This window comes from Sphingobacterium sp. R2, from assembly GCF_040760075.1.
Taxonomy (GTDB): Bacteria; Bacteroidota; Bacteroidia; order Sphingobacteriales; family Sphingobacteriaceae; genus Sphingobacterium.
This window is the reverse complement of record NZ_CP142884.1, coordinates 3,344,946-3,460,288: the sequence shown is the minus strand read 5'-3', so window position 1 is coordinate 3,460,288 and position 115,343 is coordinate 3,344,946. Positions and strand designations below refer to the sequence as shown.

Genomic DNA, 115,343 nt, shown 5'->3' with positions numbered 1-115,343 from the left:
TGGGTGGCATATCTTCTTCGTTTATATTGCGCCGGCGATCGGCCTGCAGCTTCGGACCGTCAATATAGGTAGGCAATCCCCCCCACTCCATCTCGGTCAAGGCCAGCTGGCTGGAATCCTTGTCCTTATACAGGGTTGGATACTTGGGAAAGGTAATGGCCTGGACGTTTTCCAGATAGTCATAATTGTAATCCAATTGACGACGCTCATCCCGCAACTGCGGAAAAGTCTTTTTGATAATTTCAATATCGGTATGGAGAAAAATCCGATAGCCTGATCCTGTCGTTAACAAACTTTCGATTTTATCGGCATCTTGCGGCAGCTGCAAGGCCCTTCCCTCCTTTGCTCCCAATTGATCGGCATGCTGATCGGCGGCTTCCTTATCATTATAGGGTGTTAGCAGAAAGCCTGTCTTTTCCTTGACATCGGGCCACTCCAAGCGCTGCAGCACAAAGTCGACATAGCCGGACTCGACAAGCTCGCGAAAGGAACTTTTGGTGACTTGTTCAAAGGGATTGTACAGCATAGGACTAAGATAGGATTTATAATCACAAAAAAAGGCCGCCTGGAAAATATCCAGGCGGCCGTTAAATCTTATATTGTAATCTGTTTTATTTTCCTTTAGCCTTCTCTGCCTCGATCTGCTTTACAAACTCTACAGTGACGTCCGCTAATTCGGCAATTTCCGATATCGAAAGCTTATTCGAAGACAAAAGATTTTTTATTACTTCCGCTTTTCCCATAACTTCTCCCTCTGCTTTTCCTTTAGCCTCTCCTTCGGCTATTCCTTCAGCTCTTCCTTCAGCCATTGCTTTTTCCCGCGCTCGTCTCAATTGCTCCTCCTGACTACTTCGGATACTCTCGGCATCCCATTTATTCCTTAAACTTACGTTGTACATCTCTCGTTCCTCCGGTTTTAGTTTGCTATACTCTGCTAACTGAAATAACTTCTTAAAAATAGGCTTACGCAAATAAGTGGAAAGTCCATTTAGCGAAGACATATTTTTGAGTACGTAAAGCCAACGATCTAAATCATTAACTAACTCTGCCTCAGCTTTAACAAAGTTAACCAATTTATCATTAATTTATTTCTCTATTTAGGAATGATAGAGCCCTTCGGGGTTCTACGTATATAAAGCCTAAATCGTCATAAAATATTTTACCATGATCTCGATAACATAAACAAATATCGTGCAAAAAATACTTCTCCTCCCCCGCATCAGGCATTGCAAATCCATCCATCAATACAATGATATAGACTTCGCTAATTGCATAATTCCAAGCCCTTCGGTTGCCTTTAGGTGCCTGATCCGAAATTAATTTACTACTGTAGTAGAGCATACGCTTTTTCAAATTAACCTGCGACGTGCGCTGCACTTCAATAATAAACCGTTCCCCATTGTCTGCCGTACAGGTCAGATCAAAAATAACGGTACCGATATCCGCTGTATCACCGACATGTTCCTTTTTGTTATAATACAGGTCAGCAATAACCTTCCGACCTCTAAAGAGCTCGTTTAAGAAAGCAATGAGAAGATCCTTATTAGTATCTGATCCGAAAACTTTTTTAAAGCCATAATCTGTCGTGATATCGATATATTTCGACTGTTTTAATTCACTCATAATACAATGTTTTTAAATTGGTTACCAATGCAAATATAAGTAAATAAATACATTATTACTAATATTTTTAGCACAAAATATTATTCAATTTTAAGATTATAAAAGAACAGTTAGCTAATCAGAAATCAGATCTTATCTATTAATCTGACGGGAATTTGCCCGACTACTTTTCGTTCCGGTATGTGGGAAGTTTAAAGCTAAACCTGTCAATCAAAGATTCCACGAATAGATTCCACAGATCATGATTTAATTGAATGGGTAAAATTCAGTGGTCTACAAAACTGGAAGCTGGCTCCCGCAGACATTCCAATTGCGAACGAGTTGATTGAAAAAGCTTACAGGGAGCATGCTGCACCTATTGTCTCTGAATATATTGAGGCTTGGTACAACCGAAAAAGGCAACATGCTGCCTTAGAATACTTACTCCAGAGGAGTTTGCTAGAAAAATAAATAAAATATTGCAGCTTAACTAGGTATCCATTTTATTGTTGCAATTCCACAGTGATCCTTATTGAACTTCGATATTTCCTTCAGAAAAATTGGTATATTTTGAGATACAATAGTCCATAATGAATTATCAATCTTAAATCTGGAGAAAGCAAATGAAAATTTCGTTGGATTTAAACCGTAAACGACTATTTACTGCGAAAATCAGTAATCTTTCGAAGAATTTAAAAAGGTTAAAAATACAAAATGTTAAGATCAAGTCTACAACAGATAATTTCCTGCCACAGCTACAGTTAATTAAACTTATATTCGAGTAATAATTAGTTTAACCTCCTTTAAGTTTATGAATTTACTAAAAATAGGAATATCAAATTTCTTCATAATTAGGACAATCTCAACTATCTTCCTTTTTGCAACTATAAAATTGGAAGCAGTGTCTCAAAGTCAATTTAAGGATCAGGGAAAAGGCAAAATTGTACTTAAATGGTATTTAACGCCACTCGACAACCCTCAGGTTAACGAATTATATTTGCAATATGTATATTATATAAAGAGTAACTTAGTATTGCAGAAAGATACAATATATAATGAAAATATCATTAAAGACAATTCAATCAATAATGGGGAATTAAAAGTCAAAATTAGTAAACCAGATTATATTATAAATCTAACTAAAAAACTTGTAAGAAGTGATTTAAAAGAAGCCCCCAATAAGATGAAAGATGTCGCTCTTTTAAATTTCGGCCCTGAATTGTTTTATAAAGCGTTGATATCTCCTCCTGTTGTAACTCAGATTGATACAACATCTCATGTTACAACATTTACTATCGCCGGTTTAGAATGCTTTAAAGGAAGTGCAAATTTAATGAAGTCAAATTTCGAGTTTTTTTATACAAAATCAAGAACGAACGTATTATCTCCCCTAAAAAGTTTCATTCCCAATTTTCCCTTCCAAATTCTTAGGATTAAGATTCCGCTCGACAATAATCCGAATGCTATATCGGACTTTATTGTTGAAAGCATTTGTGCGGAAATTCCTAAAAATATTGAAGATTTAATTAAATGGTAAATGATCATTATTCACATAACTAAATTAAAATGAGAAAGAAATAGATTACAGACAGCAATTTCGCTCTCCCTTTTAATGGTGTGTAAAAAGAACGAAAAATTAGATCCTGAACGCGATTATGTTACCTGAGCTTAGCCAATAACATTAGCATGGCCTAAACAACTTCAACAAACCACGAAATAATTGGGCAATTTATAAAAAAAAGGATTAAATTGGACTTTAACTTATACCATTGAAACTTATTATCATTAAATTTATGAAATGTATTTTTTTAATTATCTTCTGTTTTATCTCATTTATAGGATATTCTCAGAAGAATTCTCTAGCTATAGGTGCAAATAGTGACTTATTACTCGAATCGCCTGCCTATGATTTGTATTATGGTTTTCAAGCTAAATATGGTCTTAAGAACAGAAATTATATTTTAGGGAATGTTGGATACAGTACGGCAAACATTACATTTATTGGTGCTGATTATGGTTACGATCTGATCAATTTTAGCAATATTTTCAAAGCTTACACAAATGCAGGGGTTGGGGCAGAATTTTACAGCGAGAAATGGAAGCAGTCTGGAACGAGGGTTAAGGAAACTTACATACCATTAAACGTTCAAATTGGTATGGAACTCGCTATTGCAAAAAAACTGCAGATTTATGCTGGCTATAAAGCGAAATACTATATTGATGAAGACGTGTTTGATCCCAATTATTTGAATTTTGGCGTACGATATAAATTAAGGTAGAAGTCAGTGATCTACTAAACTGGAAGCTTGCTCCTGCAGATATTCCAATTGCCAAGGAGTTGATTAAAAGAGTTAAGGACTGGAAATAGTAAAGAATTTTAGGGCTAACCGCAGAAAAGATTATGGATAAGAAACTAGGTCTTAAAATAAAAGTCAATGGCAATCTAGTCACAAAGGCCGGATTGGACACAGATGATTATGTATTAATTGGCAATGTAACCCTTACGGAGCGAAATAACGGAAGTAAAGACCTTACACTTAATGTAAGTGGAATGGATGGTGAGCAGAACGACGATCTCTATTGGTACGGAACCGAACTTAAAGCGGGTGATGCAATTACTTTTGAAGTGATTGAAGCTCCTTTTGACGAACCCAAAATGAGAACCAAAAGTGCTATAGACCAGGAAGTCATGATAAAAAACAAACTGGAAAAATACTATCATCTGAAAGAAAGACTAAAAGACCACATCAAATAAGTCTATGGACAATTTAGGTATCAATATCAAAATAAACGGCGAACAGATTACAAAAGCAGGATTTAACAAGGCTCACTACGTATTGCATGCGATGGCTACTTTTGCACGTAGAGGAGGCAGCAATGACGCATTTGGTTTCCAGATTGGCGGCCTAGATTCGGATGCAGAAAGTCATGTTGATTGGCTAAAAACCACACTTCATCTGGGAGACATAGTCACTTTGGAAATTGTAAAGGGCCCATTTGACCCTTCGGAGCCTCACCAACCTCCAGTTATTTCGGAAAAGGACCAGCTAAAGCATGAGTTAGCGTTATTCTATCGTTTGGAAGAAGAATTGAAAGATCATATTAAGGAATAGAACCCTACATCAAACTGCAGTGAGACATTTAGAATAACAAAGCACGATGAAACCCTTTTTATTAATAGTAATTGCCATTATCTTCAATTTTACAGCTGGTTACGCTCAGAAAGATCCTGAGCTTAGAGCTGCATTGTCTAAAATAAGCGCAACCTCGACTCTTAACAACACACTTGCCACTTTAAACTTAACCTCGCCAAGGCTGATTAAAGCAATGGGCGGAAAAGAAAATGCCTTAAAGCTTTTTAAGAAAAGTATCGCAGCAATACATAAAGATAACGTTAAAATAGATTCGGTAATCAACTATACCGATAGGGAAATTACCAAAGTAAAAAATATGGAGTACTGCTTCTTTCCACAATTGATTATATTCGGAATACCAGACAGTACAAAAAAAATGATTAGTTACTCGACTTTGATGGCAATCAAAGAACCAGCTGTCAAAGGTTGGACTTTTTTGGATTACAGTGGGCTGAGTGACGAAAAACTAAACTTTGGAAGGGGAGTTATTAGATGAACTGGTCGTATGTTTTTAAGCATTGGGGAACTACAATATTAATAACACCAATCATCCTTTCAACTTATATGGGGTTTGAGAACCAAGAAGTATTCAATGATATGTGGCTTTTCCCTTGGATATTGATAGGCGGAATCGTATTATCTCTCCCTACATTAATAGTATATATATTACTATTCTATCTATTGAATCGCTACGAGATTAGTGTCAAAAGGGTAAAGGCGATTTTAATTTCACTTACCATTATGGGTATTTTTACCACCTGCTATATTTTATCAAAAACGTGGAGCTTAGGAATTGTATTATCCTACGGCGTTATCGCTGTAGTTTCCGGAATGTTATTTAGGCTTAAAAAAAAGATAATTTAGATATCTCCCTCAGCTTTATCAGCCTGCAGATGATTTCGCAACAGATCATACTTATAACTATAATCTGATTCGATTTCTGTGAACATTTTGTTGAATAGTATCATTATTTGTTCCACGTCCTCATCGGTAAGATCGAGAATGGGAGTTCCACCTGGCTGATAAAGTGGATAATTTTTGATGTTGCCACATCCCTTCATAAAGTCTTCCGTAAACACGCAGAAAGCGCCCGCGGGCTGTATGTTTTTAGACCTCCAGTTGTACGGAGTCTGCGGATTGGCGAACATCAACATGTTCTGCCTTATGTAGTAGTTGTGATCGGCATATTCAACGATATGAGGCCTTCGGATCAAGGCGACTATATAATAATCTTTGCGGCTGTAGGACATAGGAAATGCAGGTGCAGGACCGGTATAGTCCTGCATCTTAAACACATGGAAGTGCCCTGTTTTCTTAAAAGTTTCACTGGGTAGTATGCCTAACTCTTCTCTATAAAAATTTTACAGCGATTCATTTTCGTTCTTCATTGTAAAATTAAAATCTCAGGATTATGCCATCGCACCATTCGCGCCTATGATTTGCCCGGAAACCCATTTGGAATCCTCGCTCACCATATTGACGATGAAGTTAGCGATATCTTCAGGCTGTCCCAATCTTCCAAAAGCACTGCTGGCTGCTAATCTTGCCACTCCCTCTTCGGATTTTCCATCCAGAAAAAGTTCCGTCTCGGTAGGTCCCGGTGCGACCGCATTCACATTAATACCACGGCTGCCCATTTCTTTCGCAAAGATTCTGGTAAACTGTTCCACAGCCCCTTTTGTTGCACAATAAGTACCGTAACCAGGAAAAAGTGTACGGGTAACTGTAGAAGTTAGGTTGACAATGCTTCCGCCATCGTGCAATTTCGTAGCCGCCTGACGGAGGGTGTTAAAAACGCCTTTCACATTAATGTTAAACATCTGATCAAAATCTTCGGTCGACGTTTGCGCGATAGGTTTAGTCATCATAATGCCAGCATTATTGATGAGTATGTCCAATTTACCGAAAGCTGCAATGGCTTCATTAAAAAGATTTTCCACTTCGGCTTCTTTGCTTACATCTGCTTTTAAAGCAATCGCTTCGGCACCGCTGGATTTAATTTTCTCAACAATTTCGTCTGCAGCATTTTTGCTTCCATTATAATTCACGATCACTTTTGCTCCGTTTTCTGCCAAGGCTATTGCGGTAACGGCTCCGATTCCTCTGGATGATCCTGTTACTAAGGCGACTTTTCCATTTAGTCTTTTCATAATATTTCTCTTAATATCCATGCAAAGGTAACTTTAATTAAATTTAGAAAATAGGCGAATTCAAACAGTAGTGGGTAAGAATCAAGCAGCTCTCAAGTTTAGCATACTTTTAAGTTCAGCAAGTGGAGTTGCTAACTTAGTCGGCAGATCAAGTTAAGAACAATAAAATATCTTAATTTTGAAATAATGATTAAAGTCCGTAAAAAGTACGATCGCATTTTTAAAGAGCGAGCAGTTGAATTAAGTAAAAACAGGAAAAATCTTTCTGAGCTAGCTCGTGAGTTGGGAATCTCTGCTGCCCAATTATATAAGTGGCGTAAAGAGTCAGAAGAGTTTGGATCAGGAAGTTTCCCTGGGAATGGAAATATGAAGCAAACGCCAGAACAAGAGCGGATTAGTTTCTTGGAAAAAAAACTTAAAGACTCAGAACTGGAACTAGAAATACTAAAAAAGGCCATAGGCATCTTTTCCAAGAGCGATCGGTAATATATAGTTTTATCAAGCAACATCAGGGGCTATATTCGATTGAAAAGATGTGTAAAGTTATGGGCGTTGGATCTAGAAGCTATTATGCTTGGCAAAAACGGTCCCAACAGACAAAAAGCAGGAAATGTAGCAATCTGGAGGACAAGATAAAGGCTATTTATTTCGATAAGAAACAACGGTATGGCAGTCCTAGAATAACTGCGGAGCTGTTGGATGATGGAATTAAAGTTTCTAGAAATACAGTCGCTAAGTATATGAAAAATATGGGGCTACGGAGTAAAATAGGCAAGAAATTTAAAGCTACAACCGATTCAAAACACGCACATAAAATAATGGACAATGTATTAGACCGAAATTTCAAAGCTTCAGAGCCTTCAAAAGTCTGGGTACCTGATATTACTTACATCCATACCAAAGAAGGTTTTTTATATCTAACCACCATTCTGGATTTATATGACCGCAAATGTATTGGTTGGAATATCAGTGATGCGATGAAAACTGAAGAAACTTCATTGGCAGCTTGGAAAATGGCAATTAAGCACCGTAAACTGTCTCCTGGTCTAATTTTTCATTCGGACCGTAGCGTACAATATGCATGTGAAAAATTTAGTAACACGTTAGATTCCTATAAAATCGTAACAAGAAGTATGAGTAGAAAAGGTAATTGCTGGGATAATGCAGTAGCAGAAAGCTTCTTCAAAACGCTAAAATCCGAGCAGATTTACGGTAATAAGTTGATTACCAAGGATCAGATGAAAGCAGAATTATTCGAATACATAGAAATCTGGTATAATCGAGAACGTCGTCACTCCACATTGGGAAATCTTACAATTGAGCAATTTAATAACAAAGAGCAAAAAATTAAAAAAGCTGCTTAACTAGCACTGCCGATTTTATTTGCAAGTCCAGTTAATAGTGTATCTCTTAATAGGTGATTAACAGTATTATAATATAACATAATTATTTGCGCTAATGTTTATGCAACAACATTGGAGCTGTTGTTGGTTCAGATAAAGCCTGCTGAACTTGCTCCTTGCCATAAAACCTTAGTATCTCATTTTTCTCTTCTTGATTTCCCCTTTCGAAAATACGATGAATTACGGCTTTAGCCTGTTTTTCCCAATCTATTTTATTGACATCAGTGTCCCAAAAAAGAACTTTTCGCAAAGTAGTCAAATCTGGCTTGTTTATACTTCCAAGGTTTATTTTAGCATTTTTTATTTCATAAAAAGTTTGTAACAACGCAAAAGTCCCTTCTTCAATTCCTAGTGCATGGTCAACTTTCAATGATAAAGGTACTGGAATGCCGCGTTTACCTTTTATGATTGCATTGAATATTTGTCTTTGTGTATCTATAGAGCGGGCAAATGGACTTGGCTTAATCGCACGCCTTTTAAGCTCTCTTTCTAAGATAAGCCCTGGATGAATTCCTTTAAAACGTTCCATACTTTTTTCCATAATACAAATGTAATCAAAATTGATTACACACTTACAGCTACACATAAAAATTCTTTAATGATATGACTCAGAAGTTCATTATTCACTCCGCGGATCGGGCTTTAGCGGCATCTTGGCACAGCGTATCACCTCGATAGATGGACAGCCATATTCGACAACAACTTTACCTTCGATCAAATAGATTCCTGCACCAAGGAGCGGATATTTCACCAGTGTTTGTGGAAAGTGTACCGTATCAAAAAAGCGTCCCTCGGCATCGAGGAAAGTGCCGAATTTCATCAGGTCGCCGCGCTTGGTCTTGACAAATTTTTCACAGACAAAGTCCCCCACTATCCGTATTATTTTACCTTCATGCAGATGGAGTTCCCGGGCCGGCATATCGCCACGGTAATCGCTTTTGGCAAGATCAAAAAGGGTTCCTGTGACGCAAAAGCCGATCAGCTCCATCTCGTCGTAATAATCCTCCAGGATATCTTCTTCCAAAGGTGGCAGTATAGGCTTGCGACTCTCGGTCTCAAACAGTGCTATACCCGCTGCCACAGGCTTATGCTTGCTCATCATCAGATGTGCCGCCCACAGCAGTTGCTTTTTGCCCGTCCCCGTAAAGCGCAAGGCTCCAACGCGGATCAGGATAACGACCTGCTCAATACCGGTCTGCGTCCGTTTAACAAAGTTCTCCAGACTCGTATACGTGCCATTGGCTTCGCGCTCCTCAATAATGCGATGGGCCAGTTTACCTTCCAAATTGAGCAGGCAGTCAAAACCGAGGTAAATATCTTTACCCCGAATGGAGGTATTAAATACCGACTGATTGACACAGGGCAGGCAGATATTGCCACCTGAAATTCGGGCCTCATTGACATAGACCTTACGGTTGTAAAAGCCACCATAATTGTTGAGAACCGCAACCATAAACTCCAAAGGATAGTAGGTCTTGAGGAAAAGACTCTGATAACTCTCTACTGCAAAGGATGCTGAATGCGCCTTGTTGAAGGAATAGCCCGCAAAACTTTCCATCTGCCGCCAGATCTCGCGGGTAGTTTTTTCGGGGTACCCCTTGGCCTTACAGTTGGAAAAGAATTTATCCTCAATTTCGATTAGGTGATCTTTGCTCCGGTATTTGCCCGACATCATACGCCGCAGCACATCGGCATCGGCCATATCAAGTCCACCATAGGCATTGGCAATTTTCATTACATCTTCCTGATAGACCATTACGCCATAGGTCTCTTCGAGCTGCTCTTTAAATACAGGGTGTGGATAGACGACCGTCGTGGGGTCGTGATGCCGACGGATGTACTCGCTCATCATGCCCGAACTGGCCACACCTGGCCGAATAATGGATGAGGCAGCCACCAAAGTCAGGTAATCATCGCAACGCAGCTTGGTGAGCAGCTGCCGCATGGCCGGACTCTCGATATAGAAACAGCCGATGGTATTGGCCGATTTTAATTGCGCTGCAATATGGGCATCCTGAAAGAAACGCTTGGGATTGTCGGTATCGATGACGACCCCCAAGTTTTCCCGCACAATGGTACGGCAATCTTTGATATGGCCGATGCCGCGCTGCGAAAGGATATCAAACTTCTCGAAGCCGATATCTTCGGCCACATACATATCAAATTGCACAGTCGGCAGCCCTTTTGGCGGATTGTCCATCGCCGAATAACAGGTCAATGGTTCCTCGGAGATGAGCACGCCGCTGGCATGGATGGTGCGCTGGTTGGGAAAGTCGGCCATGCGGTTGTAAACGCTCAGAATGGTATTGGTCACCTCATTCTTGTTGAGCATATGCTCGGGCTCATGCACCAAGCGGTCGATCTCGGCCTTGGGTAGTCCATACACTTTACCCAGCTCGCGCAAGATACTCCGCGAACGAAACGTACTCATAGCGCCCATAAGTGCGGTATGGCCTGTCTGATAACGATTAAAAATAAAATCATAAATCTCATCACGTTCGTTCCAGCTGAAATCGATATCAAAGTCTGGCGGACTCTTGCGCTTGGGGTTAAGAAAACGCTCAAAAGGTAGGTTGAGCGCAATGGGATCAACATCGGTTATCCCCAGGCAATAAGCCACTGCAGAATTGGCTCCCGATCCACGGCCTACATAGTGAAAATTGCGCCCTCGTGCATAGCGGCAGATCTCGTCGGTGATGAGGAAATAACTGGAGAAACGCAAGTTTTCGATAATCTCAAGCTCGCGCTGAATGCGTTCGGTGGCCACCCGGTCCTGACGACCATAGCGCCTGGAGAAGCCATCTATGCAGTACTTGTGCAGGAGTTGCTTATCGTTGTAGCGATTGCCCGTAAAGGTTGCTTTATTCTTGACGCTGGTAAAATCAAAACTGAAAGAACACTGGCCCAGTATGCGGTTTGTATTGGCGAGCAGCTGCGGCAGATCCGAAAATAACCGCATCAGCTTAACCCGGGGGATAAATACCTCGTCCTCGGCTGCAGTCTGATCCGGGCTCAGTTGCGAAATCAGCAGGTTGTTGTCAATGGCCCTTAATTGCCGATGTAAGGTATAGTCGGCCTTACGAAAACTCACTGGTGCCAGGATAACACAGCGGTCAAGCACCTTTCGGTCCATCAACTGGACACGTGTACGCTCAATGGGTCTGATGCCGATGTATTCGTAGTCCTTTAGCGGAAAAGCATTGAGTTTGCTAAGGGGATAGATGACAAAGACCTGTTCGAATTCGGGTGCACGCTCGGGTACAGCACGGTTTTCCATATTAAGCTTGGTCCGATAGTCATTGATCTCCCGAAAGCCCTGTTCGTTCTTGGCGATGGCGACGAAACAAAATTGATCGTCGTGGCGAAACTCCATGCCGGCGAGCAGGTTCAATCCGGCGGCCCGCCCCAGCTTAATAAAGTCAAGCGAACCGGAACTGTTATTGATATCGGTAAGTACGGCGGTATCATAACCGCCAGCAAGCATGCCCGAGATAAGATCCTGCGGACTGAGCGTGCCAAAGCGCAGGCTATAGTAACTATGTAGATTTAAGAGCATGATCCCCTCCTTTCTCCGGCAGCGGCGCACAGATGGCCTTCATCAGAAATTCGGCGCCATAGCGTTTTCGGATCTTGTCCATGGCCTGCATCAGATTGACCTCCTCGGCGCTATCGTCGAAGAGGTCGGTCTGATAGGATCCGTAAATTAAACCCGAGAACTTAATCCCGATAAGGCGTATCAGCATCCTGCGGCTATACAGTTTCTTGAAGAGTGAAAGCACCACATCGGTAAGCTTTCGATCCGAATTGGTATAACCGATCTGCAACTGCTGCGTGTGGGTATCAAAATTGCTATAACGGATCTTGAGGGTGACACAGCTAGTCAGCTTTTGCTCTTTGCGCAGATCAAAGGCCAGTGTATCGACCATACCGATCAGGGTGCGGCGGAGTACATCCATATCGATAGTATCCTGCAAAAAGGTGTTTTCTTTGGACATGGACTTTTGCTCCCGAAAAGGCAACACGAGTGAATCATCGAGCCCGTTGGCTTTGCGCCAGATATTGATTCCATTCTCACCAAGCACTTTCTGCATGGTGAACACCTCCATCTGCTGCAGGGTGCCGATCTTCGAAATTCCCATATTCCGGAGCAGCGTAAAGGACTTCTCGCCTACCATTGGGATTTTTCGGATGGATAGCGGTGCGAGGAAGCCTTTTTCGGTGCCATTCTGCACCTGCTTTTCGCCGCAGGGTTTGGCTGTACCGGTGGCAATCTTGGCGACGGTCTTATTCACAGAAAGACCAAAGCTAATGGGTAGCCCAGTCTCTCGGATAATGCGCTGGCGGAGCTCCTGTGTCCATTTCCAACAGCCAAAAAAGCGGTCCATACCGGAGACATCAAGGTAGTGTTCGTCTATACTGGCTTTTTCGACAATGGGCGTGTCTTCTTCGATGATCTGCGTGACGATACTGGAATAGTGACTATAGCGGTCGTGATCGCCCCGTACGACTACTGCGTCTGGACACATGCGCAGGGCCAGCCGCATGGGCATAGCCGAATGTACGCCAAACTTACGGGCTTCATAGGAACAAGAGGCTACTACCCCGCGGTCGCTGTTTCCTCCTATGAGCACGGGTACGCCGATGAGCTTGCTGTTCTCCAAGCGCTCGACAGATACAAAAAATGTATCAAGATCACAATGTATTATACTCCTTTCCATGTTTTTCAATTGTACCAAAAGCACTGCATTGTGCCTTTTGATTTTTGGCAGTTGACGCATTCAAAAATACTAATATTATTAGCAAACAACCAAGAAGGCACAATGGTTTAATTTTTATCACATTCATTGTCAGCATAATATTTTATATTACGATGTCAGCTTAAACAAGGTGGTGGCTTTTCTGTTTATCACAAAACAGAAGCTATGAACGAAAATAGACTCAGCTATTTGAAGGGTGAGGCATTTAATCTTTAGCGTCTTTTTAACGTTTTTGTCGAAAAGCAAAATATATGATAATTGCACTAATAAACATTAAAATGGATGCTAGAAAAAACGGAGCTCCTGAAAATTGAAATGGTGCTTTATCGTGAGTGAAATAATAAAATAAGTTTGTCATAATTGGAGGACCCAAAATAGCCGTAACACTCACTAAACTTGATAATGCCCCCTGCAGTTCACCTTGTTCATTTGCAGGAACATTTTTACTGATTATTGATTGAAGTGCCGGTCCGCAGATTCCACCTAAGGAATAAGGAACGAGAAAAACAAACATCATCCACTCTTGATTAGTAAATGCAAAAAGCATTAAACCTAATGCATAAAATAGCAACCCAAAATATACACTTTTATGTTCCCCTAATTTTGGCGTTGTCCACCTCATTAGAATGCCTTGTACTAAGCCAAGCAATAAGCCAAGCAAACCAAGCGATAGACCTACAGTTCTTTCCGTCCAATTAAATTTATACATAGTAAAAAAATGCCAATTGCTTTGTACAGCGTGGAGGGCAACATAGACCAAAATTAAAGCGATGACGAGATTTGATATTTTTGACTGTTTTCTCAAAAAATTAACTGTTCCAATGGGGGTTGCACGTTTCCAGCTAAATGACCGACGTTTATCCCTTTCTAAACTTTCCGGTAGTATAAGCAGGCCGTAAAGAAAATTGACCATGCATAATATAGCAGCGAAATAAAAAGGAACTCTCGCGCCATAATGGCCAAGCAAACCACCTATTACAGGACCTATAATAAACCCTAATCCAAAAGCTGCGCCGATTAAGCCGAAATTTTTAGTTCTGTCTTCATCGGTCGATATGTCAGCTATATATGCACTAGCTGTTGAAATACTAGCCCCAGTAAGACCGGCAATGATTCTTCCAAAAAACAACCACCCAATAGAAGGCGCTAGTGCTAAGAGTACGTAATCAATAGCAAATCCAAAAAGAGAAATTAAAATAATTGGGCGTCTCCCATACTTATCACTAAGATTACCCACTATAGGTGCAAATATAAATTGCGTAATGGCATACGCAAAACCAAGCCAACCTCCATATCTCGCAGCTTCACTTAGGTCATTATTGATAAGTTCTCCAATGAGTTTAGGAACTACGGGAAGTATAATTCCCCAACCTGTAATATCAATCAACAACGTTATAAAAATAAATCCAATAGCTGCTTTTTTACCTGTTTTTTTCATCCTGTAAAATTAAACAGCGATAAATAGCAGGTATTGACAATTTAATGGTGTTTACGTACAATCTGAAAGCTAATCATATGCTGTAAATAGTTCAGATAAAAAGGACATAAATTATTATTCGTTTCTATAGGTTTTTGGCGACACCCCCACTATTCTTTTAAAGTATCGGCAAAAGACACTCGTTTCTTCAAAATGAAGCTCGCTGCTAATTTCTTTAATTGATAAATTAGAAGATTTCAGTAGTGTTTTAGCATGTAGAATGGTGATATGATCAATCCACTGTAATACAGATTTTCCAGTTCTCTGTTTCAGGAAGGTGGAAAGATATTGTGGTGTTAAATGTAGCTTATTAGCATAAAACGCAACGCTTCTTTGTTGGTTTGCATGTTTTGAAATGAGTAGATAAAAATCGTCTATAATCTCATGTGTGCGGTTTTTAACCAAGCTTTTGTTACTCGGTAAAGAAGAATATACTTCAGAAATCATACTTATGAGAACCATAACAAGATGTCGAAGCATTTCCGTTTTATTATGGCTAGGTTTTTTATTATAGAAATTTTGTATAAGCGTCAATAAATCATTTTGCAACTTAATCTCTTCAGGTTGAAGTCTGATAACTGGCTGCCATCTCATTTGGTTGTTCATTACAAACTCACGTAAAATTGGAAATGCTGTAATAAAATCTAACGAAAGACCAATGGTTACAATTTGGGCATCGTCACTCAATGATTTTGTATCCATCATCAATTGCGGCTGTAAAACAGCAATATCCCCTGCGCTCATTTCATATTCTAAAAAATGAATCTGTGCTTTCATGGATCCTTGTATCAGAAATCCTAACAATAAACCATCAAATAGACGGCTATTATTTGTATATTCCTTTTTAGGATCATTTTGCTGATTGAGAATAACTATTCCTTCCGTCTTTTTTGAAGAATCAAGATTGTACAATTTATAGACATTATCCAAAGTTATCAATAGAGCCATTTGCAAATATCTAAAAATTGAAATCATATATTAAATTAATAAGGTACTAAATCATCAATATAAGGTAGTTCATCTCATTATCAATAATTTAAACATAGAACACTTCCTATATCAGTAAGAAAAAAGTTTGAAAAAAAACTGGAGCATTTAGAAGTAGAGCATTTGGACTAAATTTATAAAGCTACTTTAATAATCGTAGCTATTTTTAGGGGAGATTACAGGATATAAGAAAAAGAGCTTCCTTCCGTCTAACCGAAAGGAAGCTCTTTGTTTAATTTTCTGTCAGATAAATACACACCAGAAAACTGCCTATTGACAGGTTATTTTAAAAGACTTTGTACTTTATTGAAAAGTGTTTCACCCCGTAGGTTTGTTGCTACAATCTTCCCCTGGCTGTCAATTAGCACATTTTGGGGAATAGCCCGAACGCCATAGAGTGCTGCCGCTGGCTCTTTCCAACCTTTGAGGCTGGAAACATGGTACCAGGGCATGCCATCCTTGTTAATCGCCTCCGTCCATCGTGTCTTGTCATCGTCAAGCGAAACACTCAGCACGGTAAATCCTTGCTTTTTAAATGCTTCATAGGTATCCACAACATGCGGATTTTCTTTTCGGCAAGGCCCACACCAGCTGGCCCAAAAGTCTAGCAAGGTATACTTGTTTTTAACGATCACCTCTTTCAGACTCAGCTCCTGGCCGTCTGGTGTTGTCGATACAAAATCTTTATAAAGCTGCCCTGTCAGGATTCCTTTGGCCGCCGACAGGCGGTCGCCAAGATGCTTGCCCAAGGCACTATTTTTCACCTCAGTACTAAGTTTGTCGTAATAAGGATAGGTTGTCTCATAATTAACATTGCCACCTGCTACTTGATTTAAATGGTATAAGGAAACATAGGATCCGGGATTTTCTACAACAAACTGATGAACCACTTCCCGCTTAAATCGTGTGTATTGGTCCAAGCCCGCGAGAAGCTCGGTAACATACGCTTTTTTTTCCTCGCCCTCAGGCATATTTTTAAAACGCACAAATCCATCGATCACTTTGCGGTCGGCAGGTCTTAATTTCTGGGCCAGCTTTTCGTGTGCTTCAGTGAATGCTGTACCATATATTCGCGCATAACTCAACGAATCTTTTGTTTCGACATGGACTGTCCCCCCCGCAAGGAAAAGATCGATACGATCGCCGGATTCCATATTGTCCATAGATAAATGACCTAGCGTGGGATCGGTCAATTGGCCACGTAGGACAAAGGTACCACCTGTTACCAGCACACTATCGACGACTTTTACCGTGTCGCGTTGGTAATATAGTTTGACATACTTTCCATTGTTGGCTTTCCCTATTTTTCCTTTAACCCTAAACTGACTACTTTGCGAGAATGCGGAATAGGCTCCTAATAGCAGAGCAACTGCTGTGATAATTATTTTCATTTTTCTTGTATTTAAATAGTTTTTAATTGACTGCACGCCAATTAATCGATTGTATTTTGATGAGATCCGTCCAAGTGCTATTGTCCTGCAACTGCAATTCAACGATATTTGGGTTATTGCCCACTTTAAAGCGACGAAGAATACCTTTTTGATCCTTGTAGCTGGCGATATAGAGACTATTGGTCAAATGGTCGATCTGGGTATCAAACTTAATCATGGTAATCGCATCTGTTCCTAGTTCTGGAAAAGTATAAATCTTTTCGAAACCGGGATTATAATCATAGGCATAGAGCTTGCTGCCCACAAAATAGCATATAATACTGCGATTGGATGAAAAGGCATATCCTTCTGCTTTATCAAAATCCGTCGCAATGGATTTGACTGTATACGCATTCCGTTTTGCCGGATTCGTTCCATTTGCATAAAACTTGTAGATATGGTAACTGTTATCTTTGTCTTTCATCAAGGCAAATGAATTACCATTATTGGAGCCTCCATCAGTGTTCCGGGTATTTTCAGCATACACCAGTGTACGGCCCACGGGTTGATTCCAGGGGAATGCTTCACCGTCTTTATCTGCAAGTACCGTGGAGGTCGTTGACAATCCGATACTGGTATAATTTAGGAAGCGCTGATAACGGGTGTCATACCACATGACATTGTTCATACTATTGATAGGGTATAGTAAATAGGGCGCCGCGGGAATCAATTCTTCCGGGGCGGCCGCTACCCTATTCACAGGATTGTTGTAAAAGTCACCCGCCATCAATAGGGGTATGTTTGCAAAAACATCGCCGCGCTGGGTTACCAAGGCACGATAAAGGGTACTACCGATATCACCAGTAGCTGTCCGTATCTGCGGTGCAATAACGACGGGATTTAGCGTTTCGGGATCGATATGATCGGACATAAATACGTAACGTCCCAGATGATTGTCTGAGGTAGCAGTCATGGATGCCCGGTCTAAAAAATATGACCCTTCACGTGTCATCGCCCACAATCTGACATATGCACTCGAGCCGCCGGTATGTACCATCCCCAGTGGTCCGCGAAGACGTGGCAAGCCTGATCTGGATAGCACGTGCCTGACATGGACGGTATCGCTCTGCATGGACAGCATTTCTGCCTCAGCATAGCCTTCAGGGTCCTCTCCCATGATTAAAATTCCTCTGGAATAAGGTGAGACGACCTTGAGCTTGACATTGCTTGCCCAGGAGACACCGGTCATTTTGTCAAGCACCCGGTAAAAAATAGCATATTCCCCTGGCGCTAATAGAACTGGATAGTTGATATCTTTTACGTTGCTGAGGGTATCAAAAACTTTATTGTCAATTCTGAGAATCCAATTATACGTATAACGGGTGAGATCATTGCCGTCCATAGAAGCCGTAATGTTAGGGGTTATACTTAAGGTATCAAGTCCCGTCCGTAAAGTATATTCTTCGTTGATATCTTTGATGGTCAATTCGTTTATTTCCTGGTAATCGTAATTACCAAGGTCTTTGCTGCAGGCTCCTAGGATAAATAGGAAGACTGCGCCCATGATTAACTGATAGGTTTTCATTTCAAAATAACTTGTTTATTCCTACTGATTTTGCTCTTCTTTTGATTTTATCTTATCCGCCCGGGACCCACGGAACGCCCAAATATGAGGTCCAGGGTACCGTGCCCATCCACATCAACCGGCCATCATCTTCGAGGACAGGCTTTCCTTCATTATAGCGGTTAACCAGAACCTTTGTCGCATCGCTGGCGATAAGCATCATCCTGGCCATTGGCATAGTCTCCGCGGTGCCAAAGTCTTCATATTTGAGTCCTAAATATTCCGCCAAAAATTCCATTTTACGCCTGGAGAAAACACCGAACAATCCTGACTCCCTATTTCCGGCTTGCAAGGAACCGGACCAGACAGCGGGCTGCACCATTACATCATTGATATGCAAAGAATGCAGTGTAGCATCAAATTGTGGCACCACAGTACCTGAATTTAAAGATGGGATAGAATGCCATTCGGGGAAGGAAAGTGCAAAGTCTTTGGTGGCTACAAGTTTTAAGCCCAGGGTTACGGGTTTTTCTTCGAGATCGGCTGTGCGCTTAAGCCGCACACTGACTTGCGCCGAAACAGCACCGGCAGGCAGAATATATTGGTCCTTCAAAGCCTCGTAATGCTGCCCCAAAATCGCGGTAGTGGAGTCTGGATTGACCTCCACCCGATAAATCCGATCATACGTCTTGCTAGGGCCTGTGATCATCACCTGAACTGGAAAATCAATTTCGTCGGCACTCATGCGTACAAAGTCTATATCGGTAAAGGGCTGATAGGGCCATAGATTTGGAAGATACTCATTTGTACCATGGCGCATCGCGAAATAGACGCCTTCCTTACCTTCATAGGACATGATTTCTTTTTTGCAGGCCGTAAATAGTACAAACAGCTGAAAAAACAGGATATAAAAGGTTGTTCTTTTCATAATTGTATACCTAATTAATAACGTTGTGAGGTTTCACTGTCCGGTAGCGGAACAGTGTAATTCGTAAGTACCATGGTCTTCTCGGGACTGATATTGAGTGTGGAAGAATTGGGTAAAGCCTGCATGGCATTCCTTTTATAATAAAAAAACTGCTGTCCTTCACCCAACATTTCACGTCTGAATTCTTTGGTGATTTCGGTTTTCAGTGCCGTCTGATCGACGGGTGCAAGCGAAACGCAGTTGCGTGCGGTGCGCAGGCTGTTGAAATAGGCCGTCGCCTTGGCCAGTTCGGGCGAACATTCTGCCGCAATCAGCAACACCTCGGACAGTCTGATAAGCGGGATCATATAGCGCCCGGGCCCATCGATCACATCGGCATATTTCATATTGGTCGTCGCGGTGGTCGTACCATTGGAAGCACTTTGCCAAATCCGACGACGGAAATCATTGTTATCATCATAAATGGCTCTTACGCGTGTATCGTTGACATCGCCGTTGGAAAAAGAAAGTTTGTTATTTGATTGCAGGCTGACATCAAATAATCTATTGTACATCTCCTTTCTATTAATATTGTATAAGGAGAACATCACTTCGGTCGAAAACATCCGGTCTGGCTTGTCAACACTTACAGCACTTGCAAAGGTGACAAAGGGGAAAGTCATTTTATCAGCCGATTGTACTTCGGTCAAAAGCTCTTCGGCATATTTTAATGCTGCTGTCCGATTGCCCATCCAAAGGTATGTTCTTGCCAATAATGCCTTTACAGCATAGTAATTGAGCCTATACTGCCGATAATAGAGATCATTCTCTCCTGTCGGGCTACCTTGATTACGCACACCTTCTGTCCGTATCGGATCACTGTCCTGCAACAATAAAAGAGCTGCTTCAAGATCTGCAACAACATGGCCGGTAAATTCTTCGGATCCAAGTAAGGGTGCGATGTCATAACTGATTTTGTCGATGTAGGGTAATGCTGGCTTGTACTTGCTGTCTTCGGAATAGATCGGCCCAAACAAGCGGAGCATATCGAGGTGGATCATCGCCCGCAACGCCAGTGCCTCGCCTTTGATGATTCCAAAGTAGGGCTGCGGCAGGATCTCAGTCGGAGTATTCCCACATTTGTCCAGAATAACGTTGCAGTTGGCGATAAGCTCATAGGCTTTTTTCCAAATCTGCTCGAAGCCAGATTTGACACTCGCTTCTGTATAAACAAAGTTGTTATACTTGTCAAACACATGTGTAGAGCCATTGATGTAGTAATATTGTGCCAGGACGTCTATAATTCCCGTGCTCATATGCTGTCCGTAAAGATCCGTACTGGCCATTTCGACGTAGACGCCGTTGATCGCTTTCATAAAGCCGGCCCGATTGACAAACAGCTGTTCCTCTCCCAGCCTATCGGCAGGCTTGACATCAATCCATTTGCTGCACGAGCTTGCTACAAGGGTGAGACATGAAATCAGGATAATGTACTTTAGTATTTTCATTTTTTAGATCTTTAATTATTAAAACCGAATGCCAGCCGAAAATGAGACTGACCGTGCGAAGGGATAATCTATTCCGCGTTCATTTGTTATGGTCGAAAGATGAAAGATATCATTCATATAAGCCCTAAAAGTTACCGAAGAGGCGCGGATCGATCTTAACCAACCAGCGGTAGTAGTCTCGTAGCCAACCGAAAATGCCTCACCGACGAGCATATTGTTATCCGCAACAAACCGCGATGAAATGGGTGTCTGGTCTGTATTGGAAATCGCTTTGAATTTTGCCTCATCTCCCGGTTGCTTCCAGCGGTCGTACAATGCCCGTTTATCCTGATTAAGTGCGACATCCCTTGCCGAAATATTTTCTACCTTTTCAAAAAGTGTCTGCATAAATGATTGTCCACCCCATCTGTAGCGCAAGTTAACCGAAGCCGAAAAACCCTTGTAGTAGAAGCTGGTACCTAATATTCCTTCGAGGTCGGGATCGCTGTTTCCCACAACGACTTCATCGCTGTAATCATGCACAAAAGTCTGTTGGTCATTCTTATTTAGGAAGACCTCCCGTCCGGTCGCGGGATCGATACCCAAAGACCGCACGGCCCAAAGGTCAGATGGACTGCCTCCGTCATAATAGCGGATGAGATTACGGCTTTTATTGGCCTCGTTAAAATTGTTGAGCTGATTGCCAATATTTTGATATTCTGCTTTTAGCTGTCGCATATTTAGGTTGACACGCCAGTTGAATTGCTCTCGTCGAAGCAATGTGTAATCTCCAGCTATTGTAAAACCATGGGTAACCTGTGCGCCCATATTTTTAGCCACTGTATTTACACCTGTAGAGGTGGGTAATGAAACAAGCACCAATAAGGGATCTGTACTCTTTACAAAATAATCGAGATTGAGGCGAAGTCGGCTTTTAAATGTCGTAAGATCCAGGCCTAAATTGCGGTCCAACGTTGTCTGCCAGCGTAGTCCGCTATTGCCCATATTGCTGATAATTGTACTCGCCCCAAAGGGATTACGGTTTTCATTATTATAACGGTAAACACGCATCGATATATAATCGTCGAAATTCTGATTACCGGGATTACCAATCGTAGCTCTCAAACGCAATTGATCAATCCAATGAAACTGGTTGAAAAAGCTTTCGTTATGTGCGTTCCAGGCTAAACCTAAAGACCATATGGTCGAAAGCTGACGTTCGGATCCAAATACCGAAGAACCGTCAGATCTTAAGGTCGCATCCAACAGATAGCGTTTATCGTAAGAATAGCCCATATTCATAAAGAAGCTAGCACCACGCCGCTTGGATTGCGTGTAGTCCGCACGTTGTCCTTCGGGATAGCCTAAAGCGAAATTTGGGTTTGAGAACTCATCATCAATAAACCCTCGGACCTGATAACTACTACGTTTGTTAGTGGCCTGCTCCATTCGTGCTCCCAGTACCGCATTGAGCATATGTTTGTCTGCGAAGAGCTTCCCATAGGTGAGACTAAAATCGCCGTCATAATTCACATTCTTACCATTGTTTTCCTGATAGGATCCTTTTTGCAATTGGTCTGTACCCACGAATTCCACATTGAAGGGCGAGCGGAATATTTCATCGTGCAAATTTAAACTGCGCAGACCAAAACGCCCTCTTGCCCGCAACTCGGGCAACATGCGCCACTCGATCTCAAAATTATTGGTAAAACCCTCGGATCCCTGTGTATTTATGTTCAAATTGTTGAGGTCGTAAAAAGGGCTATAAATTGGATCATAACCGGAGCGACTCGCGCTAAAGTCTTCCAATACCATTTTGAGATTTCCATTTTCATCGTATTTGCGATGATAGGGATTGGCCCTCGAAAATGTGGAAAAAGGAGAAACTTCCTTATTCGCCACTACATGGTCAATACTCAATGAATTGGTAAATGATAAATCTCCTTTTCGATACAAGAGACGAATATTGCCGTTAGTTGTCTTTCGGTCTGAAGCTTTCATGACGCCGTTGACAATACCATGGTTAACAGAAACGCTATACCGTAAGCTTTGGTCGCCACCTTCTGCAAAAAGTGTATGCCGTTGATTAACCGCAGTGCGCAAGGGTTCGTTTGCCCAATAGGTATTGACACCGCGGCGCACTTCTCTTAAGCGCTCTAAATAATTAGCTTCACTGACGGGATTAGCCCCTAATATAATCTGCCCTTTGTCATCGAGCATGCCATAGAAGCCAGACAACAACTCAAATTGTAATTTTTCTTCAGCATTCATGAGGTTGTAGTCAGTGAGGTCTGCAAAGCTAACGCTACCATTGAGTGTATAGTTGATCCGTAGCTGTCCGGGTATAGGGCGTTTTGTTTCAACCACCACCACCCCATTGGCGGCTTTAGAGCCGTAAATGGCCGACGCGGCGGCATCCTTGAGTAAAGTGATGCTTTCGACACGATCCATACTGAGATCCGCTATCACGGCCAACGTACTCTCAAAACCGTCTAAAATAAAAAGTGGCTGATTGGGGTTGGAACTGTATTCGTCAGTGATGCCAATCACACTGCTTTTGCCCCTAATCTCGATATCGGGTAAGCGATTCGGATCAGATCCAAACTGGTTATTATCCACAATGGCGAAAGAGGGATCCAAGGTTTTAAGGCTCTGCAATACATTCTGATTACCCACCATCTTCAATTCCTTGGCTGTATAAGTGGAGGAAGAGCCGGTAAAACTTTCCTTGTTACGTTGGTAGATCCCTGTAACAACAACATCTTTGATTTCAGTAGCAGCAGCGGGTTCAAGTTTTACGTCAAGAAACTTTTGACCGCTGTAAACAACTTCTTTAGGTTTCATACCGAGGTGACGGAATAGTATAATAAGGTTTTCGTCTTGTAGGCTTGTAGCAAGCAACTGAAACAGCCCTTCTGCATCGGTGGTCGTTACCCTATTTGTTCCCTTTATCTGTACAGTGACACGCTCAATGCGCTCACCTGACTCGGCATGGATAACTCTTCCGGTAATGCGTTGCTGTTGAGTAAAAATTTCAGCGGACTGGATTTTCGGATTGTTTTTTTCTGAATTAAAAAAAGAAATCGTTCGATCTTCTACCTGATACGTTACAGGCTGATTGCGCGTCACTATGCTGAGAAAATGATCCAGTTCCATATTTTTGACGTCTATCGTAAGAGGCACAGTACTGCTTAGGGCATGCTTGGTACTGAAAATGCTATAGCCCGTTTGCTGGCGAATGGCTTGAATCACTGTCTCCAGGGAAACATTACGGCCTTTGAAGGTAATTTGTTGTGAATAACTTTTAGCACTCACAGCGCATATTCCAGTCAATAGTAAGAATAGTGTAATTCTCATCACTTTTAATAAGTAATTTTTATTCATTAAATTTACGTGGGTTTGGTTAGTGCAAAATCTGCTAATTAAGTTGGTTTGGTTTTGGTGCAACCGATAATCAAAGGAAAGGATGGCCGTCCTTTCCTTCTTTTATTCGGCTCTCTTTCTGGTCAATAGGTCTGTCTCATCATCATCGTAGTTTAGGTAAATAGTTTTTTTAATAAATAATAAGCTCTCGCTTGTGGATATCCAGTTGGTAACGAACATCTGCGGCATCCAGCAACCGCAGTACAAGGTTAATTTTTTCATTGCGATAGGCATCCCCCACCAATTCGACGTTTGGTATCTTGCCGTTATACTTAATCGTTAAATCATACCAACGACCTATTTCAGCCATTGTTTCTTCAAAGGATTTACCGTCAAAATTAAATTTGCCCTCCTTCCAGGCAATCTCCATCTGCGCATCTAAAGTTTTTATTTTTGTCAGATTTCCGCGGGTGCTGGCCTGCTGTCCCGGTTTCAGAATAATTCTTTGGTCAGCTACATGGATATTGACTTTGCCTTCCAACAAGGTTGTTTTTGCAAATGCCTGCGTGGAGTATCCGTTGACATTGAATTGTGTACCGAGGACCTCTACGGTCTGCCTTTGGGTCTTTACGAAAAAAGGAATACGCTGTCCTTTCGTGCTGAACTGCCCTTTTACCATAAAAAATGCTTCTCCATCTAGCGCCACTTCTCTTTCAGTAGATGCGAACTTTGCGGGATAACGTAATCGTGAATCGGAGTTTAACCAGACCTGTGTACCGTCTGATAAGGTAATGTGATAGACGCCACCTTTGGGAACATACAATTGCAAATCGCTCATCTTATCCAGATCGACATTACTCGCTAAGCTTCTTCCGTCTGCATAATGAATCGCACCATCCACAACAATTCCGTCTTGTGCAGTATCTAGCACGACCTTTTGCCCGTCCGCTAAAAGGAGAACTGCCCGGGGCCCACCGGGCAAAATAGTATCTGAGGAGGACTGTACTGCAAAATCCGGAGATTTCACGTGCTTATTTCTGTTAATTCCAAACCAGGCCAACAATGAAAGTATCAACAACACGGCTACAGAAGCAGCCCAAAGTTTCGCCTGCATCCTATAAACATTGGTTTTAACTGCTGGCTGATCGATCCTGATCTTGGTGAGTAGACCGCTCAGCATACGCTCTCGGACCTGTTCCTTTTGCAAAGGCTCATCAGTAACGATGGTCACCTCCTCGTCCGAATAACTGTTGTACCATTCCGTGAGTTCGGCCAATTCCTGCGGAGAAATTATACCCGTCTGAAATTTGACTATTAAATCTTCTATATAATTAAGATCGTTATGCATGAATTAAAAATTGGTAGTAAGGGTGTTTCCTATCTAAATAGACAGTAAAAAAGATGGGTAGGGTGAGTCTGCCCAACAATTTTTTTTATTAGCGAAGGTAAATCGAGAAAAAAACAATGATTGTAAGAAATTCGGTATTGTTTCCTAGATCTTTTTTCGCTTTTTTAAGGTGGGATTTGACCGTATTTTCTGACAAATTGAGCTTGTCAGCGATCTCTTTCGTTGTGAGGCCTTCATTTTTGTTCATAACAAAAACAAGCTGACACTGTGGCGGCAAGTTTTTGATGGCCTTATCAATCTGTTGTTGGAGCTCCTGAATGATAAGTTTCCGCTCTGGCGAAATGGAATCGATGACATCCTCTTGCGGGCTGTATCCTGCTAATTTTTGGCGTTTCTGCTTATTCTGATAGATGATGTTGAAGGTCTGATTGCGGACTGCCCGTGCTAGGTAACTGGATAGTTTTTCATTTTGCAAACTGAAAGTTGAGCGAAGTTTCCAAAGTTTACAAAGCACATCCTGCACACATTCTTCAGCTTCCTGCAGATTGCCCAAGCGATTACATGCAACAGCCAACATCTTATCCCAGTATCGGTCATAAATTTCTATTAACACGCGCTCATCATCGGTATTGAAGAGGTTCAGGAGATCATAGTCGCTATATTTTTTATAATTAAGCATTTAGGCAGATTGTAAAGCAAAGCTAAAAAAAATCTTCTTATTCAAGAATAAAAGCGATAACAATGTATTACACTTGGAATAAATGAAATTGTAGAATTTACTTATTTATCTTCTATATATTGAGCGGCAGGTCTAGTAGGTGCAACTTTGAGTTTTTCTGCAATAATTAACAAGCTTATAATTTCATACGGTGCCGTACCAAATCCCATTAGCCCTTGATGTCGTCAACAGACATTACTTGTAAAGGAATATTAGCAGTGATTTTTCGATCGGTTATAACAGTCGAGGAGCTTTCTCCATTTAGTTACACTGGATCTATTTTTTTTTTACTCGTGTCAAATGAAACGTATAACTAATACCTGCTATCGATCTGTTGAATTGTCTTTTTATTACCTCAACAATTTGCCTTTAGCAGATCAAATGGGGTGGGTATAGTGTAATTAGGTTCACTAATCATCCTATTTTAAAAAAAACAAACGATGCCGACTTCCCTTGTGTTCAACTTAAAAAACAATTATGACCCTTATTTTTAGTAGAAAAGACACAAAGTTAACCGCCAGCAGGGTTTCTACCCTCTTGTATCTTATGGGCGTGGCCCTCCTCATACTTTTAGTTAGCTGCCATGAGGACGATAGCCCCGCACCCGAGCAGGCGCACTTAAAAGTGAAGGTAAAAAGTGTAGGTGATCCGTATGATGCAGTCCACCTCGAGATCCAACAGCTATGGACCCGCACGTCTGCAGGTGGCGGAAAAATCGAGGCAAATAAAAGGGTAAACATCCTGGGAATTCGAAAGGATAGCATCGTCGCGGGTGGGTATGTGCCCCATGGCACGCTACAGGAAGTTATGCTAAAGGTAGCCCCTACAGGGAATGAAATAATCATAGATGACCTTCCCTATGCTTTACACACGCCACAAGCACAAATTATCGCGGTGAATATCGCAGCCGACAGTAAGCTTTTACCGAATGAAAACCATACATTAATGCTTCATATTAATCTGTCAGATTTTATCCAAGAGACGGCAGAAGGCAAATTTGTAATTAATCCTAATCTCACCGCAGTACTGGATTAAGCGACAGGTATTACACAACTAATGTATAGAATAAAATGCATAAACCAAATATAACACAGTTTATGCGTTAAATACTGGTCATTAAAAAACCACTTTAAACTTTGAATTTGACCTTCCAACCCATATTTTAATGATTTATTGATCTAACAGTCCATGTGTACGAAAGGCAAAAATCTAGGGCACAAACAAACTTACTTCTCTGGAATTGGTAGAAAAGTTTATTTTAAATAGGAAAAGGTGTGTACCAAAATTGTTGACCTGCTTTGGTTAGGCAATTTGATTCCATTGCTGATTATACCGAATATTTGTATATTAGGATAAATACAAATATTACAGTTATGTCATCCAAGATTTTCCTGCAATCATTACAGAGTAAATTAAAAGGCGGCAACGCGCGCTCTATTCATTTAAATGCATTGCCAGGGCGGTTGGCCACCCGGTTAGACCTCCAGCAGCTTGACCTCATCGAGGATGGCCTCGCCAAATTATTTTTGGATACGTTGTTGACCAAAGCACACGTTGAATTTAAGATTTCATTTGATACAATAGACCTTAATGAGAAAGATGCGGAAACTCAAAAGAAACTGACCTTAATTTCGAAACGACTGAACTCGATCATCATAGAAAATGAAGATTATTTTAAAGAACATGGGATGAAGACCCTCGGATTCGGCTATCCTATTCTTATAAAAAGATCTTCAAAAGACCCCTCGAAAATCATAAAAGCCCCATTATTCATTTGGCAACTAGAGGCCGTTAAATCTAAAAACAAAGTCAATGAATGGTCGTTTTTGCGAAATAAGGTGGTTCAAGCGAATGGAAAAATAGTGGATTCAGATATTCACCCCATTAGTATCAACGAGGTCCTCCTTTCTTTTATCAAAAGTGAAGATGATATTACTCTCCCCAATCTTGCTAATGAAGCCTTAGAAGACTCACTGATTGATAGCAACGAACTAGTGAATGCTTGTGCTGAAGTACTGGAAGCGCTCAATGCGAATAGTATAGAGCAGATACTTGAGGTGCTACGCAAAAACTTTGAAACAGCTATTAACGTATTACCCGAAGCATCCCAGATAGATGCTATCGCCAATAACAAAGCTTACATTCATTTTGGTGGTATTTTTGGTTTGTTCAGAGCGCAAAAAGAGAGTATTATCACCGACATTTCCCGCTTATTGGATCGCTTCGATACTTTTGAATTTGATGAGCTTAAAGTGGAAAATCTATCGACGACACCTTTCAGTGCCGTAGAGACCGACCCAAGCCAACAGGCCATAATAAGTGCTCTCGGAAATGAACCGAATCAAATAATTCAAGGCCCTCCAGGGACGGGCAAAAGTCAATCATTAACTGCACTGATAACAAATGCTCTTGCCAATGGACTAAAGTGTCTGGTCGTCTGCGAAAAGAAAACAGCGCTTGATGTGATCAAGGCAAATATCGAACGTACAAATCCTCAGATCGGCGCTCTAGTAGGTGTAATTGATGATGTGAACGATGCCCGTGAAGCAATCGTAGATTCTGTCAGAGAACGTCAGATCGCAGTTCCGTTTCACATCTCAGTAAGGCAGGCTCAAAACCAGTATGATACGATAAAGTCAAAACTCAAGGAATCAGCTGAACGTATCAACGCACAGCATGCTGCCTTAGCTGAAACGGTCTACGGAGATAAAAGTTGGCCGCAGATCGTCGGACGGTATTTGGCTTTATTAAAAAACTTTAACCAAGTGCCGCTCAAGAATATTATATCGAAAGAGGACTTTAATTTTGCTCAGGATGACACAGAACTGGAAAGGACACTGGTTGTTTTGAAGCATAGCCATAATTTATATAAACAATCGCATCAAGTTCATTCCATATTTAGCCCACTATCAGACGATCTATTTTTAGATCAACAGGTTGGACCATCACGTGTAAGAATTGAAGATTTTATTGCATACGCTCATAAACAAATTCCAACTATTGAGCAGGTTATTACTGAACTTCAAGTAATTGGAAAGCAGTGGGCTGATGATTTTTTGAGCGGCATCCCCGCAATAATGCAGCAAGATTTTAAGCCCTATTTAGCATTTTGTATTGGAGATTCAGTGAAGGAAGACGAATTACCCTCTACTTTTCCTCAGGAACAGCGAATCAATGAAATTGTCGTAGGATTACAATCTGTTCGGATTAAAGCACTACAATTTTTCAAGCAATATGATGATGCTTTGCAACAACATTACAACAGCTATTATTCATTGCTAAGCCATGCACTATCAACTTATCTTGGCTACGCTGAGTCAAGCATTGCGCAATATGGTAATAACTTATTAGATAATAGTAGTGCCGCAAAATTTAAAACAAGCTTGTTGAGTATATTCTCGGGAAAGCATAAGCAAATAAAACAAACGAGAATTGAATTAAAGAATCGCATCGCGCAGGTAAGATCATTCCATGTTCAGAAAAATTATATTGAACATCAATATAACGACCATTTGGAAACGACCGATTTATCCATTTATCTCAACAATATTGAGGAACTACGACAAAAAGCAGCGACTTGGAAAGAACAATATCCTTATACGATAGATAGCTATTTGGCTAATATTAATGATCATCATTTTCATACTGAACTGAGTGAACTAAAAGCGCAAGTAGCTCCCCTACTTCAAAAATTGGATAGTATTGAGCAAATGCTGATCGCTGATTACAATATCGTTCCAACAACCCCAGTTACTGATATCAACGGCTTGATTGAAGCAGTACCTTATCTAATTGAGAGAGTTACTTTCCAATTAAGGCATTTTAATCATTTTCGTGACTATTACGCGGCACGCGCTGATGCCTATCGGAATCTACAAAACTCGTTTGACGATATTGAGAGTAACCAGTTAACAGGAAATATAACGAATGGGGTATTTCTGCCGTATACAGGTCTTCAGGCTGCACAGGACTTATGTCATACGATTAAGCATACCATGACAATGTTCAATGAACGTGTGAGTGATTTCCGTAGCTATCATGAGTGGAAATCATTTTTCCTTTCAGTGGACGAAGTGCAACAAAAGCTTATTACCCGAATCAGCATACATCTTAAAGACCATTGGGCTGATGCTTTTGAATGCTGGTATTTGTATTGGATACTCACGACAAATGAACCACAGGAATTGCCAAAAAGCGATTACCAACTAAAACAATATCAGCAGCAGAAACAAGAGTTTAATAATGCGCAGCTGAATAGCATTATTGCTTTGTGGACGGAAAAACAGGCTGACGCTGTAGGAAAGTTCAAATCAAGAGGACAAAACATAAATAGTTTGTTTAACAAAAAGGGAGCTAAGGGAATGCGTCGCAATTCACTCCGCACTATTGTGAACAGAGAATTTGAATTGTTTACAGATTTTTTTCCTGTGCTATTGGTCAATCCTTCCGTCTGCAGTTCGATACTGCCGCTGCAGGAAGGAATTTTTGATGTGGTCATATTCGATGAGGCCAGTCAGCTGCGTCTCGAAGATACGTACGCGGCCCTGATCCGAGGGAAGGCTAAAATTGTGTCCGGTGATAAGCACCAGATGGCTCCCTCCTCTTACTTCGAGGGAAGTGGAGCGCTGCTTGACCCAATTGATGATGAGACAAAAGACTCCGAAGATGAATTTTCAGATCGGACTGCGCTACAAGCTGCTCAGCTTAACCTTGCAGATAGCGAATCCTTACTCGCTTATGCGGTAGACAAGGGGTTCGTTGAATCTTATCTAAAAGTCCATTACCGCTCTAAACACCCGTATCTCATCGACTTCTCCAATCATGCGTTTTATGGAAATAGGTTAATGCCTGTTCCGGCAAAGGAGCACTACACTCCTATCGAATACTTACAGATTGATGGATTATATGAAGGGCAAGTAAATAAGCAAGAGGCATTGAAAGTGGTCGAATTGTTACAACAGATCATGAAGGATGCCAAAGATAGTATCCCAAGCGTAGGTGTTGCTACGTTCAATATCTATCAACGCAACTTAATCCTGGAGGAACTGAGTGCAGTTCGCCAGCATGACCCTGTATTCGACAGTTTAATGGCGCAGGCAGGAGAATCATTCTTTGTTAAAAATCTCGAAAACATTCAGGGCGACGAACGGGATATTATCATTCTCTCAACGACATTTGGGCGAAAAGCCGACGGCTCCTTTAGTCAAAACTTTGGTCCGATTATACAGGGCAAGGGACATCGCATGTTGAATGTAATCATTACTCGAGCGCGGTCTAAAGTGTATGTATGTACTTCTTTCCCGCAGGAGTATGTTGGTCAGTACCCAAATCTTATCCAGCAGAATGGCAATAAAGGACGTGGTATTATGTACGCTTACTTTACCTATGCGAAAGCGGTAAGTGAAGGGAATGACGATTTGCGAAAGGGCATTCTTGAATTATTAAGTCAGTATTGTACAGATAAACTGTATGAACCCGCGGAATTTAGCTTAGGGTCCGAGTCTCCGTTTGAAGATGAAGTATTTGAACAACTTGCACAGCATATTGGCACAGATCGTTTAGAACAGCAGCATTCCTTAGGCGGTTTTAGGATTGATATCGTTGTAAAATCAAAAATAAGCCACAAACCAATAATCGCAATAGAATGTGATGGCGCAAAATACCATAACAGTCGTGAGGCTTACGCTTGGGACAGCTTCCGCCAGGAGCAACTTGAAAGATATGGATTTATATTCCATAGGATATGGTCCATTAAATGGTGGGATGATGCCAACGGAGAATTGGAGCGACTAATTGATTTTATCCGTCAACAGGATCAGGAAGAGGCAAATTTAGGTAACCATGTGCATGTCGCAACGAAAATCAATATAAGTGATAATTAGCGATGAATGGATGATCTAACTATACCAAAAACAAGGAGAAGAATTGTTATTGTAATATTGACTTTAAAAAGGGACAATACTTCTTAATGAAGTATTGTCCCTTTTATAATGGGTGTAAAGTATGAATAATACTGTAAATATGTCTGTTAAGGTAGTGTTGTTAAATTTATTGAAGGTGCTGTTCCATAACTTGGTAGTGTAAACTTCGTTCCGGGATTGACGACAGTATTGAAAAAACCACCATTTTTGAGGAAGAAGCTGTTTCCGGTTATTCCGCCAATAGCGTCTATACGCTGGTTATTTGAATAGGTCGCATCAACTGTAAAGGTACTTTCCACAACTTTCAGCCAAGTTCCAGTAGCTGTACGAACCCATTGATTACTATATTCTGCTGAACGGCCAAGGAATCCGTTGTCGGCATTGAAGTTTTCGAGGAAGCTATGAAAGCCCGTTAAATAGGTGTTTGTTTTGGGACGTTTCCAGCTTGCAATGAGTATCCAATTATTGGTCGAAGGATCATTAAACCAGGCCGTAAAATCAGTGCTTCCATTGTTATCAGGTTCTCCCTTCAATAAAAATTTATAGGTAGTGGCGGCAGTCCAGTTATACTTGAGGTAGCTTTGTCCACCCGAACCTTCGCCACCAAACTCACCTGTTGTCGTATTTGTCCCTTTTCTATTTAATGTGATGCGATCCTCTGCTGGTATTTGGGATGGGTTATCGGTGCTATATGGACTCCAGACAGAAAATAGTATTCTGCGCTCTGTCGCTGAATTGACCTGCATACCAAAATATCCTTGACCGAACCCATTTGCCATAAAGTAAGAACCTATCTTATCTTCTCCGGCAGGCACTTTCACCTCGCTATAATAATAGGATACTTGCTGATTTGTTGGAATGGTATAATTCAAATGGCCGGATGGACCCCGCCGCGACCAATAGTAGGTGTTATCGACATTGTTGTCGCTATAAATCACCGCGCCATTTGTTGCCGAACTATCTAAAATCAAGTGTGATACATCTGCAAAATAACCGCCTGACTTGGTTACACCTTGAAGATCCATTTTTACATATCCCGCGGCATTTAGCGAATAGGTACCGACCGTGTAATCTTTTAATGCTCCACCTTTAAGTTTGACTTGTTTGCTTATACCATTGATTGTTAATTTCACCGTACTGCTATCGCCTGAAGGTAACACTTTAGCTCTTATTTTAACACGCAAAGCGCCTGATTGTGGAACTTTAGCATAGGTACTGATTACGCTATTGACATTGTTCCAGTTTGCCAATCCGTTGTTATTGATGACTTCTGCTGCACCGGAAGGTGCCGAAGTGACAAAAGCATTCCCACCTAAGGGAACTTCGTATCCGCTTAAACCCGGAGAGGCAGCACGTAGCAATAATTTCGCTTCTAAATTGTTCTGTAACTCGCTTTTTTGGCAAGAAAGAAAGCTTGCCAATACTGCACCGAGCAGTAGTGTAACTTTGGGATATCTCATAATTTAAATTTAATTGTTCTATCGAATTTTGTAAATGCAATTAAATAAAACAAAAAATATACAATGCAATCGTTTGTTCAAATTACTTTTGTAACAAAGAGGATAACTTAAGTGTTACACATCATTCATTTAATGAAATGTCTTCCGGTCTTTACAGTTAGTAGCGCATACAAATTGCTTTTATAAAAAAAATAAATTACAGAATAGAATCACCTACCCTTACAAACAATACTAAAAAACTCACTGACGACACAACAAGAATATATAGTTTAAGAAAGTAAAGGATGCCTTTTTATAGCTTTGCGTAATATCGTGATTGTTTTCTAGAACGAGATGAAGAATAATTTGAAATAAGGATTTGAATTTTGATATGATTTCATCTTCGCTACTGGACAATTTATCGCTGTTTATATCATTTCGGAAAAACAATCGTAAATTAAATAAAATAATGGCATTGAGCTATATCGTATGATGACTAACTTTTCCAATCATAATCCACCTGATTTTGTACAATTCGTACACGTTCACTTTAATGTGAATAATGAAGCATTGCTTGAATTTAAATCAAAAATCACCTCAAAATCCTTTAAAAAAGGAGACATAATTGTCAAAAAGGGAAGAATTTGTGATAAAATATTCTTTTTAGAATATGGTCTTGTAAAAACGTTGTTTACTTCGGATAGCCGGGAGTATATCATGCGTTTTTTCTCGGAAGCAAATATCTTTTCAGTCCTGGATAGTTTTATAGAACAAAAACCTTCTAATTACGAAATTGTTGCGCTCGAAGATACCGCAATAAGCTGCATATCTTATAAAGACTTACAACTATTATGTGCTAAGTATCATCAGATAGAAACTTTCTACCGTAAACTTCTTTCGATGGCCGTTATCGAAATGATGAACCGAATAGGTCGCTCACTTGAAGAAACGGGAATCGTCGCATACAACAAATTCCTAAAAAATCAGGGATATCTCCTTCAACGGATCAGTTTGGCAGATCTAGCATCATATCTAGGTATCACGCAAGTATCTTTGAGCAGAATCCGTGGCAAGAATTAGCGATTTTATCATTTGATAAATACTGCCTGTAAACAGATATGTAATTTAGTAAAAAATTCATACTGTTATGATACAAACATTATTTTTCAGTCGACAGCTCAACGTTATTATCGTACTGATTATTACGATTCTTGCAACCTTAGTAGGCTATTTTTCAATCGGTTTACCTCCAGTAATTATCGTGGGAGGCTCGGCGTTTATTGCTTTTATCTGCTGGCAGAAAACCTACTTGAGCCATCCTACCCATCCCTCATTGATATTGCCTCTTTTTGTCCTTACTGTCGCTGCGCTGCAGGTACATATCATTGAAGAATATCAGACAGGGTTTGCGCCTTCCATGAGCCGACTATTTGGGATTCCCTGGAGTGAAAAGAAATTCCTCCTTATATTTGCGCTCGTTGGGCCAACAATCTATACACTAACTACATTGGGCTTATATTATAGGATTCCTATTGCAGGGTTTGTTGCGTGGTTTATTTTTATCGGTCCCGGCGTCGCTGAATTCACACACTTCATTTTTCCGCTAATACAACCTGATATGCTACCTAATGACCCTCATGTTATTACTGATTCAATATCGGGAGAAGTTATTGAAAATATGCCAAACTACTATTTTAAAACAACCGGTAACTACTATTTTCCTGGAATGTGGACAGCAATTTTACCAATGATACCCGGATGCATTTCGATTTATAAACTATTTGTAATAAAGAATAAAAATCCTTAATTCGGTTATAAAGCATTTTTAAAACAATGTGGACTATAATAAGATCACATTGGGGACAAAGTGAGGAAGAAAAAAAATATTTTAAAACCATTTTATTTTGAAAGTAGTTCACTAATAAACTAAAATATAAATACTATGGCACTTACAACAGGAAATGAAGACAAAGTAACGAAAGAGGTCGAAACCCAAACATCTAAAATTCCTTCTATTGTATTTTTAGCAGCTTCGTTGGCAGCAATGGGAATTTCAGCAGCTTTAAAATGTTGCAAAACTAAAAATGATAATACGGCACTATTCGTTGGTCAATGGGCGGCACCATTTTTACTATTGGGTATTTACAATAAGATAGTTAAAACCGAAGGACACGATTAAGATTAATACGTTTTATTGTAATGTTTTATTTTATAGGCTGGTCAGTATGATCAGCCTTTTTTTTACCTTTTTCAACAAGGTATGATTGTATTGGTGCTGATTATAGTAATGATCTAATCAATTTTAACAACATCTTCAAAGTTTACACAAATGTATTGGGGAAGAATTTTATAGCGAGAACTGGAAACAATCTGAAAAGGGAGTTAGAAAAAATTTCATCCCACTGAATGTCCAAATTGGGATAGAACTTTCATTGTAAAAAAATTATAGGTTTATCCCGGTTATAAGTTAAATACTATATTGATGAAGACGCATTTGGTCCTAATTATTTAAACTTTGGAATAAGATATAAATTAAGATAGCTTCAAAAAACGGAAATTATCGGCATCGTATGGGTAGTCCGTCGTACTAAATAGGCACCATCTCTTCCTAGACACTTTATCTCTGCAGAATCTTTTTTTTATATTGTCGAGATTTAAATTAGTATACTTCAGAGCTTAAATCAAGATAAAAAACGACTAAAATAAAATTTCTTTTGTCAGCAGTGTTTTGTTCTTTTTATCTTGTACCTTGGCAACTAAAAAAAATATAGGCACAATGCCCATAGTAGATACCAATCCTGACCGTATTGAAAACCTAATGAACAAAATAATAAACATTATTAAAGTACACATCACTCCGATCCAATTTGATACAATGGTAAACGTTGCAAACAACTCTTTATTTGGTGGCGTTAGTGTGGATATAATGGTTTGTTTGGATGATGAAAATTTCAGCTGTCTAAACCATTACTTTGCCGATAAATCCAATGATTATTAAAATTTATACGAGTAGACCACAGTAAAACGGGCAATTTTCGATAGTTTTTAGTATTTTGTATCGCAATTCTTTAACTCTATCTAAATATGAAGAATCCTTTAGGCATCAAGGATATCGCTAAGATGCTCCAAATTTCGGTATCGACAGTTTCGCGGGCCTTTCGGGATACCCACGATGTCAATCCCGAAACCCGAAAAAAGGTGCTGGCACTCGCCAAGAAATTAAACTTTAAGCCTAATAAAAATGCTTCCGCCTTAGCTTCCGGTTCAACAAAAAATATAGGTGTGGTCATTCCCTTTATCACCAATTATTATTTTTCGATGGTGATTTCAGGTATTCAGGAAGAAGCTTATGAACGCGATTATAATGTGATTCTCTATGTCACAAACGATCATGTCGCACGGGAACAGAACCTATTGGAAAACCTATCAACGAGCAGTCTGGATGGACTTCTTATTTCGATCTCTTCCGATTCATCCACAAACGATCATTTTGAACAATTGATGGCCAAGGGAATGCCAATCGTATTCTTTGATCGTGTACCTAAAGATATAGATGCCTCCAAAGTTGTCCAAGATGATTTTGCAGGAGCCTTACAGGCGACCGAATACCTAATCCGACAAGGCTATACGCGCATTGCTCATATCGCCGGCCCCGAAAATCTGCAATTCACACAGCAGCGGCTAAATGGCTATCTGCAAGCATTGGAACAGCACAATATGATCATCGATCAGCGTCTTATTGTATATTCGGGTTTTTCACAGGCTCACGGCGCCACTGATGCATTGAAGTTACTTGCCCTCCCTGATCGTCCAGATGCGATCTTCGCTGCCAATGACCGCAAAGCCGTTGGTGCCATTCAGACAATCAAGCAGCAGGGGCTCCGTGTAGGCCAGGACATTGGCGTCATCGGATTTACCAATGATCCTATTGCTACTGTGGTAGAACCCAATTTAAGCACAATTGAAGAACCTGCCATGGAGATCGGCAAAAGGAGTTGTGCACTACTCATCCGTCATATAAAAAATCGGGATTTTGAAATTCAGGATATGATATTGCCGGGAAAATTAATCGAACGGGATTCTACCAAACGATCCTCTTAGTCGTCTTTATTTAATGTACCGTAATTCACCAGCAACAAAACTGTGATGAATGACCACATCTTCATCAAAAAGCACAATATCTGCTTCCATTCCTGTAGCTATTGCTCCAATCTTATGATCCAGCCCAAGTAGTCTTGCGGGGTTGACCGTCATCATCTGTACGGCTTCTACCAAACTGACACCTCCCTTGTTGAGCATTGTGCGGACAAGGCGATCTGCAGTAGCCACACTACCTGCAAAAGAAGAACGATCGGTTAGCTTGGCTACTCCTTCCTCGACGATTACTTCGGTTCCGTTACGCAAGCTTCCCAACACACTTTTACCCTCGGGCATACCGGCTGCACGCATCGCGTCAGTAATCAGGATCATTTTGTCCACCCCTTTCACTTTATGAATTAGCCGCAAAAAGGGCTCGGGCAAATGGACACCATCTGCGATAATCTCCACATCGATCTGGTCCAATAGAAAGCAGCTCTCAATAACTCCGGCATAACGATGCGCATGAATGCGCTTCATACCGGACATACCGGAGTAGAAATGGGTTGCCAGGCGATATCCAACTTCGACCGCAGGTAATATCTCCTCATATACTGCATCGGTATGTGCCAAAGCCAATAAGATACCATGACTGCGCACAGCCCGTCCAAAGTCCAGTGCTCCGGGCAACTCAGGAGCCGCACTCCATCGACTGATGAGATGGTGATAGCGTTCAAGTATAGGCATGTATTCTTTTGGATCCGGATTACGGATATACTTGGGATCTTGCGCCCCCCGTTGATTCATCGCAAAATAAGGGCCTTCGAGATGCAAACCCAAAAATCGGCTCCCTTCGACATTCTGCTCCCGGGCTGCTTCATAGACGGAGAAAAGTTCCAGTAGCTCCTCGCTTTCACTCGTCAAGGTGGTCGGCAGCATGGCCGTGGTACCATGGCGTAGATGCGTTTCGGCAACAGTTAAAAATGCAGACACACTGTTGTCCATAAAATCAGCGCCGCCACCGCCATGGACATGTATATCAATAAAACCCGGTGCAAGATACAGCCCCTCGGCATCCATCCATTGGGCAGCTGACCAATCTTCTTCGACAGCTTCTTTTGCCAAATAGCCTTCGCTAATATGCACAATTTTCCCCTCGGCAATCCATACTGTCCCATCCGCGATCACGCGGTAAGGTGTTATAATATTGGTATTTGTTATAATCCACATATCAGTTCGTTGATTTTTTTGTTTGTCCTGCCCATGTCTGAATCCGATACCCTTTAAAGGCATAAAATATGAGGTATAAAAAACATGGCGTCAATATCCAATAGGCTGATTTAGGATCGATCGTATCGGCCAGTACCCCATACAGGAGCGGAAGTAAAGCATTGCCACATAGCCCCATAATTAATAGTGCGGATCCTTGTTTGGCCAATGGACCGAGCCCTTCAAGTGCCAATGGCCATATGCCTGCCCAGATAAGTGCATTAGGAAACCCAATTAATACAATAAACCAGATCGAAATATCCAGATCCATATTAAACAGGAAAACATGTCCATGCGTCGACACGACTAAGATAGACAAAATCAGACCAACAACTGTGCTGAAACGCAGCATTCTGCGTTGACTGAACACTTTGGGAATCAATATAATTCCCGATAGGTAGCCTAATATTGTTGCCGTTAGCGTATAAGAAGGTAGTGCTTTGGCTTCCAGTAGGGAGAGGCCCATCGCCCCTGCATAATTGATGATCGTATCTATCGCGATAACCTGTGTACCTACATGGAGGAATATTGCCACAGCCCCCAGAATAAGGTGTGGGTATTGAAAAATACTTTTCTTGATCTCCCTACTGTCATTCCCTACTCCACCTTGTTGTTGATCCAATTCGGGAAGAATAGAAAACTTAACAAACAACCCGATCAATAGTAAGATAATTCCAACCACCGTATACGGGCCAACCACACGTAAGATCAATTCATCCAAAGCCAATGTACGGGCCGTTTCTGTCATCTGTGGAAGCTGCTTAAAGAGCTCATTGTCCTGTGGGCGCAAAATAATATAAGAAAAAAGTAAGGGTGCTAGTATACCTGCTCCCTTATTACAAATGCCCATCATACTAATCCGTTGCGCTGCACGTTCCTTTTCACCAATCAGGGTAATGTATAGATTGGCGACTGTCTGTAACAGGGCTAATCCACTTCCCAACGTAAATAGGCCAATCAAAAAGATGGGATAGGCCCTGTTATAGGCCGCAGGGACAAATAAAAATGCCCCCAAGGCCATAATCCAAAAGCCTACCATGATTCCATTTTTATATCCTATTTTTTTGAGCAGATACGAGGAAGGCATCGACATCAGCAGATAAGAGATATAAAATGCAAAAGCAACAAGGTATGATTGAAAATTGCTCAGTTCACAGGCTATTTTAAAATAGGGAATAAGAATGGCATTAATCCAGGATACAAATCCAAAGATAAAAAACATTGTTCCAATAATGCCTATGGATACCCAGGTAGTTTTCCTATCGCGTGCTGGTGCTGTCATAAGATACCGTCATTTTAAAAGCGATGCAGATCCCGCGTCCAGGTAGCAGGTGCAGTCGGCATGCTGCTGCAGGATACTCGCTGGATACAAATTGGAAACAGGTTGCGTGAGGCAATTTTTCACAGCAAGTGCTTTACGTTCATCCGGCACAGCGCAGATTATTTTCTGAGCCGATAGAATCTGCTGTATGGACATACTGATAGCCTGCAACGGTACTTCGGCGAGTGAGCCAAACCACCCTTCTCCCAACTGCTGCCGACGACACTGCTCGTCCAGATTGACAATTAGATAAGCATCTTTTACATCAAAATCAGCAGGAGGATCATTAAAAGCCAAATGACCGTTCTCTCCGATGCCCACAAAGGCAACATCGATGGGATGTGCTTTAATCTTGTGGTGCAGACGTTCACATTCTGCAGCTGGATCCGCTTCACCATTAATCAGTACAACTTCCTTCAGTGTCGCCACCTGGGTGATAAAACGCTCGGTTAAGTATTTCCGAAAGCTGGCTTTATGGCTAATTGGCATGCCAATATATTCATCGAGGTGGAACATGCGCACCTTGCTCCAGTCGATATTACTAGTAGCCACCAGCGTTTCTAGTGTTTCGAACTGGCTCTGTCCGGTTGCTAAAATAATGTTGGCTTCTCCCCTCGCCGCAATGGCAGCATGAATAGCTTCAATTCCTGCAGTTCCTGCATGTTGTCCCAGCTCTAACCGGGTGTTAAAAGTTTTAATATTCACGTCTCTTGATTTAATTTAATGTTCTCGTTGTGTTTTATTTATGATGATACAATGCTCGTTTCCCTTGCCAGCTCAATATCATGTACTTGATTATTTTTCCAATGACCAGCAGTAAAATCAGGCACCTCGATTGGCTGGGAACCATTGGCGACCGACCATTCACTTAAAGGGCCAATGACACTCCAACTGGCGGCATCATAGACATCCATGTCCATCGGTAAACCATTGCGAAGACAATCGATCAGGCGCCAGTCCATCATAAAATCCATACCACCATGGCCACCGATCTGCTTAGCCAGTTCTCCGATCTTTTTGACAATACCCGGTGTATATTGCTGTTCCAGTTTGGTCATCTCTTCGGCAGAAAGGAAATCGGCATGGCCAATAGCGATCTTGCCGGGCAGAGGATATTTCTGCGCAAAGGCCTTGGTACCACTAATCAGATGGAGGCGTGAATAAGGCCTTGGCGAACTCACATCATGCTGTAACATTATCGTACTGCCGCTATTGGTGAGGATATTGGAAATATTCATATTGCCCCGGAAGGGTTTGTCTATATAAGACTCAAATTGCTTATCAGTCGCAGCCATCTCTTTGGCTTTCTTCCCTAGCATAAAATCTTTTGAAGACATCGAACTCATATACTCCATCTTATTACCGCGGTTGACCTTCAGAATCTGGCAGATCGGTCCCAGACCGTGAGTGGGATATAGATTTCCGTTGCGTGTCGCATTTTCCTTTAAGCGCCAAAAATCAAAACGTTTTTCGGCATCAAAAAAACTCTCCAGAATGTCGTGGATATAAGCCCCTTCGCAGTGGACGATATCTCCAAAAAAACCTTGTCTAGCTAGGTTTAAGGTCAGCAGTTCAAAGTAATCGTAGCAACAATTTTCCAGCATGACACAATGTCTTTTGGTCTTCTCGGAGGTTTGTACCAGTCGCCAGCAGTCTTCCACCGTTGTCGCTGCAGGAATCTCCAAAGCGACATGCTTCCCGTGTTCCATGGCATATATCGCCATCTCGGCATGCAACTTCCAATGGGTTGCAATATAGATCAGATCATAATCCTCCTGTTCACACATCTTTTTCCAGTGCTCGGCATTTTCGGTAAATAGCTCCGCGCGGTGACCCGCTGATTTCATCCTTGCCTTTGCTTCAATCGCCTTTTCAGCCCGTACATCACAGATTCCGTTGATCGCAACACCTTCAATCTGGCTCATACGTTCTACTGCAGCAGATCCCCTATTGCCCACACCGATAAAACCGACCCTTACCGTTGGTAACTTGGGGGCCGCGTATCCCGACATATTAAATGTAGCTGTATATTTCTTTGCTGCTTCCAGCCGGATATGATCCAGATTTGTCTTTGCAGAAGCCTTATTTTCCTGTCCACGGCCAGCCATCAATCCAATTCCGGCTAGCCCGGACAGTTTTAAAAATGATCTTCGATTTGTTCCCATACTATTTAATTGATAAGGAGTGTTCCTTGGTTCTTTAATTGCTTCTTATAGTGCTGCACTTTGTTTTTTAATTGCTCTTTGTTGGCTATTTCGCAAGGCTTACCGTCCAAGTGGTAGAGTCCATCGATCATGACTCGCTGCTCATTAAGCGCAAGCAGCATTGGAATATCGCCCCAATGGAGAATACCGGGAATATGGATCGCCATATTGTACCTATCCAGCGCTCCCGTTGCGCCCGGCAGATAACTGATGGGGAGCTCGCGTAGCAGTAATTCCTGTTCTGAGGGATGCAGCACATTGCTGATCAATGCTGCTATTGCCGTCTCCCGGTCCGCAACCAAGGTCTGCTTGCTGGACTTATATTCTTGCTGCAGATAAACATTGATAAGCCCAATTTCAGAGGCCCAAATGCCCATCATGCTACGACCCATCCAGAGCAGTGAGCGCGAAAGTGTATGAAAGCGCGGTAACGCTCCATCGATTTGATCAGCAGTAGCTGAAGAGCGCTCTCCGAGCCCAAAGAGATCGATGAGCACCACTCCTTCACCTTTGCTGCGAAGCGCCTCAATTTCCTGCATAGCGACCTGCTGTTTACCCATCGAGGGGAAATAGACGTGCAGCGTATTTGAGTCGGTAAGAGGCGGGCTGATCAATAACGGAATCAGCTGTCGCCTCGATGTCTCCAACATAACCCGTTGCCAGCCCTGCTGCGACTCCAACGTCTGAACACGCAGCAAACTATCGGTACCGCCTGTATAAAGTAATGCCCGTAGCTGTTTTTTATAGTCGACTTTATCCAGTGTGGATGTCGCAATCCGTGATTCAGTCCGACTAAATTCACAGCTGATAAAATCCGGTATACTGAGGATCAGCTCCTGCTTAACCCCATGTTTCAGTACTGCAAGCTCATTCGTATCCAATAGAAGCACATTGTCCAACAGCAATCCTTTCTCGCGCGTCACGCCAAATGCCCCATCAAACCATTTTATCATACTTATATTCATTTCTGTGGTATAGCTATGTGGTTCATCAAAAAGCTCATAATCGATCCGTTCTGGCACCCCTTGCCGCGAAAAAGCTTCCTTGGCAATACGAAAAGACTTGAGCATCTGATGGGCGTTGAAAGCAGCGTTACCATCTTTAAGTGCCGAAATAATCTTAATAGCCTTAGGAGCCATTGTCTGTAACAGTTGTCCTTCTTCAAAATGCAGGAGCCCATTGGGATGGAGTTCGCAGACACAATTGCTGTTCATGATATACGCGCGGAAAGTTCCGACGCTGACGACAGGAACGGCCGCTTTGATCCGCGGATCCATAGCCGCGAGCCACATCGTCTGATTGCCACCACCACTGGCTCCGGTAGCCCCAATCCTCTCGGGATCTACCTCAGGTAAACTACAGAGCAGGTCAATGGCACGACTGTTTTCAAGGAGCTGTATACCCATCAGAGGTGTTCCCAGATCAAGCAGTGCCGACCCAAGATTAGCTCCATGATATTCATGCTCATGCTCACGTCCGCGCTCGCCCGCCCCCATTGCATCAATACAAAGACATACATAGCCGTTGGATGCCAACATATGGGCCGTACGCTGAACAATTTCACTTCGCCGCCCCGGTGGCCAATGCCCGTGGCTATTGAGTATCGCCGGAAATGGTCCGTTGCCTTTTGGCACATATAAACTTGCAGGAACATATAGCCCTGGCAAGCTCTGAAAGATCAGGCTGTGGACGGTATAGTTGTCCTGCTCAATTGACGAAATTAGCTGCATGTCCAGTGACGGAATAGCATATCCGTCCAGTTTCAGGTTTTTTCTGATCAACTGGTTAATATCTTGCGGATTTGCAGCTTTCTCGCAATCCAAAGCCCCGATAAGCTGTTCCGCTTGATCTTCCATCATGACCTTTATCAGGTCTATCTCAGCAGGTATGGCCAATACGCTGGGCAACGCCACTTTTTGTTGTTGTTGTGCTTGAATGCTCGAATTTAATACCATAAGTATACCGAAAGAAACTAAACAGATCTTGAAGTCTATCATTGTAATTTACCCAATTTAGTCCACATCCCACCAGAGTTTGGTTGCCGCATTGTCTGTACCGCCAAGCAGTGCACGTCCTTTGCTCAGTTCAACCAGATTGTCTGTCGCCTCGGTCAGTGGATAAGGCAATCTTCTAATAAATGTCCCAATAGGCAGGTCTGGGTTGTCAGACTGGATCAATGCATACATTTTTGGGAATCCTGTACGCCTATATTCTGCCCAAGCCTCCATACCATTGGGATAGATCGCCAGCCACTTCTGTACGCCGATCTGTTCACGCTGTTCGACCACGGTTGTTGCCCATCTGACGGGGATACTGGCTACAGCTGGCGAATTATGATAATCGCCGGGAGCGACAGGCTCATGGTTTGAAGCGATATAATTACTGATTTGCGTCGCATCTGTAATGCCCCATTGTTCCATACTCGTTTTGATGCCTTCCTCGTACAGTTGCTTGGCCTCACCGCCCATATTCCAACCATTCAACGCCCCTTCGGCTCGTAAGAAAAAAGATTCTGCAGCACACATCACATGGAAATTCTGGGTAAAATTTCCTTCAATAGCCACGCCATTGTAACGTACCCAATAGGTGCCAACATTGGAATTGGAGCCTGACTGATTACGTACGTTCCCTAGATCCGTGGCCGTAGCACCATTTCGCACGCTATTGAATGCCTTTCCAATATAACTGGGTTGAAAATAAATGCCTAAACGTGGATCGGCATAACCTTTTAGGTATGAAGCAATCGTGGAACTCATTGAAAATTCGTTCCATACGGCAACTTGCGCCAATCCATTGGTATCATTTCCAGAAAGAGATTTGAGCATACTGGCATTGTGCGTATTGCTAGACATCAGACCGGCAGCAACAGCTGCTTCTGCTTCGACTTTTGCTTGATTGGCATCTACCTTAGCGATACGCAAGGCCAACCGCAAGCGGAGCGAATTAGCAAATCTGATCCAGTTTTCGGTGTTTCCATCGAAGATCAGGTCGTATCCCTGAAAGATTTTCGTTCCGGCTGGCAAGGCCTTCAGATTGGCCACCGCTGTAGTCAATTTTTCAAAGAAATCTGCATAGATCTTATCCATGGAGTCATAAGGAATAACATCGTTGGCCTCGGCAGTACCAAAATAAGGGATCGGTCCAAATTGATCTGTTAGCCGATGAAAGGCATATACCCACATGATATTGGCCAATGCGGCCTCACCTGATTTGGATTCTGTATTTTCGAGTATGCTTTTGAGCTGTGGTGCGGTATCAACATAAATAACTGTCCAAAACCGGCGCTGCCAATCTGGAGTAAGCAGATAACGGTCCGTACTGAAGGAATTCGTAGTAAGTGCAAAGTATTGGGCATATAGATCCGGCCCCAGGTTTTGCACTGTTTGATAAAAGGATCGATTCATTGCGGCCGAAGACTGTGCCTTGGCAAACATAAAGGGCAATTCACGCTGTGTGATCACCGTGATATTGTTGGGATCGGTATTGATATCCTGAAAGTCCTTGGTACAGGACAGCAAGCTTAGTGCTAATAGCGAAGTAAATAGGGTGCTTTTTTTCATTGTTCGAGGATTTAAAAAGTTAACTTAACATTCAGTCCAAAAGAGCGGACAGTAGGCGGCAAGCCCACTTCAATTCCCTGAAAATTACCTGCTCCCAATGCTGCCTCAGGATCTATGGGGTTGTCTGTTTTGCCTATTCCCGGAATATCCAATTTGGATTTTCCACGATAAAAGAAAAATAGGTTACGGCCTGTCAGCATGAGCTGTGCACTTTTGATCGCAGCGGTATTTTTTAAGTTAAATTTATAACTCACAGATAGTTCACGCAGGCGGACATTGGTCATATCATAGGTAAAGAATTCTCCCCAGGCATCGCGTCCGTTCTGCGATACACGGGTCCAAAGCTGCTGAGATGTGATAGCCTTGGTATTAGCTGCGCCGCTCATGTCCACCGCATCCAGCACAAGCCCCCCTTTCCGGTAATCTGCGGTATAATCCGCTACTCCAAAAGCCGCTAGATAAGCTGAGGTACCCGATACGATCTCACCACCAATGCGTGTATCAATCAAGGCATTAACCGTAAAATTCTTAAAGCGGACCGAATTTGACCAACCCAATAAGGCCTTAGGGTTAAAATTGCCCAATTTTTGATTCGCTTCTACCACTGGCAGCCCACTGTCGTCAACCACATATTTCCCTGTCGCCGCATCCGTTTTCCATTTATAACCATAAAGATCACCGTATTTCTCTCCTTCATTGACGACAACTGAGGCATATTTGGTATTTTCGGTAATCGTTGCTCGTTTTGTCCGCTCGTGCAGTTCAATCACTTTATTGGTATTGGCTGCAAAATTGAAAGTGGTCTGCCATTCTAGGTTTTCTTTTTTTATTGGCGACGCAGTTAATTGGACCTCAATTCCCTTATTTGCTATATTTCCCGCGTTGATGTATTGCCTGCTAAAACCGCTTGCCATTGGCAATCCAAGAAACAAAAGCTGATTAACTGTATTACTTTTGTACATCGTCAGGTCGAACCCCAATCTGTTAGCAAAGAATTTCATATCCAGTCCCGCTTCATAGGATTTGGTCAGCTCGGGTTTCAATTCAGGGATTGCCTTTATTGGTGAACGAGAGATAAATCCTTTTCCCGCACCTAGCCCAAAAGAATACAACTGTTGAAGTAGATAGGGATTCGCATCGTTACCGACCTGCGTATAGGAAGCCCTTAGCTTACCATAACTGATCCAGGTTGGCAACCTGAGCCATTCATTGAAAATAGTAGATACGCCGATTGACGGATAGAAATAACTGTGTGGAGATTTTAAGGTTGAGGTCCAGTCGTTGCGTGCCGTCATATCGAGAAAGGTATGATCAAAAAAGGCCAGCTGTGCACTTCCATAGACCGAATTTAGACGTCGTTGGTAACCGTTGATCAGTAGAAATTCTGGCGTGGTAGCCATGGTTAGGCTAAACTCATTCGGTACGGACAGGCCATTGGCCATATTTTGAAAGCTACTGTACTCCCGATTTAAGGAACTTGCACCAACATTATAGCTCATTTTGACCGCCTCGTTAAGTATATTATTTACATTGAACAACAAATCAAAGTTGCGTTCCTGATAGCGCGCATGTGTTTCATAATATTTACCTCCGGGACGGACATCGCCAAGAGAAACAGTACCTGCGTAGAATGATCCGGTTGTCTTATCAATGTATTTATCATAACTGAATCTTCCCATTACATTTAGCCAATCCGTCAACTGATAGGTTGCCGAACCCAATGCTGTAATGCGATCGCGTACTTCATTGACCGAGGTGCGGTTGGTACTCCAATACGGATTGTCGTATACAGCAGAACCGGACCAGTACTTCCGCTGCGGCTCACCGGTAACCGGATCAATATCCTCAAAGTCTTTAAGTTCAGCCTCATCCATATCCCGCGGCATCACGTACACTTCCACGGGGATTCCCATATCGCCTAAACGCGGACGATTGTCAATCTGCTGGTTAACGTAATTGAGTTTTACATCTGTTTTTAGTTTTGGGATCAGTTCCGTATTTACGCGAAGATTCAAGTTATTACGTTTCAAGTCGTTGCCAGGAATGATGCCTCCGATTTTATTGTTTGTATAAGAAACATAACCCTGCACTTTTTCCGTCCCTCCATAGGTGCTAATGCTATTGTTGAAGGAGGTCGCATTTTCAAAGAAATCGCGGACATTATTTTTATAGGTTTGCCCTTGTGGTCCCCAGCTCTCACCGACATTCGTACCACTGACACCTCCATTTCCCCGCCCGTAGGTATTCTGGAATTTACTGAGCAAGTTGACCTGATCTAAGGATGCACTACCATTGTAATCAATATTATACCGACCAGCCTTACCTTGTTTAGTTGTAATCAATATGGCACCATTTGCGGCCCTGCTACCGTATAGCGCAGCAGCCGAAGGACCCTTGAGCACATTGATGGATTCTATATCGTCCGGATTGATATTCGCAGCGCCATCGCTCGTCCCATAATTGTAGGTTGTTCCGGTAGCTTGTTGTGCACTGGAATTATCATAAGGTACACCATCTACCACAATTAGCGCGTTGTTATTACCGGAGATGGATTTGTTGCCCCGCAACACCACTTTGGCAGAGGCACCGGGCCCCGTAGCTGCAGTCGTCACCACAGCACCAGCAACTTTACCCGTCAGACTACTCAGTACGTTGCCACTGTTGTCGCGGGCATCATTGACTGCACTTCCATCCAGTTGTTGTGTCGCATAGGTCAGCCCCCTGGTCTGACGTTTGATACCCAACGCAGTAACAACTACCTCATCAATCTGTCGACTTTCTTCGTTAAGCGCAATCTGGAGATTACCGGTTGAGGGTACAGCAATTTCGATGGTCTTAAAACCAAGCAGCGAAACTTTGAGCCTGTCCCCTGCATTTGCTCCGATATTAAAATTCCCCTTTTTGTCTGTCCGTGCTGCAACAGGCATACTCAGATTAGTGATCGTTACACCTTCCAATGCGGCATGATCGGTCGCATTGGTGACACGCCCCTGTACTGTTGCAGTCTGTGCCGTAGCGAGACCTGTCCAAAGGAAGAGACAGCTCAGCATCGTGCCTACTGAAAATGTTGGATTACTGTGGATACGAACTATCATAATTTATCCATTTAGGGTTAAGATTTTTAGTTTATTCAATTGCGTTATACCCCAAAGAAAGACCTAAAAGCCTAAAAATCCAACACTTTTACCGGATAAAGTAGCGGTAACGTTATCGAAAACCACAGCCACTTTCGTACGTAACATAGCACTTAATTAGGAACACATTTCCCATCAAGCAACTCACAATATAATTTAAGAGTAATAAAAATCCACAAAAAAATGTTCACACCCTCTAAAACTTACTTTTGATTTTAAAAGTAAATATCAAGAAATAAAAATAGCTTTATGACGATGTTGAGTGTGGTTTGAAGTTTCCGCTTAACGATCAACCAATTCCTTTACAGATTCTCCATTTTGGTCGATAAATTTGGTCTCAATTTTAAACAACTGATACCACTTTCGGAACGTACCTATAAAAACAAGCAGCATCAAAAGCATAGCCAATATCGCCAATGAAGCCAATAGCAGCTGTCCCTTGGGCAAATAAATATCCATGACCTGTAGATAGCCCGCCCAAAAGGTAATTCCAGCCATAAATACTCCCGGAATTGCCGTAATTAAGGCATATTTCCCTCGATTCATCCGAATAAGCATCGTCGTACAAACAATAAGCCCACAGGCAGCTAACAGCTGGTTACTGATTCCAAACAAGGGCCAGATACTGCTTACATTTCCCGTAAAAACAAGATAGCCCCATGAAAAAGTAAAAATAGCGCTGCATAGCCAAACACCCGGTTTCCAATCCTTATCTTTGAATGCAGGAAAGATATTTCCCAGCATTTCCTGCAAAAAGAACCGTCCGACCCGCGTACCGGCATCGATAGCTGTGAGAATAAACACGGCTTCAAACATGATAGCAAAATTATACCAATAAGCCATCACATTGTCCATAAACGGAACCTTATCAAAAATATGGGCCATCCCGACAGCGAGAGACACGGCGCCCCCAGTACGGCCGTGGAGGTCTACGCCTATCCGATCTGAAAAATGCTGCAGATCTACCGCTTTTAATTCAAGATGTCGTGCCAAAAATCCTGCATAATCACCGACTGGTGTGTTGATCGCAAAATAGTCGCCCGGCAGTAAGGTACAGGCAGCGATCAATGCCATTAAAGCAACAAATCCCTCCACCAGCATTGCACCATACCCTACAAAAAGAATCTCCCTTTCGGTTCCTAGCATCTTAGGCGTAGTTCCGGTGGCAATAATCGCATGGAAACCCGAAATTGCACCGCAAGCAATCACGATAAAAATAAATGGCAGCACAGGTCCGCCGATCACAGGCCCACCACCATGGATAAAATCCGTCAGCGCTGGCATCTGTATGGTCGGATGAACAAAGACAATGCCTATGGCCAGCATCAGGATCGTACCGATCTTGAGATAGGTGGAAAGGTAATCACGTGGCACCAGAAGCAGCCAGATGGGTAAGACTGATGCTAAAAATCCGTAAACAGCAATCGCGATTGAAATGGTCTTGACATCCCAATCGAACAGGTTATGTACGCCCGGAATCTCCATCAAACGATGCCCTGCTATGATGCCAACGATCAATAAAACGCCTCCCAATACACTTGCCAACGTTACAGATCCTGTTTTATACCGCATCAAGAGTCCCATAAATATCGCAATTGGCATGGTCAGAATAATAGTAAACAGGGACCATGGAGCCTCGTGCATAGCGCTGATGCAGGCCAGTGACAGTCCGGCCAAGGTCAGGATTAGAATAAACAGAACGGCTATACCGGCTATCCCACCGACAACGCGGCCGATCTCCTTGGACGCAATGGTAGCGAGACTTTGCCCTTTGTGCCGTACGGAAGCAAACAGGACAACCATATCATGAACACCACCGCCCAAGACACAGCCGATCAAAATCCAGAGTGCCCCTGGAAGATAACCAAACTGTGCCGCCAGCACCGGCCCTACCAATGGTCCCGCTGCTGCTATTGCAGCAAAATGATGCCCAAACAAGACCTTACGATCCGTCTTAACGTAATCATGCCCATCAGCAAACTCGACTGCTGGAGTCGCTACCGCATCATTGAGCCGTAGCACTTTCTGCGCCATAAAAATTCCGTAAAAGCGGTATGCGAGCGCAAATATCAAAATCGACGCAAAAACCAGTGTGAGGGCATTCATATGATCTAAATCCATCGTATATCTAGGTCTAATTCTAGCGCAATATTATTTTTGTTCCAATACTTGTCCTGCCTTCAACAGCTGCTTTTTTAATAGCCCGTAGTCGACATGCTGCACAACAAGATCATGATCAAGTGCCAATACTGCTGCGGCTCCAGCACTTTGCCCCAGCACCATAAATACGGGCTCCATACGAATGGAACCAAAGGCAATATGTGAACTCGATACGCAGACAGGGACAAGCAAATTAGTGCATTCATCGCTTTTTGGGATAATCGATCCATAGGAAATGGCATAAGGCTGGGGTACGTTAACGCCAATATCACCTTCATTTTGAACGTATCCTTCCTTGGTCACATAGCGTTGTACATTGTGGGAATCCAACGTATAGGAGCCCATGCCGATCGGATTTTCTACGCTGCTCTTCCCTAGAATATTATGTTCGGTCGTCACATATTGCCCTATCATCCGCCTTGCTTCGCGGATATACAGCTGAAAAGGCCAGTTATCGTTATCCTTAAATTCATCTTTTGCCAGCCCCCATTCGGCCATCTTTGTCCTGATTGCTGCTGGGACCGAAGGATCATTGGCCATAAAATAATACAGGCCCTGTTGATACCGGCGATGGGCATCGATAATGGATTTGCGTTCCGCATAGCTCGCTTCAGGATAGCTATAGTTCATCCCAATAAAATCGGTGCTGAACGGACCATGGTTGTTGGCATCCGTCTTATGATTGGGCACCAGATCAAATTTTTGAAAGGCTTCGTCCCAGCCGGCACGGAATAGACGTTGCAGAAGAATATAGTGCTGTGGATCGTAGCCAGCAGGCTTAGCGAAGGCCCTCCGATTTCGGGCATCATTGGTCAGGCACATCCGAAAGCAATAGGCCTGCAGCTTCTGATCTGCAGCGCCATATTCCCCGGGATCTTCTGCAGAAACGCCGAACACCAGGCCACTGCCAGGATCGCCCTCGCGTTTATAGGGGCTAATTTGCGCAATAAAGTGATGCCGGTGCTGAAAGACTCCGGTCTGTACACCGTTCCACTGCTCCCCATAAGTCTTATTGGCCTCCCGCCCGATCGTATAGCCTACTTTGGCCAGCGCCATTAGATCGCCTTCATAAGTGGCATCAATAAATATTTTTGCTTCGTAGACTGTTCCATCTAAGGTCTTAATCGATTTGATGGCTGTGGATTCTTTTTGAATGGCACTTTCCTGCCGATCTAAATATGCTCCACGGATCACATCAATCTGATGATCCCGCACCCAGGCATCAAAAATACCTTCAGCGACATGAGGCTCAAAAATCCACATTGTCCCATGCTCGCGGTCCATCGCCACAGTGCCCTGCCCCCGATTGCCAAACGACGTACGGGACTGCCAGTTCCAGCTCGATTCTTTCGAATAATGATCGTATACGTCCTGATAGAATTTTTTGGCAAGGCCACCAATAACTGCTTTATTCCCGGTATCGGTAAAGCCAAGTCCGCCCGAACTCAGACCTCCCAAATGCTGATCGGGCGATAAGATGATTACAGACTTACCGGCCTTCTTCACTTGCAATGCGGCAGTAATCGCCGCAGGAGTTCCTCCATAAACCAAAACATCTACCTTTTTGGTTACATGCTGCGCTTCTGCCTGTAGAAAAGCCAAGATAAGCACTAATTTTAATCCAATTTTGATCTTTTTCATACGTTTAATTTTGATCTGAAACGGGAACCCACAAGATGGCATTTGCTGCCAATATGCCTTTTGCCTCCGACGTAATCTCGACATAAGGGGTACTGACTCCCTTTTCAAACGCATATTCGCCGAGCGCTACCCAAGTACTTGTGGTCTGTCCCAGAATATTGACTTCCTTAAAATTTATTGTTTTTTCAATCTTTGTATTCCCTGTATGGATAATGAATGTCCCGCTCGGGGTGCTTTCGGCGGTTTTAGGAAAATAACTGTATAGCATATATTTTCCGCCAGCAAAATCTTTGCCGGGAGTAAAACGGGCCACGGTCCCGGGGCTGCTGTCGGCTTCCTGATAACTCATACCATAACCTTTTTTTGCGGATTTACGCCAAGTTCCTTTCAACATGACCTGATCTTCATTTTCGACATGAATGATATAATCGGCCTTGCGGCCATCTGCCTTCGGGTTGTCACGCAATATTTGTTGCACGCGCGTAATATTAACATCTTGAACGGCTATTTTGTTGTCGATCGCTTGGCAAGCGGCCACAGCACCTGATTGACCCAATACCATAAATACAGGCTCCATGCGGATGGAACCAAAGGCGATGTGACTTGCCGACAGGCATACTGGAACCACAAGATTGTCGATTTCCTCTTTTTTGGGCACAATAGCCCTATAGGAAATCGGGAAGGGAGAAAATCCGCCAACCTCAACGTTACCTTCATTTTTGACCATGCCATTGACGATCACACGGTCACAATTGTGCGAGTCCATGGTGTATGCAGCATAGCCTACGCCATCGGATACTCGCGCACGCCCCTGACAGTGGTGTTGTGTCATGACGACATCAGCAATCATCCTTCGGGCTTCGCGAATATATAATTGTGGAGACCAATGGCTATTTTCGAGATATTCGTCTTTGGGGTATCCCCATTTTTTGAATTCGCTTCGGATCGCCTCTGGTACCGAACTATCGTTGGCAACAAAATATAATAAACCTTTGGTGTAATCTTCATGGGCCTTGATAATCTCTTTGCGTTCGAAATAATCGGCTTCGGGATAACGCCAGTTCATGCCAATCATATCTGTTGAAAATCCATTCCTGTTATTGATATCAGTCTTTCCATTGGGCATCAGACTCCAGATAAATACGTCCTGGATACTCTTCCAAGGCTGTATCTCCTTTTGCCTCTTTAAGAGTTCATATTTGGTTGCGTCGTAATTTTGGGGTTTGGTGATTGCGTTTCTGTTTTCAGGGACATTGGTCAATGTGATCCGATAATTATAGGCTTGAACCTTAGCATCACCCGTTCCATTTTCTTTTAAAGGCTCCGTATTGATCCCCCATAAAATACCGCTCTTAGGATCACCTTTTTTCTTATAGGGATCTACACCATCGGGAAACTGATGGCCATCAAGCAATTGCACACCATTAATTGTCTCTCCATAGGTACTATTTGACTCTCGCCCCACGTGGTAGGATACGCCAGCTTTGGCCATGAGGTCACCCTCGTAGCTGCAGTCCATAAATATTTTGGCTGCTACAGTTATTTTTTTTCCATCCCCCTGCTCACTTGGAAGCAGTGAAATGGTTTTAATCGATCGATTGTCAGTCTTAACGGCTACCAAACGATGTCCCATTAACATTGGTGTGTTAGCATATGCCAAATAGTCCTTAAAAATAGATTCGGCTACCTTGGGTTCAAAAATCCATTGTTCAAAACTGCCATAGTGCTTGCCCATTTTGCGATAAAAATCAAGAGCGAGCCCTGTGACGACATATTTGTTTCCAATATCCGTCTGCCCTAATCCACCGGAGCTGAGCCCACCTACCCGTGTACCAGGATCAATCAGTAAAACTGATTTTCCGGCCTGCGAAGCGGTGTATGCTGCTATTACGCCGGCTGAGGTGGCACCATAAATACATAGATCTACTTGCTTATCCGCTTGTCCATTGACTAGCTGCCAAAACATGGTCAAAAGCCCAATAGTCAATAAAAGTGTTTTTTTCATCATCTTCGGATTTAATAGCCTGGATTTTGTTCCAGGTTTTTATTCGTTACAATTTCAATATTCGGGATCGGCCAAAGGTAATTCTTGTTGGGGTCGAACTTGCGGAGCTCGATAACCCGCATGTCTTTCTGATTGGCGACATTTTTATAATCCACGTAGCTATCTGCATCGATCGTCGGCGCATTGGCCAACAAGCTTTTTGGAATGCGGCCATACAGCGTCGAATTCATAAATTTATCGGCCAGTTTCCACCGTCTCAAATCGACTAAGCGAAAGCCTTCATTGGCTAATTCGTAAAGTCTTTCTTTCCGTATGATCTCGCGCAGCTCAGCTTGCGTTTTATTACTCGCGATTGCCGGCATATCGACGGTAGGGCGCTGCCTGATGCTGTTGATTGCGTCATAGACAGTCTGGTCGATCGTATTGTTTTCGACCATCGCCTCGGCGTAAATCAACAACACTTCGGCATAGCGGCTTTGAATAATATTTAACTCCGATTCCATGGTAAAATCTTTGTCCTTTATATCGACATATTTTTTCCAACAATAACCAGAAAAGGTCGCATAAGCATTGATCGCATCCTGATTTTGGATACGTACTGCCGTAGATGTATTGTATGTATAGTTCCAACAGGTTATACTATCCTTATGGGTCTCAAACTGAAAACCAAAAAACGTGCTGCCGGGAAGTGCAATGGTATACCCCAGACGTGGATCCCGATTGGCGAATGGTTTTTTAGGATCAAATCTGGAAGATTTATCAATGGCAAATCCGTCAGTGCAGAGATAGCTATCAACAGCGGATTGCGATGGAATTTTGTTGGAAGTTCCCTGTGCGTTGCGCGACAGAAAACCGCGCGTAGCACTGTGGGTTTTTGTTTTTTGTAACCGTAAATATTGAAAAGCAAAAATAATCTCTTTGGAAGCTTGCCCATCATAGGTAAATAATTGGCCGAAATCGGCGTGTAAGGCATATACTTTTAAGTCCATGACTTCTTTGGCAGCACGCGCAGCCTCTTCCCAAAGACCATTATTAAGTGCTGCCCGAGCGCGTATGGCCAATGCCGCTCCTTTGGTAGCACGTCCAACATCTGCTGAACCATAGCTTACTGGCAAAATCGTAGCCGCTTCATCAAGCTCTTTGAGGATGAAGTTAGCAATTTCAGCCTTAGATGTTTTCGGAACATTTGCATCAGCAAGGCTTAGGCCACTTGTTACCAAGGGCACTCCCCCAAAGTAATCGATCAGATATTGATAGACATAAGCCCGGATAAACTGTGTCTCAGCTTTATAACGCTTTTGAAGATTGGCATCCATTTTTCCATCCAACTTTTGGATATTGTCCAGGATGAAATTACATTTGCCAATGACCTTATAAGAATTGGTCCAAATATTTCGAATGTAGCCATTATTGCTGTCGTGATCTCCCCTTCCGACAGCCTGTAAATCAGAGGTATTGCGGTCCCACCCAATATCGGTGGCATCATCAAGCGTGAGGTTGATGGGCATGTCGTCCGTGGGATGAAATGCCAGGGCACTGTACAACCCATTGACAACCAATGTCAGCTCATCCTGATTTTTGAAATAATTTTCGTCCGAAGGGCCATCCAACGGAGATCTGTCCAGGTATTTTTCGCATGCCCCCACCAAAAGGAGCACTGCAATCGATAGTATATATAACGCGAGTTTATTTAGAGTTTTCATACTTGCCAAGTTTATAATGTAATATCCAATCCAAAAGAATACACCTTCACCTGTGGGTAAAAGTTACCATAACCTACTGGTGCTTCGACGTCATAACCGTCCCAAAATTTGTCTACGCTAAATAAGTTTGAACCATTAACAAATACGCGAACTTTATTCAGTCCGATGGACTTTAGCAGCTCAGCCTGAAAGGTATAGCCGAGCTGCAAATTTTTAAGACGAAGATAGGCGGCATTTTTCATCCAGAATTGGGAGGACTGCTGGTTGTTATTCTGTCCGAAAGCCAGTCGCGGATATTTTGCTGTAGTATTATCCGGTGTCCATCGGTCTTTATTATCCTCACGTATCGTTCCACCAATTGCCCCCGTCGTCGTAAAAGGCTGAATACCCGCCCCGTAGAGATAACCATCGGCTTTGCCTACACCTTGCAAAAGAAAACTGAGATCGAATCCCTTGAAACTGAAATTGGAGTTGAGCGAATAGGTATATCGTGGAATGGTACTACCAATGATGACCTTATCGGACTCATTAATTACTCCGTCGTCATTCTGATCACGGTATTTGAGATCACCTGGTGCTAAGGTACCAAACTGTGTGGCATGAGCTTTTATCTCCTCCGCTGTTTGGAAATAGCCGTCGGAAACATAGCCAAAGATGGAATTAATGGGATAGCCTTCCCGATTGACCGTTAGACCAGTCTGATTAATTCCCCGCATATCCAGTACTTTGTTTTTGACATCAGAGAGATTAAGTGTAAAATTATATTTAAAGTCTTTAGCTGGATCGCTTCGATAGCCCATGGAAAGCTCCCAACCTTTATTCTCAACGACGCCTGCATTTTGATAAGGCCTATTCAAACCAATGATGAGCGGGATATCCAGCTGTAATAATATATCACTGGTTTTTCTGTTGTATAGATCTGCGGTAATAGTCCATCGCTTAAATAAGGTAAGATCAATCCCGATATTCTTCTCCTCCGTAGACTCCCATGTAATATCAGGATTGGACATATCATTTAGCGCTGCCGTATTAACGATGCCATTGCCTAAGGTGTACGAACCTAGGTTCAAAGATGCCACGGCAGGATAAGTCCCGATATTCTGATTTCCCAGTTTACCCCATGATGCCCTGATTTTTCCCTCTGTAAGCCAGCCCTTAGCTGCGGTTAGGAACTGCTCCTCAGAAAAACGCCATCCTGCTGATGCCGATGGAAAAAAACCATAGCGTTTACCTTTGGCAAACCTGGAGGAACCATCGTAGCGTGCATTGAGTTCCAAAAGATAACGATCTTTGAAAATGTAATTGATCCGGGAAAATAAAGATTGTAATGCCCACTCGGAAGCACTTCCTGTCGCTGACTGATTTAATGCCGAACCCGCATTGAGCACTTCATAGTCAGGGAGAACGTAGGTGTCCCTAAACCCCTGGGAGTAATCAATCTTGTAGTCTTCCCGCGAACCACCAACCAATGCTTTCAACTGATGTGGACCAAAATCTTTGTTTACCGTAAGGGTCGCCCGCATATTATTAAACAGTTCTTGGCTATTGTATTGCGTAAGTGCTGTACGCACAGGGACCGAGAAGCTCGGCGTACCATCTGGAAAATAGGACTGCACTGCTTTCCGGAAATTCTTATTTACCTGCGTCGCATATTTAGGTGCATAATTGACCTCAGCGGTCAACCATTCTTTGGGTCTATAGATCAATGATGCATTGATACTTCCAAATGGACTTTTGTTGGTAGCAACACCACCATCGGCCGCGGCCGATACGGGATTATTACCATTCCAGCCCAGTCCCCATGTACCATTGGAATTTCTGAAGGATTGATTGGCTGGAATACTGCTCATCCACTGAAAAAGTTCTTCAATGCTCGCCGCTGGTGAGGTGACGATCGGATTGACGTATTGAAAGTCAAATTTAACGGCGAGCTGATCTGAGAATTTAACATCCACGTTGTTGCGGATGGTATAACGCTTAAACGAGCTATTCAGTGTCAAACCCTTCTGGTCGAAATAACCGACCGAAGTCAGCATTTTTACTTTGTTTGTGCCAGCATTGACTGTCAGAAAATGGCTTTGCTGAAATCCATTCCCCTGCAAGGATTCCTTTTGCCAATCAGTATTGGGATACTCGTCCGAACTACCGTTGCCCTGACTACGGTAGGCGGCAATAATATCTTCCGGATATAATGGACTTGCACCGACATTGGTATACGCTTCATTCGTCAGCAGCATATGATCCAGGGCATTGACGATTTTGGGCATATTGGTTGCGGACTGCCAACCAAAATAATTATTGTAAGCAATAGCGACCTTATCAGAACTTCCCCTTTTGGTCGTAACCAAGATGACACCATTGGCAGCTCTCGAACCATAGATCGATGCGGATGCGGCATCTTTTAATATGGAAATATTCTCTATTAAATTGGGGTCGATATTATTGATGGAGCCTTCGATCCCATCAATCAGCACCAAAGGTGCGGCGTTGCCAAGCGTACCGATACCGCGAATACGGATATCCGCACCGTCGGCTCCCGGCTTACCAGAACGCTGGGTCACGGTTACTCCCGAGGCCATGCCCTGAAGGGCAGAGGAAGTTTGCCCAGCGGGCCTATTGTTCAGATCTTCACCCGATACGGCGGAAACAGCCCCCGTCAAATTGACCTTTTTCTGAACACCGTAACCGACGACAACAACTTCGTCTATTATTCCAGTGTGTGATTTCAGACGGATAAGCACGGTATTTTTGCTGGTAGCCGTTGCCACAAAATGCTTAACAGAATCAGTATCGTAGCCGAGATGGTGGGCATAGATCGTATAATTTTCGCCAGCAACAAGTGGAGTCAAAACAAACAATCCGTTGTTATCGGCTACAAAATGGAGTTTTTTGCTGCTCTTTTCGTGGATAAGATCAACAGTAGCGCCGGGTAATGTATTACCTTCGTTGTCAACTATTTTACCATTTACTTTCAGGTTTGATTGCGCAAATCCTACAGAAAAGTATGGAAATAGCAATCCCACGAGCATTAATTTGATTAGAATATGCTTCATAATTGTTTACAGTTGGTTATTCTGATTTATATATTGGTTTATTTTTCTGCGTTGGGTTGATTCTCTCCTACTGTACGTCCTCCTTTCTTCCCGAATTACTGATGTTGACAATACCATTGTTCACTTGGAATGTACAACCGTTCAATTGGCAGAAGCTGGTCAAGAAATTCGCTAGCGATTCTTTGCTATTTAAACTTCCTGTAAATGAACTATTGAGTAAATCTGGATTATCGCATATAATCGATACATCATAAAGGCTTTCGATTACTCTTAAGAGTTGAATGTTTTTGGTTTGGTTAAATTTGACAGACTGACTGGTCCATTCGACATTGGCAGTTAGCTGTGGAATGAGTTTTCTTAACTCCTTATCTACCCGAACAGGCTGAGATTTTGTCAATTCAGGCTCCGAAAACTTAATCATCTGCTGCAGTTTTAAGTTGACCAATACTTCCTCTTTTGGTTTGAGGTATATTAAATTTCGGTGCTCTGCTGTAACTGATCCGACCGAGATTTTGCCCTCCATTAATTTTATCAGTACATGATCGCCATCCATTGGATCTACGCTAAATATTGTTCCTAAGGCAGTGGTTAAATATCCTTTGTAATTGACTTGAAAAGGTGCATTTTTGTTTTTGTGCACGTTATAAATAACTCGCCCTTGCACCTGATGTACATCGCGGTGGCCTCGGCCACTATATTCGAATCCGATTTTTGCATGTGGATAAAGGATAACGGTCGTGCTATCAGGAAGCTGAGCATTGATCGTATAAGCATTTTTATTTTCATACCAGGTGACCTGTTCTTTTGTTGACGTTGAGAAATTTTTCAAAAAGAGAACCGACAGTACGCAGATTAGCACGGCGGCACAGGAAGCCCAGGCCCACGGGCTTATTCTCTGAATTAGCATAGGTTTGGGCGGATCTACGGCATAAATATGATCGAGTACTTTCCGATGAACCACGCTTAAATCTGGTAACGGAATTTGTTGTAATGCTTGTCCTTCATCCTGATCCAGCATCTCAGTGATCCATAAATCTAGAATTGCAGTATCCATCTCGGCCATTTCGTCAAAAAATGACTCATAATACTGCGCATCCAAGCGGTTGTGGATATACGCCAACAATTGATCTTTAACGGATTGCTCTTTCAAAATTTACTATAATTAGTTCAATACATTGCTGTATTTGTTACTCTATACGTTTGACAAAGAGAAACACACTATTACTTTTTTTATTTTTTTTATAGCTTAAATAAAAAGGCCGCAAAAAGACTGATTATATACTCATCTCGGTAGTTTTCTTGAATATATTTTTTGATATCTTTGAGTGCACTCACCAATTGATTACTCACAGTAGATACTGAGATGCCCAGTAAATCGGCTATTTCTTTATAACTTTTGTCTTCAAATTTATTGAGGATCAGAATCTCCTTTCGTTTGGGGCTTAAGGAGTCGATTGCATTGGTCAACATCTGTTGTTTATCTTTGAAAAACAGCTTTTCTTCGGTATGATAATACAATTCTATAGCGGAAGCCCATATTTCCAATTGAAGAGCCTTGTCTCTTTGCACTTTTCGAAAAAAATCCATGGCCAAATTATCCGCAATATGATTGAGAAATGAGACAAATCCCTTATTAGGGTCAATCTTTTCACGTTGGAGCCATATTTTGGTAAATACTTCTTGTAAGATTTCTTCTACAATAGTTTGATTTTTCACCAATTTGATCAATCTAACATAGATCTTTGGCGAATAATGGAAATAAATTTCATTAAACGAATTTAGGTCTCCATTTTTAAGTTTTTCCAGTGTAGCAGCTTCTTTAGGAGATTTCATTTGGCAAATTCTGATAATTGGTACGAACGACGAACTTAATATAGTGATAAATTTACTAAATCAAAATCATTGGTACCCCAAATAAAATTTTATAGCCCCTGAGAATTATTTTATAAAGTGAATTGGTAGACATTTCGTTGCTTGCCTAACCATTCTATTTAGTGATAGACTGCCATTATCATCCAATTTATCGGACAAATCCAGTAGACTTTTCCGTTCAGGCCTATCGCATTACTATTTTGATTTTTTGGCAGCAGACTACTTTCTATTCTTCTTTAGCATTTCTTCCTGATAGCTTTTAAAATTATAAAAAAATGGCTCGGCTATCTTACCATTGGGTTTTGGTTTCTGCCGGCATTCAATACCTTTAATAGTTCTTATGGAAATGTCTGATTTTCTCAAAGTTTTTCCTGTGTGAGATTAGGCCGTTCTGGTAAAACCGATAATGCAACATTCGATTACCTTTAGCGTTTGTTTAAAAAGTCAGAAATTTAAAAGATTATTATCGTAATATACTCCATATAGGATCGAAAAATGGTCAGCAGAAAATAGCGCGGTGCTCAGACTATTTATTTTTATTCACTCAGTTTTAACAATTCGCCAGAATCCGCGAATAGAAGTCGCTATCTTTCCAACTCTATCAACGTTTGTATCAATTTTTTTGCGTGCAGTCTTGCATTGACTCTTATTTCTTCCTCAGTATAGCCCGCAGCTAGCGAAGTACCATGAAAATAAATCGGCTCAATGTAATTCATTTGGGTATGGTAAGCTGTCTGCTCAAGGTGTTTACAAAATTCATACACACGAAAATGCTGAAAGCCTAAAGCGGTGTAACTTCTTTCTGATGAACCTACTGTAAAACTCGGTATAAAGTTTTTGTCCTTTAGTTTATCTCCTTTTGAACCATAAGCAAATTGATACTCAAATACCCTATCAAACCAGTGCTTTAAAATGGCCGGCATATTGTACCAATAAAACGGGTATTGAAAAATAATGTTCCTATGGCGTAAAAGAGCTTTCTGTTCTTCTCTTACATCAATATCATAATCAGGATATAACGCATAGATATCCCTGATTTCAATATTCATGTTGTTGCTCTTTAGCTCTTCAATAATCGTTTTGTTAGCAAAAGATTTATCATAATTGGGGTGTGCTAAAATTACTAATGACATACTATAATTATTTTAGTAACAAAACTATTTTAAGTAAATTGCATTTGCAATAACTATCAAGATGGATAGGTCGAAATAAATGTAGCATGAAAACAGAATGTACCGGCGATTACGTGACACTTAAAGGGAAAAGTTACCCTTGTACAGTCAGTCTAACAATGGATTTGATGGGTGGAAAATGGAAAGCCGTTATCCTATATCATTTAAAAGATATGCCAAAAAGGTATAATGAGCTTCGGAAAGAAATGCCTACAATTACGGAAATGACATTGAGTCTGCAATTAAAGAAATTGGAAAAAGATGGTTTAGTCACGAAGAGGGTATATGGAGAGAAACCTCCTATAATGACAATTTACAGCCTATCCGATTTAGGGAAAAGCCTTCTTCCAGTTCTAGAAGCCATTACGAAATGGGGTAACGAAGTAGTAAGTGAAAATGGTGAGTTTATAAAAGTCTCATAACAACTATACTTTTGCATCGCCCGTATTTACTATCACACTAAGATTCGGCTGTAAATCTATTTTTCGAGAATGATTACCATCAGAACTTACAGCTTGTGTTTGTAACATTAATTTCGCTATACACTTAGTTCTCTACGGTTAGGCAGCTTCATAAGATCAGTTTACTATATAGCGCTGGAGATCATGTGATATTGGCCATGTTGACATTTCTCCATCGTACTCGATAGCAATGCTAAAGTGCTAATGCTATAATCCCTTTTTACCCTCTAGCCAATAGCCATGTAAATAAATGTTACCATTTGATTTCTCTTTAATGATTTTTCGAAACGTTTGAGCCGACTTTACGTTCCCGGTCAACACAAAACTGGCTTCGCGCCAATCCGAGCTATTAATTATCGGTGTTCCGCTTAGCCAGCCCTCTTTACTGAACAAAAAGTTTTTGGGAAATATAAGGCAGTTTTCCAAACCCAATAATTTTGGAACTTCTTTGTTCTCTTCGTCTAATTCAAAAATGAACAGAAATTGTCGTTTATTCTCCTTTAAAACCGGAAGAAAAGAAACAGCAAGTGCTAATGAAGTTTCATCGCCAAAAATCACAAACCTTCGCGCTGTTTTATCATAATACCTACTTATCGCTCTCGGCTTATACATAACTATTTTGTCGCCAACCTTTACGTTCGCCATAAAACTACTTCCGCAACCTTTACCATTCAAATAAATGATGAATTCAAACAAACCCTTTTCAATATCTGAATAAGAAACCGAATATCTTCGCGCTTCTGTATCGTTCACCCTAAAGTCGATAAAGGAGCCGACCGCGAATTGTACGTCTTTTAAATCACCTTTAAAACAAATCTTCTTAACAGATTTTGATAAAAAGACCGTTTCAACAACTTCGATCAAGGGTAGCTTGGGCGTTAAGAACTCTAAAGTATCAAATAACCATTTTGGTGCACTTGGCATAATATTACATTTTGTTTAAGCAAAGTACACGAGATTCGATCGTATAAAAAAGAACAGAAGAGAGTAAGTATGGGATTAATCGTGGTTTTTTCTACGAAATGTCAAAGCGGTAACTCCTGCAACTTTGGTAAATAGTCGCGAAAAATAAGGATAATCATCGTAGCCTAATTCAATTGCAACCTCCTTTACGGATCTATCTGAGTGATAAAGCAGGCGCTTAGCCTCTAAAATAATTCGTTGTTGTATCTGATATGAAACGGATACACCTGTTGCGTTCTTCACGCACTCATTCAGATAAGCAACGGAGATGTTTAATGCTGCGGCATAGTCTGCGGGACGTTTCATGCTCACAAAATTTTGCTCAAGTAAACCCGTGAATGCCTTATGAACTATTTCAAAACGCGAAAGTTTCTCTGCGTCTTTTGTTTGTTTGAGAAATTGCGACATAAATAGGCCAACTAAGGTATTGCAACTGTCTCTTACCTGGCGATCGTATAGTTTGTCATCTCTTCGATCGAATAGCTTTTTACATAAAGAAAAAGCTTCTCGTATAATTGCTAAATCTGTCTTTGAGGATAAGGTTAATGGCTCGACAGGTGTATTCATCTGCAATATTTTCAAATAATCCGCATGTAAGTTTTCATTGGACATGGTCATTATAAAACCACTTAACTGTTTAACTTTCAAAGCCCTGTGTACCTGATTTGGCGATTGATAGATAATAGTAGGCTGATCTATGAAATATTGCTTAAAATCAATTTCGGTATGCGAGATGCCACTTTCCTGCAATACGAAAAGGTGATAATCGTGTCGATGTGCATAATTGAATTCTTTACTTCCTGGAATTTCCGACTCCATATTAATGACAGCTATGCCATTACCGTAATCTCGGCCCCAGGTTCTAATAGGAATAGATACCGTCCGTTTGCGCATAGATTTTAAACTATTATTAAATACAAATGTAACAATAAATGCCTACAACGAAATCAACTGCGATAGTTATTGACGGCAATAGATAGGATAATCTCGAGTCTTATAAAATTAATGTAAAAATACCTAAAGCGTAAAAAAAGATATAACAACAGCTAACAGTCTTTGTTTCTAATTATCAAAATACAAATATTGACCTTACAACCGACTAACTAAACTACAGACAACCCTATATTGCATCGCAATATTAACCATGTAAGCAACTGGCCCGGGATAGTCCAAAAATAATTTTAAATAGTGGTGAACCAATTTCTCTTGGCCGTGTTCTAATCAGCATGGTGATGTCGCCAGCATATATACATTCAATATATTATGAAAATAGCAGTGCTTGCTCATTTAAAACATCCCATCCGCAAACCATTTATGGGCGGACTGGAAGCCTTTACATACGAAGTAACTAAACTTTTGTTGCAAAGGGGCCATGAGGTTACCTTGTTTGCGAGTGAGCATTCGGATCCTAATCTAAATGTACATTCTATCCTTAGCGATGTTGATTATGATATGGAAACATTGAGCAGATTTCGCTCTCACGAGTTAAGTGAGGATTTTATCTCTACGCATCACGCTTATCTGGAACTGATGCAGGAGATAGACCAATATGATTTTGATGTGGTGTTTAACAATAGCCTAAATTATGTACCGATTACAATGGCAACCCTTATGCAAACGCCAATGGTAACCGTATTGCATACTCCTCCTATCTTTGAGATGAAAAGGGCTATTTTGGCAGCAAATCGCTACAAAAAGCTAACGTATGTCTCTGTGTCGGAAACAAATGCTTCTTCGTGGGAGCCTTATATCACCGAATGCAAGGTTATACAAAATGGTATCAATCTGGATAAATGGATATTTACAGCTAAAAATGCCGGAAATTATGTCTTATGGTTCGGTAGAATTCATCCTGATAAAGGAACCCATTTTGCAATCGCAGCAGCAAAATTAGCCGGAAGGCCTATCAAAATAGCGGGTTCAGTCGCCGACAAGCACTATTTTGAAACTTTTGTTAAGCCGCTTCTGGATGAAAGCGCTGAGTGGGTAGAGCACTGTACACACGAAGAACTTAATGAACTTATTGGGAATGCAGCAGTAAGTGTTATTACGCCTTGTTGGGAAGAACCTTTCGGTTTGGTTGTCGCCGAAAGCTTAGCTTGCGGAACACCAGTTGCGGGTTTCGCGAGAGGAGCACTGCCAAAGATTGTAAATAACGAAACGGGATGTCTTACCGCATCGTGCTCGGTGGTTGAATTGGCAAAATGCATAAACGATGCGGCGCAGCTTAGTAGAAAAGCTTGTCGAGCACATGCTGAGTCAGCTTTGGATATTAAAGAAATGGTATCCTCCTATGAAAATGTATTTGCCCAAGTCATCGAAAATTGCGAAAGTAAGTATGCCCTATAAGTACGCTTTTTATATCCATCACCACGGGGCGGGTCATTTGACGAGAGCCTTAGCCATAGCAGAGCAACTTCCCCATAACGAAGTGGTATTTTTTGGTAGTTCATTGGCAACTTATAAAGATCTATTACCGGAAGATATCTTAACAATCGAATTGCCATTTGACACGCCTACTGATAGCGATCGGGATTGGACAAGTAGTGAGTTGAATTTTTTACATTATGCCCCTCTTAATGTGAAGGGAATAGTGGAGAGAAACAATCGTATAATAAATTTTTTCGCAAAAAATAACCATTGCCTACTTATTGTTGATGTGTCTGTCGAGATCGCATTACTAGCCCGTCTCTGTGGGATACCAACCGTAGTGGTGAGGCAGCACGGTGACCGGTCTGATACTCCGCACATACTGGCCTATGAAAGCGCATCTCTTCTGCTGGCACCCTACGTAAAATCAATGGCGCAGCCTATCGAAAAGGAGTTTATACAAAAGACATTTTATTCAGGTGGGTTCTCTAAATATAGCGGAATGTCAATTGAAGAGCATTCGAGTTCGGAAGATCAGATAGCTATTTTCTTTGGCCAGGGTGGCACATGTTTTGACCTGCCGCTTATTGCTCAAATTAGGAGGGATCTACCGCAAACATTCAATTTACATATACTTGGTACCATACAAAATTATCAGGCTATTGATGGAGTGAGTTATTATGGCAATTCAAAGAATGCATACCCTATACTTAAAAATTGCGGGATCGTAATTAGCAATGCTGGGCATAACTGCATAATGGAATTGGGTGATTTAAGGAAAAAGATTATTTGTATACCTGCAGAAAGGCCTTTTGAAGAACAAAAAATAAAGGCCAAAATATTGGAAAATGCAGGAGTAGCCAAGGTGGTAGAAGAGAAAGATTTACATCAGGCAAACTGGTTACATATCATTGAAAAGACAAAAAAATTGAAGATCGAAGGCTGGGAAAAATTGATGAACCCAAAAGCGACTTCTGAAATTGCAACACAGCTTAAGAAACTGCACTCACAATTATTTAAAACATTATCGAATTAGAAATATGTGCTCCACTGCTCCGGTCTCCGTATTGACAATTGTACATAAACGCCATCATGCGCTGATAAACCTGCTTAACGGACTCGCTAAAAATTCTATCTTACCGGCAGAAATAGTGATCGTGTTTATCAATGAACGTGCATACCCATTTGAAGATGATGAATATCCCTTTAGAATAAACACCGTAGAAATGGAAACAGAAGGGGATCTAAATTTGGGCGAAGCAAGGAATATGGCCATAAAAAGTTCTAGCTCTTCCTTTAATATCTTCTTAGACGTAGACTGCATTCCTGCGCAAAATTTAATCGAACAGTATCTGCCCTACTCGAATAAAAAGAATGCTTTACTAAGCGGTAGGGTTAGGTATTTGAAAAAAGGCTTTGCAGATAAGCCTGACTGGATGTCGCAATTAATGAAAAACAGCAGGTCCGACCCTGTCAGGAAAGAGTTAAATCAATTTAGTTACGAACTATTCTGGTCACTCAATTTTGGGTGTAGCAAAGATACTTTCAATAAAATTGGTGGATTCGATCAAAACTATATTGGATATGGCGCTGAAGATACAGATTTTGGCTTCAGCGCAAGGAAAAATAGTATAGCTCATATTACAATCGATGCATTGGCGTATCACCAGTATCACCCAAGTTATAGTCCACCTTTAAACCACTTTAAATCCATTGTCAACAACGCTACTCAATTTTTTCAAAAGTGGGGAGTCTGGCCCATGATGGGATGGCTAAATAAATTTAGTGAAAGCGGCCTTATAATTTTTAAAGATAATGAGATTATCATTATTCGTGAACCATCAAATCAAGAAATTGTGGCCAGTCTAACGGAATAGAAACTATTTAAACATACGAAGTAATTTAATAATCCTATTTTCGCTGTGTAATATTTCAGTATTTTTCAACGTATCGCTAATTACCAATGAAACTCTTTCCTGTATTTTTTTTTCATAATGTGCAATGGCAGTTTGAATGTCGGGAAAGCCATCGTTTGTTAAATTTTCTGCTAATTCAAAAGCGTCTTGCATTGCTTGGTTTACTCCCTCACCGGCGTATGGTGGCATACGATGCGACGCATCGCTAAGCAATGTCAAGTTAGGTAATGTCGGCCAAGTTTGGTGTAATGGAAAATGGTATTGTGGACGTGGGATACACCAAATTTCATTACTTGAAAAAAGTTCCTGCCTTTGCGTACTCCATGGCGAGAAAGCGATTTTAAACCACTCGAAAACCTGTTGTTTATCGTTAAAGTCAATACCGCAGTCCTGCACCCAATTTTCAGACACTTTACAACCGGTATAAAATGATAAACTTTCCTCTCCCTTTGCACTTAAAATAATGGATTGTTAAATTCTAAATGCAAAGACTTTCAACAAATTCCGTTAATGGGCTGTTAGGTTTTACTACTCGATATTGTAATTAATTTTTCATAGTTACATTCAGTTGATACGTTAACTTTCCTTCCTAATTTTGCCTCCACACATGAAGTTGTTAAAGATAACAAAACAGATACGTATTGATTAATAAGATATAATCGCGTTTTGAAATAAGATAATGTCTCAAATTAAATTGTATTTAAATATTCATTTAAAGACAACTCCGTTTCGATCTGCAATTTTTTGCGTAGTCTATACCGATGAATTTCTACTCCCCTAACGGTAATATTCTGCAGCTGAGCGATCTGTTTGGATGTAAAATACAATTTTAAATACGCGCATACTTTGAGATCATTTCGAGATAATGTTGGATGCTTTGCCTTCAAATTGTTTAAAAATCCGTCGTTAAGTTCATCAAAATGACTCGCGAATTGGTTCCAGTTTGCACTATTCTTTTCAATATCCTTCAATAACATGTTAATACGTTTCAAATTAGCGTCTTCGTGATCGCCAGTATCAAGCTTTGCGAGTTCATCCTTAACTTTAATTAATGCACCCGAATTTTCAAGCAACTGCATGCTAGTACTCGCTAGTTCTTTTGTTTTGGACATCACTTCATGTGCTAATTTCTCGTTATTCAACTTCATGATTTCTTTCTCATTTTTCTCAATTTCCAGCTGATGGATATAACGGAGTTGCGCCAACTGTTGCTCATGTTTCAGCTGCTGTTTGTGTCTCTCTATTTTACGCAAATGAATCAAGGCAAACACAGCGAGTATAGCCAATAGAAAATAAGCAATTTTGGCTAATAGGGTCTTATACCATGGGGGTAAAACGATAAATCGGTATTCGGCCACATCGGATTGCTGGTTTAAATTATTCTTTACTTTCAGAAGAAACGTGTACTGTCCATCCGGCAGATTGGTATAGGCTTTTTCAGACTGGGGGTTCCATGAAGACCATTCGTCATCATAACCCAATAATTTATAACTGAATTCAAGATGCTGATTTATCCCATAACTTGGTGAGGAAAAGCTAAATCGGAAAGAGTTAAAAATGGAAGGTAACCTTAGGACGTTGCCTTTATTAGCATTGAGTGGATCCTCTTTTGACTCAAAGGCATTTGAAAGAAAACCTGCATAAATAAGACTATCCCTTTTTCCTGTTGCAATAATTTGAGATAACATGGCTACAGGCCTTACACTATGTTTCAAATACTTATCATAATTGATATGAATTGCCCCTTTCTCTGCTCCTATATAGATATTGTATTGGTCAATAGTATAAATATGTTCAAATCCTGTGGTGTTCATCCCTTCTATCTCAGGAAAATTAATAAGATGATAGGTTCCAAGCTTGGAATCAAATCGCCCTACCCCAACCATTTTCCTTGTACAAAACCAGATATTTCCTTGCTGGTCATCTTTTAGATAACGTATGGTCAAGTCTTTAAAGGCTGCGAACTGTTCTGCAGGCAAAAAACGATTTATCTTATAATCATAGCGATAAAGCCCTTTCTCCGTCGCAAAGACAATCTGATTTTTTATTTTAAATACGTAATTCTGATAATCGGCAGGTAGCCCATCTTTATGATTGCAGAGTTTGGCCTGATACGATTTCTTATCGTCCGACAGCGTAATCCGGTAAATACCCCGATACGGGTGAGATGCCCAGATAGTCCCTTTTTCATCTTGTTCGAGAAATCGGAAAGAATCAGAAGGTCCATCTAGCGGGCCTTTTATCGAGAATAAGCCTTGATTAAAATCAAGCAACTCGAGGCCATTATAGGTTCCTATTAAACTTTCTTTTACCGGATAAACCATACTAAGGGGAAGCAACTTCCAAGTTCCTATCCCCTGCCGAACTGGCTTGAGGGAATGATCCGTAATCTGGAATAAACCTTTGTTGTGTCCAAGTAGTAATTGACCATTAAGTTGTTCAAGGCGCCATGCTTCGCCACCATCGCTACCCGGAAGGAGGAAAAAAAAAGCTGGTGAACGGCTTTGATCGGTCAATCCTTCTTTTATTCTAGCATAATAAACTCCGTTCGAGGAGGAAAGATAAAGTTTATTATTGAAGAGGAGTGTAGAATATCCCGTCACATCATTCTCCATATTGGGACGGAGATAGCGAATGGCACTTCCATAGCTGATCACAGAGATGACATTGTCTGTACCCACCCATATATTCTTCTGTCTGTCCACAAAGACGGAAGTTACATTTCTATTTTGCAAACCTTCCCTGACACCGATATTTTGAATTGTTTTGCCATTTAGGCTACGGATCTGGCAACCTTCTTTGGCATTACCGACAACGAAGGTTGAGTCATCTATTTTCCCTATAGACGGTGTATAGCTGCCGTCGCCACCCTGCGTACGTAGTATTGTCAGTTTCTGGTTCTGTAAGCTGTAAGTTTCGTTATTTAAAGTAGACAGCCACAAACGGCCTTTGCCAAGGGAGAGCATGGATGCGATCTTCACATCTTTAAAGGGTAAGTCTTTTACGTAGGGATTCCATTTATTGTCGCTAAACTCCAACAAACCATTGCTTTTATCCTGTGCATAAAGTATGCCGTCCGACTGCCCCATATAATACCACTCATCCGCCGCCGGATGTACTTGAATCTTTTGTCCTTTCAATTCAAATATCGCATTGGTACCGCGAAAAAAAACAGATTGCCCGACGCCAACCGTATTCCAGATATCTGCAAAATTCCGATATCCTTCTGGAACAAGATCGTGTAAGGAATGATAAACGAGGCCAAATTGCGGCGAACGCTCAAAATAGCCAAAATCACCCTGTCCGCCAACATAAATTCGATCTTCATCATCAATCCAGATAGAACGGATGTTGGTATGATTGGGGAGGGAAAATGTTTTCCAATATCGTCCATCAAAGGTCAGTAGCCCTTCACTGTTACCAAAGTACATGATGCCCTGGCTATCTTGTTTTATATCCCAAGTGCGACTCCCCCCTTGATAGACCGATTTACCATAGTTATAAACCAAAGGTAAGCCAAGTAACTCCTGCGCGGATAGCCTTTTTGAAAAAACAGAAAACAATATAAAAAACAGAATGGCAAAACACCTCATAATAATTCCTTTCAATTGGCTGACGTAAACTTGACGTACCCCAAATATATTGAATTGCCGCCGAAAAAACCAACATGATGTAGTGTTGTTGTACCCCTAAAACTCGACAATAAGCTGCTTAAGCCTAATTTTGATTCTTGATAATTATAAACAATTCCTAAATTTCAATTCATTACACATGAAAAATAATATCAGTATTATTGCCAGTACTGTACTGTTCTCTTGCCTATCCACTATAGTAAGTGCGCAGACTAAAACAGTGACTGGACGGATTACAAACGAAAAAGGTGCTCCTATCTCGGCAAGCATTACTGTGCAAGGAAATGCAAAGATTGGGACAAGCAGCAATGAAAACGGGGAATTTTCACTCGCTATTCCTACAAACGTCAAATACCTCATCATCTCATCATTAGGATATGAGGCGAAGACAGTACCCATAAATGGAGATATCTTAACGATTCAGCTCATGCAAAACAACAGTGACTTCAATCTAGATGAAGTGGTAGTTGTAGGCTACGGTACGCAACGAAAGGGCGACCTCACAGCGCCCATAGGAACAGTAAATATGGAAGAAATGGCCAAACGTACTGTTTCCAACCCAATGGATGCAATACAAGGCGCTGTTGCTGGTGTGCAAATCGTAAGTTCGGGCGCGCCCGGATCTTCGCCCGCTGTTCGTGTACGTGGCGTTGGCTCTTTTAATAATGAAAGTCCTCTATATGTGGTGGATGGCATGTTCATGGACAATATCGATTTCCTCAATCCAAATGATATTGCCGACATTTCGGTTTTAAAGGATGCTTCTGGCGCAGCAATCTATGGAGTACGTGCCGCAAATGGTGTCATTTTGGTGACCACCAAAAAAGGAAGTTTAAATATGAAAGGGAAAGTTACATATAATGGCTTCGCTGGTTTCCAAGCCCCAACACATGTTTTGAAAATGGCTAATGCAAAGCAATATGCGGAATATGCAACAGCCATTGGAAATGAGGCCTTCGTAAAAAGTTCGGTGGAAAAATATGGTGGGACAACGACCAACCCGGCGATGGATACCGATTGGTTCAAAGAGCTCTTGCGCTCCAAGGCTCTGATCACCAATCATAACCTGGATATTATGGGTGGATCTGATAAAATTACCTATTCCATGGGGCTCAATTATGTCAAACAGGATGGCATCATGGATGCCAGCAATATGAATCAAAAATATAATATCCGCTTACAAACTGATGCCAAAGTAACAGATTGGCTGAAAGCGGGTTTTAGCGCACACATCAATAACTTTAAAACCTACTCGCCTAATAATGCTGCTTTTAGACAAGCCTATTTCGCATCGCCACTCTACCCTGTTTATGACCAATCATTGGAACTGTCCAAACCGGAAAAATTTGGATCAAGTACCGCCATCGGTATGCAATCGGGATTTTGGTATAACAATCCGGTAGCTACAGCTTTTTATAATACGAATCAGACAAAGGGGTTCCAGATTCTTCCGACGATCTATCTCGAGGCAACATTATGGAAAGACAAGATCACTGTTCGTTCGCAGCTTAGCCAGAGGTATCAGTCCACACATAATATAAACTATAATCCTGTTTACTACATTGACAATGATCAGCGCAATGACCGCTCCTTTTTACGTTCAGCGCAAGCACGCAACACCAACTATATTTTGGACAATCTCCTAACGTATAAAGATCAGGCGGGTAAACATCACTGGTCATTTTTGCTCGGACAATCATCACGTGAGGAACGCTGGCGGGAAACTTGGGTACAAGCCAATGATGTGCCAGAATCGGAGGAGTTTTGGTATGTTGGTGTGGATGCGCAAGGTACGGGTTCGGCCACAGGATATGGAGAGAAGGGATTCCGAAATGCCGGAATATCCTATTTTACCAGAGGCACCTACGATTATGACAACAAATATTTGCTAACAGCAACATTCCGTGCAGACGGCAGCTCAAAATACCAAACGAAATGGGGTTATTTTCCGTCAGTGGGCCTAGGCTGGGTATTGACCAAGGAGAAGTTTATGGAAAATCAAAAACTTTTCAACCAGCTTAAATTGCGTGGAAGCTGGGGTAAATTGGGGAACGATGGTATTCAGCCTAATGCAGGCTATGCTACAGTGTACTCAGGCAATAACTACTCAGGGATATTTGGAAGCGAAGGAACTACCAATGGAACGCGCGTACCTGGATATCGCGTCGGCCGTTTTTTCACCCAAGTGCGCTGGGAAGTTGTGGAAGAATGGGATGGCGGACTTGACTTTGCCTTGCTGAATAATAGTTTGACCGGCGCGGTAGATTATTATCACCGCACTACACATGACCTTGCTTTTAGCCGACCTATCCCCTTTTCGTGGGATCGCGTATATGGCAATTGGGGAAGTGTAACAAACAGTGGTTGGGAAATTGGTCTGCAATGGAAAGACAAAATTGGCGAATTGAGCTATGCGATTGGCGGAAACCTGACTACCCTAAAAAACAGCGTTACGAATCTCGGTGGACTAGAAAGCATAATGAATGGTTATCCAGAATGGTCTGCTGAATTCCCCGCACGTATAGAACTGAATCAACCCATAAACTTTTTCTACGGTTATGAGGTAGCTGGTGTCTATCAAAATCAAGCCGAGATTGATGCAGATCCCATAGCAAAAAGATACAATCAACAGAATCCAAACACACCTATTTTACCTGGATATCTTCAATATAGGGATCAGAACAATAATGGCGAGCTTGATGAAAAAGATCGGGTAAACCTCGGCAATTATCTTCCTACGTTAGCCTACGGATTTAACCTCGCGTTTGATTATAAAAAATTTGATCTAAGTATTGCCTTTCAAGGTGTATCCGGCAACAAGATACATAATCTTAACCGTGCAATGCGCCGAAAATACAATCAGATGAATGTTGATGCCGCATTCGTCGAAAACCTCTGGACTGCAGAAGGAAGCAGTAATACGCACCCATCTGCCAAAGGATCCGTTGCCCCTTGGAATCTTCAGGCAAGTTCATTTTTTGTGGAAAGTGGAGCATACCTACGGATACAAAATATACAATTGGGTTATAATTTTGAACTCAATAAAATACCCGCGCGTGTGTTCGCAACTGCCGACCGCCCTTTTATATTTACAAAATACAATGGTTTTACACCCGAAATAGCTGGAATGGGATTCGATGCCAATGTGTATCCGATTGCTTCTTCCTACAGCCTGGGAGTCAAAGTATCATTCTAATTATTAACCTTTTAATTTAAACTGCATGAAAACTCTTCAATATATCCTAATCGCAAGCTGCTTAGGTCTTTCCTGTAGCCTATCCAGTTGTAGTAAATTTTTGGACAAACCTTTAGAAAACCAGCAGCGATCTGAGGAGATTGATTATAGCAATACCGCCTTAATGTACGGCCCAGTATCTGGTGTATATCGCTCGGCTTCAGACGATAACTTAGTGCATTGGATTGATCTTTCCATTCGCTGTATGCGTGATGACGACTACCAACAGGCCGCACCTAATCCAAATGATAATCCCGAATTAATGGGTATTAAAAATTTTCAAAATGATGTTACCATTCAATCCTACTGGGGCCTAAATCAATCATGGATCAGTTATTATAGCCTCGTCATCGCTGCAAACAATGCTTTGATCGAATTGGATAATTTTGCTGAAAAAATTCCAGTTTCCAATACGGCGGATATAAAACTGAATAAGCAGTACAAAGCCGAAGTCAGGTTTTTAAGAGCATATGCTCACCTGATGGCTTCACGCCTGTTTGGCAATGTACCTATTCTTATTGACAGCGATAACATTGGCCGTTTGGCTACCATCCAGAAAAGTACGGTAGCAGAAGTACGTCAGTTTATAATTGATGAAATGAATGCCTGCTCGGAAGATCTTGAAGATGCCCGTCCAAATCAGTCAAAGCACATTGGGGCGGTAACTAAATATTCTGCCCTTCTTTTGAAAGCGAAAGCCGCTGCAGATTTGGCCGGGAATGATAACGGCAGTGCCCATTGGAATGACGTTCTGGATGCAACAAACAAAATTATTGCGAGCGGTCGATTTTCGCTATACCCAAATTATTACGAGCTTTTTAAAATACCAGGAAAGTTGTCGAACGAGTCTATCTTTGAACTACAATATTCTGATTTTGGATTGGGAACGGGCGACATCGTTCGACCAGGCGTGGATTGGGGTACCTTTTTTAAATGGCAGGGCCCTTCTGGGGATCAAAAAGGAAGTCCAATCTCCGGAGCAGGCTGGGTACCACCTTCTCAAAATATCGTTGATTTCTTAACCAATAGAGGTGAAACGGAACGCTTAAAGACAACGATTTTATATTGTGGCGTAGATGGCAATCCGGCGACTACATCGTTAACTCCAAGTGGTGATGCCGTTTATGGAAATCCATTTGGCGTAAAATATTTCAATGGTAAAGCCTATCTCCCAAAATCGCAGATGACAGCTGGCCGAATGGAATATGGAGCAAACAATAATGTACGTATATTGCGCTATGCGGATGTTCTTTTATTAAATGCCGAAGCGAAGGTCAGGAAGGGACAGAATGGGGATGAGCCTTTTCGTCTGATTCGTGAACGCGCAAAACTAGCACCGATTACAAATGTAAATTTAAATCAGATCTTGGATGAACGTCGAGCGGAATTTGCCTGCGAATGGTGGGGTGAGCGTTTTAATGACCTGGTCCGTACCGAGCGTGCCAAAGAAGTCTTCGGCGCAAAATTTACCCCTGGTGTCAGCGAATACATACCTATTCCGCAAACTCAGATAGATGCAAACCCTAACTTTCGATAGATGATGACAGCAGCAAGACCACTAATATTCATATTGCTAAACGTACTTTTCCTTTCCTATGCATTGGGAAAGGAAGGCAAACCCGTTAAATCGACAATCGTTAAAGATGAAAATGGTTTTACACTAATGCGTAATGGACAGCCTTACTTCATTAAAGGAGCAGGCGGAACAAGCAATCTGGAAAAATTAAAAGCGTATGGAGGCAACTCCATACGCACATGGACACCCCAGCAAGCTGGTGAAATCCTAAATAAAGCACAAACGCTGGGCCTCACGGTAACCTTAGGGCTCGATGTGAAAACAGAGCGCCATGGCTTCAATTACAATAATCCGGCAGCTGTTGCCAAACAAAAAGAATATATTCGCACAATTATCCTGAAATATAAGGATCATCCGGCACTGCTCGCATGGGGAATCGGCAATGAACTCAACCTACATTACAGTAACCCAAAAGTATGGGATGCTGTCAATTCGATCGCCGAGATGATCCATGAATTAGATCCCAATCATCTGGTAACTACCATGCTGGCCGGTGTGAATCAAAAGGAAATTGATTATATTAAAACCAGATGCACAGCACTGGACCTGATCTCTGTACAAGTATATGGTGGCCTTGCCGCTGTTCCTGAGCAATTAAAAAAGACGGGATGGAGTAAACCCTATATTGTGACAGAATGGGGGCCTACAGGCCATTGGGAAGTCCTGCAAACACCTTGGGGAGCTCCTATTGAGGAGACTAGCCACGAGAAAGCGAAAGTTTACAAAAGCCGATACGAAGCCGCTATCGAACAAGATAAAAACTGTCTGGGCTCTTATGTCTTTTTGTGGGGACAAAAACAGGAACGTACACCAACATGGTATGGATTATTTACTGAGCAAGGTGAGGAAAATGAGGTTGTCGATGTTATGCAATACCTTTGGTCGGGCCAATGGCCCCATAATCGGGCCCCGCAGTTAGACTCTCTATTATTGAATCATAAGCATGCAAAAGATTTTATCTACCTAGAATCCGGTAAATCCTATCCTATAGAAGCCTTTGTACATGATCCCAACGGCGACAAATTACAGCTACGTTGGGAGCTTCTCAAGGAAAGCACAGATCTTAAAGAAGGTGGCGACCGTGAAGAACGTCCGCAGGGATTAAGTGGCTTTATAGATGATAACGCAGTTGACAGGACACTCTTGACGGCTCCTCCTCTGGAAGGCGCCTATCGGCTATTTGTCTATGCAAACGATGGAAACAACAAGGTTGCAACAGCCAACATTCCCTTTTTTGTAAAGCCAAATTCAGCTATAGCAAATAAGATAATCTATCATTTTTCGCCGACACCGATATGGGCTGATGAATTTAATTATTCCGGATTGCCCGATAAAAACAAATGGTCTTATGATGTCGGTTCTTTGTACAACGGCTGGGGCAACAATGAGCAGCAGTATTACATGGAGGCATCAGCATCAAATTCCATCGTGGAAAATGGTGTCCTGAAGATTACGGCAAGAAAAGGAAATAAAGATGGCAAAGCCTATACCTCTGCAAGGCTGACCAGCAAGAATAAAGGAGACTTCAGGTATGGTAGATTTGAGGCGCGAGCAAAATTGCCGAGCGGGATTGGTACCTGGCCAGCGATCTGGATGCTTCCCACTGATATGAAATATGGTAATTGGCCCAAGTCGGGCGAAATAGATATACTTGAACATGTCGGATACGATCAGGATATGGTGCATATATCAGTGCATACCAAAGCCTATAACCATAGCATAAACACACAGAAAACGAGTAAAAAAAAGGTGTCTGGTGTTTCTGAGAAATTTCACAACTATCGTGTAGACTGGACACCGACATATATCAAAGGTTTCATTGATGGACAAGAGACCTTTCACTTTGTCAATGAAAAGAGGAGCTTTAAAGAATGGCCATTTGACCAAAAGTTCCATTGGTTACTTAACCTTGCTGTCGGTGGAAACTGGGGCGGCAAAGAGGGCGTAGATGATACAATATTCCCCGCAACGTTCGAAATAGATTATGTCCGTGTATATGGTCTATTGGATTAAAACTCTCCAATCTAAATCTCAAATCGCTCGTCACATCAGCTTGACGAGCGATTTTTTTTGCTCCAGTACCTTGCCTGAATTACCAAAGTTAGTCGATAGCAATAGTACTGCTATAATTATGTGGAGACGGACTTAATATTTAGCAAGTGACTGCTTTTGATCCTGCTTTTTAATATAAAGTTCTTGTACCAACACCATAACAATGACCAATATTGGTGTAGCAAGTATAACACCCCACGCTCCAAGCCAGATCCCGACAAAGACTTGCGAAATGATAATTAACGCCGGGGGCGTTTTAATCAATTCCTGTTGCACCAAGGGTGTAATAAAATTGCTTTCTACCAACTGAACAAAACAATAAAGCACAATCACCCACAAAGCAGCAGATGGGGAATTTGAAAGGGCAACAAGAGCTGCTGGAATAATAGATATAATCGGACCAAAGTTGGGTATGAAACTTAATAGCCCTGCAATAAGAGCTAATACTAGCCACAAATCTATACCCAAAATAGCAAGTCCAATGCTCGTAAGTACAAACACAACAAACATTGAGAATAGCATTCCCTTTAACCAAGACCTGAGATTTTTTACAATTTTTTCTATCAAATTATTGCCTTGAGAACGCATATCGGCTGGAAGAAGCTTTACAATTCCAGTCTTATATTGGTCGGGAGCCGCAGTGAAAAACACTCCAATAAATAGCACAATATAGATATCTCCAAAAACGCCGACTGTACTATTAAAAAATCCACCAAATAATAGTGACGCTTTCTCGACTATTTTAGAAGAAGCTATTTTTTCATAAATCAATTTTATGTTACTATTGCCTTCGATGAAGTTTTTAGTATCTTCAATTAGACTAGGAACTTCTTTGGTAAACTGAACCACCTCCCCTGTTACGCGGGCTCCAATTAGAAAAAAAGTTCCGAATAAAAAGCTGATCGACAAAATGATAGATAGTGGAAGTGACCATTTTGGGTGTATTTTTGTTTTTCGGGCAATTAAACCTGCAAATCCATGAAAGTATATTGCAATGATGGCACCAGCTAAAGTATACAAGAAAACCTGGTTGGCTTTCCAAGATAGCAGGAGGGCGATGACTATCAATGATATGATGCCGGTGGCTATCCATACTCTTGACGCAAATCGATGGTTTATCTGTGGTAAAGGATCTTTATTTTCCAATCTTTTATATTTCTAAAATTAATTTTGCTTTGCTCTTAAATTTGCATCATTAACAATGTAATAATCGCATAGTTTATTCGAATATGTAATATTTCAATGATCAATATTTCAATGCTACTTAATGTAACGCTGGCCTTCATACAAAAGTTTCGATTATTTACAGTATATCTTAAAATAACATGCAACTACCTGATCACGGCTAAAACAAAAGAAAAACCACTCCACATGTCGAATTATTTGGGAAATAACGAGCAATCCTCAATATCGATTCTTATCGGAAAATTTGAAATCCTGCAATCTTGGCAAAGGCCTTATCAAAACTGTCTTCTTTCGTACACTAAGTACTTTGCCTGATCCAAAGTGCTCATCTGTTTCGGTTCTGATTCCACGTATGAGATCAAATTTAGTTTCAGTAAATATCGTGTTTTCGTCAAAATAGCTGTTGGCGATATCACTAGTAAGTTTTTCAACATAAATCAATTCGAAATTACCTCTATTGTATTTGAAGTGATAGGTTATATTTCCACCTTTAATTTCTTGCCACATTTTTAAAATTCCTTTTTCAATAATAAAATCGGGCACTTGAAAACCATTGTACTTTCTTTGGTTTTCGACTGGATATTGCGGTTCAATAGCTTGATCTGAAGTTAATGCTATGGTTAACTTTCCATGATGCCCTGATAGCAAGATTTGTAATCTCAACGGTTGCGAATCATCGGCTGTATCCATATTAACGGTAATTTTATCCATTTTACCGTCATTATTTAAATCCCCAATCTCTTCTCTAATCTGATAAGTGTATTTTTTTTTACTAACAATATTTTGAGAAAATAAGTTTAACGGTACTAACACCAAAATAAATGCAATGAAATGATAAAAGCTATTATTGAAACCACCCCTATTATCTCGGTCTGCGCCATTCGTCAAGTTTAGAATATACGCTTTTGGATCTATTAAATTCATATAAACCTTTACATATTTATTAACATTCATTTTTTGCAAAATTTAATTTCAACCTCTCCGCATTGGACGGTTATATAATCTGGTAGGACACGACCAATCAACAAATACTTCTTTCTAGACTAAGTATAATTATCGTATTTTTTTTTATTGATACTGCCGTAAGGTAGGCATCATTCTGCAAACTCTAAGATACAGAATTTGTATATTTCATCGAAAATTAGCTGAAGAGATTCTTCCCCTTTTTGGTATACCTTCTTCGCACCATTATTATACATCTGGTCCACCATTGGGCTGCTAAACAGGCTACTGTATCCAAAAATTAAAGCATTCGGATTCAGCTCTTTCAGCAGAATAGTAGTTTGAGCTCCGTTCTTAATAGGCATCAAAATGTCAAGAAAATATACACTTGGTTTGAGATCCATTTGATCGGTTGCCAAAATTAAATCGCTCCCGTTATTAAAAACGCCAAGAAGATGGAAACGTGGATCCCTTTTTAAAATAATAGAAATGAGCTTTCTATGAATTGGCGAATCATCTGCCACTGCGATACCAATACTGTTTTCAGTCATTTTACAAATCATGAAGCAAATTAACATCACAATAGCGTTAAAAAAATGCACAAAATTGTGCATTTTATAGTATACTAGTTATAAAATTGATATAACATTGTTGAACGTATTTCGATGTATTCCAAGATATGATGCGATATGACCATAAGGAAATAATTTAAATACTTCGGGCGCATGAAATTTTAGTAGTTTTATTTTATCTGCTGCATTTTTTGATTGTAGAATCTCGATATTTTTCAAGGCGGTGACGAAATTTGGTTGAATAATCATTAGTTCTAATTGATAAAATCTTGGAAATTGCTCATACAGACGTTTAACTGCTGGAATATCCAGCATCAATAGCAAACAGTCATCCTGTACCCGATAATCTTTCTTAGATGGTCGATCCTGAAGGTAATCTTCAAAATTAAAAATTATTTCTCCCAGAGATGAAGGATAATGCAAACTGGTAATACGGGTGGAACCATCCGGCTGTAGGATACTTGAATATACAGCGCCCTCAATAATTAAAGCGATTGTAGTGACGCGTTCGCCATATGAAAAAATAATTTCTTTTCGACGAAATCTTTTAAAGATTAAAATCTTGTTAAGTTCAAAAAGTTCCTCCTCATTCAAATTAAAATGAGAAAATTTATCGATAACATATTGGCTTACAGCTGATTTTTTCATTTCTTAGCACAAGAATAACATCCATCTATTTCCTAGCCATTCTCCTAAAAATAGGTTTAATTTAACATTAATTTCGTACACTCCAATTTATTTCTCCCAATAGAAATCCCAAGTCGCCTTTGATATAGCTGAAATCATTTGTGCATTAACTTCATTGCTCTCTTTAGAATCCGCCACAAAAACACTGATAATAAAATACTTACCATTAGGCAGAAACACTATTCCGATATCGTTAAAAGCGGCAGTAATTCCTTCGCTGTTTTTGCCAGAATATCCTGTCTTGTGCGCTACTACCGTTCCTTTTGGTAAAGCTCCCTTCAGTCTGTCTTCACCAGTATTTGTTTCTCTCAAAGTTTTCCAAATAAAATCATAACTCTGCTGGGATAGTAGATTATTTCCATTAGTATAGAATTTCATCAAAAGCTCACTTGCAGCGTTAGCTGTTGTCCAATTTTGAAACATATTTTCCCATTTAGACTGCATTTCCTCTTCGGTATAGTTAATTTCAAAATTATTAATAATATGGTTTTTCTTGAAATAGTCCTCTACAGTTTTTGGTTCGCCTAACAAGCGAATTAGCACATCACAAGCCACATTATCGCTTTGAGAAACAGAATATTGAATTAGTTTTTTTATTGTAAAATCTCCCCCTTTTGGATGTTCGTCTCTAAGCGGGCTCCAAAAGTCAGGGAGAAGTTCCTTTTCAGTGACTTTTATCTTTTTGTTTAATGACAACTTACCTTTGTCTATTTCTGAGAGCACTGCGAGAGCAATATGCAGTTTAAAAACACTTTGTAAAGGATAATGCCCTTCAGCGTTTATTGAAATGCTATCCTGACCATTATTTGCTAAAATTGAAACGCCCACCCTCATATCCTTCGTTGAAATTATTCGTTCAATTTTCTCTTTTAATGGAGCAGTTGTTTTCTGCGCAAAAAGCTGATTCAAATTAGTACATAAAAGAAAAATAGCTATAAAAAAATAACACTTAATATCCTTTTTAGATGTTAAAAGGTGTAGATACGAAGTATGCATTGCCCGAGATTATTAGTTGTCTTACCTGGATTCAGCTAAATTTAAATAAAAAAAAATTTTCTAGTGTTATTTTGGGATAAGAAAATAACAGTGACGTGATCATAATCAGAAATAGCAGAATGGCCATCGCTATTTGAGATTGTGACAATACGGTTTTGAAAATTAAAGAGGATTTAAATTTATCGACAAATGATTGTTGGAAAAAATATAACATCCCTATCTATAGGTTTGCTTATTCAAATATTCTCGTGGCAAAAAGATCTTTCAATTTGTCAAAGTTTTGTTTAGGTTTTTTGCAGATATAAATCGTCTGTAGCACCCATCCTTCGTTACTGGCATATGGACTATATAACTTTTTCACAGGAATGATTTCTTCAAAAAAAGGATAAAAAAACTCTTCGCTGGTATCGTTGTAACAAATGGCTATTACAGTTTTTGGCATTTGTCCAAATGGTGCCCAACTGTAGAAACTACCGTGGTAGCAAAAGGCATTCGGAAGCCTGTATGTACTCTTCATCAGCTCGATAGCGCCAGCCTGAGAATAATGTTTACCCCAAATGAGACAGTTCGACTGTTCATTTGCAGGCAAACTGTCATAAACGGATCGTAACTCCTGCATAGTACTTTCCCACTTTTGCTTTGTAATGTATTCTTGCATAGGAAGAACCTCCTTGCCATTTTTCACGTTTTTAGGAAGGTATTTGTGAATAGTATCTATATAGTGGACATAAGAATAAATGGGTAGACCAAAAGGAATCAACATACTTCCTAATAATAGAATAAAACCTAATGGATATAACAACCACCTTCTTTGGGGCATAATGATACGCTCAAAAAAAACACCCACAAATGGCAATAATGTTAGAACAATCGGGAAAAAGTAATAGGCTTTGCCTTTAGAATACGCTAAAAATAGAACAGAAAATAAAATTGAAGTCGCTAAGGGCCGGTAATGATGTTTCATTTTTTGACCTCCTAAAATGAAAATAAATGTAGGAAGTAGCATGATAGATGTAATCGGGTTGATATCTAAAAAGAGACCAGATACTACTTCAGTGAAAGTAAGATCATCCAATTGCGTCAGGTAAAGTCTATCAAACATATGCAAAGCTGGAAAGTCATGTACGTATTGCCATACCATATTTGGTAAAAGTATGAGAAGAGCAACGACAATAAATTGCCAGTATTTAGCTGCGATTAAAGCTTTTCGAATATTCCTAAATAATAGCAGTCCCAAACTGCCAACTAAAAAAAATAGCGCATCATATTTTGTTAGAAAGGCAACAGAAATAAACACCGTTAAATACCAAAGATATCTTCTGTCTTTATATTTTACGAACCTTACCAACTGATAAAATGAAATCAACCAAAAAAATTGGCTAAATACAACCGGCTGAAAAGATTGCTGTGATCCACCAAGGCCAGGTGATATCAATAAGCACGATAAGGTTATAGCAGTCGCCACGCTCCCCCCTCCAAGTTCGAAAACTATTTTACCGAGATAAATCACGATGAGAAGCATAGCCAAATGCGAAAAAATATGATGAACAAAGATCGATTGGACGTGAAATAAGTTTTGGAAAAATGCCAAAACCGCTATAACTGGAGGAAATTCCATGTAACCAAATGCGAGATGGTTTCCGGTTGCTATATGCAGTAGCTCATCTCCCTGAAATCCTGAATGTATATCCGCAATGATATGAAGTGTCAGTTTGAAGAGACAGAAAATAAAGATAATAATTTTTGTGCTTTTATCCATTAGTTTTTGTGTGCGGGTTATCTTTGTTGACTTAACTATACTATATAAGGTTGAGGAGCTAAAAATATAAATTTTCAGCCAATTTATTGGCGAAATCACGATAGCCAAATCTTTTAATATAAATTACCTTGTCTCCATTTACTTTAGCAACAGTCAAACCTCTACGTGATGATTTTTATTGCTATTTATTTTTACTGTTTGAGAAAAGAGAGAGTGAAAACCATGAACAAGAAACGAGCTTAAACGGATTCCATAATAATAGGAATTTATACTAAAATGCTTCAACAACTTTACTACTGCAGCTTCCTAAAGACTTCAATAGGAGCTGCGTAAAAGAAAAAGAATTGCTCTGCATTTCAATCCAATTGACAAATATGTCAACGGTTTAGGCATAAAATTTGCCACAGCTACAAAAAAAGAAAATATGAAAAGCACAATACTTTTATTGACATCAGCATGGGCAGTTGCCTCATGCACCCAACAAGTAAAAGAAAATACCCCGCCGCCAGCTCCACAGGAGAAAACGATTGACGAAGCGCCTACAAAAATTGACACAACAACAAGCTTTGATCTTGCAAGTATCCCGTACTCAGAAAGTGATATCGGTGTGTTCCCGTTTTTTACTCCGCCAAAAGGTTACAAGGAAATGAATCAGCCCATTAAAAAAGACTTTGATGTTTGCTATTTTGCCGTCAATGGAGTTATGAAGCCATTCGAAGGTAGACTCTATAAAGCAAATATAACAAATGAGCAAGGCACTCAATTTTCACAGCGCTATTTTGAAAAAAGCATGGAGGATTATTTAGCCTCTATCGGCGCTGTAAAAGTTTTTGATGGCACCATTACAAGGGAAGAGTATGATCGGTACAATAAACAGGATCCACACAAAGGTGATGAAGGGGACATCGGATATGCTGATGAACAAATCAGAGTTTATGTTATTAAAACTAAAGATCAAGGTAATATATTTATTCAATATACGTGCACCAATGCTGGAGCCAAGCTCAATATTCTTCAAGAGAACGATTTCAAACAAACGATAAAAAAAATTACAGCAGATGAAATCACAAAAGATCTCTCTGAAACAGGTAAATCGATTGTTTATATTACATTCGATACGGATAAATCAAGTATTACTACGGCTGGAATAGATTTGGTCATTCAGATTGCCGAGGCGCTAAAAAATGATCCCTCATTAAAAATAGCAATAGAAGGGCACACTGACAATATTGGTGATGCTGCACACAACAAAAAGCTTTCTAATGATCGTGCAAAAGCTGTGATGGATGCACTCATTGCTCAGAAAATTGATAAATCCCGATTATCAGCAAAGGGCTACGGTGCAGACCGTCCTTTAGTCGCTAACGACTCAGAAGACAACAGGTCTAAAAACAGACGTGTAGAACTTGTCAAAATTAAATAAAAAACTATGTAAATAACCCCATGATACTTGTAGCATAAAGTTTCATGGGGTTCGAATAAGCAATAAGAATTTCTCTATTTCCCTGAATTCATGTCTACAGGAAGTGGATAACCTTTACCTTTCAATGCTGCAATTCTAACGATGATTTCTTTTTGACCAATTACCTTTCTCGTTACTTGGCCTTTGTCTTTTCGGCTTTCCTTATCAGCGGCTCGTTCTTTGGAACTATCGCCTGTTGAAGAAGATTCCGGGTTGTCAATGCCGGCTATTTTATTACCTCGTGCATCCTGATTCATATCTTCTAAACCTGTCGTTAAGCTAGTGCGTTCTTGCTCACTGAGCTGCTCTAGCTTGATATTGTATTTATTAAGCACGCGGGTCGCATTTTCAATGGTATTTGTACCACGCTCATAAACATCCCGAAAGATATGCAGCCCCCCATCCTGAGCAACAATGGTTTCATATCGAAGTTCTACTAATACAGGTTGCTTTAATTTTACAGTTTCAGTTTTTGTATCCTTTTTTTCGTAATTAGCGATTGTCTCTGCTGATATCGGATTTCCTGCTACTAAGGACAAAAATTTTGTGAAATCCTGCACCTGACCGTCCGTAAGACCAACACAACCATGAGAAGCAAACGCTCCCAATTTGGATACATCTTTTCCGCCATGAATCAAAGACGGCATACCAATGGGAATTTTAATGGGGCCAAGAGGATTTAGTTTACTTCCGGCAGGGACTTTCTCGCCCGGACTAACCTTACCTTTCACCCAAGGCTCATCCGGAGGTGTCCATGTAGGATTAAATATGATGTTGGTCGCTTTACGCACGCCAGTAGGCAACGGGAACTCGGGATATCCAATAGCAATACTGTAGGTCTTAACTAATTTGCCCTGCTGAAATACATCCATTCGAAAAGCTGGTCCATTTACAATAATACGCGTGTCTTCAGGAATATGATTTGGCTCAATTGGTAGCGTATCCTCTCCATCAGCATAACGTGCAGTTAGAAAATGAAAGAATTGAGCAGCCTTTTGATTACCGAGTATCTTTACAATTTGAGTCGTGGCCTCGTTTATAGTTTCTTTAAATGATTTACTGGAAGGTTCATCCTCCTCGCTAAGTTTTTCAACAGCTGTAGTCGCTGCTACCTTTAAATCACCAATCTGCCTTTCACTAAGTTGCAATTGGGATTTTAAAGAGGGCTCAAAATCCTCCTCGTAGAAGAGAGCATTCAGAAACGCCAGTGTAAAATCTGTATTCTCAGCCTGCTCCTTCATTGTGGAGACTTCTTTTTCTGCCGGCTGATTTTTAGTGTTTCGGTCCCGGCAACCATTAAAAACAAAGCTTATCAACAATATGCCCCATAAAGAGAGCCCGATAACGTTTTTATAATTAGATAACATAATAATATTTTTCATTTAATTTATCAACAAGCTTAACAAGGAAATAGTTCGAACCTGTAGAAATATAAAATAAATTCACCACATGCTCTCAATAGAAAACAATGCGACTCAATTATCATTCAATTACACGATGTTAAGCCACTAACTCAAAATGACCTGGGTAGGTTTTTACTATACCATTTCGATCAATAAGGATAGCCGACGCAAATGTTGACTCCAAGTTTTCGTATCGGTAGTGGTCTTTGGAAATTTTTGTGTACCGTTCTCTAACAGGCTTAATTGATCCGTTCAAGATATCGATATAAATAACATTGATATCTTTTGATTCATTGACATTAAGCGCGAGTCTTTTTATAGGCAACGTGTTTGTCAATGGGGTTATTGAGATATCGATATAATTAAATCCTGCAAAACACGGTTCAATCTGTCCATTGATTAGCCAATCTAAACCATTTTTTTGCCCATAAAATCGTTTAATTTCACCTTGAATGTCGCATCGAATTTCGAAATCCTGTATATCCCATTGATTATCTGTATTGATCAAATAATTTACCATATAAGTTTCGCCTTCGTAGTTCCCAACAATTTCAGAAGCTATTTTGAAACCGCTATCCCTTTCGTCAACGGAGCAATGCTCCCAGGATTTGTTGATCAATCCTCTCCATAATAAAATTTTCATAGCTATGTCATATAATTTATCCCACAATAAGCTTTATTGCGATGTTCTTGAAACAATGCTAAAGCATTGATAGTTTCAATTATTTACATTTTAAAATAAATGCTGGAATTACTTATTAAGTTGTTCGTATTTTTTTAGGTCGCTAATACTTCGGATTTGATTTTGTTCAGCTTGAGAACGCCGCATCATTAGAGCATATGAATTATTAAAACCAAGAGGTTTTAACCAAGTAATGCCAAATTTATTCTCAAATTCATCCTTTACATAGCTATAGGTGTCAGCAGGATCTTTGGACACATGGGATATAATTTGTTGCTCCGGTTTCAGTAATACCAGAAGCCCTGTCCCTGTATACTCCACGTAAAAGTCTATGGCGTCATGTATCAAAGCATCAAAGCAAATTTTGGTTCCGCCGAGCCCTGTCTTTGTCTCCACTTTATAATCGGTATACCCTTCAAGGAGAATTTTATAAATGGCCGACAAAATGTATTGTTCCCCAAAAATTTTAGAACCTATCCTGATAGTGCCAGCCTGACCTCGGCGTGATGGTCTATAGAGTTTGTTTTGCACTAAAAAGTCCTTGGCAATACTTTCAGGAGTTTGCTTTAGGAAATCAGCCCTATAGTTAAGGCTAATCATCACCGAATCAGTAAACTTCTCTGCCAATAGATTTATTGCCCCTTCCAATTGTGGAAATTTCTTGAGCGTCTCTACCTTTACAATCGGTGCGGCAAAGTAGGGCGGAAAAATCTTCCTGTTATCTTCCAATGCAAGCAAATCATAAGCTTTGACGCGACCGTCAGTTGAATATCCACTAATAAGATCGATATCCTTTTCAAAAACGGCTTTATACATAATCGCATCGCTAATGATAAGTGGCTTTATCTGTAGCCCATAAACATTGCGGAGACCTAAGTAACCATCTTGGCGTCCCATAAATTCGGGTGTAAAACCAGCCTTTATCTGCTGATTAACATTGTTTGTTCTTATATAGATGATAGCAAGAATAAGAAGAAAGCTAGGCAAAATAAAGATGAGCAAAAGTCTGAAGTTAGCGAAAGCATTTTGTAGCAATCCAATACCTTTATCTAAAAGTATCGCCAATAAAGCAGCGGGAATAGCTCCCGCTAAGATCATATTGGAATTATTGAGTGATATACCGCCAAAGATAAATTCACCCAATCCGCCGGCCGCAACGAATGATGCTAAGGTGGCGACGCCTACATTGATCACTGCGGCTGTCCGAACTCCGGCGACAATCACCGGTATCGCCAGTGGAAGTTGAACTTTGAATAGTATTTGCCAATCCGTCATACCCATAGCTTTCGCCGATTCCGAGATACTATGGTCTACACTAATAATTCCGGTATAAGTATTCCTAATAATGGGTAAAAGTGCATAAATAAGAAGTGCAACAATAGCTGGAATTGGACCAATACCTAGGATTGGAATAAGAAACCCCAGCAATGCAATACTAGGAACAGTCTGTAAAATCCCTGCAAAAGCTAAAACAATAGCAGCAAATTTCTTTTTCCTCGAAATCAATATGCCCAAAGGTACTCCAATAAGAATGGCAAATGTCAAAGATAAAAATGTAAGTTCTAAATGCTGCCAGACCTGTATCAATAACTTTTCCCGCTGCTCAAGTACGAATTGCCAAAGAGTTTGTTCCGTCATACCACCTGCTGTTTTCTATACGTGTTGAATGCAACCAATATTTTTTCATAGTCTAATATGGCATCCGCACGTGCGCTTAATACCTGTAAAACACGCCATAGGTCTGTGTTTTCAGAAAAACCATAGGTATTGATGAAATGATCCAAGACTATAATTCCTTTTAATTCATGTAGGATCGTTACTTTATACTCCAACAGCAAGCGATTTTCTAAAAAAAAATCAAACACAAATTCATTTGCTGGACGATACAGTAGCTCTTTAGGCGTGCCAATCTGTACAATCTTTCCCTCATCTATCAAACAGATACGATGTCCAAGTTCAAAAGCTTCAGGCACATCATGTGTAACCAAGACAATAGTTTTGCTTCGGATCTCTTCCAACAGTTTGAATTCGGCATGGATGCCACTTCTAGTCATGTTATCCAGTGCCGAGAAGGGTTCATCCATCAACAGTATAGGAGAATTGGCTATTAACGCCCTTGCTATACCTACGCGCTGTTGTTGCCCTCCGCTCAATTGATGTGGGTAGAGCTTTAACAGATCCTCTCCTAAATTTAATTTGCCAAGAAGCTCAACCGTGCGATCCTTAATTTTATTCTTTTGCCAGTTCAGCAATTCTGGAACAACAGCAATATTTTTGGCTATGGTGTAATGGGGGAAAAGGCCAGCATGCTGCATTACGAAACCAATTTCTCTACGCAAATCTTCCGGCCGCCGTTTGGATATATCTTTACCTCGGATAAAAATCTTGCCCTTATCGGGTTCAATCAGCCTATTAATCATTCTTAAAGTAGTGGTTTTACCACAACCACTGGTACCCAAAATAACAAGAACTTCACCCGCTCTCACTTCTATTGAGATGTCGTCAACGGCCGCCTTACCGTTAAATGATTTGGATACTGAGTCGATCTCGACCATATTACCTGGCTAATCTAATTCCTGTAAACTGCCACTGATGTGCGGTTTGAAAAAAGTTTCTGTAAGTCTTACGGCTATGGCCCTTTGGTGTAGCGATAGAAGCTCCCCTTAACACCATTTGATTAATCATAAATTTGCCATTATATTCACCTACCGCACCCGCCTCTTTTTTAAATTTCGGATAAGGAAGATAAGCGGAACTTGTCCATTCCCAACGTTCTCCCCACCTAATGTGGTCGGCTGCAACTTCCCATTCCGCCTCTGTCGGGAGTCGCACACCTCTCCAAGATGCATACGCAGCAGCTTCATAAAAATTAATGTGGCAAACCGCGTCTTCTAAGTCGATATCTGTCAACCCGTTGAGGGTATAGTTCATCCACTTCCCATCAATCATATGCCAATATAAAGGCGCTTTTGCTTGATGTTTTTTCACCCAATCCCATCCTTCCGCATGCCAAAATTGAAAGTCTAAATATCCCCCAGCCTCTATGAAATCAAGATACTGTTTATTTGTGACCAAGGTATTTTCAATTTCGAAATCATCTAGGTAGACCTTATGTCTTCCCAGTTCGTTATCAAAACAGAAACCCTGTCCCTCGAATCCAATTTCATAAATTCCGGCCTCAAATCTAACATACTCCCTCTCATAATTAATGCATTCAGCTGTTTTATTTTCTTTGCTATAGGGAGGAAAAAGAGGATTATGCCCCAATATATATTTTATATCAGTGAGTAGCAACTCTTGGTGTTGCTGCTCGTGATTTAAACCTAAAACAAAAATATCAATAAGATTTTGCGTCAAAAATCCTCCATTCAAAAATTCGATCATATACCTATCAACGTATCGTCGGTAATTATAGATGTCTGCTACTGATGGCCTGCTAAGATTACCTCGGTCCGTTCGAATCACCCGCGAACCTATGGTTTCGTAATAGCTGTTGAAAACAAAGTTGTATTCCTTATCAAAAACTTGGTAATTTGGTAGGTGAGGAATCAATATAAAGGTTTCAAAAAACCATGTAGTATGCCCAAGATGCCATTTTGGTGGACTAACATCAACCATTGGCTGAACTACATAGTCTTCAATTTCCAATGGCTGGCAGATTTCTTCGGAATAGCCTCTTACTGTAAGATATCTGGCATTTAACACTTCTTTTTCTGGCAATACGCTAACTGCTAAATTTATATTTTTCATAAAAGATTATAATTACGCTACCATCCAAATGGAATCTACAAACCAACCTTTGTCATCATTCAAATTTACCAACAGTTCAAATCCTGCCAAAGAAGAAAGACGTTGAATTTCTTCAAGCGAATATTTCTGTGAAATTTCCATGTCAATCAATTCATTTTCCTTAAAAAAAATAGAATCTCCTTTAATGTGTACATATTGATTAGTTAAACTAACCAGAAAGCTTCTACAAGCGCCAGAAATAGGATCATAAGTCTGATAATGCTGAAAATATTGCGTATCGAAGTTTGCGCCGAGTTCCCGATTTATACGACTAAGCAAATTAATATTGAATGCCGAAGTAATTCCAGATTTATCATTATATGCAGAGAGAATGGTGTGAGGATTTTTTTTTAAGTCAAAACCAATAATAAATATATCGCCGGGACTCAATCTGCGACGAATTTCAGCACAAAACAGTTGTGCTTCTTCCATATCCATGTTACCAATGTTGCCCCCTAAAAATAAGACTACTTTTCGACGGTCGGATATTTTCATTGCCTCATTCAGCATCTCAAAATATTCACCCTCTAAAGGAAAAGTCTCTAAATTTGGAATTTCTTTGGATAATTTTTCACACAATACCTTAAGGATATTGCCTGATATATCTATTGGCATGTAGGAATAATCGATATCATTTTTACTAAGATGTCTTAATAAATGACTTGATTTAAGCGCATCACCAGCCCCCAGTTCAATGAGGTCGAAAGCAGAATCGTCGGAAGAGATGAGCTCAGCCATTTCCGATGTCTTTGTGCTAAAAATTTCGAGTTCACAGTCTGTCAGGTAATAATCCGGCATCTGCATAATGTCCTGAAAAAGCCGGTCGCCGATAGGATCATAAAAATATTTTGAATATAATTTCTTGGGATAAGTATTTAAACCTTCCATCACGTCCTTATGAAAATTACCTTCATAATTTCCGATCTCTTTGACGACACTATCAACTTGTAGACTCATAATTCGCTAAATTTTCCTATGGTTTCTTACGGAAAGATAACATTCAAACCAAAAGAATAGTTTCATAATTGTCTCTGCTTTTATGTTATTAAAAAAGAAAGCAATAGCAAATTTTAGAAATGACAATAGCATTAACCACTAATTCACTTTCTATTGCTATTTAAAATATAAGGGCTTTTTAGCACTGAAAGGACTTCTCGTTAATAATTAATATCTTTGATGTATGAATATAGAGCAGATCAAACAACCTTTCCTTAAAAGATTTCCTGGCGATTTTTCCAATAGCCCGATACCGAGAGCTACGCCAAAAGTCTTATTTTCCACGATTGAAACAGCAGGATTTGAACAACCCAAACTAATTGCTTTTAATGATGCTCTTTCGAAGGAAATAGGCCTTGGAGGATTTGAAGAAAACGACCTTAACTTTCTGGTGGGCTCTCAACTACCTAAAAATATTCAGACGTATGCCACAGCTTACGCAGGGCATCAATTTGGGAATTGGGCTGGTCAGCTCGGTGACGGCAGAGCAATTTTCGCGGGAGAAATCATTAATCTTGAGGGTAAAAAAACGGAAATACAATGGAAAGGTGCTGGTGAGACGCCCTACTCAAGACGTGCCGATGGAAGGGCTGTATTAAGATCCTCTGTGCGGGAATACCTAATGAGTGAAGCTATGCATCACTTGGGCGTTCCGACTACCAGGGCATTGAGCCTCTCCCTCACAGGTGAAGATGTAATACGGGATATTATGTATAACGGCAATCCGCAATACGAAAAAGGGGCGGTAGTAGTAAGAACTGCAGACACGTTCCTTCGCTTTGGCCATTTTGAATTCCTATTTGCTCAAGGAGAATATAAATTATTACAAGATCTGCTTGATTTTACTATTGATAATTACTTTCCCACCATAGCTCCCTCTACCACTGGTAAATATAAAGACTTTTTTGAAACTGTCTGTCGATCAACAGCAGACCTAATAGTAGAGTGGTTGAGAGTCGGCTTTGTACATGGCGTAATGAATACAGATAATATGTCTATTTTGGGATTGACGATCGATTATGGCCCTTATGCAATCATGGAGGAATATAATTTAAATTTTACACCAAACACCACCGATCTGCCTGGAAGACGATATGCGTTCGGTAGACAAGCACAGATAGGACAGTGGAATCTATGGAAATTAGCAAATGCGCTCCACCCGGTCATCAATGATGAAAAATTCCTTGAAAATTCGTTAAGAAATTTTGGTGTATATTTTTTGGAGGCCAATAATAAAATGCTTTGCAAAAAATTTGGATTTAATGAACTCAGAAAAGAAGACGAAGTGTTTTTCACAAACTGGCAAAGCTTGATGCAGGACCTTAAAATGGATCATACCTTATTCTTCAATCAATTGGAAAAAATAACAACGGATACTGATGTTAAAGATCATTTCAGTCCGATTACATACACACCTTTAAATGAAGAAAAGCTCAAAAAACTAAAAGATTTTATTGACCATTACCGATGCCGTTTGCGTTTAAATTCAATTTCAAAAGAAGAGTCACTAGAATTAATGAGAAAAACAAATCCGAAATTCGTACTAAGAAACTATTTGCTTTACCAATGTATTGAAGAAATCAGTAACGGAAACACAGCAATGTTATTAAAACTAACACAAGCTTTAGAAAAACCATATCAAGAAATATTTCCAGAATTTTCAGCTAAGCGTCCGCCCATCTATGATAATATCGCAGGATGCTCTACGCTTTCATGCAGCTCTTAATAGCAAACAAATATGCCATTTAATATATTAAATGCAAATTTTAGAAGCTAAGGTCTAAGCCAAAACTGATGTATCCTGGCAATAGTCTGTATTCAGTGTTAGAATTATACAGATCAGTCAACTCAACATTTCTAAAAAACTTCGTATTAAAAATGTTTTTTGCTATAATGTTAAATCTCGCTCTGTGCTTTTTCATTTTATACGATAAAGTGAAATCCGAAAAATAATAGTTCTTGGATGTCTGCCCCATTAAACTTCCAAAGCGATAAGATTCATTTTTTAAATTGCACTGGATATTTTTCGACAAGCTGAAAAATACATTCAAGAACCCGCGGCTATTATTTAGTATAAGTTTACTTTCTGTTCTATAGGTAATGCGCTGAACGGTATATCCCATATAGATATTCAATTTAGAATTCCACGCGCTTCTAAACGATAATCCATAATCATAATTCGCTGTACGGATTCGACGACTGCCCACTCCTTCTACCAAGTTCGCATAATCTGTGGCATTCGTTCCTAAATCTAATCGAAAATTTCCATGTACAGCTTTCAAATAATAATTAAGATCGACCTTAAAATAGCGACTCTTTTTGTTTTTAAGCAACACTTGTTGAATAAGGGTGAAATTCGGATTTAAACTGCTTGATATACCCACATAGTCAAACAAAATTTGATGTCCGGCAGACATGTTGGCAAAAAAACGATCTGTCAGACTACCATAAGTATAGGTTAGAGCGGCGCCTGAACTACTTAGAGGAGCGAGATTATCCATTCCCCGGATAAAATTGCGTACACCTGTTGTATAGTAATTGGGAACCAATTGAGTGCTTGTAGCATTCTGTTGCAGAAAATAAAAGTCTGCTTCTAATTGCCCTTTCGCATGAAGCCCCCATTTAGCCGACAATCCAGGAGAAAGCAATACGTTATTTTTACTTTTTGATGTTCCAAAATCTATCAATATGCTTTGTACCAAACCTGCCTGCAAATGTGGCGTTAATTCCCATCCAGCTCGTTTGAAAGTATATTTCGTAATAATGTTAGTCTGAAAAACGTTAAAATCCATTGCATTAGAAAATCCCGAGGGAGAGGATACTGAATCACCTAAACCTGTTGGATTAGACAGCAATTTCAATTCGGTGTTGAGCTGCTGCTTTTGGTAATCCATATTGAAAGCTAGTTGAAAAGAATCGCCATTTCTTTTACGGCCTACATAATGAGTAGTAGCACCTATGAACATTAAATTATTCGCAATATGCTGTTGCACCGCATGAATGTCTTCGACTCCAAACAGGTCTTGGTAATAAAATTGATTAATATTATAATCTATTGGCGACCGCTGCTTAATCCAGCGTAATGAGCTAACTAGCACGTCACGGCTAGAAAATTTGTGGCTATAACTTATATTTTGGTTGGTAACATAACCCGTGTTTTTGGTTCCTTCCTCACTTTGAATACCATTGAATATTAATGTAGCGAGATCATTTTTCCTAAGGGATCCGAGCGTACCTGTATAGGTCAATATCGCATCCTTGTTAGGCTCAAATTGGAGCTCCAGTTTCGTGAAATAATTATCGATTTTTCGCTTAAAATGGTGATCTTCTGTATTGGTAAATTGATTATCCTGTAGATGATAGTTTTGCACAGTATTACGGTAAAATGTCTTTTTGGTAGGATTTGCAAACCCGAGCCATTTAATCTTTAACTGCGCACTTGGATTTAAGATTGTATTTAACGACAGCAACTTATCATTATTGAAATTGGTCCGCTTGTAATCAAATCCAGGAAGATTTGGAGTATTATCTATCAAGGTAGGTGTTGTTATTCCAATACCGATCTGGCCCGGTTCATCAGACGATCCGGATTGCAACAGGTAATTAATACTGCTGACGGCATCAAATCCATTGTTATTGGCGGCTCCCAATAGATAATGCTTATTCTTTTTTCCGAAGTTCATCAAATTCGCATTAGCCTGATAATATTTGGGACCAATTGGGACCATCTGAGCATCTAAAGACCCCATCCACTGTGCCTTACTATCCTCTTCCAATTCCAAATTTAGCGCAATCTTGTCCGAATTTTCAATACCATTAAGTTGCTTGTTATGAGAATAGCGCTGTAATATCTGAATTTTCTTTAGGGGCCTAACAGACATACTCTGCGTTAGCAAGCGGTAGCCTTTCCCAAAAAAATCGTCTCCCTCAACCATTACTTTTTGCACTTCCTTATCTCCTATTTTGATGCTGCCGTCGGTCCCGACCTGAATACCCGGAATCTTCTTAAGGAGATCTTCTACGGTACGTTCGTCGCCCTGCAAAAAAGATTTGACCGCAAGCTCGATGGTGTCCTTGCCTAGACGGTAAGGACGTTTGGAATGAACTATTACTTCTTGCAATCGCTCTACACCTCCAGCTGATAGTTGGACATCGACCAACGTATCTGCTTGCACCGCCATGATAGGAACCGAGACAGGCTTAAAGCTAAGTGCAGTGAATAGTAAAGAAAATGGTCCACTCCGCAAAGATTGCAAACGATACTTTCCCTGTCCGTCGCTGAACGTATATGCCAACATTTTGTTGTCGCCGTCACCCAGTAGTTCAATACGGACTCCTCCCAGAGCTTTTCCGGCAGCCCTTACCCTTCCATGGATAGCGACCTGAGCATGGGCTGCCATTGCCAATAGTAGAATAATGAATAAGGTCGCTATCTGCTTATTGATTTTCCCATTCATACTTTTGTTCTACACTGCCTCTAACTTTTTGCTTCTCTACACTAACACCCTCCATCATTGGCATTTTACTATACAGCATACGCATATGCTCTTCGTTAAATTGGTCTTCTTTCTTCACAAACTCTTCAAGAGTCAATTTGCTTAAGGAATGTATATATTTATAATCAATTGGAATACTTCCATTATAAGGGTAGTTGACTTCCTTTAGATACCAGTAGTTTGGATTAGCGCTTTCATTATATAGCATAACAATGAGTCCCGGTAGACCACCAAACTTCGACGGGCCTACAGGTACGGGAATAGTATTGGTATAATAAGCTACAAGAGTTGTTCCCCGATAAGATGCTGTTGCCTTGTGGCATACATAGTTACCCAAAGTATCAACATCGTCATACGCTGTGTTCCATACTAATACCGGAAATTTGTCAGTCACCAAATAATTGACCCCTTGGATGGAACGGGTTTCCAACTGTTGGTTAGCATTATTTTGATGCATTACAACTCTACTAAACCTCTTACCAGAACCAATGGTGATAGAAAATGAAGGCGTTACTTCATCGTCCACATCATTATCAAGTAATTGCATCTGCTGCGGGGTTGAATCCCGAACAGCGATCTTCACCATTCCATCATAATAAACATTTTCCTTAAAAGTAGCCATTGCTGATGGTATGTATTCGTAAACGGCGTGAATCCGCTGCGCAAACGATAACCTGGAAAGGAATAGAACGAAAAAGAATATATAATATTTATGCATGATAATTTGTGTTTTAAGTAACGTGCCTAAGCACCGCTTTTATTTTTCTTAAAAAATTGAATGAAATGTTATTTGATCTTTAACAAGTCGTGCATTACTAAAAAGAAGATGACACAACCCCTAGTTGAAGAAAAATCATTTGTGAATTCTGTGTCAAACAAATGAAAATCACAAATACTGTAAAGGTTACCTTTAAGAATTTTAACGTAAGGATACCGTATCTGCTTCAGTGGTTTATTATGTAACATTAACCATATTTTTGGCGATATGATAACGAGATGTTTTCAAATTTGAATTTCCTTCGACTGCTATTCCAAATGTCCTAGCAGACCTAGCAAATTTTAGCATGGCCAAAGCCAGCTTACTTACCATTAATTTTTTCATTGTTTTTGCCTTTATTTGTTAAACCATGTTATGCTTTCGTGGCATAATCTTGAATATGACTATAAAAATAAAGACACAATCAATGACTGAAATGATGATTAAATATCTGTATCCGATCACTTAGAATTCGTAGCAGATGAGTTACTATTCGATTTAGGCAATATCGCCTCCCTAACTGTAAGCGTGAGAGCTAATTTCAGCGGATTTGGTCGTTAGCTCAAAAAGCAGGTGAAATGACTCTCATAAAATCGAAAAGAGAATTCTAGCCGTTAATGGAGAAACCGTAAAATTGCGCGCTTTATGCCTGGAGGCAATCAGGCGTGTAAAGCTCTATCTGATGATTCTCCTGCGCCAATATACCTAAGCAAAGTAAAACCAGTATGCATTATAGTTGAGATATAAAGGGCACATACAATCCCATCTATTCGGGCTGGATAATTACATAATGTATAAATTTAAATTCGTTTTTTATGGTTGTACGAATCCGGTTGATCGCCTCAGTAATATCTTCAGTATCTAGGTGATCCTTAAAATCGATAATAAGCATTAATATAACGTCCTCGGGAGACTGGTAAGTAGACAAAATATTTTTGGTTTTTATCACACAAACGTCTTGTTCCACCAGACTGGCAATTTCATTTCTTGTTTTAGAAGCAATGCCTTCGCCCATGAGTAAGCTCCTACTTTCCCTAGCAAGGATAAAGGAAACAAAAACCAATAGTAAACCGACAATTATAGATGCCAATCCGTCCAATTCAGGAATCTGCAGTGCATGACTTAATGCCATCAGAATCATGACGGTAATGAGCCCCGCCACCGCTGCTCCATCCTCAAAGAGTACAAGAAAACTTGAAGGGTCTTTACTTTTGATCATAGCTTTCCACCAGCCCATACCATTCCGGGTCTTATTAAATTCTTTCATGGCAATGATAAAGGAAGTGCCCTCAAAAATAAGTGAAAGGATTAAAACGACGTAATTCCAAAAAGGATCCTTCATCGGTTCCGGATTTCGTATATGAATAATACCCTGATAGATAGACAACGCTCCCCCCAAACCGAATATCAGAATAGAAACGACAAAAGACCAAAAGTAAAGCTCCTTGCCATAGCCAAAAGGATGGGACTGATCCGGTGCCTTTTTACTACGTTTCAGTCCATATAATATCAGTATCTGATTCATAGTATCGACTGTTGAATGAATACCTTCCGAGATCATGGAAGAACTGTTTGTAAAAGATCCTGCTAGAAATTTGGTGAGTGCTATTAGAAGATTTGCAACAAGAGCACTATAGATCGACTTTTTATTATTGTTCATTTTTAATAACTTTTTAAACAATCTTATCTCATTCTTTTTGACGATATGCTCCTTTTTGCTATAGTCATATTTAGCATTTGCATTCTTAATATTTTTCGAGCACGAAGACCATATGTTTTCTCGAAATTCTATAATAACCTTTCGGCATTAATTCCAACATTAAAAACTGATCAGCTTTCAGGATTAAACAGCGATCTAGATGGTTTAGTTTCGGAATCTAGCGATTTACAATGTTTCATTAATGGGTTGAAAAACATTCGTGTCTTACTTTTTTGATCGGACATGCAACTTGACAATAAATAAACTACAAAAACGCTACATCCAAGACTAATCATTCCAGGCGGATGCCTTTAATTGAGCAAATCTCCATCAAAGACGCAATTAAAAGCGTAAAGATTTCATATAATTACAAGGTAAGGTTATGCATTTTATTTTAGATAACTATAATAAATTTATTTAACTTAGTATTAGAATAATACAAATCAAGTTTTAGCCTAAAATAGGATCAATTGCGATGCATTTACAATGATTCAATTTAAAGAATTGACATTTAAAAATCTTATTAAACCTAAGGAAATCAGACTACGTAAAGTTTGTTAAATGGAAATCACTATTACAGAATTCAGAAAAAAACTTCAGCGAGATGTCTGCTGGATGATATTTGTCATCACACTCTTTACATTTACCGGAGTCGCTTATGGTGCAAGTTTAAAAGTTAACAATAAAAATCACCATACTGTTAAGATAGTTTATTTTTTTGGTGCCGATTCAAGGTTGTCTTCTAGTTGGAAAAACCGTCTCGACCGAACGCTAAAAGATATCTCAGCCTTCTATAAAACTGAGCTTGAAAATGCTGGTTATGATAATGATGGTATTCCATTTGAAAAAGACAATTTGGGCTACAAGTACCATGTGGTACAGGGATCGAAACCCTCAAATGACTATACCATACATTCAGGTAATGAAATAGAAAATGAGATTTTCGAAAAATTGGCGCCTACTATCACACCAAGTAAAGAACATATACTTGTTATTACAGCTTTAAGCGAGAAAGATGAAAATGGCACCTACATCTTCCATTCGCCTTACTATGGCAGGGGATCAGCTACCTCCGGCGTGTGCATGGTTGCAGACTGTGATCTCCTAGACCCGTTGCTACTCGCTAACGCAACCACTAAAATGACTTACACAGAGATGTTCGCTACAAACAGAACATGTTCTGTAGGAGAGTTCAATAGTTGGTACCTCGGAGGTATAGCACATGAAATGGGACATCTATTCGGATTACCACATGATAATGGTTTTCAAAATGAATTCAATTTAAAAACAATATCTATAATGGGAGAATATGGTAGTCGACACTATAAAGTGGAAAAATGGGGTGGTGAAAAATCAGCTAAATTTTCACATGCTTCCCTATTACAATTAAGTCGACATCCCCTATTCACTCAAAGACCGAAACCGCTGCTCAATAGAAATGAGTTTCTATTGCAATCTTTTAAATTATACCAAAATGAAAAGACAACAAAAATAAAGCTACATTACCATTCAAGAACAAAACCATATGCTGAAATCATGTTGCTTTGTTAGTGTCGAGGATGAAGAAAGGTTGGAAACTGCGACATTAACTATCTCCTTTCCTATAGTAATATTATCAGTAATAGCCTCAACTACAGCACGTTTTTTAGAAAACTCCATATTCACCCATTTTTCATATAATACCTTTGCTTCCTTACAGCCGTATCGCTTGATTTGATCTCAATAATCTTATTCACTATTTCTTGTTCTAAGTTAGGAATTGACGAATCAAGCTGTTTAACTTGTGCAACTAAAGGCTTATAAATAGTAGCAAAGTGATCACTATCTAAGTCACCGTTTAGTTTTAATGGAATAAGGTCATCCATCCTTTTTCTTAGTTGTGTACGTTTCTTTAAAGATATAGCCAATAAAGTCTGCTTCTCAGATAATTGCTTTTGTAATTCTTCGATGTAAATTTGTGGAGTTAAATCATTTAGATATCCTTTAAGCACCTGTAGGTAAAAAGAATCCATATTCTCTACTGGAAAATTATTTTTACATTTTTTGCAAGTGAACTTTTTAGCTGTACTATAAACGTACATTGAAGTACCACATTCACATTTTACAAAACCCGCAAGCAAATATTCAGATTTCCGTCCTTTTCTTTTCCAATTAACCGCCTGTTTATCAAGTATATAATTACATTTTTCCCAAAGTCCTTCATCAATAATTGCTGGACAAGGAATGATTATCCAATCCTCTTTGGATTTTGAAATCCATTGTTTTCCATCGCCTAAACTCTTAGTGTGATTTGCTATTCTTAGTCCTTTTGCAGAAGTATCCCTAATTAACCGCTCTACAGTTGTATCAGAAAAAAAAGAACCATTACGCGTTCTATATCCTAATTGATTCAAACGCCTCGCTGTAGTTTTTTTACGCTGGCAATCAAGGAAAATTTCATACATCAATTTTCGTACAGGAGCTTCTTTTTCATCTATAACTAGAGGTTTGTCTTGCCATTTATAACCATAACTTGCCTGGCCGCCTAGTGGTTTTCCCATACGAGCTCTAATCGGTACAGACGCCGCAACACGGCTAGATATTTCTTCACGTTCCCATTCAGCCATTGCAGCAACGATAGTAAAAAACAATCTTCCTGCTGGGGTACTGGTATCTATCTGTTCTGCCAAAGAAACTAAATCTGCTCCTGCTTTTCTAAAAATTTCAGCAAATTCCAATAGTTCTTTAGTGCTGCGTGCGAGACGAGCAAGTTTAGAAAAAACCAGTCCTGAAATTCGTCCCTCTCTTAAGTCTTTAAGCATACGTTGAGCTTCGGGATGATTCATAACAGCTTTTCCAGATACGGCATCTAGTCTATATATCTCTACAACTTCCCAATCTCTTGATTGGATATAATACTTCGCTCTTTGTATGTGATGTTCTGGAGAATCATCCTTGACCTGCATATCTGTAGATACTCTTATCCAAATGCCAACTCGTTTCTTATTACTCATAATGTTTTGATTTACAAATTATTAAATATAATAAAAATAAAGAAGAATTAATAACATACTTTGAACTTATTGGCCATTAAAATGCAATAATTGAGATAGATCCAATAGCCCAATATTAATCTTATGAGTTTTTCAAAATATCTTCAATTATAGCTCTTTTTATTTTGCGTTCATCCTCCGAAACCTCTACATATCTGACAATTACTCTATATCTTTTCACTGTAGCTTTTGTAAGTTTAACTTTTCTTCCATTTGTAACTGTTATTTCATCTTTAACACTTTTGCCTCCCCCCGATTTATTTGAAAGATTGACAATTTGTCATGCACTCCTATATCATACTCTAAAGGACTAATTTGTTTCTTCTTATTATTTTCATTTCCTTCATTAAATATAGTGTCTGTATCGTCTACCGTTTTTTCTATTTTGTTTTCCCTTCTTGTATTATTAGATTTTTCTGCAAACTTTTTAGGTTCACGACACGTATAAGTTTTGAAGTTTTCATCACTAAGTTTAATATTCATATTGACAAAATTTAGATAAAAAAGAATTTATAATTATATGGAATGTTCCGATTTTAAGTGTTTTACAGAAGAAGAGCATTAGTTTTGATTAGACTTTTCTAAACTTTATTTCCAGTTTATTAGCTGTTTTATTTTCAGAATCTCTTACAATTTATAGAAGCCAAAAAATTACTTCATCGAGTAAAATCCAAAAGATATATAGGTCAAAAAGCTGTTGGTCGAAATATTTTTTCACCATAATTTCTATTCATTATCTTCAAAAAGAGTTATAAGTCTAAAGATAAAATTAGGGCAAGAATTAAATCATGTATCCTGATTTAGAAAAGAAATATATAAAAGTAGATAGTAATAATAAAGATTATAAATAATAGCCTATGCTCCTCTCAAATAATAAACAAATTTTGGACAGAATAATTGTTCTTGTTCCGTTCAGGAATGTAGGGAATTATATTATTGACTGCGTCAGCTCAATTTTGGGGCAAGAGTATAATAATTACGAGGTTTTTCTATTAGATGATGCATCAGATGATGGTACTTTAGAATTAATAGAAGACGATTTACCAAATTTTTATAAGAGAGAAAACAGTTCTCGAGTTGGAGCCTTAAGAAATATCTATAATGCATTGGTAATGGAATCGTTGAGAGACGAAGACATAATAATCATTTTGGACGGTGACGATTACATTTTTGGAGAATTTGCCTTTCAAATTGTTAATAGTAAATACAACGAAAATACTCTTCTTACTTATGGCACGTATATTACTAATTATGGATTTTATGATCCGGGCTCTCCATACACAGAAGACGAATTCAAGACATTGAGGGAAATAACATGGAAAGCTTCTCATCTCAAAACTTTTAAATATAAACTATTTAAGGCCTTTTTAGACCAAGATCCAAATGTTGAGAACTTTAGATATAGTGACAATAGATATGGAGATAATAGATTTTATATGTCGACCTATGATCAGGCATTAATGTTACCACTTTTAGAAATTGCGGGGTTTGAAAATACCGCATTTATTCAAAATGTCATTTATTGTTATAGACTCCACAAAGATAATGATCATGCTACAGACGAAGGAAGGAAATTACAACTAGAAGCTTTTTATGACATTAGAAGCCGCCATTCATTGGATAGAAAGTTTTAGAATATGATATGAAATTAAATCATATCGAGCATAACAAATCCATATTAAAAGATTTTTTATTTACTGGCTATCTATAATAGAAACTTAGCATAAGAGTCAATTGTGCCATTCAACGAGTGCTTAATAATGTAAAACTTTAGCAGATATTGTAAACTTAAATTAAGTCAAATGAAATCTAAACGTTTGCAATTGGCATTGCGAAAATTCAGCGAGAGCCAAAAAGAAGGCAATCTTTCAGAAGGTTTTGAAGTAATGAACCTTGATGAGGCCTCTGCCACTCGTGGCGGGAATTTAGCAGCCTGTACATGTAACAATGGTTCAAATTACACGACCAAAGAACCTGATTGTACTTGTAACAATGGTAGTAATTATTCATAATAATTACTACAAAACCATTTTACGGCATGTGGATGAAAATTCACATGCTGTAATCAAAAAACTAGCTTACTGTCAGTTTGAAATAGGCTTTTGTTACTAAATTTTTAAATATAAACATTAGAAATAACCTCTTAATTATGAATTTCAAATTATCAAAATACATAGTGACCACCGATGTGCTGGATCCTAACAGCGAAATACAGCAACGTATACTCTTTTCTACGCGAAGTGGAGTATCTACATTGATCGAGGATAGCCTATATCATAACTTGGTAAAAGGGGATTTATTAAGCCTTGATAACACTGCATTAGCTAGATTAATGGAATATGAAATCATTGTCAATGGAACTGAGGATGAATTTCAGGAGATATTAAAACTCAACAAATTAGGTGTTAAAGATACAAAATGTGTATCAATGACCATTCAACCTACTGCTAATTGTCAATTAGGTTGCTTTTATTGTGGGCAAGTCCATTCAAAATTGACTATGACCCAGGAAATGCAAATTAAAATAATTGAAAGATTAATTTTCCAGTTAGATAGAAAACCTGATACAGAATTGGTTCATACAACCTGGTATGGTGGCGAACCTTTAATGGGCTATTCTGCTATTATTAATCTCAGTAATAAAATGCAGAAAATTGCTTCTGAACGAAAATGTGGCTATAGTGCATCAATCATTACAAATGGTCTTAGTTTAAAAAAAGATATTTTTACTGAACTTTACCTAAACCACAGAGTTAAACGATTTCAGATAACCTTAGATACAACAAAAGAACATCATGATAAACGTAGGATAACCAAAAAAGGAGAATCAACCTTCGATATTATCATGAAAAACATTCTTGATATCTGCTCATTGGATCATTACCAACAAATTGTAAAACATCCGATTTTCATAAGGATGAACATAGATGAAACCAATTATCGCCAAGCGCAAGATATGGTTGATTACATGGCTTCCTTAGGATTACAGGATAAAGTGGAAATGGGCTTTTTTCCGATCACTAATTGGGGAGACAAGACAGTAGGAGATGAACAGGGATTAACCACCATAGAATTTGCTGAACTTGAGATAGAATGGCTAATGTATCTCTTGGAAAAAGGATTTCCCATGAAGTACATTTTGCCAGAAAGGAGATATGATGTTTGCATGGTTGTCAATGAAGCCAGCGAAGTCTATGATGCTACAGGAAACATCACTCCTTGCTATGAATTCCCTTACACACCTAAATACAACGAGGAAAAACATATTATCGGAAACCTTCTACAAGATGAATCAACTTTTAATAAAAACACTCAAGTAAGAGGATGGTATGATGATCTTGCCTCTTGTAGTGTTTCACCAAAGTGTTCAAAATGCAATCTGTTTCCAGTTTGCAATGGCAACTGTCCAAAAGACTGGTATAATGGTGAGATAACTTGTCCTACGATGAAAGCAAATATAGAGGACAAACTTGTTTTACAGTATTTAATGGATAAATCAGCATTACAAACACTAGGCTAATAAATATGAACGAATCTCAAATTATTGAATATCTACAGTTGTTCGAGAGTTACACTCCAACTGTAGAAAGAGAGCTAGAAAAATCTAAGGATTCAGTCTCTAATTATAAAAGCTACGACAGTGGCCATATATTTTATGCACTTTTAAATTACGTTCAATTAACATTAAATAATAGAGAGAAACTTACATACAATTACATCCTTAGCGAGAAACTGTTCAGGGTCTGTAGAGAAAAAGAACCAAATGTAGCCTCCTATTTTGTTGACAAAATATTGAAACAATATTGTGAACTAGATTCAAATAATCCGTTAGAGTATCACACAATAAAAGCCATTTTGAATCCTGTATTAGCTTATTATTACTATTACCTTGATAAAGATTATGATAATGCTCAAAAATACATGATAGAATTACTAGATAGTATAGATTTTCTTATAGATCATGGCTTTGACGATGGGATGTACATGAAAATCGAACAGTATTTAAATATTTCCAAAGTCTACTTTAACGCCGGGAATCATTCACAATCAGCTATCTATTCAAGAGCAGTAATAAAATATTTGCTGAGCAATGAGGCAGAAACTTTCCAGTTTCCTTTTTCAAAAATATTATCATTCGAAGGGCAATATGAATCAATTCTAAAATCATTTTTAAACGGAATTCTGTTCAAAGCAGTAGGAAATACTAATATCGGAAATTCTTTACAGAACCCTTATCTATCTTCTGTATTTGATAATCTGAATATCTCTTTCAATGACAAAATTAATTCTGATTTAAAAAATTCATTGGATATATTATTATTGATTTTGGATAATAAAGTAGAGAAGGGGTTAGAAAAATCTATCAAATCTGATATTTTCAATAAGCAGGTTCCTACATCAATACAACATTTAATATTAGCTGCTTTAATGAATTTTCAAAATGTTTCTGAGCTAATTCCATTAGATTTAAAAATCGTAATACAGAACTATCAAAACAATGAATTAAAATTTACTCCTTCCAACATTTTAATTCATGATTCTGCAATAACATCAGCGACTTAAGTATTTATGTTCAAGTTTTCTATCCAACATGATATAATGGACTGCGCTCCTACTTGCCTAAAAATGGTAGCAGAATATTACGGAAAAAAATACTCTCTTGAGTATCTCCGTGAATTGTGCCACCTAGGAAAAAATGGGGTTAGCCTTTTAAGCATAAGTGAGGCTTCCGAGATTCTTGGTTTCAGATCTCTAATGGTAAAACTGAACATACAAAAACTTCTCAATGATTCTCCATTACCATGTATTCTACATTGGAACCAAGATCACTTTGTTGTTCTGTTAGCGATAAAAAGCAAAGGAAATTTTATAAAAAGGATATTTGATAAGGAGTCAACATCAAAAGAATTTATGATTGCTGATCCTGCACACGGAATAGTTAAGCTTGATGAAGAAACCTTTTATAAAGCCTGGATCTCCACCTATAATGAAAGAGGGATAGCTCTTCTTCTTGAACCTACTCCTGATTTTTACACTCGAAAAGAAATTACTGAAAAGCAACGAGGCTTCGCATTCTTGTTCCGGTATCTAAAACCATTTAAAAAACATATAGTCCAATTGGGCCTGGGAATGTTAGCTGCAAGTGTAATTTCTCTAACACTACCATTTGCAACACAAATACTACTTGATCAGGGGGTCTCAGAAAAAAAATTATCAGTGGTATATGTCATTCTCTTGGCACAGCTCTTTTTGATATTTGGAAACATGAGTATTGAACTAGTGCGCTCCTGGTTACTGTTACATATAAATTCTCGGATAAGCTTAAGTATAATTTCAGACTTTTTATCCAAATTATTAAAACTACCGATAAGATATTTTGATTCAAAAGCCGTTGGAGACATTGCTCAGCGTATCAATGATCATCATAGGATTGAAAATTTTCTTACTGGCTCTATACTCACGTCCCTTTTTTCGTTTATAAATATTATCGTCTTTACAATTGTCTTAGCGATTTACGATCTAAAGATTCTGGCTTTATTTGTAGCCTTTAGTATTTTCGGAATACTGTGGATCTTGCTTTTTCAGAAAAAAAGAAAAGAGATGGATTACAAAAGGTTTTCTCGAAGCAGAGAAAATCAGGATAAATTGTATGAATTGATCACGGGTATGCAAGAAATAAAACTTTTTGGCAGCGAAACTCCAAAGAGGTGGGAATGGGAGCAATTGCAAGTTAAAGATTACAAATTAAATATTAAAAGCCTAGCATTAGAACAATACCAGCGAACTGGTTTAGTATTCGTGACTCATGTAAAGAATATTCTTATCACCTTTATTGCTGCAACTGAGGCAATCAAAGGCAATTTAACAATCGGCCAATTATTAAGTATATCCTATGTTATTGGGCAGACAACTGGTCCTATTGAACAATTAGTCAATTTAATCAGATCTGCCCAGGATGCGAAATTGAGCATGATTAGGCTGCAGGAGATTCACAATAAACAAGATGAAGAGACAATTGGTAAAGAAAAAATCTTATTTCCACAATTAACATTTGGAGATTTATTCATCGAAAATCTTTCATTTCAGTACGAAGGACCAAATTCTCCTTATGTCTTAAAAAATATTAACCTATGTATTCCAAAAGGTAAAGTGACAGCCATTGTAGGAACTAGTGGAAGTGGAAAAACTACACTTATGAAAATATTGCTAAACTTCTATCAGCCAACCCAGGGGAAAGTATCGGTGGGTGAATCCGATTTAAGTAAAATTTCTCCAAAATTGTGGAGAAGTTACTGCGGCAGCGTGATGCAAGACGGTTACATTTTCTATGATACAATTGCGAAAAATATCGCTATGGATGGAGAGAATATAGATGAACAGAAAATGGAGATGGCAATAAGAGTAGCTAACCTAAAAGATTTTGTAGAAAGTACTCCAAATGGATATACCACAAAAATTGGCTTATCTGGAATGGGGATCAGCGGAGGTCAACGCCAAAGAATTCTAATTGCCCGTTCAGTTTATAAAAATCCAGAATATATTTTTTTTGATGAAGCTACAAGCAGCTTGGATGCAAATAATGAAAAAACCATTATAGATTATCTCAATGATTTTTTCAGAAATAAAACTGTCGTAATTATTGCTCATAGACTCAGTACCGTAAAAAAAGCAGATCAAATAATTGTATTGGATAATGGCAAGATAGAGGAAATTGGCAATCATTCGACACTGATCTCAAATAGAGGCAAATATTATGAATTGGTAAAGAACCAGTTGGAATTAGGAGATTAAATCTGATATGGCAGAAATAAAATCAAAATATGAACTGAGAAGTCCTGAAGTACAGGAAGTAATGAATAAACCATCCCATTTTTTCATTAACTGGGGTAATTTGCTCATAATAATATCCATATCATTTTCAATATTCTTAATTAATAAAATACAAATAAAAAATTACGATCGTTTGCTCGCGACAATAATATCGGAACAAATGATCCTAGATCAAGGAGTTTTAGTTATCAAATTAAATATGGCTCCGCAGAATCAGTATCCCTCAGGTCTGGAAACCCAAATAACTTTTTTGGGTGATAAATCTTCGGACATGGGAACGATCACGGGAACTATTGATTCCTCTTGGAATCAAGAACAATACACATACATTTCCTGGAAAACTAAACTTGATAAAACTAGACAACTACGATTAAACAATAACCAAGTCATAGAGCCAGCTAATGGAATGAATGTAAGCCTCAAGATTACAACGAGTAAGGAAGATATAATTGAGTCAATGATTAAAAAACTAATAAAAAGATGAAACTATCCAAATACATCATTACAACTTCTATTGCAGACGAAAAGGACGCTAAGTCAACGAGCCAAACAATTATTTATTCATGTCTTTCTAACCAAACAATTGTAGTAACCGACGATGTTTTTCGAAAAATTACGAATGGAGATTTACACATGTTGGATAAAAGGCTAATTATAGAATTACAAAATAGCAACATATTAATCTCAAAAGACAAAGATGAAATTGTCGAATTGCTTGGATGCGAAAAGTTAATTAATGACAACATCTCATTATTTTTGAATCTGGTCGAAAGTTGTCAGTCTGGATGTAATTCTTGTTCGAAATATTACGATATTTCAAAATCAGGAAATGAATTTGTTTCATCTATCAGTAATTTTATCGAGCACCGCCTGATTAAAAAAGATCTCAAAACGTTCTTGCTGACATGGAAAGTGGATGATCTAATCAAATATATTGAAACAATACTTTCAATATCAATTTCAAATCTGAAAATTGCTGATGAGAAAGACCTATTTTATTCATCATCATTAATTTGTCAAGGTATTTTTCTTACGGAAGAAGTCTTTAAAAGGCTCTTCAATTTATGTTCTATCAAGAAGTTTCATATATCATTAGAGTGTTCAAATTCTGAAGCTACTGAATCTACTATTACGAATATATTATCAATAACAGAGAACTTTCCTTTCCTGCCTCAGGACGGAATTATATTTGAAGTCAATATAAAAAGCTTTGATATTGGACATGTTATAGAAATTATAGACAGGTTTTCGCGTGCTGAAGCTCAGAATCGAATTACCTTTAAGTTTGATTTTTTAGAAAACGACCATGTTTCTAAAGATATTTTAGCTGAAAATGAAATTGAGTGTCTATTTTACGCTATAGAAAACGGTTTTATTCAAAGTATACTCCCTACTCGTGTTATTTTACCCTGCGCAGCAGCAGATCATGACTCGGTCTCCGTTGATAAAGATGGTAACTTATTTTCTTGTAATGTCCTTCCTTTATCAACACCAGATATAATTTCCGACAATCTGATTGGGAATATTAATGAAGATTTTAAGGATCATTCGCCTGAAACAAAATTCAGGAAATGGCTTTATGACCTTGGTGAAAATATGCCAATTTGTTATAACTGTAATCTTTTGCCGGTCTGCGGAGGAGGATGTCTTTTAGAAAGAGAAGAGGGCGTATCTTTAGGTTGTCCAAGTTTTAAATATAACATTGAAGATCGTTTATTGATCAGCTATTTAAATCAAAAATCACATTTTAATGAATGTATTATTGAATATTACCAATAGTCTAAAATTTACTTTAAATCCAAATTTAGAAATGTCAATTTTTGTCCAAATAGCAGCTTATAGAGATCCTCTATTAGTTTCAACACTCAAGGATATGCTAGAAAAGGCAATGAATCCTGAAAATTTACATGTCACGATCTGTCATCAATATAACCCAGAAGATACATATAATGTTGAGCTCAATGAATTCAAGTTAAATCCTCAATTCAATATAATTGAAATCCCATATAAAGAATCAAAAGGACTTTGTTGGGCAAGAAATTTAATCCAGCGCCAATACAAAGATGAAACATATATGTTGCAAATAGATTCGCACATGAGATTCGTTTGGGCATGGGACAGTATTTTGATTAATATGCTAGAATCTCTAAAGGATAAAGGAGTTCAAAAACCAATTTTAACCGCTTATCCTCCTCATTTTGAACCTTTGGACTTTAGATATGAGGAAACTGCTCCAAATCAAATTATTTTTCGTGAATTCGATAAACATGGTATATACCCGATTGGTTGGCCCTCTGAAATTCCTAATTGGAAAAATCTCACTGGTCCTATTCCTGCAAGATTTCTAGCGGGAGGATTCTGCTTTTCTATTGGGTCTTTTTGTCAAGAAATTTTGGATGATCCTCATCTATATTTTTCTGGCGAGGAAATCAATCTTGCTATTCGCGCCTATACTCATGGTTACGATTTATATCACCCCCATATTAATATTACTTGGCATTATTATACCCGAAAAGAAACTCCGAAGCACTGGGACGATCATTACAATACGGGAATATTAGAAAACCAAGCAATGCGGAGATTAAAAAGACTTTTTGAGCAATCAACGAAAAAGACCCTTTATGATTGGGGAATTTATGGGCTTGGAAATATAAGGAATTTAAGGGATTACGAACGATATTCGGGGATATTACTAAACGAAAATAAAGTTCAAGAATATACATTAATGAACCTTCCTCCTGTAAATCCTAAAATATTTAATTCAGAAGAAGAATGGGAAAATAGCTTCTATTCATATGTTAACAATTTCATATATATACCTATTAATATTTTTGAAGAAAATAAACTTACGGAATATGATGTTGCTGAATTAAGATTCATGTGCAATAATAAGGAAGTTTATCAACAGTCGCTTAATAAAGAAGAAATATTGCAATTAAAAAATTCGACAGACAGCCACTGCAAACTTGAGGTTAACTTCAAGTGTGAAGATTTGCCAGATGGTTGGGTTCTTGAGCTACATAACAAACATGGAGGAAATAACAAAAGAGTAAGAGGGCGAATGCCATATTTCCAAGCTGGATTGAATGGTTTTGCTATTAAAAATTGTATAAATTTATAAATTAATTAACAATGTCAACAACATATAAGCTTTCATTTATTAATGAAAAAAGAGGACTTAAAAAGGAAATAGAAATTAACGAAGATAAACCTATTTTAATTCTAGCTGAACAAGCTGAAATAAATCTTCCGTTTCTATGTCGAACTGGAGATTGTAATAGCTGCATTTGCCAATTAGTTTCTGGTAGTGTTTTTCATACCACTCAGACAACATTAACGGAAGATGATTTAAAACAAGGATATTTTCTAGCATGTACGGGATTTGCAACCTCCGATTGTGTAATTGAAACACATAAGGAAAAACAGTTTGCTAGATATAAAAAAGGGGTCTAAAAAGTTTATAATGTGAATCTATTTTTTCTCTAATCACTAATATGCTAATTACTTATATATTGAATGAAAATAATCACCTATTTATCCGCTTTATTCTCATTATTGTTAGTTTCAAATTCCTTAATTGCCCAAAGCATTGAAGGAAGGATTACTACAATCAAAGATAAAGAATTGGAATACGTAACTGTAAAACTTATCCGCGATACCACTATTTTACAATATGTTGCTTCCGATCAGAACGGGAAGTTTACATTCAAAAATCTGATTGAAAAATCAACATACAGACTTAAACTTCAACATACGGGCTTTGAAGATTTGGATACCACTTTTATATCTGGAGATTTTAAGAAAATGACTTTTAAGATGTCTGAAAAAGTCAATAAACTAAATGAGGTTGTAGTGAATGCCAATAAACCTCTGCTCGAGCGAAAAGTAGACCGTCTTGTTTTTAACGTTCAAAATAGTATGGCTTCATTAAGTGGAGATGCAATGGACGTGCTAAAAGTAACCCCACTTGTTATGGCCGAAAACGAATCTCTAAGTATCATAGGAAAAGGAAGTGTTACGGTTATGGTAAATGATAAAATCCTTCGTATTTCTGGGGATGACCTCACATCCTATCTAAGAAGCATTCCATCTGGATCCATTGAAAGTGTTGAAGTTATCACTGTTCCCCCTTCCAAATATAGTGCTTCAGGTAATGCCGGTATCTTAAATATCAAACTGAAAAAGATAGTTAATGATTTTTGGAGTGCTTCCATCCGTTCCATTTATACACAAACAACCTATCCTACTATTAATTTAGGGGCTGGTTTCAATTACAAAAAGAATAGGTTTTCCCTATATTCTAGCTTAAATATGACTGAGGGTTCTGTTCTATTTACCGAAAAACCACATGTTACCTATAGTACACAGGATTGGGAAACCCTCAGTAAAAAAAGGAGCTTTACAAAACTTTACAATGGCAGGTTACAAACGGAATACAAAATATCAGAAAAATTCAGTATCGGCGCCCAGGCCTTTCTAAATAGCAGCAAACCGCATTCCAACGATAAGACATTGACAAATATTAGCCAAAGAACCGGACTTTTGGACTCAATAATTAAGGGAAATGGCTACCAAAATTCTACAACGCAAAGCTTAGCACTTAATTTCAATTCGACATATTCCTTGGGGAAAGACGGTCAAGAAATTATTTTGGATATAGATCATTATCGAAGCAATTATGACAACTTCCGGGACTTTAATTCAGAAACATTTGACCCAAGCGATTCCCCTATTCTAAATAATGAATGGTACTCAGGAAACGTTGGTCAGAATGTCTTCACGAACACTTCCTTTAACATAGATGTTGAACAAAAAATTAAAAAGTTTGACATCAACTATGGCGTAAACTTTTCAACTTCCCTTAATAAAAACGAATTACAATCTGTGGCAACTTCTGGAAGAATAGATACTATTTTTAATTATTCAGACGAGTTTGAATTCAGAGAAAATATCGGATCCCTGTTTTTTTCTTTTGGTAGTGCAATCAGTAAAAAAATTGATTTCAAAGCAGGACTCCGTCTAGAAAATACAAATACAGAGGGCGTGTCAAAT

Annotated in this window: 89 protein-coding genes (2 of these 89 cut by a window edge); 34 read left to right on the top strand and 55 right to left on the bottom strand. The window is 39.7% G+C overall.

Annotated elements, in window-relative coordinates; all coding sequences use genetic code 11:
- The 3 genes from VXM68_RS14245 to VXM68_RS14235 form a co-directional block, all read right to left on the bottom strand.
- On the bottom strand, nt 1-526 hold the 5' portion of the coding sequence (locus VXM68_RS14245; RefSeq protein WP_367209095.1) for a hypothetical protein. Its footprint begins 161 nt before the window's first position; only the first 526 of its 687 coding nucleotides appear in the window; its start codon is at nt 524-526; its stop codon lies off the left edge, out of view.
- Nucleotides 527-611: 85 nt separating this feature from the next.
- Nucleotides 612-1,073 (bottom strand): PD-(D/E)XK nuclease family transposase, encoded by a 462-nt coding sequence (locus VXM68_RS14240; RefSeq protein WP_367209094.1) that lies wholly within the window; start codon nt 1,071-1,073, stop codon nt 612-614.
- Between the two features lie 7 nt (nt 1,074-1,080).
- On the bottom strand, nt 1,081-1,623 hold the full coding sequence (locus VXM68_RS14235) for a PD-(D/E)XK nuclease family transposase (protein ID WP_367209093.1): 543 nt from the start codon (nt 1,621-1,623) through the stop codon (nt 1,081-1,083).
- A 790-nt stretch (nt 1,624-2,413) separates the two neighbouring features.
- On the opposite strand from VXM68_RS14235, the gene VXM68_RS14230 reads away from it, so the two are divergent.
- From VXM68_RS14230 to VXM68_RS14210, 5 genes are all read left to right on the top strand, one after another.
- Nucleotides 2,414-3,139, top strand: a complete 726-nt coding sequence (locus tag VXM68_RS14230) for a hypothetical protein (RefSeq protein ID WP_367209092.1) — start codon at nt 2,414-2,416, stop codon at nt 3,137-3,139.
- 256 nt (nt 3,140-3,395) lie between these two features.
- A complete protein-coding gene (locus tag VXM68_RS14225) occupies nt 3,396-3,881 on the top strand; it encodes a hypothetical protein (RefSeq protein ID WP_367209090.1) in 486 nt (161 codons plus the stop codon).
- Between the two features lie 122 nt (nt 3,882-4,003).
- Nucleotides 4,004-4,357: a hypothetical protein gene (locus VXM68_RS14220; protein WP_367209089.1), complete on the top strand. Its 354-nt coding sequence runs from the start codon at nt 4,004-4,006 to the stop codon at nt 4,355-4,357.
- Nucleotides 4,358-4,361: 4 nt separating this feature from the next.
- Nucleotides 4,362-4,715 (top strand): hypothetical protein, encoded by a 354-nt coding sequence (locus tag VXM68_RS14215; RefSeq protein WP_367209088.1) that lies wholly within the window; start codon nt 4,362-4,364, stop codon nt 4,713-4,715.
- Nucleotides 4,716-4,761: 46 nt separating this feature from the next.
- On the top strand, nt 4,762-5,232 hold the full coding sequence (locus VXM68_RS14210; protein WP_367209087.1) for a hypothetical protein: 471 nt from the start codon (nt 4,762-4,764) through the stop codon (nt 5,230-5,232).
- Nucleotides 5,233-5,596: 364 nt separating this feature from the next.
- Here VXM68_RS14210 and VXM68_RS14205 read toward each other — a convergent pair whose 3' ends face one another.
- Both VXM68_RS14205 and VXM68_RS14200 read right to left on the bottom strand, forming a co-directional pair.
- Nucleotides 5,597-6,022, bottom strand: a complete 426-nt coding sequence (locus VXM68_RS14205) for a hypothetical protein (RefSeq protein ID WP_367209086.1) — start codon at nt 6,020-6,022, stop codon at nt 5,597-5,599.
- 123 nt (nt 6,023-6,145) lie between these two features.
- Entirely contained in the window at nt 6,146-6,886 is a 741-nt protein-coding gene (locus VXM68_RS14200; RefSeq protein ID WP_209575300.1) for an SDR family oxidoreductase, read from the bottom strand.
- A gap of 186 nt (nt 6,887-7,072) precedes the next feature.
- On the opposite strand from VXM68_RS14200, the gene VXM68_RS14195 reads away from it, so the two are divergent.
- Together VXM68_RS14195 and VXM68_RS14190 are read left to right on the top strand one after the other, a co-directional pair.
- Nucleotides 7,073-7,372, top strand: a complete 300-nt coding sequence (locus VXM68_RS14195) for a transposase (RefSeq protein WP_070566721.1) — start codon at nt 7,073-7,075, stop codon at nt 7,370-7,372.
- Nucleotides 7,372-8,250, top strand: a complete 879-nt coding sequence (locus VXM68_RS14190) for an IS3 family transposase (RefSeq protein WP_367211302.1) — start codon at nt 7,372-7,374, stop codon at nt 8,248-8,250. The genes VXM68_RS14195 and VXM68_RS14190 overlap by 1 nt, the downstream gene beginning before the upstream one ends.
- Before the next feature lie 91 nt (nt 8,251-8,341).
- Here the strand turns inward: VXM68_RS14190 and VXM68_RS14185 are convergent, their stop codons facing one another.
- The 12 genes from VXM68_RS14185 to VXM68_RS14130 all read right to left on the bottom strand — a co-directional run bounded on the left by VXM68_RS14185 (nt 8,342) and on the right by VXM68_RS14130 (nt 26,228).
- Nucleotides 8,342-8,830: a transcriptional regulator gene (locus VXM68_RS14185; protein ID WP_367209085.1), complete on the bottom strand. Its 489-nt coding sequence runs from the start codon at nt 8,828-8,830 to the stop codon at nt 8,342-8,344.
- 78 nt (nt 8,831-8,908) lie between these two features.
- Nucleotides 8,909-11,845, bottom strand: coding sequence for a DNA polymerase III subunit alpha (locus VXM68_RS14180; protein ID WP_367209084.1), 2,937 nt, complete (start codon nt 11,843-11,845; stop codon nt 8,909-8,911).
- Nucleotides 11,826-13,007 (bottom strand): DNA polymerase IV, encoded by a 1,182-nt coding sequence (gene dinB / locus VXM68_RS14175; protein WP_293952325.1) that lies wholly within the window; start codon nt 13,005-13,007, stop codon nt 11,826-11,828. Before dinB ends, VXM68_RS14180 begins: the two co-directional genes overlap by 20 nt.
- A gap of 262 nt (nt 13,008-13,269) precedes the next feature.
- On the bottom strand, nt 13,270-14,484 hold the full coding sequence (locus VXM68_RS14170; RefSeq protein ID WP_367209083.1) for a TCR/Tet family MFS transporter: 1,215 nt from the start codon (nt 14,482-14,484) through the stop codon (nt 13,270-13,272).
- 114 nt (nt 14,485-14,598) lie between these two features.
- Nucleotides 14,599-15,498 carry an AraC family transcriptional regulator gene (locus VXM68_RS14165; protein ID WP_312364708.1) on the bottom strand — a complete coding sequence of 300 codons (900 nt, stop codon included), beginning with the start codon at nt 15,496-15,498 and terminating at the stop codon, nt 14,599-14,601.
- A gap of 293 nt (nt 15,499-15,791) precedes the next feature.
- Nucleotides 15,792-16,901, bottom strand: a complete 1,110-nt coding sequence (locus VXM68_RS14160) for a thioredoxin-like domain-containing protein (RefSeq protein ID WP_367209082.1) — start codon at nt 16,899-16,901, stop codon at nt 15,792-15,794.
- A gap of 22 nt (nt 16,902-16,923) precedes the next feature.
- Nucleotides 16,924-18,465: a PKD-like family lipoprotein gene (locus VXM68_RS14155; protein WP_367209081.1), complete on the bottom strand. Its 1,542-nt coding sequence runs from the start codon at nt 18,463-18,465 to the stop codon at nt 16,924-16,926.
- 52 nt (nt 18,466-18,517) lie between these two features.
- Nucleotides 18,518-19,372: a DUF4843 domain-containing protein gene (locus VXM68_RS14150; protein WP_312365602.1), complete on the bottom strand. Its 855-nt coding sequence runs from the start codon at nt 19,370-19,372 to the stop codon at nt 18,518-18,520.
- Between the two features lie 14 nt (nt 19,373-19,386).
- Nucleotides 19,387-20,859, bottom strand: coding sequence for a RagB/SusD family nutrient uptake outer membrane protein (locus VXM68_RS14145; RefSeq protein ID WP_367209080.1), 1,473 nt, complete (start codon nt 20,857-20,859; stop codon nt 19,387-19,389).
- A gap of 18 nt (nt 20,860-20,877) precedes the next feature.
- The gene (locus tag VXM68_RS14140) at nt 20,878-24,195 is read right to left on the bottom strand and encodes a SusC/RagA family TonB-linked outer membrane protein (RefSeq protein ID WP_367209079.1); all 3,318 of its coding nucleotides are present in this window, start codon (nt 24,193-24,195) and stop codon (nt 20,878-20,880) included.
- Nucleotides 24,196-24,391: 196 nt separating this feature from the next.
- Nucleotides 24,392-25,549 (bottom strand): FecR family protein, encoded by a 1,158-nt coding sequence (locus VXM68_RS14135; protein WP_367209078.1) that lies wholly within the window; start codon nt 25,547-25,549, stop codon nt 24,392-24,394.
- An 88-nt stretch (nt 25,550-25,637) separates the two neighbouring features.
- Entirely contained in the window at nt 25,638-26,228 is a 591-nt protein-coding gene (locus VXM68_RS14130; RefSeq protein WP_367209077.1) for an RNA polymerase sigma factor, read from the bottom strand.
- A gap of 516 nt (nt 26,229-26,744) precedes the next feature.
- Here VXM68_RS14130 and VXM68_RS14125 point away from each other — a divergent pair.
- Nucleotides 26,745-27,302, top strand: a complete 558-nt coding sequence (locus VXM68_RS14125) for a DUF4382 domain-containing protein (protein WP_367209076.1) — start codon at nt 26,745-26,747, stop codon at nt 27,300-27,302.
- Between the two features lie 338 nt (nt 27,303-27,640).
- On the top strand, nt 27,641-32,149 hold the full coding sequence (locus tag VXM68_RS14120; protein WP_294184355.1) for an AAA domain-containing protein: 4,509 nt from the start codon (nt 27,641-27,643) through the stop codon (nt 32,147-32,149).
- Nucleotides 32,150-32,295: 146 nt separating this feature from the next.
- Here the strand turns inward: VXM68_RS14120 and VXM68_RS14115 are convergent, their stop codons facing one another.
- Nucleotides 32,296-33,648: a DUF3472 domain-containing protein gene (locus VXM68_RS14115; RefSeq protein WP_367209075.1), complete on the bottom strand. Its 1,353-nt coding sequence runs from the start codon at nt 33,646-33,648 to the stop codon at nt 32,296-32,298.
- Nucleotides 33,649-34,116: 468 nt separating this feature from the next.
- Between VXM68_RS14115 and VXM68_RS14110 the strand changes: the two genes are divergently transcribed.
- From VXM68_RS14110 to VXM68_RS14090, 5 genes are all read left to right on the top strand, one after another.
- A complete protein-coding gene (locus tag VXM68_RS14110; protein ID WP_367209074.1) occupies nt 34,117-34,707 on the top strand; it encodes a Crp/Fnr family transcriptional regulator in 591 nt (196 codons plus the stop codon).
- A gap of 67 nt (nt 34,708-34,774) precedes the next feature.
- The gene (locus VXM68_RS14105; RefSeq protein WP_367209073.1) at nt 34,775-35,434 is read left to right on the top strand and encodes a hypothetical protein; all 660 of its coding nucleotides are present in this window, start codon (nt 34,775-34,777) and stop codon (nt 35,432-35,434) included.
- A 135-nt stretch (nt 35,435-35,569) separates the two neighbouring features.
- A complete protein-coding gene (locus VXM68_RS14100) occupies nt 35,570-35,806 on the top strand; it encodes a hypothetical protein (protein WP_293888430.1) in 237 nt (78 codons plus the stop codon).
- A 597-nt stretch (nt 35,807-36,403) separates the two neighbouring features.
- Nucleotides 36,404-36,625: a hypothetical protein gene (locus VXM68_RS14095; RefSeq protein WP_367209072.1), complete on the top strand. Its 222-nt coding sequence runs from the start codon at nt 36,404-36,406 to the stop codon at nt 36,623-36,625.
- Between the two features lie 86 nt (nt 36,626-36,711).
- The gene (locus tag VXM68_RS14090) at nt 36,712-37,728 is read left to right on the top strand and encodes a LacI family DNA-binding transcriptional regulator (protein WP_367209071.1); all 1,017 of its coding nucleotides are present in this window, start codon (nt 36,712-36,714) and stop codon (nt 37,726-37,728) included.
- A gap of 6 nt (nt 37,729-37,734) precedes the next feature.
- On the opposite strand, the gene nagA is transcribed toward VXM68_RS14090, so the two are convergent.
- The 15 genes from nagA to VXM68_RS14015 form a co-directional block, all read right to left on the bottom strand.
- Nucleotides 37,735-38,934, bottom strand: coding sequence for an N-acetylglucosamine-6-phosphate deacetylase (gene nagA / locus VXM68_RS14085; protein WP_367209070.1), 1,200 nt, complete (start codon nt 38,932-38,934; stop codon nt 37,735-37,737).
- 1 nt (nt 38,935) lies between these two features.
- The gene (locus VXM68_RS14080) at nt 38,936-40,255 is read right to left on the bottom strand and encodes a sugar MFS transporter (protein ID WP_367209069.1); all 1,320 of its coding nucleotides are present in this window, start codon (nt 40,253-40,255) and stop codon (nt 38,936-38,938) included.
- A gap of 9 nt (nt 40,256-40,264) precedes the next feature.
- On the bottom strand, nt 40,265-40,999 hold the full coding sequence (locus VXM68_RS14075; RefSeq protein WP_367209068.1) for a glucosamine-6-phosphate deaminase: 735 nt from the start codon (nt 40,997-40,999) through the stop codon (nt 40,265-40,267).
- Between the two features lie 38 nt (nt 41,000-41,037).
- Nucleotides 41,038-42,459, bottom strand: a complete 1,422-nt coding sequence (locus VXM68_RS14070; protein WP_367209067.1) for a Gfo/Idh/MocA family protein — start codon at nt 42,457-42,459, stop codon at nt 41,038-41,040.
- A 5-nt stretch (nt 42,460-42,464) separates the two neighbouring features.
- Nucleotides 42,465-44,495, bottom strand: a complete 2,031-nt coding sequence (locus tag VXM68_RS14065) for an alpha/beta hydrolase family protein (RefSeq protein ID WP_367209066.1) — start codon at nt 44,493-44,495, stop codon at nt 42,465-42,467.
- 15 nt (nt 44,496-44,510) lie between these two features.
- A complete protein-coding gene (locus tag VXM68_RS14060) occupies nt 44,511-46,058 on the bottom strand; it encodes a SusD/RagB family nutrient-binding outer membrane lipoprotein (protein WP_367209065.1) in 1,548 nt (515 codons plus the stop codon).
- Nucleotides 46,059-46,069: 11 nt separating this feature from the next.
- Nucleotides 46,070-49,153 (bottom strand): SusC/RagA family TonB-linked outer membrane protein, encoded by a 3,084-nt coding sequence (locus VXM68_RS14055; protein WP_367209064.1) that lies wholly within the window; start codon nt 49,151-49,153, stop codon nt 46,070-46,072.
- 321 nt (nt 49,154-49,474) lie between these two features.
- Nucleotides 49,475-51,313, bottom strand: a complete 1,839-nt coding sequence (locus VXM68_RS14050; protein ID WP_293957899.1) for a carbon starvation protein A — start codon at nt 51,311-51,313, stop codon at nt 49,475-49,477.
- A gap of 30 nt (nt 51,314-51,343) precedes the next feature.
- Nucleotides 51,344-52,993, bottom strand: coding sequence for an FAD-dependent oxidoreductase (locus tag VXM68_RS14045; protein WP_367209063.1), 1,650 nt, complete (start codon nt 52,991-52,993; stop codon nt 51,344-51,346).
- 4 nt (nt 52,994-52,997) lie between these two features.
- Complete coding sequence (locus VXM68_RS14040; protein ID WP_367209062.1) at nt 52,998-55,001, bottom strand: FAD-dependent oxidoreductase; 2,004 nt, start codon at nt 54,999-55,001, stop codon at nt 52,998-53,000.
- 8 nt (nt 55,002-55,009) lie between these two features.
- Nucleotides 55,010-56,701: a RagB/SusD family nutrient uptake outer membrane protein gene (locus VXM68_RS14035; protein ID WP_367209061.1), complete on the bottom strand. Its 1,692-nt coding sequence runs from the start codon at nt 56,699-56,701 to the stop codon at nt 55,010-55,012.
- 11 nt (nt 56,702-56,712) lie between these two features.
- Entirely contained in the window at nt 56,713-59,754 is a 3,042-nt protein-coding gene (locus VXM68_RS14030; protein ID WP_367209060.1) for a SusC/RagA family TonB-linked outer membrane protein, read from the bottom strand.
- A 67-nt stretch (nt 59,755-59,821) separates the two neighbouring features.
- Complete coding sequence (locus tag VXM68_RS14025) at nt 59,822-60,904, bottom strand: FecR family protein (protein ID WP_367209059.1); 1,083 nt, start codon at nt 60,902-60,904, stop codon at nt 59,822-59,824.
- Between the two features lie 89 nt (nt 60,905-60,993).
- Complete coding sequence (locus tag VXM68_RS14020; protein WP_153845555.1) at nt 60,994-61,587, bottom strand: sigma-70 family RNA polymerase sigma factor; 594 nt, start codon at nt 61,585-61,587, stop codon at nt 60,994-60,996.
- Between the two features lie 623 nt (nt 61,588-62,210).
- Nucleotides 62,211-62,759 carry an NAD(P)H-dependent oxidoreductase gene (locus VXM68_RS14015; RefSeq protein WP_293888400.1) on the bottom strand — a complete coding sequence of 183 codons (549 nt, stop codon included), beginning with the start codon at nt 62,757-62,759 and terminating at the stop codon, nt 62,211-62,213.
- A gap of 86 nt (nt 62,760-62,845) precedes the next feature.
- On the opposite strand from VXM68_RS14015, the gene VXM68_RS14010 reads away from it, so the two are divergent.
- On the top strand, nt 62,846-63,220 hold the full coding sequence (locus VXM68_RS14010) for a helix-turn-helix domain-containing protein (RefSeq protein ID WP_293888398.1): 375 nt from the start codon (nt 62,846-62,848) through the stop codon (nt 63,218-63,220).
- Between the two features lie 246 nt (nt 63,221-63,466).
- Here the strand turns inward: VXM68_RS14010 and VXM68_RS14005 are convergent, their stop codons facing one another.
- The gene (locus VXM68_RS14005) at nt 63,467-64,183 is read right to left on the bottom strand and encodes an FAD-binding oxidoreductase (RefSeq protein WP_367209058.1); all 717 of its coding nucleotides are present in this window, start codon (nt 64,181-64,183) and stop codon (nt 63,467-63,469) included.
- Nucleotides 64,184-64,258: 75 nt separating this feature from the next.
- A complete protein-coding gene (locus VXM68_RS14000) occupies nt 64,259-65,116 on the bottom strand; it encodes a helix-turn-helix domain-containing protein (RefSeq protein WP_293888394.1) in 858 nt (285 codons plus the stop codon).
- Between the two features lie 369 nt (nt 65,117-65,485).
- Here VXM68_RS14000 and VXM68_RS13995 point away from each other — a divergent pair, with 369 nt between their 5' ends.
- From VXM68_RS13995 to VXM68_RS13985, 3 genes are read left to right on the top strand one after another with little or no spacing between them, the layout of a single operon-like run.
- Nucleotides 65,486-66,571, top strand: coding sequence for a glycosyltransferase family 4 protein (locus VXM68_RS13995; protein ID WP_367209057.1), 1,086 nt, complete (start codon nt 65,486-65,488; stop codon nt 66,569-66,571).
- The gene (locus VXM68_RS13990) at nt 66,516-67,628 is read left to right on the top strand and encodes a glycosyltransferase (protein WP_367209055.1); all 1,113 of its coding nucleotides are present in this window, start codon (nt 66,516-66,518) and stop codon (nt 67,626-67,628) included. Before VXM68_RS13995 ends, VXM68_RS13990 begins: the two co-directional genes overlap by 56 nt.
- A 4-nt stretch (nt 67,629-67,632) precedes the next feature.
- Nucleotides 67,633-68,469 carry a glycosyltransferase family 2 protein gene (locus tag VXM68_RS13985; protein ID WP_367209054.1) on the top strand — a complete coding sequence of 279 codons (837 nt, stop codon included), beginning with the start codon at nt 67,633-67,635 and terminating at the stop codon, nt 68,467-68,469.
- Nucleotides 68,470-68,472: 3 nt separating this feature from the next.
- On the opposite strand, the gene VXM68_RS13980 is transcribed toward VXM68_RS13985, so the two are convergent.
- Nucleotides 68,473-68,919 carry an FAD-dependent oxidoreductase gene (locus tag VXM68_RS13980; RefSeq protein WP_367209053.1) on the bottom strand — a complete coding sequence of 149 codons (447 nt, stop codon included), beginning with the start codon at nt 68,917-68,919 and terminating at the stop codon, nt 68,473-68,475.
- A gap of 278 nt (nt 68,920-69,197) precedes the next feature.
- The gene (locus VXM68_RS13975) at nt 69,198-72,101 is read right to left on the bottom strand and encodes a two-component regulator propeller domain-containing protein (RefSeq protein WP_367209052.1); all 2,904 of its coding nucleotides are present in this window, start codon (nt 72,099-72,101) and stop codon (nt 69,198-69,200) included.
- Between the two features lie 178 nt (nt 72,102-72,279).
- Here VXM68_RS13975 and VXM68_RS13970 point away from each other — a divergent pair, with 178 nt between their 5' ends.
- Genes VXM68_RS13970 through VXM68_RS13960 form a run of 3 tightly spaced genes read left to right on the top strand, consistent with a single transcriptional unit; the run spans nt 72,280 to nt 78,964 of the window.
- Nucleotides 72,280-75,336 (top strand): SusC/RagA family TonB-linked outer membrane protein, encoded by a 3,057-nt coding sequence (locus tag VXM68_RS13970; protein WP_367209051.1) that lies wholly within the window; start codon nt 72,280-72,282, stop codon nt 75,334-75,336.
- Between the two features lie 25 nt (nt 75,337-75,361).
- Nucleotides 75,362-76,912 carry a RagB/SusD family nutrient uptake outer membrane protein gene (locus VXM68_RS13965; protein ID WP_367209049.1) on the top strand — a complete coding sequence of 517 codons (1,551 nt, stop codon included), beginning with the start codon at nt 75,362-75,364 and terminating at the stop codon, nt 76,910-76,912.
- Complete coding sequence (locus VXM68_RS13960) at nt 76,913-78,964, top strand: family 16 glycosylhydrolase (protein ID WP_367209048.1); 2,052 nt, start codon at nt 76,913-76,915, stop codon at nt 78,962-78,964.
- Between the two features lie 132 nt (nt 78,965-79,096).
- On the opposite strand, the gene VXM68_RS13955 is transcribed toward VXM68_RS13960, so the two are convergent.
- From VXM68_RS13955 to VXM68_RS13930, 6 genes are all read right to left on the bottom strand, one after another.
- Nucleotides 79,097-80,149 (bottom strand): AI-2E family transporter, encoded by a 1,053-nt coding sequence (locus VXM68_RS13955; RefSeq protein WP_294184374.1) that lies wholly within the window; start codon nt 80,147-80,149, stop codon nt 79,097-79,099.
- Between the two features lie 258 nt (nt 80,150-80,407).
- A complete protein-coding gene (locus VXM68_RS13950; RefSeq protein WP_367209047.1) occupies nt 80,408-81,142 on the bottom strand; it encodes a hypothetical protein in 735 nt (244 codons plus the stop codon).
- A gap of 140 nt (nt 81,143-81,282) precedes the next feature.
- Complete coding sequence (locus VXM68_RS13945; RefSeq protein ID WP_294184377.1) at nt 81,283-81,681, bottom strand: response regulator; 399 nt, start codon at nt 81,679-81,681, stop codon at nt 81,283-81,285.
- 78 nt (nt 81,682-81,759) lie between these two features.
- A complete protein-coding gene (locus VXM68_RS13940; protein WP_294184379.1) occupies nt 81,760-82,350 on the bottom strand; it encodes a Crp/Fnr family transcriptional regulator in 591 nt (196 codons plus the stop codon).
- 87 nt (nt 82,351-82,437) lie between these two features.
- Nucleotides 82,438-83,385: a class A beta-lactamase, subclass A2 gene (gene bla, locus VXM68_RS13935; protein WP_367209046.1), complete on the bottom strand. Its 948-nt coding sequence runs from the start codon at nt 83,383-83,385 to the stop codon at nt 82,438-82,440.
- Between the two features lie 232 nt (nt 83,386-83,617).
- Nucleotides 83,618-85,144: an ArnT family glycosyltransferase gene (locus VXM68_RS13930; RefSeq protein ID WP_367209044.1), complete on the bottom strand. Its 1,527-nt coding sequence runs from the start codon at nt 85,142-85,144 to the stop codon at nt 83,618-83,620.
- A 424-nt stretch (nt 85,145-85,568) separates the two neighbouring features.
- Here VXM68_RS13930 and VXM68_RS13925 point away from each other — a divergent pair, with 424 nt between their 5' ends.
- Nucleotides 85,569-86,567: an OmpA family protein gene (locus VXM68_RS13925; protein WP_367209043.1), complete on the top strand. Its 999-nt coding sequence runs from the start codon at nt 85,569-85,571 to the stop codon at nt 86,565-86,567.
- Nucleotides 86,568-86,641: 74 nt separating this feature from the next.
- Here VXM68_RS13925 and VXM68_RS13920 read toward each other — a convergent pair whose 3' ends face one another.
- The 6 genes from VXM68_RS13920 to VXM68_RS13895 all read right to left on the bottom strand — a co-directional run bounded on the left by VXM68_RS13920 (nt 86,642) and on the right by VXM68_RS13895 (nt 93,437).
- Nucleotides 86,642-87,988: a L,D-transpeptidase gene (locus tag VXM68_RS13920; RefSeq protein ID WP_367209042.1), complete on the bottom strand. Its 1,347-nt coding sequence runs from the start codon at nt 87,986-87,988 to the stop codon at nt 86,642-86,644.
- A gap of 118 nt (nt 87,989-88,106) precedes the next feature.
- On the bottom strand, nt 88,107-88,652 hold the full coding sequence (locus tag VXM68_RS13915) for a putative glycolipid-binding domain-containing protein (protein ID WP_367209041.1): 546 nt from the start codon (nt 88,650-88,652) through the stop codon (nt 88,107-88,109).
- Between the two features lie 108 nt (nt 88,653-88,760).
- Complete coding sequence (locus tag VXM68_RS13910; RefSeq protein WP_367209039.1) at nt 88,761-90,329, bottom strand: ABC transporter permease/substrate-binding protein; 1,569 nt, start codon at nt 90,327-90,329, stop codon at nt 88,761-88,763.
- Complete coding sequence (locus VXM68_RS13905; RefSeq protein ID WP_367209037.1) at nt 90,326-91,246, bottom strand: ABC transporter ATP-binding protein; 921 nt, start codon at nt 91,244-91,246, stop codon at nt 90,326-90,328. Before VXM68_RS13905 ends, VXM68_RS13910 begins: the two co-directional genes overlap by 4 nt.
- Nucleotide 91,247: 1 nt before the next feature.
- Nucleotides 91,248-92,441 carry an ergothioneine biosynthesis protein EgtB gene (egtB, locus tag VXM68_RS13900; protein ID WP_293957837.1) on the bottom strand — a complete coding sequence of 398 codons (1,194 nt, stop codon included), beginning with the start codon at nt 92,439-92,441 and terminating at the stop codon, nt 91,248-91,250.
- A gap of 12 nt (nt 92,442-92,453) precedes the next feature.
- Complete coding sequence (locus VXM68_RS13895; protein ID WP_293957835.1) at nt 92,454-93,437, bottom strand: L-histidine N(alpha)-methyltransferase; 984 nt, start codon at nt 93,435-93,437, stop codon at nt 92,454-92,456.
- A 223-nt stretch (nt 93,438-93,660) separates the two neighbouring features.
- Here VXM68_RS13895 and VXM68_RS13890 point away from each other — a divergent pair, with 223 nt between their 5' ends.
- Entirely contained in the window at nt 93,661-95,202 is a 1,542-nt protein-coding gene (locus tag VXM68_RS13890; RefSeq protein ID WP_294349290.1) for a protein adenylyltransferase SelO family protein, read from the top strand.
- Between the two features lie 40 nt (nt 95,203-95,242).
- On the opposite strand, the gene VXM68_RS13885 is transcribed toward VXM68_RS13890, so the two are convergent.
- The 4 genes from VXM68_RS13885 to VXM68_RS13870 form a co-directional block, all read right to left on the bottom strand.
- The gene (locus VXM68_RS13885; RefSeq protein ID WP_367209035.1) at nt 95,243-97,933 is read right to left on the bottom strand and encodes a TonB-dependent receptor; all 2,691 of its coding nucleotides are present in this window, start codon (nt 97,931-97,933) and stop codon (nt 95,243-95,245) included.
- The gene (locus VXM68_RS13880) at nt 97,914-98,690 is read right to left on the bottom strand and encodes a GLPGLI family protein (RefSeq protein ID WP_293957829.1); all 777 of its coding nucleotides are present in this window, start codon (nt 98,688-98,690) and stop codon (nt 97,914-97,916) included. The genes VXM68_RS13885 and VXM68_RS13880 overlap by 20 nt, the downstream gene beginning before the upstream one ends.
- A gap of 237 nt (nt 98,691-98,927) precedes the next feature.
- Nucleotides 98,928-99,074, bottom strand: a complete 147-nt coding sequence (locus VXM68_RS13875) for a hypothetical protein (protein WP_367209033.1) — start codon at nt 99,072-99,074, stop codon at nt 98,928-98,930.
- Between the two features lie 421 nt (nt 99,075-99,495).
- Nucleotides 99,496-100,389, bottom strand: coding sequence for a cation diffusion facilitator family transporter (locus tag VXM68_RS13870; protein WP_294349285.1), 894 nt, complete (start codon nt 100,387-100,389; stop codon nt 99,496-99,498).
- A gap of 600 nt (nt 100,390-100,989) precedes the next feature.
- Here VXM68_RS13870 and VXM68_RS13865 point away from each other — a divergent pair.
- A complete protein-coding gene (locus VXM68_RS13865) occupies nt 100,990-101,979 on the top strand; it encodes a hypothetical protein (RefSeq protein ID WP_367209032.1) in 990 nt (329 codons plus the stop codon).
- A 110-nt stretch (nt 101,980-102,089) separates the two neighbouring features.
- Here VXM68_RS13865 and VXM68_RS13860 read toward each other — a convergent pair whose 3' ends face one another.
- Both VXM68_RS13860 and VXM68_RS13855 read right to left on the bottom strand, forming a co-directional pair.
- On the bottom strand, nt 102,090-103,421 hold the full coding sequence (locus VXM68_RS13860; protein ID WP_367209031.1) for a recombinase family protein: 1,332 nt from the start codon (nt 103,419-103,421) through the stop codon (nt 102,090-102,092).
- Between the two features lie 261 nt (nt 103,422-103,682).
- Nucleotides 103,683-103,943: a hypothetical protein gene (locus VXM68_RS13855; RefSeq protein ID WP_367209030.1), complete on the bottom strand. Its 261-nt coding sequence runs from the start codon at nt 103,941-103,943 to the stop codon at nt 103,683-103,685.
- Nucleotides 103,944-104,344: 401 nt separating this feature from the next.
- Here VXM68_RS13855 and VXM68_RS13850 point away from each other — a divergent pair, with 401 nt between their 5' ends.
- The 10 genes from VXM68_RS13850 to VXM68_RS13805 form a co-directional block, all read left to right on the top strand.
- Entirely contained in the window at nt 104,345-105,094 is a 750-nt protein-coding gene (locus tag VXM68_RS13850) for a glycosyltransferase family A protein (protein WP_312379101.1), read from the top strand.
- 168 nt (nt 105,095-105,262) lie between these two features.
- A complete protein-coding gene (locus tag VXM68_RS13845; protein ID WP_312379100.1) occupies nt 105,263-105,472 on the top strand; it encodes a hypothetical protein in 210 nt (69 codons plus the stop codon).
- A gap of 137 nt (nt 105,473-105,609) precedes the next feature.
- Nucleotides 105,610-106,980, top strand: a complete 1,371-nt coding sequence (locus tag VXM68_RS13840; RefSeq protein ID WP_367209029.1) for a radical SAM protein — start codon at nt 105,610-105,612, stop codon at nt 106,978-106,980.
- A gap of 5 nt (nt 106,981-106,985) precedes the next feature.
- Nucleotides 106,986-108,023, top strand: coding sequence for a hypothetical protein (locus VXM68_RS13835; RefSeq protein WP_367209028.1), 1,038 nt, complete (start codon nt 106,986-106,988; stop codon nt 108,021-108,023).
- Nucleotides 108,024-108,029: 6 nt separating this feature from the next.
- Nucleotides 108,030-110,252, top strand: a complete 2,223-nt coding sequence (locus tag VXM68_RS13830) for a peptidase domain-containing ABC transporter (RefSeq protein ID WP_367209027.1) — start codon at nt 108,030-108,032, stop codon at nt 110,250-110,252.
- 7 nt (nt 110,253-110,259) lie between these two features.
- Entirely contained in the window at nt 110,260-110,775 is a 516-nt protein-coding gene (locus VXM68_RS13825) for a hypothetical protein (RefSeq protein WP_367209026.1), read from the top strand.
- Complete coding sequence (locus VXM68_RS13820; protein WP_367209025.1) at nt 110,772-112,070, top strand: SPASM domain-containing protein; 1,299 nt, start codon at nt 110,772-110,774, stop codon at nt 112,068-112,070. The genes VXM68_RS13825 and VXM68_RS13820 overlap by 4 nt, the downstream gene beginning before the upstream one ends.
- Nucleotides 112,042-113,412: a GlcNAc-transferase family protein gene (locus VXM68_RS13815; RefSeq protein ID WP_312379087.1), complete on the top strand. Its 1,371-nt coding sequence runs from the start codon at nt 112,042-112,044 to the stop codon at nt 113,410-113,412. Before VXM68_RS13820 ends, VXM68_RS13815 begins: the two co-directional genes overlap by 29 nt.
- An 11-nt stretch (nt 113,413-113,423) precedes the next feature.
- Nucleotides 113,424-113,744 (top strand): 2Fe-2S iron-sulfur cluster-binding protein, encoded by a 321-nt coding sequence (locus tag VXM68_RS13810; protein WP_312379084.1) that lies wholly within the window; start codon nt 113,424-113,426, stop codon nt 113,742-113,744.
- Between the two features lie 63 nt (nt 113,745-113,807).
- Nucleotides 113,808-115,343: the 5' portion of an outer membrane beta-barrel protein gene (locus VXM68_RS13805; RefSeq protein ID WP_367209024.1), read on the top strand. The gene runs 849 nt beyond the window's last position; only the first 1,536 of its 2,385 coding nucleotides appear in the window; it begins with the start codon at nt 113,808-113,810; the stop codon falls past the right edge of the window.

Excerpts from the sequence above, each read along its gene's own strand:
- VXM68_RS14235 (WP_367209093.1), bottom strand. The coding sequence starts at position 1,623 with ATGAGTGAATTAAAACAGTCGAAATATATCGATATCACGACAGATTAT.
- VXM68_RS14230 (WP_367209092.1), top strand. The coding sequence starts at position 2,414 with ATGAATTTACTAAAAATAGGAATATCAAATTTCTTCATAATTAGGACA.
- VXM68_RS14225 (WP_367209090.1), top strand. The coding sequence starts at position 3,396 with ATGAAATGTATTTTTTTAATTATCTTCTGTTTTATCTCATTTATAGGA.
- VXM68_RS14220 (WP_367209089.1), top strand. The coding sequence starts at position 4,004 with ATGGATAAGAAACTAGGTCTTAAAATAAAAGTCAATGGCAATCTAGTC.
- VXM68_RS14215 (WP_367209088.1), top strand. The coding sequence starts at position 4,362 with ATGGACAATTTAGGTATCAATATCAAAATAAACGGCGAACAGATTACA.
- VXM68_RS14210 (WP_367209087.1), top strand. The coding sequence starts at position 4,762 with ATGAAACCCTTTTTATTAATAGTAATTGCCATTATCTTCAATTTTACA.
- VXM68_RS14205 (WP_367209086.1), bottom strand. The coding sequence starts at position 6,022 with ATGCAGGACTATACCGGTCCTGCACCTGCATTTCCTATGTCCTACAGC.
- VXM68_RS14200 (WP_209575300.1), bottom strand. The coding sequence starts at position 6,886 with ATGAAAAGACTAAATGGAAAAGTCGCCTTAGTAACAGGATCATCCAGA.
- VXM68_RS14195 (WP_070566721.1), top strand. The coding sequence starts at position 7,073 with ATGATTAAAGTCCGTAAAAAGTACGATCGCATTTTTAAAGAGCGAGCA.
- VXM68_RS14185 (WP_367209085.1), bottom strand. The coding sequence starts at position 8,830 with ATGGAAAAAAGTATGGAACGTTTTAAAGGAATTCATCCAGGGCTTATC.
- VXM68_RS14180 (WP_367209084.1), bottom strand. The coding sequence starts at position 11,845 with ATGCTCTTAAATCTACATAGTTACTATAGCCTGCGCTTTGGCACGCTC.
- dinB (WP_293952325.1), bottom strand. The coding sequence starts at position 13,007 with ATGGAAAGGAGTATAATACATTGTGATCTTGATACATTTTTTGTATCT.
- VXM68_RS14170 (WP_367209083.1), bottom strand. The coding sequence starts at position 14,484 with ATGAAAAAAACAGGTAAAAAAGCAGCTATTGGATTTATTTTTATAACG.
- VXM68_RS14165 (WP_312364708.1), bottom strand. The coding sequence starts at position 15,498 with ATGATTTCAATTTTTAGATATTTGCAAATGGCTCTATTGATAACTTTG.
- VXM68_RS14160 (WP_367209082.1), bottom strand. The coding sequence starts at position 16,901 with ATGAAAATAATTATCACAGCAGTTGCTCTGCTATTAGGAGCCTATTCC.
- VXM68_RS14155 (WP_367209081.1), bottom strand. The coding sequence starts at position 18,465 with ATGAAAACCTATCAGTTAATCATGGGCGCAGTCTTCCTATTTATCCTA.
- VXM68_RS14150 (WP_312365602.1), bottom strand. The coding sequence starts at position 19,372 with ATGAAAAGAACAACCTTTTATATCCTGTTTTTTCAGCTGTTTGTACTA.
- VXM68_RS14145 (WP_367209080.1), bottom strand. The coding sequence starts at position 20,859 with ATGAAAATACTAAAGTACATTATCCTGATTTCATGTCTCACCCTTGTA.
- VXM68_RS14140 (WP_367209079.1), bottom strand. The coding sequence starts at position 24,195 with ATGAGAATTACACTATTCTTACTATTGACTGGAATATGCGCTGTGAGT.
- VXM68_RS14135 (WP_367209078.1), bottom strand. The coding sequence starts at position 25,549 with ATGCATAACGATCTTAATTATATAGAAGATTTAATAGTCAAATTTCAG.
- VXM68_RS14130 (WP_367209077.1), bottom strand. The coding sequence starts at position 26,228 with ATGCTTAATTATAAAAAATATAGCGACTATGATCTCCTGAACCTCTTC.
- VXM68_RS14125 (WP_367209076.1), top strand. The coding sequence starts at position 26,745 with ATGACCCTTATTTTTAGTAGAAAAGACACAAAGTTAACCGCCAGCAGG.
- VXM68_RS14120 (WP_294184355.1), top strand. The coding sequence starts at position 27,641 with ATGTCATCCAAGATTTTCCTGCAATCATTACAGAGTAAATTAAAAGGC.
- VXM68_RS14115 (WP_367209075.1), bottom strand. The coding sequence starts at position 33,648 with ATGAGATATCCCAAAGTTACACTACTGCTCGGTGCAGTATTGGCAAGC.
- VXM68_RS14110 (WP_367209074.1), top strand. The coding sequence starts at position 34,117 with ATGATGACTAACTTTTCCAATCATAATCCACCTGATTTTGTACAATTC.
- VXM68_RS14105 (WP_367209073.1), top strand. The coding sequence starts at position 34,775 with ATGATACAAACATTATTTTTCAGTCGACAGCTCAACGTTATTATCGTA.
- VXM68_RS14100 (WP_293888430.1), top strand. The coding sequence starts at position 35,570 with ATGGCACTTACAACAGGAAATGAAGACAAAGTAACGAAAGAGGTCGAA.
- VXM68_RS14095 (WP_367209072.1), top strand. The coding sequence starts at position 36,404 with ATGCCCATAGTAGATACCAATCCTGACCGTATTGAAAACCTAATGAAC.
- VXM68_RS14090 (WP_367209071.1), top strand. The coding sequence starts at position 36,712 with ATGAAGAATCCTTTAGGCATCAAGGATATCGCTAAGATGCTCCAAATT.
- nagA (WP_367209070.1), bottom strand. The coding sequence starts at position 38,934 with ATGTGGATTATAACAAATACCAATATTATAACACCTTACCGCGTGATC.
- VXM68_RS14080 (WP_367209069.1), bottom strand. The coding sequence starts at position 40,255 with ATGACAGCACCAGCACGCGATAGGAAAACTACCTGGGTATCCATAGGC.
- VXM68_RS14070 (WP_367209067.1), bottom strand. The coding sequence starts at position 42,459 with ATGGGAACAAATCGAAGATCATTTTTAAAACTGTCCGGGCTAGCCGGA.
- VXM68_RS14065 (WP_367209066.1), bottom strand. The coding sequence starts at position 44,495 with ATGATAGACTTCAAGATCTGTTTAGTTTCTTTCGGTATACTTATGGTA.
- VXM68_RS14060 (WP_367209065.1), bottom strand. The coding sequence starts at position 46,058 with ATGAAAAAAAGCACCCTATTTACTTCGCTATTAGCACTAAGCTTGCTG.
- VXM68_RS14055 (WP_367209064.1), bottom strand. The coding sequence starts at position 49,153 with ATGATAGTTCGTATCCACAGTAATCCAACATTTTCAGTAGGCACGATG.
- VXM68_RS14050 (WP_293957899.1), bottom strand. The coding sequence starts at position 51,313 with ATGGATTTAGATCATATGAATGCCCTCACACTGGTTTTTGCGTCGATT.
- VXM68_RS14045 (WP_367209063.1), bottom strand. The coding sequence starts at position 52,993 with ATGAAAAAGATCAAAATTGGATTAAAATTAGTGCTTATCTTGGCTTTT.
- VXM68_RS14040 (WP_367209062.1), bottom strand. The coding sequence starts at position 55,001 with ATGATGAAAAAAACACTTTTATTGACTATTGGGCTTTTGACCATGTTT.
- VXM68_RS14035 (WP_367209061.1), bottom strand. The coding sequence starts at position 56,701 with ATGAAAACTCTAAATAAACTCGCGTTATATATACTATCGATTGCAGTG.
- VXM68_RS14030 (WP_367209060.1), bottom strand. The coding sequence starts at position 59,754 with ATGAAGCATATTCTAATCAAATTAATGCTCGTGGGATTGCTATTTCCA.
- VXM68_RS14020 (WP_153845555.1), bottom strand. The coding sequence starts at position 61,587 with ATGAAATCTCCTAAAGAAGCTGCTACACTGGAAAAACTTAAAAATGGA.
- VXM68_RS14015 (WP_293888400.1), bottom strand. The coding sequence starts at position 62,759 with ATGTCATTAGTAATTTTAGCACACCCCAATTATGATAAATCTTTTGCT.
- VXM68_RS14010 (WP_293888398.1), top strand. The coding sequence starts at position 62,846 with ATGAAAACAGAATGTACCGGCGATTACGTGACACTTAAAGGGAAAAGT.
- VXM68_RS14005 (WP_367209058.1), bottom strand. The coding sequence starts at position 64,183 with ATGCCAAGTGCACCAAAATGGTTATTTGATACTTTAGAGTTCTTAACG.
- VXM68_RS14000 (WP_293888394.1), bottom strand. The coding sequence starts at position 65,116 with ATGCGCAAACGGACGGTATCTATTCCTATTAGAACCTGGGGCCGAGAT.
- VXM68_RS13995 (WP_367209057.1), top strand. The coding sequence starts at position 65,486 with ATGAAAATAGCAGTGCTTGCTCATTTAAAACATCCCATCCGCAAACCA.
- VXM68_RS13990 (WP_367209055.1), top strand. The coding sequence starts at position 66,516 with ATGAAAATGTATTTGCCCAAGTCATCGAAAATTGCGAAAGTAAGTATG.
- VXM68_RS13985 (WP_367209054.1), top strand. The coding sequence starts at position 67,633 with ATGTGCTCCACTGCTCCGGTCTCCGTATTGACAATTGTACATAAACGC.
- VXM68_RS13975 (WP_367209052.1), bottom strand. The coding sequence starts at position 72,101 with ATGAGGTGTTTTGCCATTCTGTTTTTTATATTGTTTTCTGTTTTTTCA.
- VXM68_RS13970 (WP_367209051.1), top strand. The coding sequence starts at position 72,280 with ATGAAAAATAATATCAGTATTATTGCCAGTACTGTACTGTTCTCTTGC.
- VXM68_RS13965 (WP_367209049.1), top strand. The coding sequence starts at position 75,362 with ATGAAAACTCTTCAATATATCCTAATCGCAAGCTGCTTAGGTCTTTCC.
- VXM68_RS13960 (WP_367209048.1), top strand. The coding sequence starts at position 76,913 with ATGATGACAGCAGCAAGACCACTAATATTCATATTGCTAAACGTACTT.
- VXM68_RS13950 (WP_367209047.1), bottom strand. The coding sequence starts at position 81,142 with ATGAATGTTAATAAATATGTAAAGGTTTATATGAATTTAATAGATCCA.
- VXM68_RS13945 (WP_294184377.1), bottom strand. The coding sequence starts at position 81,681 with ATGACTGAAAACAGTATTGGTATCGCAGTGGCAGATGATTCGCCAATT.
- VXM68_RS13940 (WP_294184379.1), bottom strand. The coding sequence starts at position 82,350 with ATGAAAAAATCAGCTGTAAGCCAATATGTTATCGATAAATTTTCTCAT.
- bla (WP_367209046.1), bottom strand. The coding sequence starts at position 83,385 with ATGCATACTTCGTATCTACACCTTTTAACATCTAAAAAGGATATTAAG.
- VXM68_RS13930 (WP_367209044.1), bottom strand. The coding sequence starts at position 85,144 with ATGGATAAAAGCACAAAAATTATTATCTTTATTTTCTGTCTCTTCAAA.
- VXM68_RS13925 (WP_367209043.1), top strand. The coding sequence starts at position 85,569 with ATGAAAAGCACAATACTTTTATTGACATCAGCATGGGCAGTTGCCTCA.
- VXM68_RS13920 (WP_367209042.1), bottom strand. The coding sequence starts at position 87,988 with ATGAAAAATATTATTATGTTATCTAATTATAAAAACGTTATCGGGCTC.
- VXM68_RS13915 (WP_367209041.1), bottom strand. The coding sequence starts at position 88,652 with ATGAAAATTTTATTATGGAGAGGATTGATCAACAAATCCTGGGAGCAT.
- VXM68_RS13910 (WP_367209039.1), bottom strand. The coding sequence starts at position 90,329 with ATGACGGAACAAACTCTTTGGCAATTCGTACTTGAGCAGCGGGAAAAG.
- VXM68_RS13905 (WP_367209037.1), bottom strand. The coding sequence starts at position 91,246 with ATGGTCGAGATCGACTCAGTATCCAAATCATTTAACGGTAAGGCGGCC.
- egtB (WP_293957837.1), bottom strand. The coding sequence starts at position 92,441 with ATGAAAAATATAAATTTAGCAGTTAGCGTATTGCCAGAAAAAGAAGTG.
- VXM68_RS13895 (WP_293957835.1), bottom strand. The coding sequence starts at position 93,437 with ATGAGTCTACAAGTTGATAGTGTCGTCAAAGAGATCGGAAATTATGAA.
- VXM68_RS13890 (WP_294349290.1), top strand. The coding sequence starts at position 93,661 with ATGAATATAGAGCAGATCAAACAACCTTTCCTTAAAAGATTTCCTGGC.
- VXM68_RS13885 (WP_367209035.1), bottom strand. The coding sequence starts at position 97,933 with ATGAATGGGAAAATCAATAAGCAGATAGCGACCTTATTCATTATTCTA.
- VXM68_RS13880 (WP_293957829.1), bottom strand. The coding sequence starts at position 98,690 with ATGCATAAATATTATATATTCTTTTTCGTTCTATTCCTTTCCAGGTTA.
- VXM68_RS13875 (WP_367209033.1), bottom strand. The coding sequence starts at position 99,074 with ATGAAAAAATTAATGGTAAGTAAGCTGGCTTTGGCCATGCTAAAATTT.
- VXM68_RS13870 (WP_294349285.1), bottom strand. The coding sequence starts at position 100,389 with ATGAACAATAATAAAAAGTCGATCTATAGTGCTCTTGTTGCAAATCTT.
- VXM68_RS13865 (WP_367209032.1), top strand. The coding sequence starts at position 100,990 with ATGGAAATCACTATTACAGAATTCAGAAAAAAACTTCAGCGAGATGTC.
- VXM68_RS13860 (WP_367209031.1), bottom strand. The coding sequence starts at position 103,421 with ATGAGTAATAAGAAACGAGTTGGCATTTGGATAAGAGTATCTACAGAT.
- VXM68_RS13855 (WP_367209030.1), bottom strand. The coding sequence starts at position 103,943 with ATGAATATTAAACTTAGTGATGAAAACTTCAAAACTTATACGTGTCGT.
- VXM68_RS13845 (WP_312379100.1), top strand. The coding sequence starts at position 105,263 with ATGAAATCTAAACGTTTGCAATTGGCATTGCGAAAATTCAGCGAGAGC.
- VXM68_RS13840 (WP_367209029.1), top strand. The coding sequence starts at position 105,610 with ATGAATTTCAAATTATCAAAATACATAGTGACCACCGATGTGCTGGAT.
- VXM68_RS13835 (WP_367209028.1), top strand. The coding sequence starts at position 106,986 with ATGAACGAATCTCAAATTATTGAATATCTACAGTTGTTCGAGAGTTAC.
- VXM68_RS13830 (WP_367209027.1), top strand. The coding sequence starts at position 108,030 with ATGTTCAAGTTTTCTATCCAACATGATATAATGGACTGCGCTCCTACT.
- VXM68_RS13825 (WP_367209026.1), top strand. The coding sequence starts at position 110,260 with ATGGCAGAAATAAAATCAAAATATGAACTGAGAAGTCCTGAAGTACAG.
- VXM68_RS13820 (WP_367209025.1), top strand. The coding sequence starts at position 110,772 with ATGAAACTATCCAAATACATCATTACAACTTCTATTGCAGACGAAAAG.
- VXM68_RS13815 (WP_312379087.1), top strand. The coding sequence starts at position 112,042 with ATGAATGTATTATTGAATATTACCAATAGTCTAAAATTTACTTTAAAT.
- VXM68_RS13810 (WP_312379084.1), top strand. The coding sequence starts at position 113,424 with ATGTCAACAACATATAAGCTTTCATTTATTAATGAAAAAAGAGGACTT.